Raw genomic sequence first — 113,600 nt, forward strand, 5'->3', positions numbered from 1 at the left:
GTTCTACGCGGGTGCGACGCACATCCAGGATCTGGTGGACTTCGTCGCGGGGCGGGTGCTGGATGCGGCGGGTGTGCCGCACCGGCTGTACCGCCGGTGGAAGGGAGAGCTGGGTGAGGCGCGCTCCCGGGAGGGGGACTAGCGCTTCTTCGCGCGCACGCCCCGGCTCGTGGCGCGCGCGGCCTTGGTCTCGGCGCGGCGCTCGGCGGTCTGGTGGGCACGCGAGCGGTTGGCCAGGTCCTGCATCTCACGCATGCGGGCGTAGGCCATCTCGATCGTGTACACGGTGTACGTCACTCCTGAAGGATCGTCGTTGATCTAGCGAGTTGAGCGAAGATTTGCAGGACTTCGAGCCCTGCATGCCTTAGATTCTACATGAAAAGCGGCGAGTTCGCCGATTATTGAAAGGTGCCAGGTTATGGACGCGGTGGACAGGCAGCTCATCCAGGCCCTCCGGGAGAACGGCCGGGCCTCGTACGCGGAGCTGGGCCGGCTGGTGGGCCTCTCCGGGCCGAGCGTCACCGACCGGATCAACCGCCTGGAGGCGGCGGGCGTCATCACGGGCTACCGCGCGACCGTGAACGCCGCGTCGCTCGGCCTGGGCGTCACCGCCCTGATCGGCCTTCAGCTCTCGGACTCCGCCGACCACGAGGACGTCGCCCGCCGGCTGCGCGACCTGGAGGAGATCGAGGACTGCTGGTTCATCGCCGGCGACGACTCGTACATGCTCAAGGTCCGCGTCGGCGACGTGGACGGCCTGGAGCGGACCATCCGCCGGCTGTCCGGCACCAAGGGCGTCAGCCGCACCCGTACCACGATCGTGCTGTCCACGAAGTGGGAGAACCGGGTCGGCGAACTGCCCGACGAGGCGTAGGGATACGCTCGGGAGGGTTCGTAAAGCGGAAGTATCGGAGAGGCGGACGGCATGGACGCGGGGCTCAAGCGCGAGCTGGAGGAGAAGGTCCTCGCCGGGGAGCGGCTGACCCGTGAGGACGGCATCGCCCTCTACGAGTCCGACGACCTGGCCTGGCTGGGCGGGCTCGCCCACCACGTGCGCACGCAGAAGAACGGCGACGTCGTCCACTTCAACGTCAACCGTCACCTGAACATGACGAACGTGTGCACGGCGTCGTGCGCGTACTGCTCGTTCCAGCGCAAGCCGGGCGAGAAGGACGCGTACACGATGCGCATCGAGGAGGCCGTCCGCCTCGCCAAGGCGATGGAGAGCGACAAGCTCACCGAGCTGCACATCGTCAACGGCCTCCACCCGACGCTGCCCTGGCGCTACTACCCGCGCTCGCTGAAGGCCCTCAAGGAGGCGCTGCCGAACGTCTCGCTGAAGGCCTTCACCGCCACCGAGATCCAGCACTTCGAGAAGATCTCCGGCCTGCCGGCCGACGAGATCCTCGACGAGCTGATCGACGCCGGCCTGGAGTCGCTGACCGGCGGCGGCGCGGAGATCTTCGACTGGGAGGTCCGGCAGCACATCGTCGACCACGACACCCACTGGGAGGACTGGTCGCGCATCCACCGCCTGGCGCACTCCAAGGGCCTCAAGGGCCCGGCGACGATGCTCTACGGCCACATCGAGGAGCCGCGGCACCGCGTCGACCACGTCCTGCGGCTGCGCGAGCTCCAGGACGAGACCGGCGGCTTCCACGTCTTCATCCCGCTGCGCTACCAGCACGACTTCGTGGACATGAAGGACGGCAAGATCCGCAACCGCCTCCAGGCCCGCACGACGATGGCGTCGGGCGCCGAGGCGCTGAAGACCTTCGCGGTCTCGCGGCTGCTGTTCGACAACGTCCCGCATGTCAAGGTGTTCTGGGTGATGCACGGCGTGCAGACCGCGCAGCTCGCGCTCCAGCACGGTGCGGACGACATGGACGGCTCGGTCGTCGAGTACAAGATCACGCACGACGCGGACAACTACGGCACGCCGAACAAGCTCACCCGCGACGACCTGCTGGAGCTGATCCGCGAGGCCGGCTTCCGCCCGGTGGAGCGCAACACCCGTTACGAGATCATCCGCGAGTACCCGGGCCCGGACGCCGCGCTGCGCGAATCGCCGCAGGCGATGCGGCTCTGAGATCCACTTCGGGGCGTGCTGTACTGGTTTGACTGAAGAACGTGCCCCCTTCGGTCGTCGTCGAGGAGAAGGTCCCGCCCGTGAGTAGCCAGAAGTACGCGTCGCTCCGCTACACCGCCCTGCGATTCGGCCTGCTCATCGGCTGCTTCGCCGTCGTCTACGTGCTCTGCTACGCCCACGTCATCCCGCTGGGCGTGGGCAGCTCGAACCTCATGTGGATGGTCCTGCTCTCGCTCGTGCTGTCCGCGCCGCTCAGCTGGGTGCTGCTGCGCAAGCAGCGCGACGCGATGTCCGTGCAGATCGTCGAGCGCGTGGACCGGGCGAAGGCGGCGATCAACGCCAACGCCGGTCAGGAGGACGGGGTGTAAGCCTCGTCACGTTTGCCCGATTTCGCGCCGGTGCCCCGGTGCGGAGCGACCCCGCTCCGCACCGGGGCACCGGCGTTTTCCGCATGCCCCCGCGCCCTCACGAACCCAAAGAAGACCTTTGGGTTCCCCAAAGTCCAAGTGTTAACGTATTGGACATGAAGACAGCAGCAGCGCACCAGTTCCCCACGGGCCCCGTGCTCGTGGCGCGCCTGCACGTCGATCTTTGCCGCCGTGTCAACGCGGCCTGTTGCCGCCGCTGACGCATGTCCCCCGCGGCCGGAGATCCTGCGCAAACGGATTTCCTCGGCGCTCCACGCCCTTTTTCTTCCGTCTGTAACCGGAGTTTCCGTTGTCATCGACACCCCCGCCCTCCACGGCGTCCCTGCGCGGGCGCATACCCAAGGTCCCCTTCTGGGCCCAGATCCTGCTCGGCCTCGTCGTCGGCGCGCTGCTCGGCTGGGCCGCCAAGAGCGGTGACATCTCCTGGCTGTCCACCACGCTCGGCAAGATCGGCGACCTCTTCGTCCAGCTGCTGATGCTGGTCATCGCGCCGCTGGTGTTCTTCGCGATCCTGGTCTCGATCACCAACCTGCGGAACGTCTCCAACGCCGCCCGGCTGGCCACCCGCACCCTGATGTGGTTCATGATCACGTCGCTGATCGCGGTCCTCATCGGCCTGGGCATCGGCCTGCTCACGGACCCCGGCGCGGGCACCGGCCTCACCGCCGCCGACGGCGCCGAGCCCAAGAAGCACGGCTCCTGGCTGGACTTCCTCACCGGCATCATCCCGACCGACATCGTCACGCCGTTCACCGAGCTCAAGGTCATGCAGATCGTCTTCATGGCCGTGGTCGTGGGCGTCGCGATCCTGAAGACCGGCGAGAAGGCGAAGCCGGTCCTCACCCTCAGCCACTCCGTGCTGGAGCTGTTGCAGAAGGCCCTGTGGTGGGTCATCAAGCTCGCCCCGCTGGGCACGCTCGGCCTGGTCGGCACGGCCATCTCCACGTACGGCTGGAACCTGCTCAGCAAGTACGCGACCTTCACCGCGGACATCTACGTCGGCTGCGCCCTCGTCCTCTTCGTGGTCTACCCGCTGCTGCTGGCCGGCGTCGCCAAGGTCAACCCGCTCCAGTTCTTCCGGGGTGCCTGGCCGGCCATCCAGCTGGCCTTCGTCTCCCGCTCCTCCGTGGGCACGATGCCGCTGACGCAGAAGGTCACCGAGCGCCTCGGCGTACCCAAGGAGTACGCGTCCTTCGCCGTGCCCTTCGGCTCGACGACCAAGATGGACGGCTGCGCCTCGATCTACCCGGCCATCGCCGCGATCTTCGTCGCGCAGGTCTTCGACGTGCCGCTGGAGGTCAAGGACTACATCCTGATCGCCTTCGTCTCGGTGATCGGCTCGGCCGCGACCGCCGGCCTGACCGGCGCGACGGTGATGCTGACCCTGACGCTGTCGACGCTGGGCCTGCCGATGGCGGGTGTGGGCCTGCTCCTGGCGATAGACCCGATCGTGGACATGATGCGTACGGCGACCAATGTCGCGGGCCAGTCGGTCGTCCCGATCCTGGTCGCCTCCCGCGAGGGCATCCTGGACCGCGCGGCCTACGACACGGCCAACGGCTCCCAGCTCGAAGACGCGACCCCGCAGCCGGAGCGCCAGGCGGCGCCGGTCGCGGCGTAGCGCTCCGGGCGGTGATGGCGCCCCCGGCCTCTTCCTCGGAGGCCGGGGGCGCCGCTCTTTGCGGCGGGGGCACCGTCAAGAGGGGCCCGCTGACGGGATCTTGACTGACCCGTCCGTAGGGAAGGCCCGAACGGCCCTACCGAGAACGCTTCCACCCCGTAACATTACCTGCCGGTAACGTGACGGGGGCGGAGGGATGTTTGTCGTGGACGCTACACAGACCAGGCCCAAGCGCATGCCGAGGGAGGTGCGCGAGCGCCAGATGCTCGACGCCGCCGTGGCCGTCTTCGCGCGGCGCGGGTACCGGGCCGCATCGATGGACGAGATAGCCGAACTCGCAGGGGCCTCGAAGCCCCTGGTCTATCTCTACCTGCACTCGAAGGAAGACCTCTTCAGCGCCTGCATCCGGCGCGAGGCCGAGGCGCTCATTTCGGCCGTCCGGGGCGCGGTGGACCGCGGGGCGCCGGCCGACCGGCGGCTGTGGGACGGGCTGCGCGGGTTCTTCGCCCACACCGCCGCGCACCCCGACGGCTGGGCGGTCCTGCACTGCCAGGCCCGCACCCACGGCGAGCCGTTCGCCCTGGAGGTGGCCGCCCTGCGGCAGCAGCTCGTCGACGTCGTCACCCGGCTGATCACCGAGACGGCCGAGGACGGCGGCTGCACCGCGCCGCTGCCCGAGACCGAGGTCTCGGGCCTCGCCCACGCCCTGGTGGGCGCGGCCGAGTCGCTCGCCGGCTGGTCCAACGAGCGCGACGGCGCCGCCCCCTCCGAGCGGGAGACGGCGGCGACGCTGATGAACTTCGCGTGGTCCGGGCTGGAGAACCTGGCGAACGGTCGGCGCTGGGCCCCGGTCGGCGCGTGACGCCGCGGGCGCCGTAGCGGGGGCGGCGCCTCCGGCGCGCCGCAATGCCGCCGGACTCCCGCCGCCGCGGCACATCGCCGCCGCGGCGGGAGTCCTTTCGCGGCAACGGGCGAATCCAGCGGTGCCGGACCGTGCCCGGCACGGCCGATACCGGTCGTGCCGGACCGGTTGCGGTCTGGAGCGTGGGGCTCCTGAGGCGTAGATTGCCGCCACTTACCGACTGGTAGCCCCTGTAGGGAGCCGCACGTGTCCATTCCGCACACCGCTGCCCCACCCCGCATCACCTTCGTCGACGGCGTCGTCCGCGAAGCGTCCCTCCCCCCGCTCGTCCCGCCCGTGGCGCGCGGCTCGCTCGGCGACCTGCCGTTCGACAACGCCGCCGAGGCCCCCGCCGCCCCCGTCCTCAGCCGCAAGCAGCCCGACGGCACCTGGCGCGACGTCAGCGCCGCCACCTTCGCGGCCGAGGTGCTGGCCACCGCCAAGGGCCTGATCGCCCACGGGCTGCGGCCCGGCGACCGGCTCGCCATCATGGCCCGCACCCGCTACGAGTGGACGCTGCTGGACTTCGCCGCCTGGGCCGCGGGCCTCGTCACCGTCCCCGTCTACCCCACCTCCTCCGCCGCCCAGGTCCGCTGGATCCTGGCCGACTCCGGGGCCGCCGCCTGCGCCGTCGAGGACGCGGACCAGACGCGCCTGGTGGAGGGCGAGCGCGCCGCGCTCCCGGCCCTCGCCCACCTGTGGGAGTTCGACGCCGGCGCCGTGCCCGCCCTGGCCGAAGCCGGGCGCGGGCTGCCCGACGCCGCCGTCGCCGAGGCCCGCGCCGCCCGCGGCCCCGGCGACGTCGCCACCCTCATCTACACCTCGGGCACCACCGGCCGCCCCAAGGGCTGCGTCCTCACCCACGCCAACTTCTTCGCCGAGACCGACAACTCCACCGAGCTGCTGCACCCCGTCTTCAAGGCGGTCAGCAAGGAGCCCGCCGCCACCCTCCTCTTCCTGCCGCTCTCGCACGTCTTCGGCCGGACCGTCGCCGTCGGCTGCATGCGCGCCCGCGTCCGCGTGGGCCACGCCGCGTCCCTGCGCACCGAGGACCTGCTGGCGGACCTCGCCGGCTTCCGGCCCACGTTCCTGCTCGTCATCCCCTACGTGCTGGAGAAGGTCTACAACACCGGCCGCGCGAGCGCCGAGAAGCTGGGCCGCGCCGCCGCCTTCGACCGCGCCGCCCGCATCGCCCGGCGCTACGGCGAGGCCGAGCTCGCCCGCCGGCACGGCAGCGGCCCCGGGGCGGGCCCCGGCCTGCGGCTCGCCCGGGCGCTGTACGACCCGCTGGTCTACCGCCGGATCCGGGCCGCGCTCGGCGGCGAGGTCCGCTACGTGATCAGCGGCGGCTCCCCGCTCGGCGAGCGCCTCGCGGCCTTCTGCGTGGGCGCCGGCATCGACGTCTTCGAGGGCTACGGCCTCACCGAGACCACGGCCGCCGCCACCCTCACCCCGCCGCACCGCCCCCGCCTGGGCACCGTCGGCTGGCCGCTGCCGGGCGGCGCCGTACGGATCGCGGAGGACGGCGAGGTGCTGCTGCGCGGCGGGCACGTCTTCGCCGGCTACTGGGACGGCGAGCGCGGCGAGGCGGTGCCCGCGGCGCCGGGGGAGTGGTTCCCCACCGGGGACCTGGGCGCGCTCGACGCGGACGGCTACCTCACCATCACCGGCCGCAAGAAGGAGCTGCTCGTCACTTCCGCCGGCAAGAACGTCGCCCCCGCGCCGCTGGAAGACCGGCTGCGCGCGCACCCGCTCGTCGGCCAGTGCATGGTCGTCGGCGACGACCGCCCGTACATCACCGCCCTGCTCACCCTGGAGCCCGACGGGATCGCCCACTGGGTCCGCATGCACCACAAGGAGGGGCTGGCACCGGAGGAGCTGGTGCGGGACGGGAAGCTGCTCGCGGAGCTCCAGACGGCGGTGGACGACGCGAACGCGACGGTCTCGCGGGCCGAGTCGATACGCCGCTTCGCCGTCCTGACCGCCGACTTCACGGAGGAGGCCGGTCACCTCACGCCGTCGCTGAAGCTCAAACGCGCGGCCATCGCCCGGGACTTCGCGGCCGAGGTGGAGCGGCTGTACGAGCGCTGAACGGGGGTGCCGGGCTCAGCGCTCGTACGCCCTGATCCGCCGGAAGGGCCTCAGCAGTTGCCCGCCGCCGGCTTGCCGGCGAAGCGGTCCGCGAGCCAGTTCGCCGCCGGTACCGAGCCGGCGAGCAGGCTGGAGCCGTGCCCGCCCTGCGGCACGGGACGCCAGTCCACCGTGGCGCCCTTCGCGCACCAGGCGGCGCGCATCAGCGCGGCGCTGTCGTACGGGACGATCTCGTCCTGCGTCCCGTGGTAGACGCGCACGGGCCGGTCAGGGGAGTGCGTGCCGAGGTCGGAGGAGTGCAGGGCGCGCTGCCAGTCCGGCTCCTTCAGCGGGTTGCGGACGGTCACGTCGGAGATCCGTTTGAACAGGCTCGCGGCGGTGTCGGCGGTCACGCAGTGCTGCTTGAGGAAGGCGACCGTGTCCCGGCCCTTGTCGTTGAGGTACGAGGCGAGGTTCAGCTCGGGGAAGGCGGCGTCCTGCCCGATGGCGCCCATGAGCACCAGACCCGCGCCGATGCGGCCGTCGTTGAACTCGGTCGCCTTGAGGAGGTCGGCGGGGACGCCGCCGGCCGCCGTCCCCTTGAGGTTCAGCTCGGGCGCGTAGGCGTCGTGCAACTCGGCGGCCCAGCCGGCGGCCTGGCCGCCCTGCGAATAGCCCATGACGCCGACGGGGCTGTCCGGGGCCAGCCCCGCCCCGGGCAGCCGCAGTGCCGCGCGGGCGGCGTCGAGGACGGCGTGGCCCTCGGACCGGCCGACGACGTACGTGTGGGGGCCGGGCGTTCCGAGGCCCTCGTAGTCGGTGACGGCCACGGCCCAGCCGCGCAGGGTGAGCAGCTGGATCAGAGTGCCTTCCACGGTCGTCCCGCGCGGGAAGCCGGCGGAGGGGGCGCACTGGTCGGCGAGGCCCACGGTGCCGACGGCGTAGGTGACGAGCGGGCGCGGCCCGGTTCTGCCGTCCTGGGGGACGATCACGGTGCCGGAGACGACGTCCGGGGCGCCGGTGGCGGTGGTGGAGCGGTAGGTGATGTGCCAGGCCTTGGTGCCGGTGGGCTGGCCGGGCAGCGGGTGGAAGGAGGTGGGAGCGGCGGTGACGACGTCGCCCGGGGCGGCGGGCCCGGCGGCGGGGGCGGGCACGGCGGCGCCCGCGGGGCCTGCGAGGCCCGCGAGGCCGAGCGAGAGGGCGAGCGCGCCGGCGGCGGCCCGGGCCTTCGTACGGAGCTGCCAACGGTGCCGACGCGGGGGCGTGCGCAAGTGCATGCGGCTCTCCTGACTGTTCAGTTGTGTCCGGTCACTCATGTCTCGTCGCGAAACCCCCGGACGAAACTCCGGAACGCCCGTACCCCGGTGACCGCGCGCACGATGATCAAAATCCCCGCACAAGCGAAAGGAAACGGAAAAAACTGATCGATAAGAACTCGCTAAGAGGTAATGAACGATCAGAAAAAGGCAGGAGCCCAGCTCCTCCGCCGAAGCGGAAGGCCGGGCTCCTTAGGTACTGCAAGATGTCGGGCCGGAGGGCCCTGAGATCACGCCGGGGTGACGTTCTCCGCCTGCGGACCCTTCGGGCCCTGAGTGACGTCGAAGGTCACGGCCTGGTTCTCCTCGAGGGAGCGGAAGCCGGAGGCGTTGATCGCGGAGTAGTGGACGAAGACGTCGGGGCCCCCGCCGTCCTGGGCGATGAAGCCAAAGCCCTTTTCAGCGTTGAACCACTTCACGGTTCCGGTAGCCATAAAGCCCTCCTTGGGCCCAAAGGGTTGCCCTGCTCCAGAACCTGCGAGAAGTCTGAAAACTACAAAAGCCTGCGGGTCACATGCTCCGCAGGCTCTGTACTGCAAGGGAAACCAAACTGCAACTTGCGGCGAGCCTAGCACGCGAGGTTCTCCCGCGGAAGGAGTTGAAGATCACGCTGTCGGATGGTTTTCCCGGTGTTCCTGACGGAAAAGATCCCCGGTCAGGCACCCGGCCGGAGCACCCCGCCCCCACCGGCCCGCCGCCGCGGGACTAGCCTCCCGATGTGGACATTTCAGCCTCGGCCGTAACGACCGACCCCGATGCCGGTACCCGTCAGCGCAGCCGTCCGCGCGTGGGACACATCCAGTTCCTGAACTGCCTGCCCCTGTACTGGGGCCTCGCCCGCACGGGCAGCCTGCTGGACCTGGACCTGAGCAAGGACACCCCGGAGAAGCTCAGCCGGCAGCTGATCGAGGGCGAGCTGGACATCGCCCCGGTCACCCTCGTCGAGTACCTGCGCAACGCCGGCGACCTGGTCGCCCTCAAGGACATCGCCGTGGGCTGCGACGGCCCGGTGATGTCCTGCGTGATCGTCTCGCAGGTGCCGCTGAGCGAGCTGGACGGCGCCCGCGTCGCGCTCGGGTCCACCTCCCGCACGTCCGTGCGCCTGGCGCAGCTCCTGCTCGCCGAGCAGTACGGCGTGCGCCCGGACTACTACACCTGCCCGCCGGACCTGGGCCTGATGATGCGCGAGGCGGACGCCGCCGTGCTGATCGGCGACGCCGCGCTGCGGGCCTCCCTGCACGACGCCCCGCGGCTGGGCCTCCAGGTCCACGACCTCGGGCAGATGTGGAAGGACTGGACGGGCCTGCCGTTCGTCTTCGCGGTGTGGGCCGTGCGCAAGGACTACCTGGCCCGCGAGCCGCAGATCGTCGCCGGGGTCCACGAGGCCTTCCTCGCCTCCCGGGACGTGTCCCTGGAGGAGGTCGCGAAGGTGGCCGAGCAGGCGGCGCGCTGGGAGTCCTTCGACGCCGGGCTGCTGGAGCGCTACTTCACGACGCTGGACTTCCGCTTCGGGCCGGAGCAGCTCGCGGGCGTGACCGAGTTCGCCCGCCGCACGGGCCCCACGACCGGCTTCCCGGCCGACGTGCGGGTGGAACTGCTGGAGCCCTGACCCCCGGGAAGGGGATCAGGGCTCCGGGCAGGAACGAAACCGCCGGGCGGCGGCAGCGGGGCGGCGGGCCGGGCCCGCGGGTTTACGGGCTAGGGGGCGACCGGGCCCACCATCTGCTCGCTGATCCACTGCATGCTGCCCATGTCCATGCCCTGGATGTAGGTCACGGCGTTGTGCTTGCCGCCCTCGATCTTCTGGAGGCGGGTGTGGACCGGGCCCTTGTTGCCGTAGGTCGCGATGAACTTGTCCACGTGCGGGATGACGCTCGACTCCTTCGTCCCGTACTGGAACGCGAGGTAGACGTCGGTCCCGGGCTTGTTCGCGGCGATCAGCTGCTTGGCCAGCACCTCGGGGTTGTTCTCGGCCTTCTCCTTCTCGTGGCCGTTCCACAGCCGCGAGTCCGGGACGATGTCCGGGCCGGACGCGATCACGGCCTTGAACTTGTCCGGGTGCTTCAGGACGGCCTTCAGGCCCGCGAAGGCGCCGGAGGAGGAGCCCATGAACGCCCAGCCGTCGCGCGACTTCACCGTGCGGAAGTTGGCCTTGATCAGGTCCGGGACGTCCTCGGTCAGCCAGGTGCCCATCTTCGGCTGGCCCGGGATGTCACTGCCGTCCCAGTAGAGGCCGCCGGTGTCCGGCTGGGGGTTGAGGACCGGCATCGCCAGGATGAACGGCTTGCCCTTGCCCTCGTTGTACCACTTGGTGACGGACGACTCGAGGTGCAGGCCCCCGTCGTCCATCCAGTAGTTGTTCGGGAAGCCGGGGCCGCCCGGGAGCGCGATCATGACCGGGAAGCCGTGGTCCTTGAACTTCGGGTCCTTGTACGCCTTGGGCGCCCAGACCCACACCTTGCCCTTGAAGCCCGACTTCTTGCCGTCCAGGGTGGTCACGGCCACCTGGGTGCCGTCGGAGAGGGTGCTGGTGTTCTTGAACTCGGCCGCCGGGCCGGTCGGCATCAGGACCTTGGAGTCCGGCTTCGCGGCGTTCGCGCCGCCGGCCTGGCCGCCGCCGTTGCCCGGCTGCTCCTGGCCGAAGCTGACCGGCTTGCCCTTGTCCGAGAACGGGCCGATCTTGAAGTAGTTCAGGACGCCGGCGGCTATGAGGCCCACCACGGCTATGGACGCCACGATGATCGTCCATTTTTTGCCGCGCGACCCGCGGCGGTGGCCGCAGGTCGGGCAGGTCCCTGGTTGCTGGTGGTACGTCATCGCGTCGCTCCGGACGTTGCTGCTGCCCCGAAGGACATGACGGTTTGTTCCGTCCAGGTGGATGGGGAAACCGCCCTGGGGGGTTCCTGAGGCACCCCGTGAATTGAGTCATAGGCCGATATCGGGGTCCGCAGGCCCCCGCCGGGGGAGGCGAAAGGCCCGATGGAGCCCTTGCAGGCGGAAGATCCGCAGGTCATCGGCGTGTACCGGCTGCTCGGGCGGCTGGGCGCGGGCGGTATGGGAAGGGTGTACCTGGGGCGCAGCGCCGGCGGTCGTACGGTGGCCGTCAAGGTGGTGCATCCCCATTTTGCCCTGGATGACCAATTTCGCGCGCGTTTTCGACGTGAGGTGGAGGCGGCCCGCCGCGTGGGCGGGGCGTGGACGGCTCCCGTCCTGGACGCCGGCCCGGACGCCCCGGTGCCCTGGGTGGCCACGGGCTACGTGGCCGGCCCGTCCCTCACCGAGGCCGTCCTCGCCACCGGCCCCCAGCCCGAGCGGACCGTACGGGCCCTCGGGGCGGGGCTCGCGCAGGCCCTGGCGGCCGTCCACGCGCTCGGCCTCGTCCACCGCGACGTCAAGCCGTCCAACGTGCTGCTCGCCCTCGACGGGCCCCGCCTGATCGACTTCGGCATCGCCCGGGCCACGGACGGCACGGCGTCACTGACCGCGACCGGCGTCTCCGTGGGCTCGCCCGGCTACATGGCCCCGGAGCAGATCCTCGGGCAGGCGGTGACCGGGGCGGCGGACGTCTTCTCCCTCGGGGCGGTGCTCGCCTACGCGGCGACGGGCGAGCCGCCGTTCCCCGGCGACAGCGCGGCGGTCCTGCTGTACAAGGTCGTCCACGAGCCGCCCGTCCTCGGGCCGGCGCTGGCGGGCGACGTGCGCTCCCTGGTGGAGTCCTGCCTGGCCAAGGACCCGGCGGCGCGGCCCGCTCCGCGGGAGATCGCGGCCGCCCTGGCCCCGGACGGCGTCGGTGCCCTCGTCGAGGCGGGCTGGCTGCAGCGCGTGCTGGTGGAGCGGGTGAGCAGACGCGCGGTGGAGCTGCTGGACCTGGAGGCGGGCGCGCCGACGGTGACGGACGGGCCGCCTCCGGCGGGGTCCGGGGGGTTCCCGGCGCTCGCCGCGTCCGACCGCGGTCCGGGCCCGCAGGCCGGCGTGACGGCGGGCGCCGCGGACCGTGCGGGCGCGAGCCTCACGAAGGACCGGTCCGCACCGGTGGAAACCCGGCGGCGTTCGCGGGCGAAGGCTCTGGCTGCCGTCGCCCTCGTGGTCGTCGCCGCCGCGATTGCGCTCGCACTGATTCTGCTGCCCGGCAAGGGCGGCGGCCACGGCGCGGACGCCAAGGGCAGCCGCGCACCGGGGGCGGTCCCCGCGAAGTTCCTCGGCACGTGGACCGGCCAGGTCATCCAGAGCGACGGCACCCCCAACGGCACGATGACGGCGACCATCGAGGACGGCGCCGTCGGTGCGTACGTCACCCGCGCCACTTACTCCGCCCTCAACGTCCTGGAGTGCCACAGCAAGGGCAAGCTCCTCACCGCCGACGCCACCCGGCTCACCCTGGAGGAGGCCACCGACGGGGAGCCGTCGCTGGGCTGCACCGGGGAGACCGCGCGGATCACGTTCGCCTTGGCTTCGGACGGCAAGCTCGCGTACACCTCCGAGGACGCCAAGGGCGGCAAGCCGCACGCGACCCTCACCCGCCGGGGAGAGTGAGGGCTGGCGTAGGCTGACGGTCGTGTCAAACCCCCTCCGAAGGGACGCCCCGGTGAGCGAGAAGGCCGAACTCACGCCCATGGATGTGACAGCCGTCCTCGACCGTGCCGCCGCCGGTGGCCGCATCACCCCGGAGGAGGCGCTCGACCTCTACCGGCACGCTCCGCTGCACGCCCTGGGCGCCGCCGCGGACGCCGCCCGTCGCCGCCGCTACGCGGGCATCGAGCACATCGCGACGTACATCATCGAGCGCAACATCAACTACACGAACTCGTGCGTCACGGCGTGCAAGTTCTGCGCCTTCTACGCCCCGCCGAAGAGCGACAAGGTCTGGACGCGCCCCCTCGACGACATCCTGCGCCGCTGCGCGGAGACCGTGGAGCTCGGCGGCACGCAGATCATGTTCCAGGGCGGCCACCACCCGGACTACGGCGTGGAGTACTACGAGGAGCACTTCTCGGCCATCAAGAAGGAGTTCCCGCAGCTGGTGATCCACTCCCTCGGCGCGTCCGAGGTGGAGCACATGTCGCGGATCTCCGGCGTGAGCGCCGAGGAGGCGATCCGCCGCATCCACGCCGCCGGCCTGGACTCCTTCGCGGGCGCCGGCGCCGAACTCCTGCCGGCCCGGCCGCGCAAGGCCATCGCGCCGCTGAAGGAGTCGGGCGAGCGCTGGCTGGAGATCATGGAGCTGGCGCACACCCTGGGCGTCGAGTCGACCTCCACCATGCTCATGGGCACCGGCGAGACGAACGCCGAGCGCATCGAGCACCTGCGCATGATCCGTGACGTGCAGGACCGCACGGGCGGCTTCCGCGCGTTCATCCCGTACACCTACCAGCCGCAGAACAACGTGCTGAAGGGCCGTACGCAGGCGACCGTCTTCGAGTACCTGCGGATGATCGCCGTCGCGCGGCTGTTCCTCGACAACGTCGCCCACATCCAGGGCTCCTGGCTGACCGTCGGCAAGGAGGCGGGCCAGCTGTCGCTGCACTACGGCGCGGACGACCTGGGCTCGGTGATGCTGGAGGAGAACGTCGTCTCCTCGGCCGGCGCGAAGCACCGCTCCAACCGCATGGAGCTCATCGACCTCATCCGCAAGGCGGGCCGGGTGCCGGCGCAGCGCGCGACGACGTACGAGCACCTGGTCGTGCACGAGGACCCGGCGAACGACCCGGTCGACGACCGCGTCGTCTCGCACCTGTCGTCGACGGCGATCGAGGGCGGCACGGCGCATCCCGAGCTGAAGCTCATCGACGCGGGCTGACGGTACGTTCATGTCCACGGTGCACCGGGTGCGGGGGCTGCGGCTCGCCGAGGGCGGCGAGCTGCTCCCGGACCACGCGGTCGCCGTCACCGGCGGCCGGTTCGCGGCGATCGGCCCGTACGAGGAGGTCCTCGCGCAAGCGGGCCCCCACGCGCGCGTGCGCGCGTGGGACGGCGTGCTGACCCCGGGCCGGTACGAGCCGGACGCGGCGGCGCTGCTGGAGGCGGCCTACTACCCGGACCCCCGGGAGGCCGCCGAGCTGGGCACGGAGCCGCTGACCGGCGAGGCGCCGGCCGCGCTGGAGATGACCGACGCCCGGTGGGGCGGCAGCGCCCGGCGCGGCGTGCAGCGGCTGTTCGCCGCGGGGACGACGGCGCTGTCCGGCACGTTCACGCGCCCCGCGGTCCGTACGGCCGTCGAACGGTCGGGGATCCGGGTGCTTCCCGCGCCTCGGCCCCGGCCGCTGGTGCTGACCGGAGCGGCGGACTTCGCGGTGTTCGCGGACGACGGGGGCGCCCTGGTGACGGTGCTCGGCGGACGGCTGGTCTTCCGCCGCAGCTGAGGGCCGTCAGTGATCCGTAAGGACGGCCGCGCCGCACGTCAGGGCACCGTCAATGCGGAGGGGCGCGGTCCGTTCCGCGGGGCAGGATGGGCAGCGCGGGGACGGCCGCTACGGGCGTCCCGCGGTGCCACTGTGGAGGGCCCTGGCAACGGTTTCGATACGCCGGGCCGCAAGGGCGCGCTACGCCGGGCGGGGGGTCCGGCGGTCCCAGGGGAGCGGGGGCTCCCGGGACGGGCGCAGTCGGCACCGCGGGACGACCGCTCCTTCCCGGGCGCTGCCGTCCCCGTCCAACCCTCTGCGTCCCCTCCCGCCCCGGGGGTGAACAATGGGGGCGTGACCCGAGCATCCCTGGACAAGCAGCCGCACGAAGTCGCCGCGATGTTCGACGACGTGGCGGCCAAATACGACCTCACCAACGACGTGCTGTCGCTCGGCCAGGCCCGTCTGTGGCGCAAGGCCGTGGCCCAAGCCGTCGGCGCCCGCCCGGGGGAGAAGGTGCTGGACCTCGCGGCCGGCACGGGAACGTCCTCCCTGCCGTTCGTCGTCGACGGGGCGTACGTCGTCCCCTGCGACTTCTCCGTCGGCATGCTGCGCGAGGGCAAGAAGCGCAACCCCTGGATGCCGCTGACCGCGGGCGACGCGACGCGCCTGCCCTTCGCGGACGGCGTGTTCGACGCCGTCACGATCTCCTTCGGGCTGCGCAACGTGCAGGACACCGGCGCCGCGCTGCGCGAGATGCTGCGGGTCACCCGCCCCGGCGGCCGCGTGGTGATCTGCGAGTTCTCCACGCCCACGTGGGCGCCGTTCCGCACGGTCTACAGCGAGTACCTGATGCGCGCCCTGCCGCCGGTCGCGCGGGCCGTCAGCAGCAGCCCCGACGCGTACGTGTACCTCGCCGAGTCGATCCGCGCCTGGCCGGACCAGCCGGCGCTCGCCGGGCTGCTCCAGGAGGCGGGCTGGTCGAAGGTCGCGTGGCGCAACCTGACGGGCGGCGTCGTCGCTCTCCACCGGGGGACCAAGCCGGAGGCCTGAGCCGTCCCCTTCCGGGGTGAACGCGGACCGGGCCCGGAGCGGCCCGGCCCGCGTTCGACGGTTTGTCATGGGCAGGGCGCCCACGGTGGATACGATCAAGATCCACCCGCCCTCCGTACGACCGTCCCGAGCCCCGGAGCGCCTCATGCCCGACTGTTCTCACTGCGGTACCCCGCTCCGCCCGGAAGCGTTCTACTGCCTGAGGTGCGGCCGGCCGCGGTCGCAGGCGCCGGCGGGGGCCGCGCCCCAGTTCTCCGCGTTCCCCGCTCCCGGCCGCCGTCCGGGCGTGCTCAAGTGGGTGGGGGTCGGGCTGGCGGTCTGCGTGCTCGGCGGTGCCGTGGTGGGCGGCGTGCTGCTGTCGCAGAACAAGAAGGACGGCGGCGAGCACCACACCCTCGGCATCGACGAAGAGTCGCCCGCCGCACCGGCCCCGCTCCCGGCGGCGCCGAACGGCCCGCCGCCCTCCGCGTCCGCCTCGCCGTCCGGTTCTCCGTCCGCATCGGCCTCGGCGTCCCCGTCCCCTTCCGACTCCGCCTCCGCATCCCTGTCAGCGTCCGCCTCGCCGTCCGGAGATCCCGTCCCCGCCGGCTACGAGAAGATGACCGCTCCGGAGGGCTTCGCCCTCTCCGTGCCCGCGGGATGGCGCCGGGACGACAAGGGCAGCGGCCAGATCGACTACGCGGGCAGCACGGGCCCCGAGCACCTGCGGATCGGCATCGTGCACGACACCAAGCAGGCGCCGTACGAGCACTTCCAGGAGCTGGAGAAGGCCGGGGCGGGGCAGAACGGCTACCGGCGGCTGTCGATGGAGCGGAACACCTTCCAGGGCCGCCCCGGCGCCCTGTGGGAATGGACCTGGACCGAGAAGGCCACCGGCCGCACCATGCACGCCTACAACCAGGCGTACGTGGACGCTTCGGGCACCGAGTACGCCATCATGTTCGCCGGCCGGGACGAAGGGGACGCCACCCGCAAGCCCTTCGACGCCGCGCTCGGCTCCTGGCAGGCCGGCCCGCGGGCGTCCGGCTGACGCTGCGCCCGGGGCGGGTGCCCCCGGCCGCGGCCGGGCGGGCGGCTCATAGACTCGGGTGACCAGTCCTCAGCCGAACCGGGAGAGCCGACCGTGACCGATACCGAACACTCCGCGGATGTGATCGTCGTCGGGGCCGGCCCGGCCGGGTCGACCACCGCGTACTACCTCGCCAAGGCCGGACTGGACGTCCTCCTGCTGGAGAAGACGGCGTTCCCGCGCGAGAAGGTGTGCGGCGACGGCCTGACCCCGCGCGCCACCAAGCAGCTCGTGTCGATGGGCATCGACATCTCCGAGGAGGCGGGCTGGCTGCGCAACAAGGGCCTGCGCATCATCGGCGGCGGCGTCCGGCTCCAGCTCGACTGGCCGGACCTCGCCTCCTTCCCGGACTACGGACTGGTCCGCAAGCGCGACGACTTCGACGAGCAGCTGGCCCGCAACGCGGTGAAGGCCGGCGCCCGGATGTACGAGCGCTGCAACGTGGGCGCGCCGGTCATCGACGACCGCACCGGCCGGATCGTGGGCGTCGAGGCGAAGCTCGGCGAGGAGAAGACGCCGGTCACCTTCCGCGCCCCGCTCGTCGTCGCCGCGGACGGCAACTCCTCCCGGCTGTCGCTGGGCATGGGCCTGCACCGCCGCGAGGACCGCCCCATGGGCGTCGCCGTGCGGACGTACTTCACCTCCCCGCGCCACGAGGACGACTACCTGGAGTCCTGGCTGGAGCTGTGGGACCGGCGCGGCCCGAAGGACCGGCTGCTGCCCGGCTACGGCTGGATCTTCGGCATGGGCGACGGCACGAGCAACGTCGGCCTGGGCGTCCTGAACACCTCCGAGTCCTTCAAGGAGCTGGACTGGCGCGAGGTCCTCAAGGCGTGGTGCGCCTCCATGCCCGAGGACTGGGGCTACACCCCGGAGAACATGACCGGCCCGATCCGCGGCGCCGCCCTCCCCATGGCCTTCAACCGCCAGCCGCACTACACGCGCGGCCTGCTGCTGGTCGGCGACGCGGGCGGGCTCGTGAACCCGTTCAACGGCGAGGGCATCGCGTACGCCATGGAGTCCGGGCAGATCGCCGCGGACGTCATCGTGCAGGCCCACGCGCGCGCCTCGTACGCGCAGCGCGAGCTGGCCCTCCAGCGCTACCCGAAGGTCCTCAAGGACACCTACGGCGGCTACTACACGCTCGGCCGGGCGTTCGTGAAGCTCATCGGCAACCCGAAGGTCATGAAGATCGGCGCCCAGCACGGGCTGACGCACCCGCTGCTGATGAAGTTCACGCTGAAGATGCTGGCGAACCTCACGGACCCGACGGGCGGGGACGCGATGGACCGCATCATCAACGGGCTGAGCAGGGTGGCGCCGAAGGCGTGACGATTCAAGCCTCCGGAGGTTCCGGGGGCGCTGGTCTGTCACGGTGCTCAGCCCGTCCGCAGGCGGAATGCGGCGACTGCCGGCCGCCCATGGCGCTCTGACGTGCGGAGAAGCAACAAGTAGGCCCCGGTCGTCCGCTCCGCAGCGGGTGACCGGGGCCTCGGGGCTCGGCGCGCTACAGCTTGGCGCGCCACTTCCCGCGGGCGAGGTACGTCGAGCCGTCGGGCTTGACGTAGACCCTGGCTCCGCGCACGGGCAGTTCGCCGTTGGTGAGCCAGTACGTACGGATGTCGTCGAGGGCGTCCCACAGCCGGCGCGGGCCGCCCTGGTGGACCCTGGGGCATTCGTCGGCACGAGCGGTCGCCCGTGCCCATGACCCGTCGGCATGCACCATGACGGCGACGCGCTGCTCGTCGTCCTCGCTGTATTCGTGTTCGATGCCGGGGACCATGATGTCCAGCATCGAAGCCAGATCCCATGCTTCGGTCACATGGACGACCGGGTAACGACCGGTACCGATCGCGTCACCGTCATGCTCGCGGGCAGTGGTGACCAGGGCGGCGAGGCGCGGCGGGTAGTCGGCGCCGTGGCGGGTGTGCATGAAGCCGGCCCGGTCCCACTCGACGCGCCCTGCCGCCCCGCCCTCGTCGTTTTTCTCAGCGGTGATCAGGAGTGATGTTCCGGCGATCGTGGTCACCAGCCGGCCACCGGGGTTCAGCGCGGCGAGCCAGCTCGCGGGGATCGGCCGGACGGCGACCGTAGCGACGATCCGGTCGAACATGCCGGGCAGGTCGCCGGTTGCGTCCAGGCTCACGACTGCGGGGTGCAGCCCCATCTCATCGAGGCGTGCTCGCGCGGCTTCGGCGAGGTACGGGTCGACGTCCACGGTGGTGACCTGTTTGTCCCCGAGGCGGTGACAGGCGAGGGCGTCGGCGTAGCCGGGGCCGGTGCCGATGTGCCCGAGGGTGTCGCCGTCGCCGAGCCTGGCGTGCTGAAGCATGCTGACGTTCAGGCTCGGCAGGGTCGAGGACGATGTCGGCAGGCCGGCGGGGCGGTCGCCGGTGGCGGCGAGGTCGGCGTGCAGCCCGCTCACCCGGGTCACGATGGTCTTGTCGCTGTATGCGGCGTCGAGCCATCGCGCCTCATCCGAGGGCCCGTCCCGAAGCGTCCAGCCGTCGGGGCCGCGCTCCCACCACCGTGGCGCGAGCTGATGCCGGGGTGTCCGCGCCACAGGAGCGCGCCACCGTGATGAGCGGTGGGTGACGCGCTCGGCGAGTGCCGCGGCGCGTGGTTCCCAGTTCATTTTTGGTCCGTCTCCTATGAGCCGTCGCCGTCGTCGTCGCCGGGGAAACTCGGCAGGCATGCCTCGGTGTTGGCGGGGTCGCAATCGCCGCTGTCGTCCGGGGTGCAGGCGTTGCGCCGGGCGGGCACACTTTCGGTGATCTCTGCCCACTCGGGGCCGGTGAGCACCTTCGCGAGTCCACCGGACTTCACGTTGCCGGCGACGAGGTGGCGCGACAGGATGCAGCCGTACACGTACCCGTCGGGCGAGATCGCGGCGCGTTGGTGGAAGCACCGGCCGCACAGCTCGCTCATGGCCGGTGCGGGCGTGTCCGTAGTCGCAGCGCGGCCGACTTTGCGGACGTGGTCGATGCGGGTGTGCTTCACGCCAAGGGCGCGCAGTTCGGCCTCGGCCTGCTGGACACGTTGGCCGTCGAGGATTTCGACCAGGCCGGCCCGTAGCGGGATGCCGAGTTCGAGCGTCTTGACGATGTTGGCGCGGGTGCGCGCGTGGCTTCCGGGGGACTCTGTGATCTTGTCGTGCTCGGCCGGATCGTCGCTGTAGTACGACGTGGCCAGGTGGACGCCCTTGCGGGTGAACAGCTTCCAAAGGCCGGGTCGGATGTGGGTGAGGTTCGAGTACACCTCGACGGCGAGGCGGCGGTCGAGGGCGTACTCGATCAGGTTGGGCAGGTGGGGGGATCGCGTCGGCTCACCGCCGATGAACTGAACGGTCGGGATGCCGAGGGTGCCGATGTCGTCGACGACGCGCTGCCAGTCGGCGAGGGTCATCGAGCCGTGCGACATGGTGGGGCCGGAGAGGGTGCAGCAGTGACCGCACCGCAAGTTGCAGACCTCGGTGAGCTCGCACTCGACCGACTCGACAACGGAGACGGTGGGAGATGGTGCCTGCGTGACGGAGGGCATTGGTGTGCCTCCTGCGGCTGGTGGCCGGCCCTGATGGCTCGGCCGGGTGTGGTGGGACGTGCCTCCGGGCGGTCCCCCGCGACCGCCCGTTGCGGAGAAGATCAGGCCGGTACGGGAAGCTGCGCGTTGATCCGGAGTCCGTTACGGAGGTAGGGCGTGCCGGTGCCGCGGATGAGGCTGGAGACGGCAGCCTCAAGACATTGCCGGTGGTAGCGGGCAATGCCCGGATGAAGTACGCCGGGTCCACGAACACGTAGGACTTCACGTCGTCGGGCAGCGTGACGTCGTCGATGGAGCCGGCCTCGGCGGGGGTCAGTGTGCCGCAGTGAAAGACCACGGTCAGAGCGTCGCCCGCGGTGCCGAGGGGGAGCGCTTCCCTGTGGTCGACGGCCAGGACGGGGCCGGGCTGCCTAGCCAGGCCGAGGCGGCGCAGATGGTAAGCGGCCGACCGCACTGCGGGCTCTTCCAGGATCGCTTCGCCGCCGGGCAGTTCGAGCTCCCCGGTGGGGCGATGCACCATGAGCAGGTGCCCCGTTGCATTGGTGACCAGCGCCAGTCCGACGAGTCGCCGTGTCGCGATCTGCCCGAATCCCTGTGCCATGAGGTCTGTGCGCTCCTCGCGTGGGGTGGGGCTCCCGAACCATCCGATGCAGTGCGGGAGTTACGTCGCACGCCGGACGCGGTCTCGCCCGTCATCCGCCCGGCGCGGTGGTGCAGGGCAGAACGTAGCGTCGCCGAAGCGCTGGTGCAATAGTGCACCGGAAAACACTTGCACCGGCATATGGCGGAAGCCCCTCACCTGCGAAGATGGGGGGCTCCCAGGTGCGGAAGGTCGCTAGATCAGGTGGTCGAACTCTCCCGCCTTGACGCCGAGGATGAAGGCTTGCCACTTGGCGGGCGTGGTGGACACGACCACTTCGGGGTCGTCGCTTTCCCGGATCACGACCTTCCCGTCGAGTTCACCTGCTTCCACGCATTCATCTCTATCGCCGGAGAAAGACGACTTCTTCCACTTGACTTCCGACATCTCCATGCCTTCACGGTTGATTTGCGATGCTGTGGATAAATTCCCTCGACTCCTTGGGGGCGAGGGCAGTTTTCTTGGCGTACTTCAGAATGCTTCGGTAATTCTCTAGATGCGCTTCGGCGTCGAGGAACAGCGAGCCGTGGGCGGTGTCGATCTGGACGGTATCCAGCTTGGGGACGGCGCCCTCGGCGAACGTGGCAGATGTGTTCGCCCCCGGGAACGATCCGGCGGCGAAGGGAATCACGCGAATGGTGACTCCCTCATGGCTGCTGACATCGATCAGCCTGTCGAGCTGTCGGCGTTGGCCGTCCACGCCGGCGTGAAGCATCCGCAAAGCGCACTCATGGATCACGAAGGTGCAGGGCGTTGCCGGGGTCCTCTGCATGACGCACTTCCGTTGCATCCGGAACGATACGCGACGCTCGACGTCCACTGGGGCGAGTGGTGGAACGGTGTTCAGGAATAGGCTCCGTGCGTATTCCTCGGTTTGGAGAAGTCCCGGGATGTACGCGAGCTGGAGAACCGTCAAGCTGGAAGCGTGATACTCCAGCTCGGCAAGATCGAGCGTGCTCGGGGAGAGCGCTCCCCGGTACTCCTCCCACCATCCCTTACCCCGCTCGTCCACCATGGCAACAAGGGCGTCGACGTACTTGTTGTCGGGGCATGAGTAGATGCGCGCAAACGTCCGGATTCTTTCCGGGCTCAACCCGAGGCGCCCTGCCTCCGTGTTGCTGATGCGTGTGCGGTCGGCTCCCAGCTCGCGGCCGGCGTCCAGTGGGGAGAGGCCGGCCTGCTCGCGCATCTTCCGCAGCTCGGCGCCGAGCCTCTGCTGCCGTCCCGTCGGTGCCGTCCTTGGTGGCATGCCGCTCCTCCCCTGGTCTGGTGCGGACAGTCTCGCGTGTGACCTTCGAAAGGGTCTAGCTGGTGCACAGATTTACCGAATGGGTTGCACTCGTTTCCTGGGTCGCTCTATGGTCCTGACAGCACCGCGCAGCACGCCGGGAAGACCCGAAGTGCAGCCGCCTGCATGCCTGTTGACGGGCACTCCGGGGGGCGGCCGAGCCACGGACGACGTGAGGTGCGCGGCTCCAACCGATGGGAGACGCCCCATGCGTACAGCCATGCTCAGTAGTCCCCGCCCCACAACCGACGACCAGGGCGAGCTCTACCGCATCGCCGTGCCGGCCACCGAAACGGCGGTCCGAGTCGCGCGTGACTCTCTGCAAGCGATCCTGCGCGCTCACCCCGCAGTGATCGAGGACGCGCGCGTCTGTGTATCCGACGCCATCGCCTACGTCCTCGCCGAGACCCCCGAGCACCCGAGGGTCACCGTGACCGTCTGCCTTCACCGTACGTACGTGGCCTTCGTGATCGAGGACAGCGACGGCCCTTCGCGCACCCTGTACCACTTGACGCCGAGGGACCTCGTCGCCGCGCCCCGGCTGGAGATCATCCGTCGGATGGCGCTCTCCATCAGCGTTTCCCGCATGTGGGACGGCCGCCGACCAGCCACGAGCGTCTACCTCACGCTGCCCGTCGAGAGGACGGCCCACGAACTCGCGGACTGCACGGGCCTGCTCGTGGCGCCCGCCGACCCGTGGCGCACCCGTGCTCTGTGGCGCTTACGGCGGGTCGCCGGGTGGCGCGCCTTCCGGGTGATGAGGAGGCCCTCGCATGCGCGCCGGTCATCCCGGAGCCATGGTGATCGGCGCCCAAGGCGTGAGAGGGGTCCGTCCTTCGGGTGACTTCGGGGAAGGGGCCACCCGGGGCACCAAGGGCACCAAGGGCAGGGCGGCAGGGGCCCTGGGGAAAACTACGTCACTCCGTTCAGCAGCGCCTGCCCGAGCTGTGTGAGCGTGTGGTGAACGGACGGCCCCGTGCGGCGGGTCGTCAGGAGGCCCGCCTCCCGCAGGACGGTCGCGTGCTCGCTCGCCGAGGCCGGGGAGACCCCGGCGCGGCGGGCGAGCTGCGCGGTGCTGCCGCCGTCCGCGGCCGCGTCCAGCACGCGGGCGCGGGTGCGGCCGAGCAGGGCGGTCAGCCGCGCCAGGCCGCCGGAGCCGCGCCCGGCCGGGTCGGCGGGGCCGGCGAGCACCGTCTGGTAGGCGGTGAGGTCGAGGGCGACGGGGTAGCAGAGGTCGATGGGCGCCTCGTCGTCCGCGCTGTGGGCGCGGGCCGTGGGGTGCGGCCAGAAGAACGAGGGCGTGAGGGTGAGGCCCCGGCCCGCCAGGTGCACGTCGTGGAAGTCCCGGTGGAAGCCCGCGTTGTGCATGCAGGGCACGTGCAGCACGGGCGGCTCCCAGCGCACCGTGGGGTGCAGGGTGGCCAGGAGGTGCTCCACGCCCTGCTCCGCGGCGGTGCGGGTGCGGCGCGTGCGGTCGGCCTGCACGCAGGCGGTCACCTGCGACCAGTAGGGCGCGAGGGCCTTGTCGTAGTACGAGCGGAAGGCCTGGTCGACGGTGCGGGCGGCCGACCGGTCGGCGGTGTGCAGGTCGCCGAACCACTGCGGCACGGGGCGGTGGTCCAGCGCGCACTCCAGCTCGGCCGTCCAGACCTTCTGCGGCAGGGCCCACACGGACTCCAGGCTCTCCGCGAGCGTGGTGGCCCCGTACTCGGCGTGCAGGAACGCCTCCGGGAGGTACTCGCCCATGTCCGCCGGGGCGAGCTCCAGCAGGGGCCGCATGAGGGGGCTCATGCCGCGCTGGGTGCGCTGCCGCCAGCCGTCGAGGGCGATCCCGCCCATCCAGCGGTTCTGGAGCACGGGCAGGCTCAGCGCCGCCTCCGCCAGGGGGTCCGGGCCGGGTGTGAGGCGCACCCTGCCGAGGTCGTCCGGGCCGAAGTGGATGCGGAGCACGACGACCGACGGTAGCGCGGGGCCGCCCGCGCGGGGAACCTCCGTGCGGGGCTTTGCCCGCAGTCTCCGCGTTTTGCGCACAGATCCCGCGCCGTGCCCGGATTCGGCTCCCGCCGAAGGGCTTTGTCCCGCCGGTGAGGGTGCTTGCAGACTTCACACACCGGGACGGGCGCTTCTCCAGCGGCTCGGAGGGGCCCGTCCCGGCACGGGGGAGGCCGGGTGCGCCCTGGGGGTTACGGGGGCCGCAGGGTATCCGGCCGGCAGCCGCGCCGCGGGCCGTGCGGGGGACACGGCCGCCGGCGGGCATGCCGAAGGGCCGCCGTCCCGAGCGGTGGGACGGCGGCCCTTCGTACGTCTTGCGGTGTCCCCGGTCCGTGCCGGACCCGGCGGACCCGGCGGTCTTAGAGGACGCGCACCGCGCCGGTGGGCTGCGAGTAGCTCATGTCGCGCTCGACGATGCCCGTGCTCGGGTTCTGCGCGCCGATGAACTTGCCGCCGCCGACGTACACGGCCACGTGGTACGCGCTGCCCGCGGGGCCCCAGTACAGGATGTCGCCGACCTGGAGGTTGCTCAGCGAGACCGCGGTGCCGGCCGTCGACTGGTCCTGCGAGACGCGCGGCAGGCTGATGCCGATCTGGTTGTAGGCCGCCATGACCAGGCCGGAGCAGTCGTAGGAGGACGGGCCGGTGGAGCCCATCACGTACGCCTTGCCGAGCTGGGCCTCCAGGAAGGAGACCAGGGTGGCGGAGGAGCCGGTGGCGCCCTTCGAGGAGGACGAGGCGGCCGTGGCCGCGTCCTCGGAGGTCTGGGCGGCGGACTTGGTGCTGAGGCTCTTGCGCTCGGTGGCGCGGGAGGCGCGGTCCGCCTCCTCCTGCTCGCGCTTCTCCTTGGCGGCGGCGGCCTTGCGCTCCGCCTCGGCCTTGCGCTCGGCCTCGTCCGCAGCCTTCTTGGCGGCGGCGGCGACCTTGCTGCTCGCCTCGTCCTGCTGCGCGCGGTCCTGGTAGTCGAAAGCGGTCTGCTGGGTGGCCGCCGCGCTCTGCGCGATGGACGTGGCCAGGGCCGCGTTGACCGTGGGCATCTCGACGGTCGACTCGACGGGCTTCTCGGCGGCGGTGGCGGAACCGGCGCCGGCCACGGCCAGGGTGCTGAGGACGCCACCGGCAACACCAGTGCGGACGACCCACGACTGGGTGGCCGTACGACGGGGCTTCCGGTGGCTGGTTATGTGCGCGTTGGGGGACATGGGACAACGGACTATCAGTCCGCGCAGGTTGAGTTCAATAAAGGTGACGTGCGTCACAATTGACGTGCACGCGCCCAGAATTCGGGCATTTGATCACGGGAACATCACGGCGGCCGATCATCCGCGAACCCCTATCAGCCGCCTCAGCATGGGGTTTTGGCCACCGGTCATGATCGGCGATGGTCATATCACCATCACAGCTCGCGTGTCGAGGCTACCCACGAAATCCGGCCCCCGAACCTCCCGGCGCGTGGCGCAGCTCACGTCACGGCCGCCCCGCGCGAGCCCTCGTGAACGAAGGCACCAGCGGCGCCCCGCGGGCGACGCCGGGTCAGTGGGGCGACGGTCCTTATCAGTTGACAGGCGCACATGCCAATTTGCATGCACGGCGCACCGCTTGATAGTGCGCCACCCCTCCGACCAGGCAATGAGCGTCCGAATGTCACCCCTGGTGATCACTTGTGCGCTTCGTGTGCGAAGATCGCCGCTCATCCGACTTGATGATCGTTCGTCAGGTGGTGGAGATCACAAACTCGGCTGCGTACCCCGTGTCGCAGATCACAGACCGGCGGGCATAGGATGCAATCGACCCGGGCTTGTGAACTGCCTCACATATCGGCGATCTTCGCGGTGATCTCCGGTGGCCCGCAGGGGCGGTCCGCCCGGCCGGGTCCGGTTAAGCCGGCAGTCAGCGTCGACTGGAAGGAGCGAGGAGCGGTGAACGCCTACGCGCCCATCCTCGTACTGGGAGCCCTCGGGGCAGGCTTCGCGATCTTCTCCGTGGTCATGGCCTCGATCGTCGGGCCCAAGAGGTACAACCGCGCCAAGCTCGAGGCCTACGAGTGCGGCATCGAGCCCACTCCGCAGCCCGCGGGCGGCGGGCGCTTCCCGATCAAGTACTACCTGACGGCGATGCTCTTCATCGTCTTCGACATCGAGATCGTCTTCCTCTACCCCTGGGCCGTCACCTTCGACGCCCTGGGTCTGTTCGGGCTCGTGGAGATGCTGCTCTTCGTGCTCACCGTCTTCGTCGCCTACGCCTACGTCTGGCGCCGCGGCGGCCTGGAATGGGACTAGGGGGCACCACATGGGACTCGAGGAGAAGCTGCCCAGCGGCTTCGCGCTGACCACCGTCGAACAGGCCGCCGGCTGGGTCCGCAAGTCGTCCGTCTTCCCGGCGACCTTCGGCCTGGCCTGCTGCGCCATCGAGATGATGACCACCGGCGCCGGCCGCTACGACCTGGCCCGCTTCGGCATGGAGGTCTTCCGCGGCTCGCCCCGCCAGGCCGATCTGATGATCGTCGCCGGCCGGGTCAGCCAGAAGATGGCCCCCGTCCTGCGCCAGGTCTACGACCAGATGCCCAACCCCAAGTGGGTGATCTCCATGGGGGTCTGCGCCTCCAGCGGAGGCATGTTCAACAACTACGCGATCGTCCAGGGCGTCGACCACATCGTGCCGGTCGACATCTACCTGCCCGGCTGCCCGCCGCGCCCCGAGATGCTGATGGACGCGATCTTGAAGCTTCACAAGAAGATCCAGGGCGAGAAGCTCGGGCCGCACCGCGAGAAGGCCGAGCGCGAGGCGGAGGAGGCGGCCCTGAAGGCCCTGCCCCTGATCGAGATGAAGGGGCTGCTGCGATGAGCGGACCCACGGCCGGCGGCAGCGAGCCGCACGCCAACGGCGTGAACCCCGACAAGGACGTCAACGCCCAGAACCTCCCCGGCCAGCGCGGCGACCACGGCGAGGCCGTCCGCGTCCAGCGCGGCATGTTCGGCGCCCGCAACGGCGGCGACACCTCCGGCTACGGCGGCCTGGTGCGCACCGTCCGGCTGCCGGGCGAGGCCACCCGCCCCTACGGGGGGTACTTCGACGAGGTGGCGGACGAGCTCGCGGGAGCCCTCGAAGAACAGGGCCTCCTCCCGGAGAACGCCATCGAGAAGACCGTCGTCGACCGCGGCGAGCTCACGTTCCACATCGCCCGCGAGCACCTCCCGCGCGTCGCCCGCACCCTCCGCGACGACCCCGCGCTCCGCTTCGAGCTGTGCACGGGCGTGAGCGGAGTGCACTTCCCCGGTGACAAGGGCCGCGAGCTGCACGCGGTCTACCACCTGCGCTCGCTCACCCACAACCGGCTGATCCGGCTGGAGGTGAGCGTCCCCGACGACGACCCGCACCTGCCGACGGTCGTCGACGTCTACCCCACCAACGACTGGCACGAGCGCGAGGCCTACGACTTCTTCGGCCTCGTCTTCGACGGCCACCCCGCGCTCACGCGGATCATGATGCCGGACGACTGGCAGGGCTTCCCGCAGCGCAAGGACTACCCCCTCGGCGGCATCCCCGTCGAGTACAAGGGCGCCCGGATCCCGGCTCCGGACGAGCGGAGGTCGTACAGCTGATGAGCGCATCACAGGCAAGCCCGCGCGAGACCACGGAAGGCACCGTCTACACCGTCACCGGCGGCGACTGGGACGAGCTCGCGACGGCGGCGAAACAGGCCGACGACGAGCGCATCATCGTCAACATGGGGCCGCAGCACCCGTCCACCCACGGCGTGCTCCGGCTGATCCTGGAGATCGACGGCGAGACCGTCACCGAGGCCCGCTGCGGCATCGGCTACCTCCACACCGGCATCGAGAAGAACCTCGAATACCGGACGTGGACGCAGGGCACCACCTTCGTCACGCGCATGGACTACCTGACGCCGTTCTTCAACGAGACGGCGTACTGCCTGGGCGTGGAGAAGCTGCTGGGCATCGAGGAGCAGATCCCCGACCGCGCCTCGGTCATCCGCGTCCTGCTGATGGAGCTGAACCGAATCTCCTCGCACCTGGTGTGCATCGCCACCGGTGGCATGGAGCTCGGCGCCACCACGATCATGATCTACGGCTTCCGGGACCGCGAGCTCGTCCTCGACATCTACGAGCTGATCACCGGCCTGCGCATGAACCACGCCTACGTCCGCCCCGGCGGCCTCGCGCAGGACCTGCCGCCCGGCGCCGTGGACCAGGTGCGCGCGTTCGTGAAGAAGATGCGCAAGAACCTGCCGGAGTACGACAAGCTCGCCACCGGCAACCCCATCTTCAAGGGCCGCCTCCAGGACATCGGCTACCTCGACCTGGCCGGCTGCATGGCCCTCGGCGCGACCGGCCCCATCCTGCGCGCCACCGGCCTCCCGCACGACCTGCGCAAGTCCCAGCCCTACTGCGGCTACGACACCTACGACTTCGAGGTGCCGACCGCCGACACCTGCGACGCGTACGGGCGCTTCCTCATCCGCATCGAGGAGATGCACCAGTCCCTGCGGATCATCGAGCAGTGCCTGGACCGGCTGGCGCCCGGCCCGGTCATGGTCGCGGACAAGAAGATCGCCTGGCCCGCGCAGCTGGCCCTCGGCCCCGACGGCCTCGGCAACTCCCTCGACCACATCAAGAAGATCATGGGCACCTCCATGGAGGCCCTGATCCACCACTTCAAGCTGGTCACGGAGGGCTTCCGGGTGCCGCCCGGGCAGGTCTACGCCGCGGTCGAGTCGCCCAAGGGCGAGCTGGGCGTGCACGTCGTCAGCGACGGCGGCACCCGCCCGTACCGCGTCCACTTCCGTGACCCGTCCTTCACCAACCTGCAGTCCATGGCGGCGATGTGCGAGGGCGGCCAGGTGGCCGACGTGATCGTCGCGGTGGCGTCCATCGATCCCGTGATGGGAGGCGTCGATCGGTGAGCGTCGCACGCGCGGCCGCCGGGCCGCAGACAAACACGAAACCCGCACCTCTGCGCCGCGCGGGCGGAGAAGCGAACGGGGAGGCGCTGTGAGCCATGACGTACAGCTGGGGATGCCTTCGCTCCCCGCGCCGGACTATCCCGCGGAGGTGCGGGAGCGGCTGGCGGCCGACGCCAAGGAGGTGATCGACCGCTATCCCGACAGCCGGAGCGCCCTGCTGCCGCTGCTCCACCTCGTCCAGGCCGAGGAGGGCCACGTCACCCGGACCGGCATGCGCTTCTGCGCCGAGACGCTCGGCCTGACCATCGCCGAGGTCACGGCGGTCGCCACCTTCTACACGATGTACCGGCGCGAGCCGGGCGGCGAATACCAGGTGGGGGTGTGCACCAACACCCTGTGCGCGGTCATGGGCGGCGACGCGATCTTCGAGGGCCTGCGCCGGCACCTCGGCGTCGACAACGGCGGCACCACGCCCGACGGCAAGGTCACTCTTGAGCACGTCGAGTGCAACGCCGCCTGCGACTTCGCGCCCGTCGTGATGGTCAACTGGGAGTTCTTCGACAACCAGACCGTCGAGAGCGCCAAGGCCCTCGTCGACGGCCTGCGCGCGGGCCGCGCCGCCGAGCCGACCCGCGGCGCCCCGCTGTGCACCTTCCGGGAGACCTCCCGGATCCTCGCCGGCTTCCCCGACCCCCGCCCGGGCGCGGTCGAGGCGGGCGGCGGCGCCGGGCCGGCCTCCCTGGCGGGGCTGCGGCTGGCCAAGGGCGAGCACGCCGGCGGCCCGGCCCGGGTGGGCCCGCCGCGCGGCGCCCCGCCCTCCACCACCAAGCAGCAGCACCCCGGAGAGCACCCCGGCTCTCATGACGCGCCGCAGAAGACGTCCGCCTCGGACCCCGACCACCCCGCCGGACCGGTCACCGAGGAGGGGGAGGGATGACCATGGCACCAGCGATGGGGGAGACGAGCCCGGAGAAGCTGCTCGCCCCGGTGCTCTCCGCGTTCTGGGACGAGCCGCGCTCCTGGACGCTGGAGACCTACCTGCGCCACGACGGCTACCAGGGCGCGCGCAAGGCGCTCGCGATGGCCCCCGACGACGTGATCGCCTACGTGAAGGACTCGGGCCTGCGCGGCCGCGGCGGCGCGGGCTTCCCGACGGGCATGAAATGGCAGTTCATCCCGCAGGGCGACGGCAAGCCGCACTACCTCGTGGTCAACGCGGACGAGTCCGAGCCGGGCGCCTGCAAGGACATCCCGCTGCTCTACGCCGCGCCGCACACCCTCATCGAGGGCATCGTGATCGCCTGCCACGCGATCCGCTCCAACCGGGCCTTCATCTACCTGCGCGGCGAGGTCGTCCCCGTGCTGCGCCGGCTGCACGAGGCCGTGCGCGAGGCCTACGCCGCGGGCTACCTCGGCACGAACGTCCTCGGCTCCGGGCTGGACCTGGAGCTGACCGTGCACGCGGGCGCCGGCGCGTACATCTGCGGCGAGGAGACCGCCCTCCTTGACTCGCTCGAAGGCCGTCGCGGCCAGCCCCGGCTCCGGCCCCCCTTCCCCGCGGTCGCCGGCCTCTACGCCTGCCCCACCGTGGTGAACAACGTGGAGTCCATCGCGTCGGTTCCCGCGATCCTCCACCGGGGCAAGGAGTGGTTCCGCTCGATGGGCACCGACAAGTGCCCCGGCTTCACGCTCTATTCGCTCTCCGGGCACGTCACCAACCCCGGCCAGTACGAGGGCCCCATGGGCATCACGCTGCGCCAGCTGCTCGACATGAGCGGCGGCATGCGGCCCGGCCACCGGCTGAAGTTCTGGACGCCGGGCGGCTCCTCCAGCCCGATGTTCACCGCCGAACACCTCGACGTGCCGCTGGACTTCGACAGCGTGGGCGCGGCCGGCTCGCTGCTGGGCACCAAGTCGCTCCAGTGCTTCGACGAGACGACGTGCGTGGTCCGCGCGGTCACCCGCTGGACGGAGTTCTACGCGCACGAGTCGTGCGGCAAGTGCACGCCCTGCCGCGAGGGCACGTACTGGCTCGTCCAGCTGCTGCGCGACATCGAGGCCGGCAAGGGCCGCAAGGCCGACCTCGACAAGCTCGCCGACATCTCCGACAACATCAACGGCAAGTCGTTCTGCGCCCTCGGCGACGGCGCCGCGGCGCCCATCCTCTCCTCGCTCCAGCACTTCCGCGCGGAGTACGAGCAGCACATCACGGGCAAGGGCTGCCCCTTCGACCCGTCGAAGTCGACCCTGTGGGCCGACGGCCCGCAGAATTTCCCCCTGGAGGTGAACGCGTGACGGTCACGACGTCTGCCCCCTCCGGAGGAGGGGGCGCGAAGCCGCCGCCGGAGGACCTCGTCTCCCTCACCATCGACGGCGCAGCGATCTCCGTCCCCAAGGGGACGCTGGTCATCCGCGCCGCGGAGCTGCTGGGCATCGAGATCCCCCGCTTCTGCGACCACCCGCTGCTCGATCCGGCCGGCGCCTGCCGGCAGTGCATCGTGGAGGTGGAGGGCCAGCGCAAGCCGATGGCGTCCTGCACCATCACCTGCACCGACGGCATGGTCGTCCGGACGCAGCTGACCTCGCCGGTCGCGGAGAAGGCGCAGCGCGGTGTGATGGAGCTGCTGCTGATCAACCACCCGCTGGACTGCCCGGTCTGCGACAAGGGCGGCGAGTGCCCCTTGCAGAACCAGGCGATGTCGGCGGGGCAGGCGGACAGCCGCTTCGAGGGCCGCAAGCGGACCTTCGAGAAGCCGGTGCCCATCTCCCCGCAGGTGCTGCTGGACCGCGAGCGGTGCGTGCTGTGCGCGCGCTGCACCCGCTTCTCCCAGCAGATCGCGGGCGACCCGATGATCGAGCTGCTGGAGCGCGGCGCGCTCCAGCAGGTCGGCACGGGCGAGGGCGTGCCCTTCGAGTCGTACTTCTCGGGCAACACCATCCAGATCTGCCCGGTGGGGGCGCTGACCTCGGCGGCGTACCGCTTCCGCTCCCGCCCCTTCGACCTGGTGTCGTCGCCGTCGGTGTGCGAGCACTGCGCGGGCGGCTGCGCGGTGCGCACGGACCACCGGCGCGGCAAGGTGATGCGCCGCCTGGCCGCCGACGACCCGGAGGTCAACGAGGAGTGGGTGTGCGACAAGGGCCGCTTCGCGTTCCGCTACGCGCAGCGGCCGGAGCGCTTCACGCACCCGCTGGTGCGCAGCGCCGAGGGCGTCCTCGAGCCGGCGAGCTGGCCGGAGGCGCTGGAGGCGGCGGGGCGCGGGCTGGCGGCGGCGCGCGGCAGAGCGGGTGTCCTGACGGGCGGCCGGCTGACGGTCGAGGACGCGTACGCGTACGCCAAGTTCGCGCGCGTGGCGCTCGATACGCACGACGTGGACTTCCGGGCCCGGGTGCACAGCGGTGAAGAGGCCGACTTCCTGGCGGCCCGCGTGGCCGGCCGGGGCCGGGACTTGGACGGCGGCGGGCTGACGTACGCGGCGCTGGAGAAGGCCCCGGCGGTGCTGATGGTGGGCTTCGAGGCCGAGGAGGAGGCGCCCGGCGTCTTCCTGCGGCTGCGCAAGGCCTGGCGCAAGCACGGGCAGCGCGTCTTCGCGCTCGCCACGTACGCCAGCCGCGGCCTGGAGAAGGCGGGCGGCACGCTGCTGCCGGCCGCGCCCGGCACCGAGACCGCGTGGCTGCGGGCGCTGGCCGACGGCGCGGGCCTGGACGCCGGGGGGCAGGCCGCGGCCGGCGCCCTGCGCGCGGACGGCTCCGTGATCGTCGTCGGCGAGCGGCTCGCGGGCGTGCCCGGCGCGCTGTCGGCCGCCGTCGCCGCGGCCGGGGCGACCGGCGCGCGGCTGGTGTGGATCCCGCGCCGGGCCGGAGAGCGCGGCGCGATCGAGGCGGGGGCCCTGCCGGGACTGCTGCCCGGCGGCCGCCCGGCCACCGACCCGCGCGCGCGCGAGGAGACCGCGGCCGCCTGGGGCGTGTCCGGCCTGCCGCGCAGCCCGGGCCGGGACACCGGCCAGATCGTGGAGGCGGCCGCGCGGGGCGAGCTGGGCGCCCTGCTGGTGGGCGGCGTCGAGGTCGCGGACCTGCCGGACCCGGCCCGCGCGCGGGAGGCCCTGGAGGCCGTCGGCTTCCTGGTCAGCCTGGAGCAGCGGCCGAGCGAGGTGTCGGACCGGGCGGACGTCGTCCTGCCGGTGGCGGCCGTCGCGGAGAAGGCGGGCACGTTCCTCAACTGGGAGGGCCGGGCCCGGCCGTTCGAGGTCGCGATCAAGCCGGACCAGCTGCCGCGCCGCCACGTGCCCGCGGACGGCCGCGTGCTGCACATGCTGGCCGACGCCATGGGCATCGGCCTCGGCCTGCCCGACGTCGGCGCCGTGCGCGCGGAGCTGCGCCGCCTCGGCCCCTGGGACGGCGAGCACGCCGCGGACCCGGCGGAGTCCGGCCGGCCGCTGCCGCGGCCGGGTGCGGGCGAGGCGGTCCTCGCGGGCCACCGGCTGCTGCTGGACCGGGGCCGCCTCCAGGACGGCGACGACGCCCTGGCCGGCACGCGGCACGCGGCGCTCGCCCGCCTGTCGCCCGCGACCGCCGCCGAGGCGGGCGTGCGCGAGGGCGAGGTGCTGGCGGTGACGGGCCCGGCTGGGACGGTGCGGCTGCCGCTGTGCGTGACGGCCATGCCGGACCGCGTGGTGTGGCTGCCGCTGAACTCGGCGGGCGGCGGTGTCGCCGGAGACACCGGGGCGCGCCCCGGCGAGCTCGTACGGATCGGGGCGGATCCCGGTGAGGGCACCGGGAGCGGGACACCGGAGGCGCGGCAGTGAAGGCTGTAGAGGCTTACGGACTGGGCGAGCTGGCCGCCGGGGACCTGTCGGTGTTCGGCCGGGACCCGTGGTGGCTGGTCGTCGTCAAGGCGGTCTTCTGCTTCGCGTTCGTCATGCTGACCGTGCTGTTCTCGATCGTCTGGGAGCGCAAGGTCGTGGCGTGGATGCAGCTGCGGATCGGCCCCAACCGGCACGGCCCGTGGGGCATGCTGCAATCCCTTGCGGACGGCATCAAGCTGATGCTGAAAGAGGACGTGATCGTCAAGCGGGCGGACAAGGCGGTCTATCTGCTGGCCCCCGTCGTGGCGGCCGTCCCCGCGTTCATGGCGATCGCCGTGATCCCCTTCGGCCCCGCCGGCAACGAGATCTCCATCTTCGGGCACCGCACGACGATGCAGCTCACGGACCTGCCGATCGGCGTGCTCTACATCCTCGCCACGGCCTCGGTCGGCATCTACGGCATCGTGCTCGCGGGCTGGTCCTCCGGCTCGACGTACCCGCTGCTGGGCGGCCTGCGCTCGTGCGCGCAGATGATCTCGTACGAGATCGCGATGGGCGTCTCCTTCGCCGCCGTCTTCCTCTACTCCGGGTCGATGTCGACGTCGGCGATCGTGGAGGCCCAGCACGACCGCTGGTACGTGCTGCTGCTGCCGGTGTCCTTCCTCGTCTACATCGTGGCGATGGTGGGGGAGACCAACCGGGCGCCGTTCGACCTGCCGGAGTCCGAGGGCGACCTGGTCGGCGGCTTCAACACCGAGTACTCCTCCATCAAGTTCGCGATGTTCATGCTGGCCGAGTACGTCAACATGGTCACCGTCTCGGCGGTGGCCGTGACGCTGTTCCTGGGCGGCTGGCGGGCCCCGTACCCCGTCTCGGCGTTCTGGGAGGGCGCGAACCACGGCTGGTGGCCGCTCCTGTGGTTCGTGATCAAGCTACAGCTGCTGCTGTTCTTCTTCATCTGGCTGCGCGGCACGCTGCCGCGGCTGCGCTACGACCAGTTCATGAAGCTGGGGTGGAAGGTCCTCATCCCGGTCTCGATGGTGTGGCTGATGCTCGTCGCCTCGGTGCGGGCGCTGCGGAACGAGAACTACGACTTCCAGCAGATCGTGCTGTACGTGGGCGGCGCCGTCGTCGCGGTCCTGCTGCTCTCCTTCGTGGCGGACATCTTCCGCAAGGGCGAGCGCGGCCAGGGGGACGGGGAGGCCGCGCCGGAGCGGGAGTTCGACCCGGCGGGCGGCGGGTTCCCCGTACCGCCGCTGCCCGGGCAGACGCTGCCGCCGGTGCCGCGCCGCAGGCCGCGCCGTGACGGATCGCTCATTGTCAGTGGTGGGCCCGATACTGTGCGTGACGGAAAGGAGGGCTGACGGCAGTGGCTACCGACCCCGCGGGCGACGCGTCCCGCGATACCCCCCGCAATCCCGTGGCCGGCTTCGGCGTGACCTTCAAGGCCATGTTCAAGAAGCGGCTGACCGAGCAGTACCCGGAGTACAAGAAGCCGACGGCCCCCCGCTTCCACGGCCGCCACCAGCTCAACCGGCACCCGGACGGCCTGGAGAAGTGCATCGGCTGCGAGCTGTGCGCCTGGGCCTGCCCCGCCGACGCCATCTACGTGGAGGGCGCGGACAACAAGGACGAGGAGCGCTATTCGCCGGGCGAGCGCTACGGCCGCGTCTACCAGATCAACTACCTCCGCTGCATCCTGTGCGGCCTGTGCGTCGAGGCGTGCCCCACCCGCGCCCTCACCATGACCAACGAGTACGAACTGGCCGACAGCAGCCGCGAGTCGCTCATCTACACCAAGGAGGAGCTGCTCGCGGGCCTGGAGGAGGGCATGGTCGACTCCCCGCACGCGATCTTCCCCGGCATGGCCGAACAGGACTACTACCGCGGCCTGGTGACCGAGGCCGCGCCCGGCACGGTCCGCCAGGTCGCCGCGTCCAAGGGCGAACGGCCCCATGAGGAAGGGGCGGACGCGTGAGCCTCGCCGCTTCCCTCGCCGCCTCGCCCGCCTCCACGACCTCGACCGGCGAGGCCGTCCAGTTCTGGATCCTGGCCGTCGTCGCCGTCCTGGGGGCGCTCGGCGCCGTCCTGATGAAGAAGGCCGTGCACAGCGCCCTCTCGCTGGCCGGCACCATGATCGTCCTGGCGGTGTTCTACCTCGCCAACGGCGCCTACTTCCTGGGCGTCGTCCAGATCGTCGTCTACACCGGCGCGATCATGATGCTCTTCCTCTTCGTCGTCATGCTCGTGGGCGTCACCGCCGCCGACTCCCTCAAGGAGACCATCAAGGGCCAGCGGTGGCTCGCCGGGCTGTGCGTGCTCGGCTTCGGCATCCTGCTCATGGCCGGCATCTCCAACGCCTCCCTGAAGGAGTGGAACGGCGTCGGCGGGGCCAACGCGGGCGGCAATGTGGAGGGCCTCGCCGCCCTCATCTTCACCAAGTACGTCTTCGCGTTCGAGATCACCGGCGCCCTGCTGATCACCGCGGCCGTCGGCGCGATGGTCCTCACCCACCGCGAGCGCACCGAGCGCGCCGCCACCCAGCGCGAGCGCGCCGAACAGCGCGTCCGCGAGGGGAAGCAGTCCCGCCCGTCGCCCGACCACCACCCCTCAACGACAGGCTCCGCCTGGCACCTTCCTACTCCCGCTCCCGCCCCCGGCGTCTACGCCCGGCACAACGCCGTCGACATCCCGGGCCTCCTGCCCGACGGCACCACCTCCGACCTGACCGTCAGCCCCACCCTGCGCGCCCGGGGCCAGGTCCGGGACGTCTCGGACGAGGCCCTGGCGGACCTCAAGGCCCTGGAGCAGCGCTCCAGCGACTGGCAGGAGCGGGGCCGCAGCGAGGACGCCGACGCGAAGGGGGCGAGCAAGTGAACCCGGTCAACTACCTCTATCTGGCGGCCCTGTTGTTCACCATCGGGGCGGCCGGCGTGCTCATCCGGCGGAACGCGATCGTCATCTTCATGTGCGTCGAGCTCATGCTGAACGCCTGCAACCTCGCGTTCGTCACCTTCGCCCGGCTGCACGGCAACCTCGACGGCCAGATCATCGCCTTCTTCACGATGGTCGTGGCCGCGGCCGAAGTCGTGGTGGGCCTCGCCATCATCGTGACGATCTTCCGCTCCCGGCACTCGGCCTCGGTGGACGACGCCGGCCTGCTGAAGCTGTAAGGGGACGCTGACGTGGAGAACCTCATCGGATTGCTCGTCCTCGCGCCCCTGCTGGGAGCGGGTGTGCTGCTGTGCGGCGGGCGCCGGCTCGACCGGAGCGGCCCCTGGCTGGGGACCCTGCTCGCGGCCGTGTCCTTCGCGCTCGGCGTGGTGCTCTTCGCCGACATGCTCGGCAAGGGCGGCGAGGAGCGCGCCCTGGACGTCACGGTCTTCCAGTGGGTGCCCGTCGGCGGCTTCCGCGCGGACGTCGGCTTCCACCTCGACCAGCTGTCGATGACCTTCGTCCTGCTGATCACGGGCGTGGGCTCGCTCATCCACCTCTACTCGGTGGGCTACATGGCCCACGACGAGCGCAAGCGGCGCTTCTTCGGTTACCTCAACCTCTTCCTCGCCGCGATGCTGCTGCTCGTCCTCGCCGACAACTACCTGCTCCTGTATGTGGGCTGGGAGGGCGTCGGCCTCGCTTCGTACCTGCTGATCGGCTTCTGGCAGCACAAGCCGAGCGCGGCCACCGCCGCCAAGAAGGCGTTCCTGGTCAACCGCGTCGGCGACATGGGGCTGTCGATCGCGATCATGCTGCTGTTCACCACGTTCGGCACGTTCGCCTTCGACCCCGTCCTTGACCGGGCCACCGACGCGGGGGAGGGCAAGCTGACGGCGATCGCGCTGATGCTGCTGCTCGCCGCGTGCGGCAAGTCCGCCCAGGTGCCGCTCCAGTCCTGGCTCGGGGACGCGATGGAGGGCCCGACGCCGGTCTCGGCCCTCATCCACGCCGCGACGATGGTGACCGCCGGCGTCTATCTGATCACCCGCTCCGGCGCGGTCTTCGACGCGGCGCCGGACGCACAGACGGCCGTGGTCACGGTCGGCGCGGTCACGCTCCTCTTCGGTGCCATCGTCGGTTGCGCCAAGGACGACATCAAGAAGGCCCTGGCCGGCTCCACCATGTCCCAGATCGGGTACATGATCCTCGCGGCCGGGCTGGGCCCCGTCGGCTACGTCTTCGCGATCATGCACCTGGTGACCCACGGCTTCTTCAAGGCCGGGCTCTTCCTCGGCGCCGGCTCCGTCATGCACGGCATGAACGACGAGGTCGACATGCGCCGCTACGGCGGCCTGCGGAAGTACATGCCGGTCACCTTCGTCACCTTCGGCCTCGGCTACCTCGCCATCATCGGCTTCCCGGGGCTGTCCGGCTTCTTCTCCAAAGACAAGATCATCGAGGCCGCCTTCGCCAAGGGCGGCACCGAGGGCTGGATCCTCGGCGGCGCGGCCCTGCTGGGCGCGGCCATCACCGCGTACTACATGACGCGGGTGATGCTGCTGACCTTCTTCGGCGAGAAGCGCTGGCAGCCCGACGCGAACGGCGAGCTCCCGCACCCCCACGAGTCGCCCCGCACCATGACGATTCCGATGGTCGTCCTGGCCTTCGGATCGGTCTTCGCCGGCGGCCTGTTCAGCATCAACGACACCTTCCTGAAGTGGCTGGAGCCGGTCACCGGGCACGAGGAGGGCCACTCGCCCGTCAGCGCCCTCACCGTCACCGCCGCCACCATGCTCGTGCTCGTGATCGGCGTGGCGATCGCCTGGGCGCAGTACGGGCGCCGGCCCGTCCCCGTCACGGCCCCCCGCGGCAGCCTGCTGACCCGGGCCGCCCGGCGGGACCTGCTCCAGGACGACTTCAACCACGTCGTGCTGGTCCGCGGCGGCGAGCACCTCACCCGCAGCCTGGTCTACGTCGACCACACCCTGGTCGACGGCGTCGTCAACGGCACCGCCGCCTCGGTGGGCGGGCTGTCGGGCCGGATGCGCAAGCTGCAGAACGGCTACGCCCGTTCGTACGCGGTCTCGATGTTCGGCGGTGCGGCGGTGCTCATCGCCGCCACCCTGCTGATGAGGGCGGTTTGATCATGGCCTTTCCCCTGCTGACGCTCACGGCCGCGATCCCCGCGGTCGGCGCGGTCGCCACCGCGGCCGTGCCGGCCGGGCGGCGCACCGCCGCCAAGTGGCTCGCGCTCGCCTTCTCGCTCGCGACGCTCGCCCTGGCGGCCGTCCAGCTCGTGCGCTTCGACCCCGACGCCAAGGGGCCCTTCCAGCTCACGGAGTCGCACGCCTGGATCGCGGACTTCGGGGTCCGCTACGAACTGGGCGTGGACGGCATCGCGGTGGTCCTCATCGCCCTGGCCGCCCTGCTGATCCCCTTCATCATGCTGGCCGGCTGGCACGACGCCGACCCTCAGGAGAGCGGTTCCTCGCGCTGGCGGCCGACCCAGGGCTTCTTCGCGCTGATCCTCATGGTCGAGGCGATGGTGGTGATCTCCTTCGAGGCCACCGACGTCTTCCTCTTCTACATCTTCTTCGAAGCCATGCTCATCCCGATGTACTTCCTCATCGGCGGCTTCGGGGACGGGGCGGCCGGGAACGGCGACGCGGGCGCGGCGGCCCAGCGCTCGTACGCGGCCGTGAAGTTCCTCCTCTACAACCTCGTCGGCGGGCTGATCATGCTGGCCGCCGTCATCGGGCTGTACGCGGTCACCGCCGACCAGCTCGGCAGCGGCACCTTCTCCCTCCAGGAGATCGTCCAGGCGCGCGCCGCCGGCAAGCTCGACATCGCGACCACCACCGAACGCGCCCTGTTCCTCGGCTTCTTCTTCGCCTTCGCCGTCAAGGCCCCGCTGTGGCCGCTGCACACCTGGCTGCCCAACGCCATGGGCGAGGCCACCGCGCCCGTCGCCGTGCTGATCACTGCCGTGGTCGACAAGGTCGGCACGTTCGCGATGCTCCGCTTCTGCCTCCAGCTCTTCCCGGAGGCCTCGAAGTGGGCCACCCCCGTCATCGTCGTCCTGGCCCTGATCAGCATCCTGTACGGGGCGCTGCTCGCGGTCGGGCAGCGGGACATCAAGCGGCTGGTCGCGTACGCCTCGATCTCGCACTTCGGCTTCATCGTGCTCGGCATCTTCGCGATGACCAGCCAGGGCCAGAGCGGCGCGACGCTCTATATGGTCAACCACGGCATCTCCACGGCCGCGCTGATGCTGGTGGCGGGCTTCCTGATCTCCCGCCGCGGCTCGCGGCTCATCGCGGACTACGGCGGCGTGCAGAAGGTCGCCCCGGTGCTCGCCGGCACGTTCCTCGTCGGCGGCCTCGCGACGCTGTCGCTGCCCGGCCTCGCGCCCTTCGTCTCCGAATTCCTCGTCCTCGTCGGCACGTTCAGCCGCTATCCGGCCGCCGGCATCGTGGCCACGCTCGGCATCGTGCTGGCCGCGCTGTACGTCCTCGTGCTCTACCAGCGCACCATGACCGGGCCGGTGAAGGAGGAGGTGCGGGGCATGCCCGACCTCAGGGCGCGCGAGCTGGCCGTCGTCGCCCCGCTGATCGCCCTCCTGCTCGTCCTCGGCGTCTACCCCAAGCCGGTGACGGAGATCCTCGACCCGGCGGTGCGGCACACGATGTCGCAGGTGCACCAGGCCGACCCCAAGCCCGATGTGAACGATGTGGAGGCCGCGAAGTGAGCCACGCAGCATCCGTCCACAGCCTGTGGACGATGTCGGCGGACGCGCCGCAGAAGATCCCGGCGCCGCACATCGAGTACGCCCAGCTGTCCCCGACGCTGATCGTGCTCGGCGCCGCGGTGCTCGGCATCCTCGTGGAGGCGTTCCTCCCGCGCCGCGTCCGCTACGCCGCCCAGACGCTGCTGACCTGCGTCGCGCTGGCCGCGGCCTTCGCCGCCGTCGTCGCCCTCGCGGCCGGCGGCTACGCCACGGGCAAGGCGCACGCCGCCGCGATGGGCGCCGTCGCCGTGGACGGCCCGGCGCTGTTCCTCCAGGGCACCATTCTCCTGGTCTCCCTGGTCGCCGTGTTCACCTTCGCCGAGCGGCGCCTGGACCCGGCGGCGCACGGCCGGCCCGTCGACTCCTTCGCGGCCCAGGGTGCCGCCGTGCCCGGCGGCCGGGCCGAGCAGGACGCGGTCAAGGCGGGCTTCACCACGACCGAGGTGTTCCCGCTCGTGCTCTTCGCGGTGGGCGGCATGCTCGTCTTCCCCGCCGCGGACGACCTGCTGACGCTCTTCGTCGCCCTGGAGGTCTTCTCCCTCCCGCTGTACGTCCTGTGCGCGCTGGCCCGCCGCAAGCGGCTCCTGTCGCAGGAGTCGGCCGTCAAGTACTTCCTGCTCGGCGCCTTCTCCTCGGCCTTCCTGCTCTTCGGCGTGGCCCTGCTCTACGGCTACGCGGGCACGGTCACGTACTCCGGCATCGCCGACGTCGTCAGCGGCGGCGTCCGCACGCTCGATCCGGCCCTCGCCGCCACCACCGGCAACGACGCCCTGCTGCTGATCGGCGGCGCGCTCGTCCTGATGGGCCTGCTCTTCAAGGTCGGCGCGGTGCCCTTCCACATGTGGACCCCGGACGTCTACCAGGGCGCCCCCACGCCCGTCACGGGCTTCATGGCCGCAGCGACCAAGGTCGCCGGCTTCGGCGCGCTGCTGCGGCTGCTGTACGTGGTCCTGCCGGGGCTGCGCTGGGACTGGCGGCCGGTGATGTGGGGCGTCGCGATCGTCACCATGCTGGTGGGCGCGATCGTGGCCGTCACCCAGACCGACGTGAAGCGGCTGCTGGCCTACTCCTCCATCGCCCACGCCGGGTTCATCCTCGCCGGCGTCGTCGCGACGACGCCCGACGGCGTGTCGTCCGTGCTGTTCTACCTGGGCGCGTACTCGTTCGTCACGCTCGGCGCGTTCTCGGTCGTGACGCTGGTGCGCGACGCGGGCGGGGAGGCCACGCACCTGTCCAAGTGGGCCGGGCTGGGCCGCCGTTCGCCGCTCACGGCGGCGACGTTCGCGGTGTTCCTGCTGGCCTTCGCGGGCATTCCGCTGACGAGCGGGTTCGCGGGGAAGTTCGCGGTGTTCAAGGCGGCGGCGCAGGGCGGGGCGGGGCCGCTGGTCATCGTCGGTGTGGTGTCCTCGGCGATCGCCGCGTTCTTCTACGTCCGGGTGATCGTGCTGATGTTCTTCAGCGAGCCGAAGGAGGACGGGCCGACGGTCGCCGTCCCGAGCGCTCTGACGTCGTCGGCGATCGCGATCGGCGTCGCCGTCACGCTGGTGCTGGGCGTGGCGCCGCAGTATTTCCTCGACCTGGCGGGCCAGGCGGGGGTGTTCGTGCGTTAGCCGGTGGCGCTGCCGTGCGCGCGGAAGCGCGGACCCGTCTTCTGTACATGTGCCGCTGCCCGGCAACCCTCCCCGGTTGCCGGGCAGCGGCACGCGTACGGCGGGGTTCAGCCCTTGGCCTTGGTGGGCAGGCCGCCCGCGATGCCGCCGGCGACGCCGGTCGGCTTGCCGTCGGCGCCGACGGTCTTGCTCATCTTCTCCTGCTTGCCGGAGGCCCAGGCCACGGTGAAGGACGTGCCGTCGAAGTCCTTGATGGTGCCCGTGCTGTAGTCCGTGCTGCCGTCCTGGCAGTGCTTGATGGTGATCGTCGCCGGCTGCGCGTTGTCGACGAGCGTGCCCGAGCAGGCGGTCTTCCCGCTGAGCGTCACCGTGTTCTGGGTGAACACCAGGATGAGGAGGCTCTTGTCGGTGAGCTTGCCGTTGTTCGACCAGCCGCCCGCGAGGCCGGCCGCCGTCGCGCGCTGCCCGCCGGCGTCCGTGGCCGGCGAGGACGGCTGCTCCGCCGGGGCCTGGGAGGTCGGCGTGGCGCCCCCGACCGGCTTGTCGTCCTTCTTGCCGCCGTCGCTCCCGCTGCTGCAACCGGTCATCAGCACAGCGGCGCAGAGCGCCGCCCCCGTGATCTGTACTGCCTTGCGCACGTCTCTCCTTAAGGCTGGTTCAGGGCATGACAAGTTAGCAGCCCTGATCCGCCGCTCCGGGAGGACTCAGCCCGCGCCGCCTCCGCCGCCGCCGTCCGAGCTGTCGCGCATCACGTTCTTGTGCACGGCCCGCGCCGCCCAGTCCTGACGTACGAGCCGGCGCATGGCCTGCCGGTCCTCCAGCCCGCGCCAGCCGGGGTACAGGGCCCCCGATATGCCGATGGCGGACGCCAGCGCGGCGAGCGCGCGGGCGCGCGGATCGGCGAAGCCCCCGCGCCGGGCCAGCTTGAAGCGCTCCCGCGCCTCCGTCGTCAGGTCCACCGGGCCGATGGCATCGCGGCGGTACGGAACGACGCCGAGGAAGCGGCGCGTTTCGAGGCGCAGCGCGCCCTTCTCCGCGAGCCGGGCCAGCCACGGCTCTTCGAGGTGCCGCGACGCGCTCCGCACCCAGGCGGTCGTGCGCGGGCCGCCGCGGCCCTTCCCGGGCTGCGGCAGGCTCGCCATCGCCATGGCCAGCAGCGGGTCCTCCGGCGGCAGCGGGTTCGTCACGTGCAGCCGGCCGCCCTCCTCCACGACCCGCCCGGTGAGCCGCAGTTCGACCAGCGCCGCCCCGGCGACGCCGTACGCCGAGGAGCGGCCGGCGCGCATCAGCTTGCGCCCGCTGACCGGGTCGAAGCAGAGCAGCAGCAGTTCCTCGGGGAGCAGCAGGGCCGGGGCGCCGCCGGTCATGGCGTCACGGTGCCATGGGCCGGGAGGATGCGGCCGGTGACCTCGCCGAGGCCGATCCGCGCGCCGCCGGGGCCGGGCGCCCAGGCCGTGAGCGTGACCTCGTCGCCGTCCTCCAGCCACGGGCCCTTGCCCGCGGTCAGTTCGAGGAGGCAGCCCAGCTGGTCCGGCTCGGGGCCGCTGACCGTGCCGGAGGCGTAGAGGTCGCCGGTGCGCAGGGTGGCGCCGTTGACCGTCATGTGCGCCAGCTGCTGCGCCGCGGTCCAGTACATGGCGGAGAACGGCGGCCGGGAGACCGTCTCGCCGTTGATGCTCACCTCGATGTGCAGGTCGAGGCCGCCCGGTTCGGCCGCGGAGTCGTCGAGGTAGGGCAGGAGCGGGTGGGTGCGCTCCGGCGGCGCCGTGCGGGCCTCGTCGAAGGCGTCGAGCGGGGTGATCCACGCCGAGGCCGAGGTGGCGAAGGACTTGCCGAGGAACGGGCCGAGGGGCACGTACTCCCACGCCTGGAGGTCGCGGGCCGACCAGTCGTTGACGAGGCAGACGCCGAAGACGTGCTCGCGGAAGTCCGCGAGGCCGACCGGGGCGTTCGCGGGCGTGCCGACGACGAAGCCGACCTCGGCCTCGATGTCGAGGCGGCGCGAGGGGCCGAAGGAGGGGAGCGCGTCGGCGGGGGCCTTGCGCTGGCCCTGGGGGCGCACGACGTCGGTGCCGCTGACGACGACGGTGCCGGCGCGGCCGTGGTAACCGATCGGCAGGTGCTTCCAGTTCGGCGTGAGGGCGTCGCCGTCGGGGCGGAAGATGCGGCCGACGTTGGTGGCGTGGTGCTCGCTGGAGTAGAAGTCGACGTAGTCGGCGACCTCGAACGGCAGGTGCAGCGTCACCTCGGAGAGCGGGTGGAAGGGCCCGTCGGCCAGCCAGGAGCGCACCTCGGCGCGTACGGCCCGCCAGACGGGCCGGCCGGCGGCCAGGAGGGGGTTGAGCGTCGGGGCCGCCAGCAGCCCGGCGTGCGCGGAGCCGTGCGCGGCCGCGGCGGCCGCCGCGTCGAGGACGGAGTCGCCGTAGCGGACGCCGATGCGGGGGCGGTCCGGGGCGTCGGCGGTGGTGAAGACGCCGTACGGGAGGGTGTCCGCGCCGAAGGGGTCGCCTTCGGGCAGCTCGCGGGGGCTGTGCTGGGGCATGGAACGCTGCCTCGCTCTCTCCTGGACGCTCCGGGAAGCCGGTGGGGCCCGGGTGGGGGCCCGCGGCCCACATTACGTGCTGATGGCCGCCAGGCAAGGGGTGTCAGGAGGGCCCTTGCGCAGGGGGCCGGGAGAGCCCCCGCGCGGCGCCCCGAACGGCTGCCCGCAGCCCACGCGGACCGGCCTCCGAACCGCTGTCCGAACCGCCGTCCGGCCTTCGGCTAAAGAGCGTTGCAATATCCGGTAATTCCTTGCTGGAAGCGGCGATTCCGAAGTAGCGTCCTTAATCGGGCCAGGCACAGTGGGGGGCCGCTGCGGCTGAGGGGCCGAGGGGGATGCTGGTGGCGAGCAGGAGCACGCCCATCGCGGCGGACCGGTCCGTTCCGGGACTGATCGTGAAGATCGGCGACTATCCCCTGCATCACGGCGGGGTGGGCGCGATCCGCAGCCTCGGCAGACTCGGCGTCCCCATGTACGCCATCACGGAGGACCGCTGGACCCCGGCGGCCGTCTCCCGCTATCTCCGCGGCGGCTTCGTCTGGCGGACGACGGGCACGGAACAGCCCGCCGAGCTGGTCGAGGGCCTGCTGCGGATCGGCCGCGAGATCGGCCGGCCGGCCGTGCTGATCCCCACCGACGAAGAGGCCGCGGTGCTCATCGCGGAGCACTCCGCGGAGCTGTCCGGGAGCTTCCTCTTCCCGCGGGTGGAGCCGGAGTTGCCGCGGCGGCTGGCGAGCAAGCAGGGGCTGCACGAGCTCTGCGTGGAGCACGGCGTGCCGTCGCCGGAGGCCCTGTTCCCGGCGTCGTTCGAGGAGATCGAGGAGTTCGCGGAGCGCGTCCGCTTCCCCCTCGTCGCCAAGAACCGGGAGGCGTTCGAGCGCCGCCGCAAGCCCGCTGTGCACGGCACCACCCGGATCCACGGGCCGCGCGAGCTGTTGCGGCTGGCGCAGGACTGGGGCCCGTCGCCCGGCGTGATCCTCCAGGAGTACCTCCCCCGCGAGCAGGCGGAGGACTGGATCGTCCACGCGTACTTCGACGCCGAGAGCACGCCGCTGGCGATGTTCACGGGCGTGAAGGTGCGCTCCTGGCCGCCGCACGCGGGCATGACCGCCAACGCCTACGTCGTGGACAATCCCGAACTGGCCGATATGACGGCCCAGTTCATCAAGCAGATCGGCTTCAGCGGGATCATTGACCTGGACTGGCGGTTCGACCGCCGCGACGGGCGGTACAAGCTGCTGGACTTCAACCCCCGGATGGGCGCGCAGTTCCGGCTCTTCGAGAGCGAGTCGGGCGTGGACGTCGTCCGGGCCCAGCACCTCGACCTGACCGGGCGGAGGGTCCCGGAGGGCGAGCAGCCGGCCGGGCGACGGTTCGTCGTGGAGAACATCGACCTGCCCGCGCTCGCCGCGTACCGCCGCAGCGGCTACACCACCCCGCACGCGCCCGCGCGCCCCAGCAGCACGGAGCTGGCCTGGGTCGCGAGGGACGACATGAAGCCGTTCTTCACCATGCTCGCCCGGTTCGTACGGCCGGGTGTGCGGCATCTGTGGCAGATGTGGCGCTCCAGGCGGGCCGCCGCGTCCGTCGCCGAATGACTTTCCGTCGCCGAACAACCGACCCAGTTCACCGGTGAGTAGCGAACCGGTGAGTAGCGATCAGCGCGTAACGACCAACGAGTACCGAGCAATGAGCAGCCAGTGAGGAACGCCCTGGGAGGGGACTCGTGACACTTCCCGTAGCAGTCATCGGGGCCGGCCCGTACGGTCTGTCGACCGCCGCCCATCTGCGGGCCCGCGGGATAGGGACCCGCGTCTTCGGCTCGCCGATGGTGAGCTGGCGCGAGAACATGCCCGCTGGGATGATTCTCAAATCCACCCCCTCGGCCTCCAGCATCGACGCCCCGCAGCCGGGGCACACCCTGCTCGACTTCTGCCGGGAGACCGGCGAGCGGCGCTTCGAATCGGACTGGGACACCATCCCGGTCGAGGCCTTCTCGCGCTACGGCCTGTGGTTCCAGGAGCGCCTGGTGCCGGAGCTGGAGCAGGTGCGCGTGGTGTCGGTGGACCGGCGCGCCGCGGACTTCGAGCTGAAGCTCGACTCCGGGGAGCAGTTCGCCGCCCGCGCGGTGGTGATCGCCAGCGGTCTCAGCGGGCTGGCCCAGCTCCCGCCCGAGCTGGCCGCGGCCGTCCCGGACGGCCCGTCCGTCGTGGGCCCGGTCTCGCACAGCTCGCAGCACCGGGACCTGACGCGGTTCGCGGGGCGCGAGGTGGTGGTCGTCGGCGCCGGGCAGTCGGCGCTGGAGACGGCCGTGCTGCTCGCCGACGCCGGGGCGGCGTCGGTCCGGGTGGTCGCCCGCCGGAAGGGTGCGGTCCGTTTCGGCGCGGCGCCGGACGGGCAGCCGCGGCTGAAGCCGGACACGCCGTTCGGCCGGGCCTGGTCGCTGTACGCGTTCTCGTACCACGCCGACGGGTTCCGCCATCTTCCGGCGCCGGCCCGCCGGTTCCTGGTGGGGCGCGTGCTCGGCCCCCTCGGCGCCTGGTGGCTGCGGGACCGCTTCATCGGGCGGGTGCACGTCTCGGAGGGCACGCGGATCGGCTCGGCCCGGGTCGAGCAGGGCCGCCCCGTCCTCGACCTCATCGGCCCGGACGGCGCGAGCGCGGGCGAGCTCGCCGCCGACCACGTCATCGCGGCGACCGGCTACCGCGTCGACCTTGCGGCCATGGACTTCCTCGGCCACGGCCTGCGCACCAGGCTCGCCGTCGGCGCGGGCGGTCCCCGGCTCGGCCCGGGCTACCGCGCGTCCGTGCCGGGCCTGTTCTTCACGGGCCTGCCGGCCGCGGCGAGCTACGGCCCGGTCATGCGGTTCGTCTGCGGCACGGAGTACGCCTCTCCGCGGCTGGCGAGGGCGGTGGGGGCCCTGCCGTAACCCCGGGCCGGGCCCGGGCCGCGGGAAACCCCGCCGCAGCGGTGCGTGACCACCGACAAGGCGCCCGGCACCGCCGGGCGCCTTGTCGGTGGTTGTCCGCGCGGCGGCGCACCGCACCGTGCCGGGCCGGGCGGCGCCCTGCGCGGCCACCGCGGGCCCGGCCCGGCGCTCCGGCGCGGCTGCGGGTGGCTGAAATTCGGGGGACGGGATCCGCCCGGCAGGGCTCGCCGTGGGGTGACCAAGGGCGCCGCGGGGCACAGAACAGGTCGCACTCGCTGAATCGCGCAACGGGCCCCGAGCGCCCCGTACACCGGCCGCGACGGAGGCCCGGGCAGAGCCCTCGGCAGCGCAACCCGGACGGGTGGCCACGGTGATCCAGAGCCGACCGGATACGCTGACTTTCGGTGGAGACAGCGACACATCGACAAACCCCGTGTTCGCAGGCAGACAGGAGTACCCCTCGTGACCGTCGTCGGGCCTTTCGGGCTGAGCGTGCGGGACCAGGCTCTTGAAGCCGATGTCCAGGCGGGACTGGCAGCTGTCGAGGAGGGCCTCCTGGAGGCCACCAAGAGCGGCGTGCCCTTCATCACCGAGGCCGCACAGCACCTCGTGCGGGCCGGGGGGAAGCGTTTCCGGCCACTGCTGGTGATGCTCGCCGCCCAGTTCGGTGACCCCTACGCCCCCGGCGTCGTGCCGTCCGCGGTCGTCGTCGAGCTCACCCACCTGGCCACGCTCTACCACGACGACGTCATGGACGAGGCCGAGAAGCGGCGCGGCGTCGAGAGCGCCAACGCCCGCTGGGGCAACTCCGTGGCGGTCCTGACCGGCGACTTCCTCTTCGCCCGCGCCTCGCACATACTGGCCGACCTCGGCCCCGAGGCCGTCCGCATCCAGGCCGAGGCCTTCGAGCGGCTGGTCACCGGCCAGATCCTGGAGACCGCCGGGCCGCGCGACGGCCGCGACCCCATCGAGCACTACCTGGACGTCCTCGCCGGCAAGACCGGCTCGCTGGTCGCCGTCTCCGGGCGGTACGGCGCGATGATGTCCGGCGCCGACGAGCGCACGGTCGACATCCTGACCCACTACGGCGAGCGCCTCGGCATCGCCTTCCAGCTCGCCGACGACGTCCTCGACATCGCCAGCGACTCCCACGAGTCCGGCAAGACCCCCGGCACCGACCTGCGCGAGGGCATCGCCACCCTGCCGGTCCTGCACCTGCGCGCCCAGGCCGCCGCCACCGGCTCGGCCGCCGACCTCGAACTGTGCGAGATGCTCGACGGCGACCTCACCGACGACGCCCTCCACGCCGAGGTGCTGCGCCGGCTGCGCGTCCACCCCGCCCTGGAGCAGGCCCGCCGCGACACCGTGCGGTACGCGGAGGAGGCGCGGGCCGTGCTGGCCCCGCTGCCCGAGTGCTACGCCAAGGCCGCGCTGGAGAACCTCTGCGACGCGGTGGTGCACCGCGCGGGCTGACCCTGCCTGTGCTGCCCGCGCCGTCCGTACCGCCCGCGCCGCCCGCGTCGCGTGACGGATACGCCGATCGGCGTGCTGTTCCACCCGAAAGTTGGTGTGCCCGTAGGGGATGTCCTACCCAAGAGGTACACGGACTTGATCCTGTCGACTGATGACCCGACAGGCGGCGTCTGGTGGAATCGAAGTGTCTCGAGGCAGAGGGAATGACGGAAAGACGCCGGGGAGAAAACCCCGGATTCCTCCGGTTTCCACGGCTCCACCACCGAGCGGCCGGGCTCACAATGAGCCGTGGGGGGTGGCGAGTGCACGACAGGTCGAGACCGCCGCCGACGACGGAGGTAGAGGACATGGCACGCATCGAACCGACCCACGGATCCGACGGGACGGCCGGCACCGGGGAAGGCACCCGGCGGCCGCACGGCCGCCGCAGGGCCGTCCGCTACGCCGTCCCGGTCGCGGTGGCGGGCGTCGCCGCGGCGTCGATCGGCATCGGCACCGCGCTCGCGAGCAGCGGCGACCCGGATCTGCCGAAGATCAGCGCGCAGGACCTGATAGCCAAGATGGCGAAGTCGGACGCGCAGCAGCTGTCCGGCACCGTCAAGGTCACCACCGACCTGGGCCTGCCCTCGCTGCCGTCCGGCCTCTCGCTGGGCGACGCCCCGGGCGGCGGCAAGGCGGGCCACGGCTCCGCCGGCAAGGACGCCGGGGCGGACACCTCCCCGCAGGCCAAGCTCACCGAGCTCGCCTCCGGTACGCACACGCTGCGGGTCGCCGCCGACGGCCCGGACAAGCAGCGCCTGTCGATCGTGGAGCGCGCCGCGGAGTACAGCCTGATCCGCAACGGCGACCAGGTCTGGGCGTACGACAGCAAGAGCAACACCGTCCACCACTCCACCGCCCCCAAGGACGCGCACGGCGGCAACGAGGCCCCGCAGGAGCTGCGCGGCGCCTCGCCGCAGGAGCTCGCCAAGAAGACGCTCGCCGCGGTCGACGACTCCACGTCGGTGACGGTCGACGGCACGGCCAAGGTCGCCGGCCGCGACGCCTACCAGCTCGTCATCAAGCCCAAGGCGGCCGAGACGACGGTCGGCGCGGTGCGGATCGCGGTGGACGCTCAGAACGGCGTGCCGCTGAAGTTCACGCTCAGCCCGAAGGGCGGCGGCAAGGCCGTCGTGGACGCGGCGTTCACCAAGGTCGGCTTCGGCAAGCCCGCCGCGGACACCTTCGACTTCAAGCCGCCGAAGGGCGCGAAGGTCACCGAGGACAAGGCGGACGGCAAGGGCGGCAAGGACGCCAAGGGCGGCAAGGGGGCCGAGGGCGGCCACGGCCGGGACGGCGCGCCCGACCTCTCCGGCATGAACGTGCTGGGCAAGAGCTGGACGTCGATAGCCGAGCTCAAGGCGCCCGGCGGCGTGGGCTCGGGCTCGGGCGCGAAGGGCTCCAAGGACGCCGGCCCGGCCGGCGCCCTGCTCGACAGCCTCGGCAGCAAGGTCTCGGGCTCCTTCGGCTCGGGCCACGTCTTCAGCACCCGCCTGGTCAACGCCCTGGTCACGGACGACGGCAAGGTCTACGTGGGCGCCGTCACCAAGGACGCGCTGATCAAGGCCGCGTCGAAGTAGTCGCAGCGGGCCGCAGCGGCACGCGAAGCACACCGCAAGGGGGAGGCCCGATGGAGGCGCTGTCCGCCGCCGGGGAACCGGCGATAGCCACCCACGCGCTCACCAAGCGCTACAGGGGCGGGCAGCTCGCCGTCGACCGGCTCGACCTCGTCGTGCCGCGCGGCAGCGTCTTCGGCTTCCTCGGCCCCAACGGCTCCGGCAAGACCACGACCATCCGCATGCTGATGGGGCTGATCGAGCCGACGTCCGGCACCGCGCGCGTCCTCGGCGAGGAGATGCCGCGGGCCGGGCGGCGCGTGCTGCCCCGGGTGGGCGCGCTGATCGAGGGGCCCGCCCTCTACGGCTTCCTCACCGGCCGCGACAACCTCCTGCGGTTCGACGCGGCCGATCCGACGGCCGACCCGCGCACCCGGCGGGCCCGGGTGGACGCCGCCCTGGACCGGGTGGGGCTGGTCGCCGCGGCGGGCAAGAAGGCCCGCGCGTACTCCCTCGGCATGAAGCAGCGGCTGGGCCTGGCCGCGGCGCTCCTCCAGCCCCGCGAGCTGCTGGTGCTCGACGAGCCCACCAACGGCCTCGACCCGCAGGGCATGCGCGAGATCCGCACCCTGGTGCGCGGCCTCGCCTCCGAGGGCACCACGGTCTTCCTCTCCTCGCACCTGCTGGACGAGATCGAGCAGGTCTGCACGCACGCCGCCGTGATGGCCCAGGGCCGCCTCCTGACCCAGGGCACGGTGGCCGAGCTGGCCTCCTCCGCGCGCGGCAGGCTGGCCGTCACCACGCCCGACACGGCGGAGGCCGTCCGCGTGCTCAAGGAGCACGGCGTGAACGACCTCACCGTCGACGACGACCGCGTCACCGGCGAACTGCCCGCCGCGGTCCCGGAGCTCGCCGAGCTCAACGCCGCCCTCGTGCGGGCCGGGGTCCGCGTCCGCTCCTTCGGCACCGCCCGGGCCTCCCTGGAGGACGCCTTCGTCGCACTCACCGGAGAGGGATTCGATGTCGCAGGCTGAGCTCACCACGGCAGCCGCGGGGCGGGCCGCGCCCAGCCCGCTGTGGGCGCTGTCGCTCTTCCGCAGCGAAGTGGGGACGGTGTTCCGGCGGTGGCGCACGATCGCGCTGCTGGGCGTCCTGGCGGCCGTTCCCGTCCTGGTCGGCATCGCCGTGAAGATGGAGACGGACGACGGCGGCGCGGCCGGGCACGGGGGAGGCGGGCCGGCGTTCATCTCCCAGGTCACCAACAACGGCCTCTTCCTGGTCTTCACCTCCCTCGCCGCGACCCTGCCGTTCTTCCTGCCGATGGCCGTCGGCGTGGTCGCGGGCGACTCGGTGGCGGGCGAGGCGAGCTCCGGCACGCTGCGGTACCTCCTCGTCGCCCCTGCCGGCCGCACGCGGCTGCTGCTCGCCAAGTTCTCGGCGACGCTCGCGTTCTGCTGCGCGGCGACGCTGACCGTGGCCGCCTCCGCGCTCGCCGTCGGCGCGATCCTCTTCCCGCTCGGCGACGTCACCCTGATCAGCGGGGTGACCGTCTCCTTCGGGGAGGGGCTGCTGCGGGCGCTGGCGGTCGCCGGGGCGGTGGCGCTGTCGCTGGTGGGCATAGCCGCGCTCGGGCTGTTCGTCTCCACGCTCACCAACAGCGGGATAGCGGCGATGGCCACGACGGTGGGGCTGCTGATCACGGCGCAGATCGTCGACCAGTTCCCGCAGCTGCACGCGGTCCAGCCGTACCTCTTCCCGCACTACTGGCTGAGCTTCGCGGACCTGCTGCGCGCACCCGTCTACTGGGACCAGCTCCTGGACAACGTGGGCTTGCAGGCGCTGTACGCGGCGGTGTTCGGCTCGGCGGCGTGGGCGAGGTTCACGTCGAAGGACGTGACGGCGTAACGGTTTTTCGCGGCACGGGCCTCGCCGGTGAGGGGTTCGTCGGCGAGGCCCGGCAAGCGCGTGCCTAGAAGCTGAGCTTCCAGCTGTTCAGCTGGCCGCTGTCCTGCGCCGCGATGTCCTGGACGCGGAGTTTCCACGTGCCGTTCGCGGGCTCCGACGAGGCGTCCACCGTGTACGTGGCGATGACGTCGTGCGCGGAGTCGTTGCCGCTGGAGTCCTTCAGGCGGTACGCGCGCCCGCTCGGTCCGACGAGGTCGACGACCAGGTCACCGCGCCACGTGTGCTTGATGTCGACGGAGACCTTGAGGGCGGACGGGGCGTTGCCCGTCAGCCCGGAGACCGTCACGGGCGACTCGACGGCCGGCCCCGCGTCCGGGATCGGGAGCTGGCTCTTGCTCTCGAAGACCTTCCCCTGCGGCGGGTTGGTCGTGCCGCCGCTCAGCGTCCACACCGCGCTCGCGATGGCGTCGGTGTTGGTGTCGAGCGCCTTGTCGTTGATGTTCGCCGACGTGTCGCACGACGCGTGGTAGCAGCGGTCGAAGGGCTGGCCCGCGGTGCCGCCCCACTTCTGGGCCTGAGCGGCCGTCTTGCGGTAGTCCGCGCCGCTGAAGAGGCCGCCGACGGGTATGCCGGCCTGCTGGAAGGGCGCGTGGTCGGAGCGGCCGTCGCCCTCGGTGTCGATCTCGGTGGCGATGTTCTTCGCGGCGAACCAGTTCTCGAAGAGGGCCTTGAGGTTCTGGTCGTAGCCGTAGACGAAGTAGCCCGGGTTCGGCGAGCCGATCATGTCGAAGTTGAGGTACGCGTCGATCTTCCCGCGCTCACCGGCGGGCAGCTGGTTGACGTAGTAGCTCGACCCGCGCATGCCGAGCTCCTCCGCGCCCCACCAGCCGAACCGCAGGTGCTTGGCGGGCTTGTAGCCCTCGCGGGCGACGGCGAGCGCGGTTTCGAGGACGCCGGCCGAGCCGGAGCCGTTGTCGTTGATGCCCGGCCCCGCGGAGACGGAGTCCAGGTGGGCCCCGGCGAAGACGACGTGGTCCGCGTCGCCGCCGGGCCAGTCGGCGATGAGGTTGTAGCCGGTGGAACCGCCGGTGGTGAACTGCTGCACGGTCGTGGTGAACCCGGCGGCGTCGAGCTTGCCCTTCACGTAGTCGATCGAGGCCTTGTAGCCGCTGCGGCCGTGGGCGCGGTTGCCGCCGTTGGCCGTGGCGATGGACTGCAGCTGGGCGAGGTGGGCCTTGATGTTGGCGACGGGGATGTCGGGTCCGGCGGCGACGGCGGGCCGGGCCGAGGCGGTGGTGGGGACCGCCAGGGCCGGGCCGGCGGCGACGCCGAGCAGGGTGGCCGCGAGCGCGGCGCCGGTGGCCAGGAGGCCGGCCGGACGGGTGCGGCTCGTGGATCTCGGTGGGTGGGTGGGCAGGGTTGGTCCGTTGAGTTCAGGCATGGGGGGCTCCCAACTCCATTTGACGTGGCCATGATGTTGGGGGCGGCCTGAAAGAGCGTCAAGGGCGGATTCCGGACACGGGACGCCGGTTTCCGGATATCGGGCGGCGGGTTACTGCCCCTGAGCTGTGACTTCTGGTGTCTCTGAGGCTGATGTGACTTCTGTGTTAAGTCGCTCGCCTGGGGCCGTAGCCGTAGCCGTAGCCGCGGTCGTGGTCGCAGCCGCGGCACCATGCGTACGAGCCCGGGCCTCCGCCGCCCGCAGCTCCAGCCGCCCGCGCCGCGCCGTCCGCAGCGCGTCCCACGTCAGCAGCGCCAGCGCGAGCCACACCAGCGCGAAGCCGGCCCAGCGCTCCGGCGGCATCCCCTCGTGGAACACCAGCAGCCCCAGCACGAACTGGAACGTCGGCGCCAGGTACTGCACCATCCCCACCACCGACAGCGGCAGCCGCACCGCGGCCGCGCCGAACAGGATGAGCGGCAGCGCGGTGATCGCCCCCGAGCACATCAGCAGCGCCGTGTGCCCCGCGCCCGCGGACAGGAACGTGCTGCGCCCCGTCGCCCCCAGGAACACCAGGAACCCCGCGGCGGGGAGGAACTGCACGGCCGTCTCCGCCGCCATCGACTCCAGCCCGTCCAGCCCCACCTGCTTCTTGACCAGGCTGTACGTGCCGAACGACGCCGCGAGCACCAGCGCGATCCACGGCAGCCGCCCGTACGCCACCGACAGCACGATCACGGCGGCCGCGCCGACGCCGACCGCCGCCCACTGCGCGGGGCGCAGCCGCTCCCGCAGGACGGCCACGCCGAGGGCGATGCTCACCAGGGGGTTGATGAAGTAGCCCAGCGACGTCTCCACGACGTGCCCGGAATTGACGCCCCAGATGTAGACGCCCCAGTTCACGGAGATCGTGGCGGCGCACAGGACGATCAGGGCGAGGCGCTTGGGCTGCCGGAGCAGGGGGCGTATCCACGCCCAGCGGCGGGTCACGGCGAGGACGGCCAGCACGGCGATCAGGGACCACACCATGCGGTGGGCGAGGATCTCGGCGGCGCCGGAGGGGTGGAGCAGGGGCCAGTAGAGGGGGAAGAGGCCCCAGAGGCCGTAGGCGGCGAAGGCGCAGAGGAGGCCCTTGCGGGTTTCTGTGCGGGGTGGTGGTGCGGGTTTTTGCATGTCCCCTCCAAGGTGTGGTGCGTCCTTGTGAAGGTAGCGGAGGAGGTCCGGCACCGCCGGGGACGTGGTCGGTGGCTGATCACCGCCGCGGCGGAGGGACTTTCCCCTGACCCGCCCCTTCCCGAAACCCCTGCGGGGGCTACGGGCCGGGCCTTGGCCCTCCGGACCGGCGGTGCCCTCCCCGCCTCAAGGCGTGCGGGACCGCTCCCGCATCCGTTCCATCGCCACCGTCACGTCGAACGGCACCACCGTCACCGCCACGTTCGGCAGCCGTTGCAGCGTCTTCGCGAGTTCGTCGCCCGAGTCCGTGTGGAGGAGCGCGGAGAGGGGGCGGGCGTACGTCCGGCGGGGGACGAGGAGCGTGAGGGCCGTCGTCCCGTCGGCGGTGACGCGTGCGGCGAGCCCCGCGACCGCGTGCCGCAGCCGCCGGTCCGGGCACTCGACCAGCTCCAGCGGCACGTTCGTGCCCGGCAGCTCCTCCCACCGCGCCGCGAGTCGCCGCGCCCGCTCCATGTCGATGGCGAAGTGCAGGGCCCGCACCTGGTCCGGCCGCAGCTCGTGCGCGTACCGCAGCGCCTTGACCGTGGCGAGGTCGAGGACGTCGACCAGGACGTACACGAAGTGCCGCCGCCACCGCGGCTCGTCGTCGGTGAGCGGCGTCATCTCCTCCAGCGCCGCGGCCTCCTCCCGGTACTCGCGGTTGATGCGGATGAGCGCCCACACCCCGAGCGGGAAGACCACGACGACCAGCCACGCGCCCTCGGTGAACTTGGTGATCGCGAAGATCACGACGACGAGGGCGGACACCACGGACGCGGCCAGGTTCGCCCAGATCTTCCAGGCGCTCTCGCGCCGCCGCCAGTGGTGGGCCGTCATCCCGGCGGCGGCCATCGTGAAGCCGGTGAAGACGCCGATCGCGTAGAGCGCGACGAGCTTGTCGACGTTCGCGCCGGTGACCAGGAGCAGGGCGAGTGCGACGACGGTGAGGGAGATGATGCCGCCGGAGAAGGCGAGCCGGTGCCCGCGCCGCGTCAGCTTGCGGGGCAGGAAGCGGTCCTCGGCGACGAAGCTGGCGAGGAAGGGGAAGCCGGTGAAGGGCGTGTTGGCCCCCGTGTAGAGGATGAGCGCGGTCGCGAGCTGGACGTAGACGAGCCCGGCCGTGCCGAGCCAGCCGTCGCCGAAGACGATGTCGGCCTCCTGGGCGATGACGGTCGGGTTGCCGTCCGCGTACGGGACGGCGTGCGTGAAGTGGGCGAGGGCGGAGACGCCCAGCACCATGACGGCGAGGATGCAGCTCATGGCGGTCAGCGTCCGCCGCGCGTTGACGCCCTGGGGGGTGCGGAAGACGGAGACGCTGTTGGAGATGGCCTCCAGCCCGGTCAGCGAGGAGCCGCCGTTGGCGAAGGCGCGCAGCACCATGAACAGCGAGGCGCCGTAGAGCCAGCCGCTGTGCTCCCGGCCGAGCGGTACGACCCCGGCGGCGTGCAGGTCGGCGTGGGGCAGCCCGCCGTCGAGCGCCCGGACGAGGCCGACGACGAGCATCAGCGCGACGGCGAGCATGAAGAGGTACGCGGGCAGCGCGAACGCCCGCCCCGCCTCACGGATCCCGCGCAGATTCCCGTACATCAGCAGCACCACGATGGCGATGGTGACGGGGAGCTTGAGGTGGTCGATGCCGGTGTAGCCCTCGCCCGTGAGGTGGGCCAGGGAGATGAGCGCGTCCGTGCCGGCCGCGGTCTGCACGGCGACGGTGACGATGTAGTCGACGAGCAGGGCGACCGCGGCGATCTGGGCGACGCGCGGCCCGAAGTTCTCGCGGGCGACGACGTACGAGCCGCCCGCGCGCGTGTACACGGACACCACGTCGCGGTAGGAGATCGTCAGGAGCAGCAGCACGAACAGGATCGCGCCGGTCACCGGCATGAGCAGGGTGAACGCGGCGGCGCCGACGACGGGGACGAGGATGCGCAGCATCTCCTCGGGGCCGTACGCGGTGGAGGAGATGCAGTCGGAGGCCAGCACCCCGAGCGCCATGGGGTTGCCGAGCTTCTCGTGGGAGAGCTGCTCGGTGACGAGCGGCGGACCGAGCAGCCGGCACTTCACGCGGTAGGCGAGCCGGTCGCGGACGACGGGAGGGGATGCGACGCCGGGGTCGGCGGGAGGGGGCGTGACTTCGGGGTCGGCCATACCCATATGAGAGCGGCTACCCCGGCCTCCGGCCGTGAGACGCCCCGGGCCCCGGCCCCGTAAAACGCCGGACGGGCTGAATCATCAGCCCGTCCGGCGTGTGGTGACGCGGTGCGGTGGCGGCTAGCCGGCCACCGTCCAGGTGTCGTTGCCGGCGAGGAGGGCGCCGAGGTCGCCCTTGCCCTTCTGCACGATGGCGGCTTCGAGCTGGTCGGCCATCTGGGTGTCGTAGACGGGCCGGTCGACGCTGCGGAAGACGCCGATGGGGGTCTGGTGCAGGGTGTCGGGGTCGGCGAGGCGGGACAGCGCGAAGGCGGTGGTCGGGGACGCGGCGTGCGCGTCGTGGACCAGGAGGTCGCCCTCGTTCTCGGGGGTGACGGTGATGACCTTCAGGTCGCCGGTGGCCCGGTCGCGGACGACGCCCTTGTCGTTCTCCGCGCCGAAGCGGACGGGCTGCCCGTGTTCGAGGCGGATGACGGCTTCCTTGGCCTGCTCGCGGTCCTTGAGGGGCTCGAAGGCGCCGTCGTTGAAGATGTTGCAGTTCTGGTAGATCTCCACCAGCGCCGTGCCGGGGTGGCCGGCGGCCTGGCGCAGGACCTCGGTGAGGTGCTTGCGGTCGGAGTCGACCGTGCGGGCCACGAAGGACGCTTCGGCGCCGATGGCCAGCGAGATGGGGTTGAACGGTGCGTCCAGGGAGCCCATGGGCGTGGACTTGGTGATCTTCCCGGTCTCCGACGTCGGTGAGTACTGGCCCTTGGTGAGGCCGTAGATCCGGTTGTTGAACAGCAGGATCTTGAGGTTGACGTTGCGGCGCAGGGCGTGGATGAGGTGGTTGCCGCCGATGGAGAGGGCGTCGCCGTCGCCGGTGACGACCCAGACCGACAGGTCGCGGCGGCTGGTGGCCAGGCCGGTGGCGATGGCGGGGGCGCGGCCGTGGATGGAGTGCATCCCGTACGTGTTCATGTAGTACGGGAAGCGGGAGGAACAGCCGATGCCGGAGACGAAGACGATGTTCTCTTTGGCCAGGCCGAGTTCGGGCATGAAGCCCTGGACGGCGGCGAGGATGGCGTAGTCGCCGCAGCCGGGGCACCAGCGGACTTCCTGGTCGGACTTGAAGTCCTTCATCGTCTGCTGGGCTTCGGCCTTGGGCACCAGCTTCAGTGCCTCAGTCATCGATGGCCTCCTTGAGCACGTCTGCGAGCTGGGCGGCCTTGAAGGGCATGCCGCTGACCTGGGTGTGGGAGCGGACGTCGACCAGATAGCGGGCCCGGATGAGGGTGGCGAGCTGGCCGAGGTTCATCTCCGGCACCACGACCTTCTCGTAGCGCCGCAGGACCTCGCCGAGGTTGGCGGGGAAGGGGTTGAGGTGACGCAGGTGCGCCTGGGCGATGTGGTCGCCGGCGGTGCGCACCCGGCGGACCGCGGCGGTGATCGGACCGTAGGTCGACCCCCAGCCCAGAACGAGGGTGTCGGCCTCGCCCGTGGGGTCGTCGACCTCCAGGCCGGGGACGCTCACGCCGTCGGTCTTGGCCTGGCGGGTGCGGACCATGAAGTCGTGGTTGGCCGGGTCGTAGGAGATGTTGCCCGTGCCGTCCTGCTTCTCGATCCCGCCGATGCGGTGCTCCAGCCCCGGCGTGCCCGGCACCGCCCACGGGCGGGCCAGCGTCTGCGGGTCGCGCTTGTAGGGCCAGAACACCTCGGTGCCGTCGGCCAGCGTGTGGTTCGGGCCCGTGGCGAACCGGGTCCGCAGGTCGGGCAGTTCGTCGGGCTCGGGGACCCGCCACGGCTCCGAGCCGTTGGCCAGATAGCCGTCGGACAGCAGGAACACCGGCGTGCGGTAGGTCAGGGCGATCCGCGCCGCGTCCAGCGCCGCGTCGAAACAGTCCGCCGGCGTCTTCGGTGCCACGATCGGCACCGGCGCCTCGCCGTTGCGCCCGTACATCGCCTGGAGCAGGTCCGCCTGCTCGGTCTTCGTCGGCAGGCCGGTGGAGGGGCCGCCGCGCTGGATGTCGACGATCAGCAGCGGCAGTTCCAGTGACACCGCGAGACCGATCGTCTCCGACTTCAGCGCCACGCCGGGGCCGGACGTCGTGGTCACGGCCAGCGCGCCGCCGAACGCCGCGCCCAGTGCGGCACCGATGCCGGCGATCTCGTCCTCGGCCTGGAAGGTGCGCACGCCGAAGTTCTTGTGCTTCGACAGCTCGTGCAGGATGTCGGACGCCGGCGTGATCGGGTACGAGCCCAGGTAGAGGGGCAGGTCCGCCTGCCGGGCGGCGGCGATCAGCCCGTACGACAGGGCCAGGTTCCCCGAGATGTTCCGGTACGTGCCGGCCGGGAAGGCGGACGTCGCGGGGGCGACCTCGTAGGAGACGGCGAAGTCCTCCGTCGTCTCACCGAAGTTCCAGCCGGCCCGGAACGCCGCCACGTTGGCCTCGGCGATCTGCGGCTTCTTCGCGAACTTCTTCCGCAGGAAGTCCTCGGTGTTCTGCGTCGGGCGGTGGTACATCCACGACAGCAGGCCCAGCGCGAACATGTTCTTGCTGCGCTCGGCCTCCTTGCGGGAGAGCCCGAAATCCTTCAGCGCCTCGATCGTCAGCGTCGTCAGCGGCACGGGGTGGACGTTGTACCCGTCCAGGGTGCCGTCCTCCAGCGGGCTGGTGGCGTAGCCGACCTTGGCCATGGTGCGCTTGGCGAACTCGTCGGTGTTGACGATGATCTCGCCGCCCCGGGGGACGTCCGCGAGGTTGGCCTTCAGCGCGGCCGGGTTCATCGCCACCAGCACGTCCGGGGCGTCGCCCGGGGTGAGGATGTCGTGGTCGGCGAAGTGCAGCTGGAAGGACGAGACGCCCGGCAGGGTCCCGGCGGGGGCCCGGATCTCGGCGGGGAAGTTCGGCAGCGTCGAGAGGTCGTTGCCGAACGAGGCGGTCTCCGAAGTGAAACGGTCGCCCGTCAGCTGCATGCCGTCCCCGGAGTCACCCGCGAACCGGATGATCACCCTGTCCAGCCGCCGCACCTCCTTCGCCGACGGCGGACTCGCGTCCACGGGCGTCGGAGCCGCCGCGGCCCCGCTCGGCTGCTCGGCTGGTACGGCCTGTTCGGCCGGGCTGCTGACCTGGCTGGTCACTGCTTCGGACCTCCCTCTGGCGGCGGCGCGCACATGGTGGTGCCCGACCGGCGTTCCCACGGCCATCGTACGTGGGTAAGGCCTGCCTACCTGGGATGGATCACAAGAAGAAGCGGAGGGTGGAGCTTCCACTTGTCCTGGTACGGGCGGATTTGGCGGGTCCGGTCGATCGTGGCCCGCCGGTCCGCCCGTGCTAGGTCTTTCGTGCTAGGTCTCCGGCCGGGCGACCCCCTCTCACCAGGGCGGCCGCCGGTCGCTGAGGTTGCGTCAGGTGATCAGGAGCGGAGGTAGGTCAGCACGGCCAGCACCCGCCGGTGATCCCCATCACTAGGGGAAAGCCCAAGTTTCATGAAGATGTTGCTGACGTGCTTCTCGACCGCTCCGTCGCTCACCACCAGCTGCTTGGCGACGGCCGAGTTCGTCCGCCCCTCGGCCATCAGCCCGAGCACCTCGCGCTCGCGCGGCGTGAGCCCCGCGAGCACGTCCTGCTTGCGGCTGCGGCCCAGCAGCTGGGCGACGACCTCGGGGTCCAGCGCGGTGCCGCCGCGGGCCACGCGCACCACCGCGTCCACGAACTCGCGGACCTCGGCCACGCGGTCCTTGAGCAGATAGCCCACGCCCGTGCTGCTGCCGGCCAGCAGCTCCGTCGCGTACTGCTCCTCGACGTACTGCGACAGGACCAGAACGCCCAGCCCCGGATGAAGGCGGCGCAGCTCCACCGCCGCGCGCACGCCCTCGTCCGTATGCGTGGGGGGCATGCGGACGTCCGCGACCACGACGTCCGGCAGCGCGCCCTCGTCCGCGAGCTCACGGACGGCCTTGATCAGCGCCTCGCCGTCGCCGACGCCGGCCACGACGTCGTGGCCCCGGTCGGTCAGCAGCCGGGTCAGGCCCTCCCGAAGGAGCACCGAATCCTCGGCGATGACGACTCGTACCCTGTCCTCCACGATGTGCGGCTCCCCCGTCCGGCGGCAATGACGGAGGCCAGCATGTCACGCGGAGCGGTGCTGCCAGGCCCTGTGCGGCCCGGTGCGGCGCGGCCCGGAGCGCCGCGCTAGCCCCGCCACGGCAGCTCCGCCGTCACCGTCGTCGGGCCGCCCTGCGGGGAGTGGACCACCAAGAGGCCGTCCACCGAGCCCAGGCGTTCCGCGAGGCCGGCCAGGCCGCTGCCGCCGGACGTCGACGCGCCGCCCTTGCCGTCGTCCCAGACTTGCAGCATCAGCCGGTCCGCCGAGCGCCACACGTCCACCCGCGCGCTCCGCGCCTCGCTGTGCTTGCTGATGTTCTGGAGCAGCTCGGAGACCGTGAAGTACGCGATGCCCTCGATCGCCGCCGCCGGGCGGGCCGGCAGGTCCACCTCGGCCTGCACGGCGACCGTGCAGCGCGCGGCCAGCGCGGACAGGGCCGGGCCGAGGCCCCGGTCGGTGAGGATCGCCGGGTGGATGCCGCGGGCGAGGTCGCGCAGCTCTTGCAGGGCGAGCTTCACCTCGCCGTGCGCCTCGTCGACCATCCGCGCCGCCGCCTCCGGGTCCTCCTCCAGCTTCTCCTTGGCCAGGCCGAGGTCCATGGCGAGGGCGACGAGGCGGGCCTGGGCGCCGTCGTGGAGGTCGCGCTCGATGCGGCGCAGGTCGGCCGCCGCGGTGTCCACGACCACCCCGCGGTCCTCCTCCAGCTCCCACACCCGCTCCGCGAGCCGCGACGGGCCGAGCAGGCCGGCCACCAGCAGCCGGTCGCCGTAGGCGAGGCCGCGGATCACCCAGGGGGTGGCCAGCACCACGAGCAGGCCGGCGGCGCAGGTCACGCCGATCTCGAACGGGTTGTCGAGGAAGAAGTCCGTGTCGTGCGCGGAGTCGCCGTAGAGCTGCATGCCGGGCTGGCCCCACCACGTCGGGTACATCCACCAGTAGGCCGGGTAGAGGAAGAGCATCCAGCCGACGGACCACATCACGAGCGAGACGGTGAACGTCGCGATGGACCACGGCAGGAGCAGCACCGAATAGAGCAGGTGCCGCCACGACACGCCGCTCTTGAGCAGCGCCCCGGTCCACGGCAGGAGCCCGCGCCGCCCGTTCCGCGCGCGTACGGGCTCGGGCTCGCTGATCTCCATGCCGAGCAGGGCCCGGGCGCGGGCCCGCTCGACGGCCCCCACCGCCCGTGCGCCGACGAGCGCCGCGGCCAGCACCGGCACGCCCACGAAGGTGATCAGCATGCCGACGCCGGCCGCCGTCATCGTCACCGCGTAGGAGAAGGCGACGACCGCGATCGGCAGGCTGAGCAGGTGGTGGAGGAACTCGCGCCAGGTGCGGCCCTCCAGGGGCGCGCGCAGCACGGCGGGCACGCGGTGGGGCCGGCGTGCGTCGCGTGTCTCCGCCCGTCCGTAATCCATGGCCATGACGGTGGTCTCTTCCTGCTCGCTGGGTGCGGTGGTCCGCGGTGGTGTCCGTACCTCAAGGCTCGCGGAGCGGGCGGGCCCGGACCATGGAGGGAGTCGGTGTCCCGGGGGTGGGGTTCTCCCTACCTCCGGGTTCTCGGTGGGACCCGCCGGTCTCGGTGGGACTCGCGGCTCAGCCCGCGGCCCGGTCCCGCCACGGCAGCTCCGCCGTGACGACCGTCGGCCCGCCGGCCGGCGAGTCCACCGCGAAGAAGCCGTCCACCGAGCCCAGCCGTTCCGCGAGCCCGGACAGCCCGCTGCCGCCCGTCGTCGTCGCGCCGCCCTGACCGTCGTCGCGCACCTGGATCAGCAGCCGCCGGCCCTTGCGCCACAGCTCGACCTCGGCCGTCCGCGCCCGGCTGTGCTTGCTGACGTTCTGGAGCAGCTCGGAGACCGTGAAGTACGCGATGCCCTCGATCGCCGGCGCCGGGCGCTCGTCCAGGTCGACCGAGACCGACACCGGCACGGTGCAGCGCGCGGCGACCGACGACAGGGCGGCGTCCAGGCCGCGGTCCGTCAGCACCGCCGGGTGGATGCCGCGGGCGAGGTCGCGCAGCTCTTGCAGGGCGAGCTTCACCTCGCCGTGCGCCTCGTCGACCATCCGCGCCGCCGCCTCCGGGTCCTCCAGGACCTTCTCCTTCGCCAGACCCAGCCCCATGGCCAGGGCGACGAGGCGGGCCTGGGCGCCGTCGTGGAGATCGCGCTCGATGCGGCGCAGGTCCGCCGCCGCGGTGTCCACGACCACCCCGCGGTCCTGCTCCAGCTCCGCGATCCGCCGCTCCAGCTCGCTGGAGGGGCTGAGCAGGCCGCGCACCATGGCGCGGTCCAGGTTGGTCATGCCGCGCGCGGCGAAGCCGAGGAGCGGCCAGCCGACGAAGATCAGGCACAGCGTGAGCCCGAAGGTCAGGACGCCCCAGGGCAGCCGGATGAAGCCGTAGAGGGTGGTGCGCCAGCCGACCGGGTCCTTCAGTGCCGACCACATCCAGGGGAAGAAGCCCCGGTCGCCCCGCTGCCGGGAGAGCGGGCTCGGGTCCTCGACGTGCACGCCCAGCAGCGCCCGCGCCCGCCGCCGCTCGGCCTTGCCCAGCGCCCGCGCGCCCGTCAGGCCGAGCGCCAGCAGCGGCAGGCCGATGACGGTGACGGACGAGACGACGCCGGCGTAGAGCCACAGTGACACGTAGACGAAGCCGATCAGCGCCTCCGGGAGGTTGAGGAGGAGGTGCGCGACCTCCTTCCACGTCCGCGCGTCGAAGGCGAAGCGGGCAGGAGGGAGGGAACCGTCGCCGCTGCCGGAATCATCCGGGAAAGAGGTGTTTGTATACTTTTCTTCACCTCTGATGTTTCCTCTAGTGTTTCCGGTATCGCTCGTATTGCTCGACGTGCTTTTCGCGGCACTGCTGGCGGTCATACCCCCAAGCCTGCACGGCCGGTACCGGCCGTCGCCATGGGGACCATGGGTGGGGAAGGGTGGGGATAACCCCACCAGGGCCTAGACTCCCGTGCGTACAGAACGTCGAACACGCGGGACAGGGAGCGAGGGCGGACGTGGCCGCGGACTACTTCCACAGCTATTCCGTGGTGGGGCTGCTCGCCGTCGTCGGCGTGCTCTTCGTCGCCGTGGCCTTCGGGGCCGGGCGGCTGCTGCGGCCCGTCGTGCCGACGCCCGAGAAGCTGCTGACGTACGAGTGCGGCGTCGACCCCGTCGGCGAGGGCTGGGCCCACACTCAGATCCGCTACTACGTCTACGCCTTCCTGTACGTGATCTTCGCCGTGGACTCGATCTTCCTGTTCCCCTGGGCGACGGTGTTCGCCGCGCCGGGCTTCGGCGGGGCCACGCTCGTGGAGATGTTCATCTTCCTCGGCTTCCTCGCCATGGGCCTGTTGTACGCATGGAAGAAGGGCGTCCTGGAGTGGACGTGACACCCGTCGACCTCCCCCTCCCCGAGCCGCGCCGGCTCGGCCCGCTGGCCAGGCTGGCCCCGGAGCCGATGAAGGTCGTCCTGAACTGGGGACGCCGCTACAGCCTGTGGGTCTTCAACTTCGGGCTCGCCTGCTGCGCGATCGAGTTCATCGCGGCGTCCATGGCGCGGCACGACTTCATCCGGCTCGGCGTCATCCCGTTCGCGCCGGGGCCCCGGCAGGCCGACCTCATGATCGTCTCGGGCACGGTGACGGACAAGATGGCGCCGGCCGTGAAGCGGCTCTACGAGCAGATGCCCGAGCCGAAGTACGTGATCTCCTTCGGCGCCTGTTCGAACTGCGGCGGCCCGTACTGGGACTCGTACGCGGTCACCAAGGGCGTCGACCAGATCATTCCCGTGGATGTGTACGTGCCCGGCTGCCCGCCGCGGCCCGAAGCGCTGCTCCAGGGCATCCTGAAGCTCCAGGAGAAGATCGCGCGGGAGTCGCTGGGCGAGCGGTACGGGTCCGGCGGCGCGGGCGCGTCGGCCGCTGCGCTGCGCAGCGGGCTGGTGACGCCGGCGCCGGCGGCCGCGCCGGAGGAGACGGCCCGATGAGCGAACCGACGCCCGAGTCCGAGTCCGCTCCTGAGGCTGCTCCCGCTCCCGAGACGGCCGTCGGCTGGCTGCCCGGCGGGGCGGTTTCGCTCTTCGGCGAGGGCGCGACGGCGGAGGAGACGTACGACCTGCTCACCGTCGACGTCCCGGCCGAGCGGTGGATCAGCGCGCTCGAAACGGCCCGGGACCGGCTGGGCTGCACGTTCTTCGACTGGCTGAGCGCCGTGGACGAGCCCGGTACGGGCTTCCGCGTCTGCGCGCACCTGGCCGCGCTGCCGGGCGGGGGAGAGGGCACGCGCACGCGCCGGCTGCTCCTGCGCACGACGGTGCCGCACGAGGCGCCGGCCCTGCCCACCGCCGTCGGCGTGTACGCGGGCGCGGCGTGGCACGAGCGCGAGACCCACGAGATGTTCGGCATCGGCTTCCCGGGCCACCCGCACCTGGCCCCGCTCCTCCTCCCGGACGCCTTCGAGGGCCACCCGCTGCGCAAGGACTTCGTCCTGGCGGCGCGGGTCGCCAAGGCGTGGCCGGGCGCGAAGGAGCCGGGCGAGACGGCGGACGGCGGCCCCAAGCGCCGCCAGATGCTGCCGCCGGGCGTCCCCGACCCCAACGAATGGGGCCCCCTCAAGGGCCAGCTCCCCCCGGCCCCGGCCCGCCCGGCCCGCGCTCCCCGCGCGGCGGGCGACCGCCCGGCCCGCCGCACGCCTCCCGGGGCGGAGGGCGCGGCCCCGGTCCGGCGTGCGCGCACCGCGAGCGAGGGCTCGGCAAGCCAGGCGGAGGCGGCACCCCCGGTCCGCCGTGCGCGCAGCGCGTCGGAAGGCTCGGCCAGCCAGACGGAGGGCGCGGCCCCGGCCCGTCGTGCGCGCAGCGCGGCGGACGGCTCCGCCAGCCAGGCCGAGGCCGCCGCGCCGCCCCGCCGAGCGAGCGAGGGCTCAGCGAGCCAGGCGGAGGGCGTGGCCCCGGCCCGTCGCACGCGCAGTGCGTCGGAAGGCTCGGCGAGCCAGGCAGAGTCCGCGGCTCCGGCGCGCCGTACGCGCAGCGCGGCGGACGGCTCCGCCAGTCAGGCGGGGGAGTCCGCCGCCCCAAGGCGTACCCGCCCGGCGGCCACCGGCTCCTCCGACGCCCCGTGGCACCACGCCCGCCCGGCCTTCGAAGAGCCCCCGACCCAGCCGGCAGCTTCCCCCCGCGACGGCGACCAGCCGGAGCACCGGAGCCCGGCGGAGCCGGAGTCCTCAGCCGCGCCGGCAGACTCGCCCGAGCCGCAGGCTCCCTCCCGCCGCGACGGCGCTCAGCCCGAGCGTCGGGATTCGGCGGTGCCGGACTCACCGTCCGCCGAGGCGGATGTTCCGGCCGCGCCGGCAGACTCGCCCGAGCCGCAGCCTTCCTCCCGCCGCGATGGCGCTCAGCCCGAGCGTCGGGATTCGGCGGTGCCGGACTCACCATCCGCCCAGGCGGAGGACTCGGCTGCACCGGCAGACACCTCCGAGCCCCCGGCGGAGCCGACCGGCGTTCAGCCGGAGCCCCCGTCTGCACCGGCAGCCACCTCGGAGCCGCAGCCTTCCTCCCGCCGCGATGGCGCTCAGCCCGAGCGGCGGACCCCGGCGGTGCCGGACTCACCGTCCGCCGAGGCGGATGTTCCGGCCGCGCCGGCAGACTCGCCCGAGCGCCGGAGCCCGGCGGTGCCGAACGCCCCTGACCGCGACGCCCCCGCCGGCGACGGCGAACCCCCGAGCGGAAAGGGCCCCGCCGGAGGCGACCCCGCCGCAGGCGAGCCGCCCGCCGCAGGCGACGGCGCACCCCAGAACGACACGAACCCCGCCGGAGGCGACCCCGCATGAGCGACACTCTCGACGTCGTCCTGCGCCTCCTCGCCGTCTTCGTCGTCTTCCTCGTGCTGCCTCTGGTCATCGGCCAGACCGAGCACAAGGTGATGGCCCACATGCAGGGCCGCCTCGGCCCCATGTACGCCGGCGGTTTCCACGGCTGGGCCCAGCTCGTCGCGGACGGCGTGAAGTTCGCGCAGAAAGAGGACATCGTCCCGGCGGGCGCGGACCGCCGCATCTTCCAGCTCGCACCGGCCGTGGCCCTCCTCCCGTACCTGCTGGTGCTGGTCGCGATCCCGGTCGGCCCGGGCAACGCCGTGGGCCAGGTGGTCGACGCGGGCATCTTCTTCGTGCTGGCCGTGATGGGCGTCGGAGTGCTCGGCTCGCTGATGGCGGGCTGGGCGTCGGCGAACAAGTTCTCCCTGCTGGGCGGCCTGCGCACGGCCGCGCAGCTCATGGCGTACGAGCTGCCGATGCTGCTCGCCGCGGCGAGCGTGGCGATGGCGGCGGGCACGGTCTCGCTGCCGGGGATCGTGGACGCCTTCCACTGGTGGTGGGTGCCCTGGCAGATCGTCGGCGCGGTGGTCTTCTTCGTCGCCGGCCTGGCCGAGCTGCAACGCCCGCCGTTCGACATGCCGGTCGCCGACTCCGAGATCATCTTCGGCGCGTACACCGAGTACACGGGCCTGCGCTTCGCGCTGTTCCTGCTGTCGGAGTACGCGGGCATCGTCGTCCTGTGCGGCCTGACCACGGTCCTTTTCCTCGGCGGCTGGCACGGCCCGTTCGGCGCCGACGGCCTGGGCTGGCTGTGGACCCTGCTGAAGACGGCGGTCCTGGCCTTCGTCGTGATCTGGCTGCGGGTGACCTACCCGCGCCTGCGCGAGGACCAGCTCCAGAAGCTGGCCTGGACCGCCCTCATCCCGCTCGCCCTGGCGCAGATCGCGCTGACGGGCGTCGTCAAGGTGGTGACCCAGTAGTGGGCATTCCCGGCTCGGGCCTCGCGAAGGGCCTCGCCGTCACGCTCCGCACGATGACGCGCCGCGCGCACACCGCGCAGTATCCGGACGTCCAGCCCGAGCTGCCGCCCCGCACGCGCGGTGTGATCGGCCTGTTCGAGGAGAACTGCACGGTCTGCATGCTGTGCGCCCGCGAGTGCCCGGACTGGTGCATCTACATCGACTCCCACAAGGAGACGGTGCCGCCGGCCGCCCCGGGCGGCCGCGAGCGCAGCCGCAACGTCCTCGACCGCTTCGCGATCGACTTCTCGCTCTGCATGTACTGCGGCATCTGCATCGAGGTGTGTCCCTTCGACGCGCTGTTCTGGTCGCCGGAGTTCGAGTACGCCGAGACCGACATCCAGGACCTGGTCCACGAGCGGGACAGGCTCCGCGAGTGGATGTGGACCGTGCCGGAGCCGCCGGCGCTCGACCCCGCGGCCGAGGAGCCGAAGGAGATCGCGGCGGCCCGCAAGACGGCGGAGAAGCTGAAGGCCCAGCAGGCCCAGCAGGACCAGGAGGGAGAGGCATGACCGGCGCCATGACGACGCTCGCCGCGAGCACGGCCCCGCACGGCTTCCTCTCCCCGACCGGCGTGGAGATCGTCTTCCTCCTCGTCGGCCTCGCCACCCTCGGCGCGGCCGTCGTGACGGTCACGACCAAGCAGCTGGTGCACGCCGCCCTCTGGCTGGTCGTCGCCCTCGGCGGGCTCGCCGTGGAGTACCTGCTGCTGACGGCGGAGTTCATCGCCTGGGTACAGGTCCTGATCTACGTCGGCTCCGTGGTCGTCCTGCTCCTCTTCGGGCTCATGCTCACCAAGGCCCCCATCGGCCGCTCCCCGGACGCCGACTCCGGCAACCGCTGGGCCGCCCTCGGGGTCGCCGCGGCCGCGGCCGCCGCCCTCGTGTGGGTGGTCGTGGACGCCTTCCGCACGACCTGGATCGGCCTGGACGGCGACGCCCCCCAGGGCACGACGAAGGTCTCCGGAGAGATCCTCTTCCGGCACTGGGTGCTGCCCTTCGAGGCGCTGTCCGTGCTGCTGCTCGCCGCGCTCGTCGGCGCGATCGTCCTCTCCCGCAAGAGGGACAAGGAGGGGGAGCGCTGATGCACCTCGTCTACCCGGCCGTCCTCGCGGCCCTCCTCTTCTGCACCGGCCTGTACGGCGTCCTGGCCCGGCGCAACGCGATCCTGGTCCTGATGTCCGTCGAGCTGATGCTCAACGCCGTCAACCTCAACCTCGTCGCCTTCGACGTCTGGCTGCGCGACGAGCTGCACGCGGGCCAGGCCCTCACCCTCTTCACCATCGCCATCGCCGCCGCCGAGATCGGCATCGGCCTGGCGATCGTGCTCCAGGTCCACCGCAACCGCGGCACCGCCGACGTCGACCGCCTGCGCGACCTGCGCGACGACGCCCCCGACGCCGGATCCGACACCGAACGCGCAGACCGCGAGGAGAAGGCCGAGGCCGCCGCGTGAGCACCACGACCACCGCCGTCCTCGTCCCCCTGCTGCCGTTCCTCGGCGCCCTCGCGGGCCTCCTGACGGGCCGCCGCGCGCCCGGCTTCGTACGGCCCCTCGCCGTCCTGCCGACGCTCGCCGCGGCCGTGCTCGCCGCCGTCGTCGCCTGGCGGCAGGGCGGCGGGGACGCCCTCGACGCCGCCACCCGGCTCACCCCGACCGGCTCCGTGCCGATCGACCTCGCCCTGCACCTCGACGGCTTCGCCGTCCTCGTCGCGCTCCTCGTCGGCGTCGTCGCCACCTGCGTCCAGCTCTACTCGACGGCCTACCTGCGCGACGACCCCCGCTACCCCTCCTACGCCGCCCTCGTCTCCCTTTTCACCGCGGCCATGCTGCTCGTCGTCTACTCGGGCGACCTCATGGTGCTGCTGGTCGGCTGGGAGATCATGGGCATCTGCTCGTACTTCCTGGTCGGCCACTACTGGGAGACCGAGGCCGCGCGCACCGCCTCCCTCAAGGCCTTCCTGGTCACCAAACTCGGCGACGTCCCCTTCCTGATCGGCATCCTCGCGCTGGCCGCCGACGCCGGGACCTTCCGGATCAACGGCATCCTCACCGCCGTCACCTCCGGCGGCATCGACCACCCCACGCTGATCGCGCTGCTGCTCCTGGCGGGCGTCGCGGGCAAGTCCGCGCAGTTCCCGCTGCACACGTGGCTGCCCGACGCGATGGCCGGCCCCACGCCGGTCTCCGCGCTGATCCACGCCGCGACGATGGTCGCGGCCGGCGTCTACTTCGTCGCCCGGCTCCTCCCCCTCTTCGCCGCCTCCACGGCCGCGCTCGTCGTCCTCGCCGTGATGGCCGCCGTCACCATGGTCGGCTCCGGCCTCGCGGCCCTCGCCCAGGACGACATCAAGCGCGTCCTCGCCTACTCGACCGTCGGCCAGCTGGGCTACATGACCGGCGCCCTCGCCGTCGGCGACCGGAGCGCGGCCGTCTTCCACCTGGTCTCGCACGGCGCGTTCAAGGCCCTCCTCTTCCTCGGCGCCGGCGTGATCATCCACGCCGCCGGCACGAACTCGCTGGCCGCGATGGCCCGCACCGGCGGCCTCGCCAAGCGCATCCCCGACGCGTACTGGACGATGACCGTCGCCCTCCTCGCGCTCGCCGCGATCCCCCCGTTCAGCGGCTTCTTCTCCAAGGAAGCCGTCCTCGGCGCGGCCGAGCACGCCGCCTCCGGCGACGCCGAGGGCATCCCCGGCGCGGCCGGCTGGCTCGTCCTCACCGCGGGCCTCCTCACGGCCCTGCTCACCGCCGCGTACGCCACCCGCCTGTGGCTGATGGCCTTCCGCGGCACGGGCCCCGGGGCCGCCGACCACGGCAAGCAGCCCGCCGCGATGAACACCGTCCTGTGGATCCTGTTCGTCCCCACGCTCGCCCTCGGCCTCGCCGCCTGGAAGCTCCCCGACTGGTTCGACGGCGGATCGCTCACCCCGACGCTCACCACCTCCGTCCTCTCCACCGGCTGCGCCCTCGCCGGCGCGAGCGTGATGTACGCGGCCTGGCGCCGCACCGCCGCGCTCGCCGCCCGCACCCCCCTCGGCGCCGTCGCCGCGGACCCGGACGCGGCCCCGTACGTCTCCGAGGAGGAGAGCATCGCCACCCACGAGGCCGCCTACGGCGACATCGCGGCGGCACCCGACCCGGCCGACCCCGGCCGGACCCTCCTCGGCCCCCTGCACCGCCACGCCGCGGCCGGCTTCCACCTGGACGCCGTCTACTCGGCCCTGTTCGTCCGGCCCACGCGCGCCGCCGCCCGCCTCGCCCGGTTCCTCGACCGCGAGGTCGTCGAGACCTACGTGCGCAGCGCGGGCACCGCACCCCGCCTGCTCGGCGAGGCCGTCCGCCGCGCCCAGACCGGCAACGTGCAGACGTACCTGAGCGCCCTGTTCGCCGGCGCCGTCGTCCTGGCCGTAGCGGCCGTGCTCGTAGCCAACGGAGCCTGACCATGAGTCACACCGTCATGCAGTACCTCCTCGCTGCGATCGTCGTCCTCCCCCTCGCCGGCGCCGTCGCCGCCCTCCTCCCGGCCCCGCCCGGCCTCAAGGGCAGGAGCCCGGAGCAGGCCGTGCTCCGCCACGGCGTCACCGTCACCGGCGCCGTCCTCGCGCTGAGCATCGCCCTCGCCGCCGGCTTCGACCACGGCAGCCCGGCCCGCATGCAGGCGACCACCGACATCAGCTGGATCCCGGCCCTGAACATCCGGATCCACCTGGGCGTGGACGGCGTCTCGCTCCCCCTCCTCGTCCTGACCGCGCTGCTGACCTTCCTCTGCGCGCTGTACAGCTACTTCAAGCAGCAACATCAGCGGCTGACGCCGCGGGCGTCGGGCCCGTCTCCCAAGGCATTCGTCGCGCTGCTCCTCGTCCTGGAGTCCGGCACCCTCGCGACCTTCGCCGTCCTCGACCTGATGCTGTTCTTCCTGGCCTTCGAGATGGTGCTCATCCCGATGTACTTCCTCATCGCCCGCTGGGGCGGCGAGGGCAGGGAGCGCGCCGCCTGGCGCTTCATCCTCTACACGCTGCTCGGCTCCGTCGTGATGCTGCTCGGCCTCCTCCTGGTCGGGATCAAGGGCGGCACCTTCGACATGGTGGCACTCGCCACTGACAATGGATCGAAGCTCAGCCACACCACCCAGCTCGTCGCGGTCCTCGCCATCGGCATCGGACTGGCCGTCAAGGCCCCCATGTGGCCCCTGCACAGCTGGCTGCCCGACGCGCACACCGCCGCCCCGACCGTCGGCTCGGTCCTCCTCGCGGGCGTGCTGCTGAAGATGGGCACGTACGGGTTCGTCCGCATCGTCCTGCCGATCGCGCCGGACGGCGCGCACACCTTCGCGCCCTACCTCGCCGCCTTCGCGGCCGTCGGCATCATCTACGGCTCGCTGGTGTGTCTCAGCCTCGCCCGCAAGGGCGCCAAGGGTGACTTGAAGCGCCTCATCGCGTACTCTTCCGTCGGCCACATGGGCTTCGTCCTGCTCGGCATCGCGACGCTCACCCCCACCGGGGTCAACGGCGCCCTCTTCGCCAACATCGCCCACGGCCTCATCACCGGCCTCCTCTTCTTCCTCGTCGGCGCGGTCAAGGACCGCTACGGCACCAGCGACCTCGACGCCCTCTCCGGCCGCACCGGCGCCGCCCTCTACGGCAAGGCCCCCCGCCTCGGCGGCCTCCTCGCCTTCGGCGCGGTCGCCTCCCTCGGCCTGCCCGGCCTCGCCGGCTTCTGGGGCGAGATGCTCGCGATGTTCGGCGCCTTCCGCCCGGCGGAGGGGCTCAGCCGCCCGGCGTTCCTGACGTTCATGGCCCTGGCCGGCTTCGGCACGCTCCTGACGGCCGCCTACATGCTCGTCGTCGTCCGCCGCGTGTGCATGGGCGGCGACGGCGGCAGCACCCGTCCGCAGACCGCCGGCGCCGCGGAGAACGCACCCACCGACGTGCTGTCCTACGAGTTCGCCGCCTGGACCCCCCTCGTCGCCCTCACCGTTCTCGCCGGACTCTGGCCCGCGGCCCTCCTCGGCCTCACCGACCCGGCCGTTCAGCAGCTCCTCCGAGGAGGCAACTGATGGGCTCCCTGATCCAGTCCGTCGACTGGCTCGCCATCGCGCCGCCCACCGTCACGGCCGTCGTCGCCCTGGTCGTCCTGGTCGCCGACCTCTTCCTCCCCGAGGGCCGCAAGCCGCTCCTCGGCCGGATCTCCGTCGCCGGGCTGCTGCTCGCGGGCCTGTCCCTGCTGTTCCTCCTCGACGGCGACCGCTCCACCTTCTGCCTCACGGGCGTCTCCGGCCGCGACGCGTGCAGCTACACCGCCGACCACTTCACGCTCGTCATCCAGCTCCTGGTCCTCGGCGGCGCCCTCCTGACGGCCCTGCTGTCCATCAGCGCCGTCCGCGACCAGCGACTCCCCGAAGGGGAGTTCTGGTTCCTGCTGCTGTCCTCCGCGGCGGGCGCCGCCCTGCTGCCCGCCTCCCGGGACCTCGCGACGCTCGTCGTCGCCCTCGAAGTGGCCTCCCTGCCGGCCTTCGCCCTCGTCGGCATGCGCCGCGGAGACCGCCGCTCCTCCGAGGCGGCCCTGAAGTTCTTCCTGTCCTCGGTCACCGCGACCGCCGTCACCCTCCTGGGCGTCAGCTTCGTCTACGCGGCCACCGGCACCCTGCACCTCACCGAGGTCGCCGCGAAGCTCGCCGACGTCGACCCCCGCCTCGACACCCTCGCGCAGGCGGGCGTCGCCCTCACCCTCGTCGGCTTCGCCTTCAAGACCGCGGCCGTGCCCTTCCACTTCTGGGTGCCCGACACGTACGTGGGCGCGCCGCTGCCCGTCGCCGCCTACCTCTCGGTGATCGGCAAGGCGGTCGGCTTCACCGGCCTCATCCTGGTGACGGTCGTCGCCTTCCCCTCGTACGCCGAGGTGTGGGCGCCGGCCCTCGCCGTCCTCGCCGCGCTGACCATGACCGCGGGCAACGTGGCCGCGCTCCGCCAGCGCCCCGAGCGCGCGCACAGCGCGGTGCGCCTGCTCGCCTGGTCCTCCGTCGGCCAGGCGGGCTACCTGCTCGTGCCCATCGCCGCCGCCGGCTACGCCGACGACCCCGCGCACGCCATCGGCTCCACCGTCGCGTACGCCCTGATGTACGCCGCCGTGAACCTCGGCGCGTTCGCCGTCGCCGCCCTGGTGGCCCGTACGAGCCCCCGCAACCGCATCACCGACTACCGGGGCCTCTACGCCCGCCGGCCGCTCGCCGCGCTCGCCATGGGCTTCTTCCTGCTCTGCCTGGCGGGCCTGCCGCCCGGCATCATCGGCCTCTTCGCGAAGGTCACGGTCTTCCGCGCGGCCGTCGACGCGGGGCTGGGCTGGCTGGCCGTCGTCATGGCCCTCAACGTCGTGATCGCGCTGTACTACTACCTCCAGTGGACGGCGATCCTCTTCCGCCCGGCGGAGGAGGCGGCGGCGGAGACTCCGGCACCCGTACGGATCCCGCTGCCGCTCGGCGCGGCCATCGCCCTCGCCGCCGTGGCGGGCATCGCCCTGTCGGGCGCCCCCCAACTGGTCCTCCGCTTCGCCTCGGGAACGCTCCTCTAGGGCCCGCGCAGGGCCTGCTCAGGACCTGCGCGCCGCGGTCCGGGGCCCGGCGGGCCCCGGAGGCGCCCGCCGGGACCGGCGCGTACGCCGCTGTCCGCCGGACGGGCGACCCGCGCGCAAGGGAACCCGGCGCCTTCGTCTGGCGTTGACCGGTCAGGAAGGTTCCACTGGAGACTCCACCGCGAGTCGAAGCGCGAGCGAGTGGACGCACGACAGCGCAAAGGGTTCCCCTGCCGCACCACTTGGAGGGCGTACCGTGCACCGCCGGCACAACGGGCTCAGGACCGCAGTCCTCCTCGGGGGGCTGTCCGCACTCATCATCGTCATCGGCAGCCTCTTCGGGCGGGCGGGCCTGATCATCGCCGTCCTGGTGGCGCTGGGCACCAACGCCTACGCCTACTGGAACAGCGACAAGCTGGCCCTGCGGGCCATGCGCGCCCGCCCCGTCAGCGAGTTCGAGGCCCCGGCGCTCTACCGCATGGTCCGCGAGCTCTCCACGGCCGCCCGCCAGCCCATGCCCCGGCTGTACATCTCGCCGACCGACGCCCCCAACGCCTTCGCGACCGGCCGCAACCCCCGCAACGCCGCCGTCTGCTGCACGGACGGCATCCTGCGCCTCCTGGACGAGCGCGAGCTGCGCGGCGTCATCGGCCACGAGCTCAGCCACGTCTACAACCGCGACATCCTCATCTCCTCGATCGCGGGCGCGCTCGCCTCGGTGGTGATGTTCCTGGTGAACTTCGCGTGGCTGGTCCCCTTCGGCAGATCGGACGACGACGAGGGCCCGGGCATCGTCGGCATGATCATGATCATGCTGCTGGGCCCGGTCGCGGCGTCCCTCATCCAGCTCGCCGTCAGCCGCTCCCGCGAGTACGAGGCCGACGCCTCCGGCGCTCGCCTCACGGGCGACCCGCTCGCCCTGGCCTCGGCGCTGCGCAAGCTGGAGGCGGGCACGCAGCGCCTGCCCCTGCCCCCCGAGCCGCGCATCGAGACCGCGAGCCACATGATGATCGCGAACCCGTTCCGCGCGGGCGAGGGAGGCATGACCAAGCTGTTCTCCACGCACCCGCCGATGGGGGAGCGCATCGCTCGCCTGGAGCAGATGGCGGGCGGCCACCGGGACCGGTGACCGCCCGGCCTTCCTGCCGGCCTTCCCGCTGACCCTCCGATCCTCTGACCGGCCCTCTGACCGGTCAGCCGATGGGGAAGCCGTTGTACGTCCCTCCCTGGCAGACCAGCACGACATCGAAGTCGTCCCCGATCGTCATGCCGACCGTCCCGCCCCCGCCGAAGCACTGCGTGGGGCTCACCTCCGTGGACGTGGGCAGGACGGGGAGGGGCGGCAGGGGCGGAGGCTCGGGGTCACCGGCCCGGGCGACCCCCGCGCCGAGTGTTCCGGCGAGCACCACGGCGGAAACGGCAGCGCCGAGGGCATGTCGCGTACGTATGCGCATGGCGGGCTCCTCACGCTCTCGCGTGTCGGCCGGACGGCGGACACGGCGGACAGCCCACGATGACGGCGAGGCCGGTCCGGGGCACGCGGCGTTAGGCCGTACGGGGGACGCGCAGGTCTTCCCCGTTCCTGGCAACCGCAGGTCAGAGGCCCTGCGTCCCACTCGCTGAGGGCTACGACGCGTGGGAGGCTGTTTTCATGAGGTTCATCCTGAACATCATCTGGTTGATCTTGTGCGGGTTCTGGATGGCGATCGGGTACGTGGTCGCCGGCCTGATCTGCTGCGTACTCATCGTGACCATTCCGTTCGGCATCGCGTCGTTCCGGATCGCGAGCTACGCGCTCTGGCCGTTCGGCCGGACGACCGTGGAGCGGCGGGACGCGGGCGCCGGGTCGCTGATCGGGAACATCATCTGGTTCGTCTTCGCGGGCTGGTGGCTGGCCCTGGGCCACATCGTCACCGGCGTCGCGCTCTGCTGCACGATCATCGGAATCCCGCTGGGCATCGCGAACTTCAAGCTGATCCCGGTCTCGCTCTTCCCGCTGGGCCGCGAAATCGTCCCGACGGACCAGGCGTTCGCCGGCTACCGCTGAACCGGCGGCAGGCAAAGGTGGGTTGAAGGCGGGTTGACGGCCCGCGGGCTACAGCGACCGCAGCGACCGCAGGGTCTCCTCGGCCTCGGGAGTGAGGACGAGGGGACCTTCGCCGTGCGTCCACACCGCGCGGATGTCGAGGCGCCGGAAGCGCCAGCCCCCGGCGGTGCGCACGACCTCGCCCGCGAACGTGCCGCCGACGGTGAAGTGGTCCCCGGGGTTGGATCCGCGGACCGCGCGGGTGGAGGCCAGGTGGACGTGGGTCATCAGGGCGTTCCAGCGCACCGTGGCGCGGTCCCCGGCGATGTCCATGACGTAGTTGGTGCCGATGTGCTGCGTGCGCTCGAACTTGGCCATGGTGGCCGCCTGGGAGGCGGCCAGGCCGTCGATGCCCTCCTCCGTCCCGACCGGCGAGGTGATCCGCACGTCCGGCGTGAACAGGCCGCGGGCCCAGGCGTCGTCGAAGCGGCGGGCGTCGAGGCTCAGCAGGTAGCGGTCGATGAGGTCCGTGAGGGCGGCGCGGTCGGCGAGGGCGTCGATGCGGTCCTGGAGGCCGGTGGTCCCGGTGGTGAACTCCGGTGCGGTGAGGGTCATGGCGGCGCGCTCCCTGGGTCGGTGGACGGGCCCGCCGCGGGCGGGCCGGCCGTACGCAGAAGACGCTAAAAGCTCGACATAACTTGAGGTCAAGCCCGCCGGACGAACGAACTCCGGGAACGCCGAAGGCGGCGCCGGAAGGGATCCCTTCCGGCGCCGCCTTCGGTCTGACTGCCGTCAGCCGTCGTTCCCGGGTCAGCGGTAGTTGACGAACTGGATCGCGAAGTCCAGGTCCTTGCCCTTGAGGAGGGCCTGGACGGCCTGGAGGTCGTCACGGCTCTTGGAGCTGACGCGCAGCTCGTCGCCCTGGACCTGGGCCTTGACGCCCTTGGGGCCCTCATCGCGGATGATCTTGGCGACCTTCTTGGCGTTCTCCTGGGAGATGCCCTCCTCGATCGAGGCGAAGATCTTGTACTCCTTGCCGGAGGCCTGCGGCTCGCCCGCGTCGAGGGACTTCAGCGAGATGCCGCGCTTGACCAGCTTGGTCTCGAAGATGTCGAGAACCGCCTTCACCCGCTCCTCGGCGTTGGCGCGCATCTCGATCTTCTCGCCGGACCAAGCGATCGAGGCGCCCACGCCCTTGAAGTCGTAGCGCTGCGAGATCTCCTTGGCGGCCTGGTTGAGGGCGTTGTCGACCTCCTGCCGCTCGACCTTCGAGACGATGTCGAAACTGGAGTCGGCCATATTGAGTTGGCTCCTCGTACGTAGATCCATCGGGGGGTGCGGTCCGGGCTGCCACCGGCTCGGGGCCGGCGGCGGACCGCCCCGTCAGCCTAGCCACCCTGGGCCCGTTCGCACGGGCGATGAACCGAGTGGCGGACCACCCCAGGTCATCGGGTATGGTTTACGTCGTTGCCCCGGCGCGAATCGAAAGAGAGCCCGAGGTAGCACCCCATGGCGGTGTGCCCGAGTGGCCAATGGGAGCGGACTGTAAATCCGTCGGCTTAGCCTACCCAGGTTCGAATCCTGGCGCCGCCACGGAATGAGGCCCCTGACCTGAAAAGGTCAGGGGCTTCTTTCGTTTTCCGCCCCGCCCTTCAGCCGTTTCCCGCCCGGCCCCTCACTCCTCCGCCGCGGCCTTCACCGCCTCCGTCACCGGCGTGTCCCCGCCGATCAGCTCCAGCGTCCGCCCCGCCGTCCCCGGCTCGTCCAGCAGCGCCACGAGGACCGCCGCGACGTCGTCCCGGGTCACCTCGCCCCGCCCCGTGGACTGCCCGAGCGCCACCCGGCCCGTGCCGGCGTCGTCCGTGAGCCGCCCCGGCCGCAGGATCGTCCAGTCCAGGCCGGCCCGCGCCCGGACGTCCGCGTCCGCCGCGCCCTTCGCGCGCAGGTACGCGGCGAAGACCGGATCGGTGCCCTCCGGGGGCTCGCGGTCGGCGCCCATGGAGGAGACCACGAGGAAGCGGCGGACGCCGGCCGCCTCGGCCGCGTCGGCGAAGAGGGAGGCCGCCCCGCGGTCCACGGAGTCCTTGCGGTCGATGCCGCTGCCCGGCCCCGCGCCGGCCGCGAAGACGGCGGCGTCGGCCGACTCCAGATGCTTCACCAGATCCGCCACGGAGGCCGACTCCAGGTCGCACACGACCGGTTCGGCACCGGCCGCCAGGAGGGCGCCGGCCTGTTCCGGCCTGCGGATGACGCCCGCGATCTCGTCCCCGCGCGCGGAGAGCAGCCGCTCCAGCCGCAGCGCGATCTGACCATGTCCACCAGCGATGACAATGCGCATGATCCGACCGTACGCCGATCACCGGAATCCGACAGAGGGCCTCGCCGGGCCCCGTCCCCGACCCCGCGTCAGGACGGCTCGCCGCCGCCGCGCGAGGACTGCCGGGGCAGCTCCAGGGCCGCGGCGGCCGAGCCGTCGCAGTACTCCCGCACCGCGCTCGTACGGGCCACGACGCGGCCCTTGTGCACCACGAGGCGGCTGTAGGCCATCGACAGCACGCCCTCGACGCGCTCGCCCCGTACGGCCAGGAGCTCGGCCGGGAAGCCCGCCTCCACCCGCACCCGCGGCAGCCCCATGGCCGCCCGGGCCCACCCGCTGACCGCCTCGTACGCCTCCTCGGGCCGCAGCTCGCCGTGCGAGGCCAGCAGGTACGCGGCCTCCAGGGGATCGCCGCGCCCGACCGGATTGGCCGCGTCGCGCAGGGCGCCGCTGCCGGCCGCCACCCGCACCCCCGCCGCCCGCAGCAGCCGCACCGGGGCGCAGCGCGAGACGCGGGCGCCGCGCTGCTCCAGCGTCCCGCAGTCCCCCTGCGGCAGGCAGACGACGGTCACGCCGGCCGCGGACAGCTGCTCGGCGGCGCGCACGGCCAGGTCGCGGGGGAGGCGGGCGAGGCCGCCGCAGGGGCCGAGGGTGACGCGGGGGCGCAAGCCGCCGGCCATGGCGGCCAGCCGGGCGAGCCGGGCCGGGTCGGAGCCGTCGGTGTGCAGGTCGACGGGGCAGCCGTGGGCGGCGGCCAGGTCGAGGGCGGCCTCGGCGAAGCCGGCGGGGTCGGGGTCGAGGTCGGGGCAGCCGCCGACGGCCGCGCCCATCTTCACGGCGTCCCGCAGCTGGGCCAGCCCGTCGGCCCCGGCGGCGCCGGTGAGCAGCCGGGGCACGGCGACGGCGGTGAGGTCGGTGAGCCCGCGCAGGGCCCGCCGGGCCTGGAGCACGGCCTCCAGCGAGCGCAGCCCCTGCACGTCGCCGATGCGCACGTGGCAGCGCAGGGCGGTGGCCCCGTGCCCGAGCTGGAGCAGCGCGGCCTCGGTGGCGCGCCGCTGGACGTCCTCCGCGGCGTACGAGACGGGTTCGTCGGACTCGGCGGTGAGCGCGGTGGCGCCGTGCGCGTGCGGCTCGGCGGGCGCGGGCAGCAGCAGATAGCCGCTGAGGTCCACGCGCGGACCGGGCGCGAGGCTGCCGGCGGTGCCCACCGCCTCGATGCGGCCGCCGCTCAGCCGCACGTCCACGGTGCGGCCGTCGGCGAGGCGGGCGCCGCCGAGCACGAGGGCGCCGTCGCCGGGCGCGGCGGCGGGCCGGGGAGCCTCGCCCCCGGGGTTCGCCGGGGGCTGCGGCTGGCTGTCGGGCATCGCGCTCCTCCGGGGGCCGGGGCGTGCATGATCACGCAGCAGGTCCGAGCGTAGGGCGCGGCAGGAACGGCTTCGAGCAAGCGACGAATAGTCGTACTGGTGTGGTGCGAGAAGGCTTCCGTGGCGCCGTCGCGGGCGCCGTCCGGATACGGATTTCACCTTCGGCGGCCAACCGTGTAATGTCTTCCTCGCTCGCCCCAATAGCTCAGTCGGCAGAGCGTCTCCATGGTAAGGAGAAGGTCAACGGTTCGATTCCGTTTTGGGGCTCTGGTGTGAGAGGTTCCCCGCCTTCGGGCGGGGAGTCCCTCCCACATCAAAGCGGTGTAGCTCAGTCGGTAGAGCAAGCGGCTCATAATCGCTGTGTCACCGGTTCAAGTCCGGTCACCGCTACACGTAGTAGCCGATTGTGGGGTCGGTCCTCCGATCGGCTACTCTTGTCTGCGTTAAATCCGTCCATATCCGTCAAGGAGCACTTCACGTGGCTGCCACCGACGTCCGCCCGAAGATCACGCTGGCATGCGTGGAGTGCAAGGAGCGGAACTACATCACCAAGAAGAACCGGCGCAACGACCCGGACCGTCTTGAGATGAAGAAGCACTGCCCCCGTTGCAACTCGCACACCGCGCACCGCGAGACGCGATAACAACAAGGCTCGTTCGCGAGGCCGTCCCCATTCACCGGGGGCGGCCTCGCGGCGTATCCGCCACCGTTCACCACTGCCGCAGGAGGTACCGGGCCATGGCGCTCGACCAGTCCTTCGTAGGGCGGACCTATCCGGCCACCGAACCGTACGAGGTCGGCCGGGAGAAGATCCGCGAATTCGCCGAGGCCATCGGCGACACCAATCCGGCGTACACCGACCCGGAGGCCGCCAAGGCGCTGGGCCACCCGGACGTGATCGCCCCGCCGACCTTCGTGTTCTCCGTCACGTACCGGGCGGCCGGCGCGGTCGTGAACGACCCGCAGCTGGGCCTGGACTACTCGCGCGTCGTGCACGGCGACCAGAAGTTCGCCTACGTCCGCCCCGTGCGGGCCGGCGACCGCCTGTCGGTGGTCTCCACGATCGAGTCGATCAAGTCCCTCGCGGGCAACGACGTCCTGTCGATCCGCGGCGAGGTCCGGGACGAGCACGGCGAGCACGTGGTGACCGCGCACACGACCCTGGTGGCCCGCGCGGCCGAGGAGGCGTAGATGACTGCCCGGATCTCCTACGACGAGGTCGAGGTCGGCACGGAGCTGCCGGTCCGCTCCTTCCCGGTGACGCGCGCGGACCTGGTCCGCTACGCGGGCGCCTCGGGCGACTTCAACCCGATCCACTGGAACGAGAAGTTCGCCAAGGAGGTGGGCCTGCCGGACGTGATCGCGCACGGCATGTTCACCATGGCCGAGGCGGCGCGCGTGGTCACGGACTGGGCGGGCGACCCGGGCGCCGTCGCCGAGTACGGCGTGCGCTTCACCCGCCCGGTCGTCGTGCCCAACGACGACGAGGGCGCGGTCATCGAGGTCAGCGGCAAGGTCGCGGTCAAGGATGACGAGAACCGCACGGTCCGGGTGGACCTGCTGGTCAAGAGCGGGGGCCAGAAGGTCCTGGGGATGTCGCGAGCGGTCGTACGCCTCGCCTGACGGGAGGGCGCCGCGCAGAAGCCGGCGCCCTCTCTCTTTGACACTGGAACTAAGTAATCACTAACTTACTTTCATGGTCAGGATGAGCGCGGAGGAACGGCGCGAGAGTGTGATCCGCGCCGCGGTCACGGAGTTCTCGCGAGCCGGGTACAAGGGCACGTCCACGGAGGCGATCGCACGCCGCGTGGGCGTCTCGCAGCCGTACCTGTTCCGGCTCTTCCCCACCAAGGAGGCGATCTTCCTGGCGGCGGCCCGCCGCTGCCTGGAGGAGACCCGCGAGGTCTTCGAGAAGGCCGTCGAGGGCGCGCCGCCCCGTGGAACGCTGCAGGCCATGGCCGCGGCCTACGACCACCTCATCGCCGAGGACCCCGAGAAGCTCCAGATGCAGATGCAGATCTACGTCGCGGTGGCCTCGGCGGAGGCGGCGGGGGAGCACGAGTTCGGCAGCTCGATCCGCAAGGCCTGGATGGAGCTGTGGGACGGGGTGCATCTGGCGCTCGGCGGGGAAGCGAAGGAGACGACGCTGTTCCTGGCCAAGGGGATGCTGATCAACACGCTGGTATCCCTGGGCTTCCCGCCGGACCACAGGACGTGGGCAGGCTTCTAAAGAGAAGCCCCGCAAGCGGGCCCTTGCACCGTGCCAAATTAGTGATTGCTCACTTAACAAATCTGGGGGGATCTTCGTGCGATCCAAGGCCGCTTGGGCCCTGGTCATCACCGGCGTGGCGGGCTTCATGGCCGCGCTGGACAACCTGGTCGTCACCACGGCCCTCCCGGCCATCCGCCAGGACCTCGGCGGGGCGCTGGAAGACCTCGAATGGACCGTCAACGCCTACACGCTCACGTACGCGGTCCTGCTCATGTCCGGCGCGGCCCTGGGTGACCGCTTCGGCCGCCGCAAGCTCTTCGTCGCCGGCCTCACGATCTTCACCGCGGCCTCCGCCGCGGCCGCCCTCGCCCCCGGCATCGAGGCCCTGATCGCCGCCCGGGCCCTCCAGGGCGTGGGCGCCGCCATCACGACGCCGTTGTCCCTCACCCTGCTCACCGCGGCCGTCCCCGCCGCCCGCCGGGGCGTCGTCTACGGCATCAAGGGCGCCGTGGACGGCCTGGCCGTGGCCGGCGGCCCGCTGATCGGCGGCACGCTCACCGAGCACCTCTCCTGGCAGTGGATCTTCTGGCTCAACGTCCCGCTGGGCCTGGCCCTCATCCCCCTGGCCCGCCTCCGCCTCCAGGAGTCCCACGCCCCGGACGCCCGCCTCGACGTCCCCGGCACGCTCCTCGTCAGCGGCGGCCTCTTCGGCATCGTCTACGGGCTGGTCAACGCGAACTCGCACGGCTGGACGAGCCCCCAGGTCCTGACGGCCCTCATCGCGGGCACCGCCCTCATTGGAGGCTTCATCCACCACGGCCTCCACGCCAAGCACCCCGTGCTGCCCCTGCGCATCTTCGGAGTCCGGGCCTTCGCCGCCGTCAACGCCGCGAGCGTCTTCATGTTCCTGGGCATGTTCGGCTCGATCTTCCTGCTCAGCCAGTTCCTCCAGAACGCCCTCGGCTACTCGCCCACGCAGGCGGGGCTGCGCATGCTCCCCTGGACCGCGATGCCGATGATCGCGGCGCCGCTCTCCGGCTACCTCGCCGACCGCATCGGCAGCCGCCCGGTCGTCATCACCGCCCTAGCCCTCCAGGCGCTGGGCCTGGCCGACTTCGCCCTCATCACGAGCCCAGACATCTCCTACGCGGCCCAGCTCCCGGGCCTGATCGTCAGCGGCATCGGCATGGGCCTGTTCTTCGCCCCCGCCGCGAACCTGACCATGTCCAGCGTCCGCCCGGCGGAACAGGGGATGGCCTCCGGCGCGAACAGCGCTCTGCGCGAGGTGGGCGGGGCGCTGGGCGTAGCCGTCCTGGCCGCCCTCTTCTCGGCCCGGGGCGGCTACGGCACGGCCCGGACCTTCGCGGACGGCCTGATCCCCGCGCTCTGGGCGGGCGCGGCGGCGGTGGCGCTAGGGGCACTGGCGGCAACGCTGATACCCACCCGGACCGCGACGCGGCAGAGCGCCTGAAGCCGGCGCGGCGGGGGGTCATGCCCACCCGCCGGCCCATCACGGAAGCCGCAGAGGCGCTGCACCGGGATGCCGCAGGGATGGACGAACGGAGGGGGCCGGGGGCGCAGGGGTGGGGGTCCGGGGCGCTGACGTGTATTTGCGGGTCCGGCAGGAGAAGAGGGCGGGATCACGGCGCCGGGGGCGGGCCCGTAAATATGCGGCCCCGGACCCCCACCCCGGAGCCCCCGGCACCCGGCCCCGGACCCCACCGCTCAGCCCACCCGTACCCTGGTCGAGTGCAGGAACGACACGACGCCCCCCTCGCCCCCCTGACCACCTTCAGGCTCGGCGGCCCCGCCCGCCGCCTGATCACGGCGACCACCGACGCCGAGGTGATCGCCGCCGTCCGCGAGGCCGACGAGACCGGAACCCCGCTGCTGATCATCGGCGGCGGCAGCAACCTCGTCATCTCCGACAAGGGCTTCGACGGCACCGCCCTGCGCATCGCGACGACGGGCTTCACCCTCGACGGCACCGCCCTCGAACTGGCCGCCGGCGAGAACTGGTCCGACGCCGTAGCCCGCACCGTCGAAGCCGGCCTCGCCGGCGTCGAGTGCCTCGCCGGCATCCCCGGCTCCGCGGGCGCCACGCCCATCCAGAACGTGGGTGCGTACGGCCAGGACGTCGCGCAGACGATCACGGAGGTCGTGGCGTACGACCGCCGCACCGGTGAGACGGTCACCATCCCGGCCGCCGACTGCGCCTTCGCGTACCGGCACAGCCGCTTCAAGGCCGACCCCACCCGCTACGTCGTCCTCCGCGTCCGCTTCGAGCTGGAGGACGCGGACGGCCTGTCCGCGCCCATCCGCTACCCCGAGACGGCCCGCGCCCTCGGCGTCGAGGCGGGCGACCGCGTGCCCGCGGCGCAGGCCCGCGAGACGGTCCTCAAGCTGCGCGCCGGCAAGGGCATGGTCCTCGACCCCGAGGACCACGACACGTGGTCGGCGGGCTCGTTCTTCTGCAACCCGATCCTCACCACCGCCGAGCACGCGGCGTTCCTGGCCCGCGTGGCGGACCGCCTCGGCGCGGACGTGGCGCCGCCCGCGTACCCGGCGGGGGAGGGCTTCATGAAGACGTCCGCGGCCTGGCTGATCGACAAGGCGGGCTTCACGAAGGGGTACGGGGCGGGCCCGGCGCGCATCAGCACGAAGCACACGCTTGCGCTGACGAACCGGGGCGAGGCGACCACGGAGGATCTCCTGGCGCTCGCCCGCGAGGTCCGTGCCGGGGTTCACGAGGCGTTCGGTGTGACGCTGGTGAACGAGCCGGTCACAGTGGGCGTGTCGCTGTAGGGCGGGGCAGCGGGCCGGCGCTCAGGCGGCCAGCCAAGCGTCGATCCCCGCCAGCAACCCCGCCCGGACGGGCTCCGGCGCGGCCGACCCCCGTACCGACTGCCGCGCCAGCTCCGCCAGCTCCGCGTCCGTGAAGCCGTGGTGCTGCCGCACCAGCTCGTACTGCGCGGCGAGCCGCGAGCCGAAGAGCAGTGGGTCGTCCGCGCCGAGAGCTATCGGTACGCCGGCGTCCCAGAGCGCCCGCAGCGGCACGTCGCCCGGCTTCTCGTAGACGCCGAGGGCGACGTTGGACGAGGGGCAGACCTCGCACGTCACGCCCCGCTCCGCGAGCTTCCGTAGCAGCCGGGGGTCCTCGGCGGACCGCACACCGTGCCCGACGCGCGACGCGTGCAGGTCGTCGAGGCAGTCCCGCACGCTGCTCGGCCCGGACAGTTCCCCGCCGTGCGGCGCGGCCAGCAGCCCGCCCTCCCGGGCGATCTCGAAGGCGCGGTCGAAGTCGCGCGCGAGTCCGCGCCGCTCGTCGTTGGAGAGCCCGAATCCGACCACGCCGCGGTCGGCGTACCGCACGGCGAGCCGCGCCAGCGTACGGGCGTCCAGGGGGTGTTTCATGCGGTTCGCGGCGACGAGCACCCGCATTCCCAGCCCGGTCTCCTTGGACGCGCTCTCGACCGCGTCCAGGATGATCTCCAGGGCGGGGATCAGCCCGCCCAGCCGCGGCGCGTACGACGTCGGGTCGACCTGGATCTCCAGCCACCCGGAGCCGTCCCGGACGTCCTCCTCCGCGGCTTCCCGCACCAGCCGCCGGATGTCCTCCGGCGACCGGAGGCAGGACCGCGCGATGTCGTAGAGCCGCTGGAACCGGAACCAGCCCCGCTCGTCCGTCGCCCGCAGCTTCGGCGGCTCGCCGCTGCTCAGCGCCTCCGGGAGGTGCACGCCGTACTTGTCGGCGAGCTCCAGCAGGGTGGAAGGCCGCATCGACCCGGTGAAGTGAAGATGCAGATGGGCTTTCGGTAGCAACCGGACGTCGCGAACACTCTCCATTCGCAGATCCTGCCGCAAGCACCGCCGAAACCGGAAGGCACTTTCGCTGAACGCCCGCCAACGAGCGCTGCACCGAAAACGAATACGGGCCCCCGGCAAAGCCGGGAGCCCGTAAGCAGCGAACCGCAGGCGGCCAGGCCCTCGCTAGGCCTTCGCCTCCGCCAGCAGCTTCTGGATCCGCGAAACGCCCTCGACCAGATCCTCGTCACCCAGCGCGTAGGACAGCCGCAGGTACCCCGGCGTGCCGAAGGCCTCGCCCGGTACCACCGCGACCTCGACCTCTTCCAGGATCAGCGCGGCGAGCTCGACGGACGTGGCGGGCCGCTTGCCGCGGATCTCCTTGCCGAGCAGGGCCTTGACCGACGGGTAGGCGTAGAACGCACCCTCCGGCTCCGGGCAGAGGACGCCGTCGATCTCGTTGAGCATCCGCACGATCGTGCGGCGGCGCCGGTCGAAGGCGGTCTTCATCTCGTCGACGGCGGAGAGGTCGCCCGACACGGCGGCGATCGCCGCGCGCTGTGCGACGTTGGACACGTTGGACGTGGCGTGCGACTGGAGGTTCGTCGCGGCCTTGATCACGTCCTGCGGGGCGATGACCCACCCGACGCGCCAGCCGGTCATGGCGTACGTCTTGGCGACGCCGTTGACGACGATGCACTTGTCGCGGAGCTCCGGCACGACGACGGGCAGCGAGGAGAACTCGGCGTCGCCGTAGACGAGGTGCTCGTAGATCTCGTCGGTCAGCACCCACAGCCCGTGCTCCGCGGCCCAGCGGCCGACCTCTTCCACCTGCTCGCGCGAGTAGACCGCGCCCGTCGGGTTGGACGGGGAGACGAAGAGCAGCACCTTCGTCTTCTCCGTACGGGCGGCCTCCAGCTGCTCGACCGACACCATGTAGCCCGTGGTCTCGTCGGCCACGACCTCCACCGGCACACCGCCGGCCAGCCGGATCGACTCCGGGTACGTGGTCCAGTACGGGGCGGGGACGATGACCTCGTCGCCCGGGTCGAGGATCGCGGCGAAGGCCTCGTAGATGGCCTGCTTGCCGCCGTTGGTGACCAGCACCTGCGACGCCTCGACCTGGTAGCCGGAGTCGCGCAGCGTCTTCGCGGCGATCGCGGCCTTCAGCTCGGGGAGGCCGCCGGCGGGCGTGTAGCGGTGGTTCTTCGGGTCGCGGCAGGCCTCCACGGCGGCCTCGACGATGTAGCCGGGGGTGGGGAAGTCGGGCTCGCCGGCGCCGAAGCCGATCACCGGGCGCCCGGCGGCCTTGAGGGCCTTCGCCTTGGCGTCGACGGCGAGGGTGGCGGACTCGGAGATCGATCCGACACGGGTCGACACCCGGCGCTCGGTGGGGGACTGGACGGGGGGCTCGGAAGGAGTCGCAGCGGTCATGGGGGCATCGTTGCAGACGGGGGACGAAGCGGGCACACCCGTTTCACGGACGGCTCGCAGTCCCCTCCCGAAGGCCCGGAATGCGACGTTCCGGCATCCCCGCGGCACAAGCTGTTCGACGCACGCCCCAGGACCACGTACACTCATCCACCGTTGGCCCTCACCGGCCGCGATCCGGCTCCGCACACACCGTGCGCACGCTCGGATGCGGTACGTTGGGGAACCACAAAGGGTCGTAGCTCAATTGGTAGAGCACTGGTCTCCAAAACCAGCGGTTGGGGGTTCAAGTCCCTTCGGCCCTGCTACACGCATCGTCACCAGGGTGCGTGCGTGCGTACGTAGAGAAATGCACCGCCGTGCGGCTCAACCGGGCGCGGCACGGCTCACGACCCGGATTCAGGTGAGGACGTAGTGACGGAAGCCCTTGGCTCCACCGCGACGCCTGAGAGCGGTCGTCCCGAGGACGAGGTGGCCGCCAGGAAGGGCCGCCGTGGCGGGAAGCGCGGGAAGAAGGGCCCCTTCGGCCGCCTCGCGCTCTTCTACCGTCAGATCGTCGCAGAGCTCCGCAAGGTCGTCTGGCCCACCCGGGGCCAGTTGTCGACGTACACCACCGTGGTGATCGTCTTTGTCGTCATCGTCATTGGCCTGGTCACCGTGATTGACTATGGGTTCACCAACGCCGTCAAGTACGTCTTCGGCTGAATCCGCGGGTAGGGCGGCTGCCGTGAGGCGAGCCGCCCCTTTCGCACGTTCCACCCCTTGTAGCCAGGAAGAAGCAGCCACGTGTCTGACCCGAACCTGAACGACGCCGCCGAGAAGGCCGCTGAGGCGGCAGAGGCCGACGTGGATGCCACTGTCACGGCCGAGGTCGAGGGCGACGACACCGCGCAGGAGATCGTCGAGGGCGCCGACGCCGCCGACGAGCTCGACGCCGAGGAAGCCGCTGCCGGCGAGCCGGCCGAGGAGGCCGCCCTCCACGTCGAGTCCGACGAGGACGCCGAGTCCGCTGAGGACGACGAGACCGCTGAGGACGACGAGACCGCTGAGGAGGCCGAGGAGGCCGCCGAGGAGGAGCCCGTCGACCCGGTCGCCGCCCTCCGCGAGGAGCTCCGCGGCCTGCCCGGCGAGTGGTACGTCATCCACACCTACGCCGGTTACGAGAACCGCGTGAAGACCAACCTCGAGCAGCGCGCCGTCTCGCTCAACGTCGAGGACTACATCTTCCAGGCCGAGGTGCCGCAGGAGGAGGTCGTCCAGATCAAGAACGGCGACCGCCGCACCGTCCGCCAGAACAAGCTCCCGGGCTACGTCCTGGTGCGCATGGACCTGACGAACGAGTCCTGGGGCGTCGTCCGCAACACCCCGGGCGTCACCGGCTTCGTCGGCAACGCCTACGACCCGTACCCGCTGACGCTGGACGAGATCGTCAAGATGCTCGCCCCGGAGGCCGAGGAGAAGGCCGCCCGCGAGGCCGCCGAGGCCGAGGGCAAGCCGGCGCCGCAGCGCAAGGTCGAGGTCCAGGTCCTGGACTTCGAGGTCGGCGACTCGGTCACCGTCACCGACGGCCCGTTCGCGACCCTCCAGGCCACGATCAACGAGATCAACGCCGACTCGAAGAAGGTCAAGGGCCTCGTCGAGATCTTCGGCCGCGAGACCCCGGTCGAGCTGAGCTTCGACCAGATCCAGAAGAACTGACACTTCTGAACAAACGCTTCCGAACAGGTCAGACGGGCTGCTGAAGCCCGTCTGACCTGCTCGGTTTTTGGCCGTAGCACGTTACCCGTTATCGTGGTGCGGTATGCCTGTGCGCACTGTGCGCGGGCAAAAAAACTCTCACTAGGACCCGGAGAGAGCAATGCCTCCCAAGAAGAAGAAGATCACGGGGCTTATCAAGCTCCAGATCAGCGCCGGTGCCGCCAACCCGGCCCCGCCGGTCGGCCCCGCGCTGGGTCAGCACGGCGTCAACATCATGGAGTTCTGCAAGGCCTACAACGCCGCGACCGAGTCGCAGCGTGGCATGGTCGTGCCGGTGGAGATCACGGTCTACGAGGACCGTTCCTTCACCTTCGTCACCAAGACTCCGCCGGCCGCGAAGCTGATCCTCAAGGCCGCGGGCGTGGAGAAGGGCTCCGGCGAGCCGCACAAGACCAAGGTCGCCAAGATCACCGAGGCGCAGGTCCGCGAGATCGCCACGACCAAGATGCCCGACCTGAACGCCAACGACCTGGACGCCGCGTCGAAGATCATCGCCGGCACCGCCCGTTCCATGGGCATCACGGTCGAGGGCTGACCTCCACCTCCCTGGCAGTACCCGTGGAAGGGCCAGCGCCGGCCCGCACCACGACTCCAATCACCACTGAGGAGTTTCAGTGAAGCGCAGCAAGACTCTTCGCAACGCGGACGCGAAGGTCGACCGGGAGCGTCTGTACGCCCCGCTCGAGGCCGTCCGCCTGGCGAAGGAGACCTCCGCCACCAAGTTCGACGCGACCGTCGAGGTTGCCATGCGCCTGGGTGTCGACCCGCGCAAGGCCGACCAGATGGTCCGTGGCACCGTGAACCTTCCGCACGGCACCGGTAAGACCGCCCGGGTCCTGGTCTTCGCGACCGGCGACCGTGCCGAGGCCGCGCGTGCCGCGGGCGCCGACATCGTCGGCGCCGACGAGCTCATCGACGAGGTCGCGAAGGGCCGTCTGGACTTCGACGCCGTCGTCGCCACCCCGGACCTCATGGGCAAGGTCGGCCGCCTCGGCCGCGTGCTCGGTCCCCGTGGCCTGATGCCGAACCCGAAGACCGGCACCGTCACCCCGGACACGGCCAAGGCCGTGACCGACATCAAGGGCGGCAAGATCGAGTTCCGCGTCGACAAGCACTCGAACCTGCACTTCATCATCGGCAAGGTCTCGTTCGACGAGGCCAAGCTGGTGGAGAACTACGCCGCGGCGCTCGAGGAGATCACCCGCCTCAAGCCGTCCGCCGCGAAGGGCCGCTACATCAAGAAGGCCACCATCACCACCACGATGGGCCCCAGCATCCCGCTGGACAGCAACCGCACCCGCAACCTCCTGGTGGAGGACGAGACCGTCTGATCCTGACCGGATCACGACGCCTCGGCGCGTACGCGTAAGCGAACGAGCAGGCCCCGCATCTCCTGGTGAGATGCGGGGCCTGCTCGCGTTTTAACGCGGTCCGAACGCTGCCCGTGCACTCGTCCGCCGCATCTGTCAGTGCGGTGAACTAACGTTCACATTGATCGCTTTTGAGTAGAGGGGGGAACGCACATGCACAAGTCCACCTGGAAGCGCCTGAGCGTGTCGGTGACGGCTGTGGCCCTGCTGGCGGGCGTGGCGGCCTGCGGGGGCGACGAGAAGGGCGGCAAGGCGGCCTCCGGGGCCGCCGCCAAGTCGGACAGGAAGCCGGCGGCGGGGGTGTCGGTCGAGGCGCTCAACACGGCCTTCGAGAAGACACGGGCGGCGAAGTCCGCCAAGTTCACGATGACCGTGAAGCTGCCCGGCCTGGGCGACCAGCCCCTCACCCTGCGGTCCACCGGCGTCATGGGCTGGGACCCCACGGTCGTGGACCAGCGCATGACCGGCGCCGGGCTGCCCGCCCAGGACGGCGCCCCGGCCGAGAGCCACACCATCACGATCGGTGCCGTCACGTACACCGACGTGGGCCCGGAGGGCGCCGCCAAGAACGACGGCAAGCGCTGGCTCAAGGTCGATCTCGCCGCGATGGCCAAGGAGTCCGGCGGCGACTCGAAGGCCATAGCGCAGCTCATGGGCGGCGGTCAGGGCAGCCAGAGCCAGGACCCGGCCAAGCAGATGGCGCTCCTCAAGGAGTCGCCGGACGTCAAGCTGGTCGGCGAGGAGACGGTCGACGGGAAGAAGGCCCGGCACTACAAGGGCACGCTCTCCCCCGACGAGGCCATGAAGTCCAACAAGAGCCTCGACGGCCTCGACCAGAAGGACCGGCAGCAGCTGCTGGACACCATCAAGGAGGCCGGCATCACGAAGTACGACATGGACGTCTGGGTGGGTTCCGACGACCTCCCCCTGAAGCTGGTCATGAACATGGACACCGCCAAGGGCCGGATGGAGATCACCCAGAGCCTCTCCGACTACGGCGCCAAGGCCGACGTCCAGGCGCCGCCGGCGGACCAGACCGTCGACCTGCTGGAGAAGATCAAGAAGATGAAGGAGACCGGCGACACCCCGGCGCTGGCGTCCTGACCTGCGGGAACGCATCCGCCCGGGAGTCGATTTGCTTCCGGGCGCCCCGGTCACGTACTTTCTTCCAGAAGCCAAAGACCGCTGGTCGTTGCTGCGCCTCCATCCGGAAGCGTGGTGGCCGAAGGATCCGCTAGCTGCGGGCGACCTGCGCAGGTGATTTGAGGAAGCACTCCCGCGACGACTTCGGGTCGAAGCGGTCGAGTTACGCCCCGAGCGCCTGCGCCGGGGCGTTTCGTTTTGCCCAGGTCCCTTCGCATAGCGGTCCCGAATCACCCGGAAGGAGGCCGAGGCTCATGGCGACGTCCGCCAAGGCTGCTGCGGTTGCCGAGCTGACGGACAAGTTCCGTAGCTCGAACGCCGCTGTGCTGACCGAGTACCGCGGTCTCACCGTGGCTCAGCTCAAGACGCTGCGCCGTTCGCTCGGTGAGAACGCCCAGTACGCCGTGGTGAAGAACACGCTGACCCAGATCGCGGCCCGTGAGGCCGGGATCACGCTGGAGGACCAGCTCTTCGCTGGCCCGACGGCGGTTGCCTTCGTCACCGGTGACCCGGTGGAGTCGGCGAAGGGTCTCCGTGACTTCGCCAAGGAGAACCCCAACCTCATCATCAAGGGCGGTGTCCTTGACGGTAAGGCGCTGTCCGCCGATGAGATCAAGAAGCTTGCGGACCTCGAGTCCCGCGAGGTTCTGCTCAGCAAGCTGGCCGGTGCCATGAAGGGCAAGCAGTCCCAGGCTGCCTCGCTCTTCCAGGCGCTGCCGACGAAGCTCGTCCGCACTGCGGACGCGCTGCGCGCCAAGCTCGCCGAGCAGGGCGGTGCCGAGTAATTCGGCTCGCGCATCGACCGGTGCCTCCCGGCACCGGTCGCAGCGGGCCGTACGCCCGCCGACATGTACATCCCGGCACCTGCCGATTTAGTGGAAGGACCGCCATCATGGCGAAGCTCACCAAGGACGAGCTGCTCGCGCAGTTCGAGGAGATGACCCTCATCGAGCTGGCCGAGTTCGTCTCCGCCTTCGAGGAGAAGTTCGACGTCACCGCCGCCGCTGCCGCGCCGGTCGTCATGGCCGGCGGCGTCGCCGGTGGCGCCGCTGAGGCCGCTGAGGAGCAGGACGAGTTCGACGTCATCCTCACCGCCGCCGGTGACAAGAAGATCCAGGTCATCAAGGTCGTGCGCGAGCTGACCTCCCTGGGTCTGAAGGAGGCCAAGGACCTCGTCGACGGCACCCCGAAGCCGGTCCTCGAGAAGGTCGCCAAGGACGCCGCGGAGAAGGCCGCCGAGGCCCTCAAGGGCGCCGGCGCCTCCGTCGAGGTCAAGTAAGACCTTGCGAGTCGTCTGACTCTTTCCGCCGGCGGCTGCCGGTAGCCAACGGGCGATCACCCATGCGGGTGGTCGCCCGTCGGCGTTTCCCCGGACGGCTGCGCGGAGCACGTCCCGGGGGCGAGTATGGTGATCTTCGTTGCCCTCCCGGACGGGCCGTGGGCCTTGACGAACGCGACGGGGCGCGCAATTCTCAGGACGCGTCGCCACATCGGTCCACCGTCCGAGGCATGGATCGAAGGCGAAGAGGGAAGTCTTGCGTCAGGCGATGCCTGCAGGCGTCCGCCGCACGGCGAGGGACAACAGGATCCCGGAGGGAGAGATTGGTATCGCACCGGTCTCCGCACATCCGCTCTGGACATCAGTGGGCCAAGTGGCTACACTGACCCTTTGCGCTGCCTGTTAGCTGCTCCCTGCCCGTCACCAGGGGCATGCCCACTATCGAGCACTGCTGATGGAAACCCGCTGACCTGGGATTTCTTATCGATGCACGGTGTGGGGCCGGTACGCGCGTAGTGAGTCCGAGCCCTCGGAAGGACCCCCTCTTGGCCGCCTCGCGCAACGCCTCGACTGCCAATACGAACAACGGCGCCAGCACCGCCCCGCTGCGCATCTCTTTTGCGAAGATCAAGGAGCCCCTCGAGGTTCCGAACCTCCTTGCGCTGCAGACCGAGAGCTTCGACTGGCTGCTCGGCAATGCCGCCTGGAAGGCTCGCGTCGAGGCTGCGCTGGAGTCCGGTCAGGACGTCCCCACGAAGTCCGGTCTGGAGGAGATCTTCGAGGAGATCTCCCCGATCGAGGACTTCTCCGGGTCGATGTCGCTGACCTTCCGCGACCACCGTTTCGAGCCCCCGAAGAACTCGATCGACGAGTGCAAGGAGCGCGACTTCACGTACGCGGCCCCGCTCTTCGTCACGGCCGAGTTCACCAACAACGAGACCGGTGAGATCAAGTCTCAGACGGTCTTCATGGGCGACTTCCCGCTCATGACCAACAAGGGCACCTTCTGCATCAACGGCACCGAGCGTGTCGTCGTCTCGCAGCTGGTTCGCTCCCCCGGCGTCTACTTCGACTCCTCCATCGACAAGACGTCCGACAAGGACATCTTCACGGCCAAGATCATCCCGTCCCGGGGTGCCTGGCTGGAGATGGAGGTCGACAAGCGCGACATGGTCGGTGTCCGCATCGACCGCAAGCGCAAGCAGTCCGTCACCGTCCTCCTGAAGGCTCTCGGCTGGACCACCGAGCAGATCCTCGAGGAGTTCGGCGAGTACGAGTCCATGCGCGCCACCCTGGAGAAGGACCACACCCAGGGCCAGGACGACGCGCTGCTCGACATCTACCGCAAGCTGCGTCCGGGCGAGCCGCCGACCCGCGAGGCCGCGCAGACGCTGCTCGAGAACCTCTACTTCAACCCCAAGCGCTACGACCTCGCGAAGGTCGGCCGCTACAAGGTGAACAAGAAGCTCGGCGCGGACGCCCCGCTCGACGCCGGTGTGCTGACCACGGACGACGTCATCGCGACGATCAAGTACCTGGTCAAGCTGCACGCCGGTGAGCTGGAGACGGTCGGCGAGAACGGCACCTCGATCGTCGTCGAGACCGACGACATCGACCACTTCGGCAACCGTCGTCTGCGCAACGTCGGCGAGCTCATCCAGAACCAGGTCCGCACGGGTCTGGCTCGTATGGAGCGCGTCGTCCGCGAGCGGATGACCACCCAGGACGTCGAGGCGATCACGCCGCAGACCCTGATCAACATCCGGCCGGTCGTCGCCTCCATCAAGGAGTTCTTCGGCACCAGCCAGCTGTCCCAGTTCATGGACCAGACCAACCCGCTGTCGGGTCTGACCCACAAGCGCCGTCTGTCGGCGCTGGGCCCGGGTGGTCTCTCCCGTGAGCGGGCCGGCTTCGAGGTCCGTGACGTTCACCCGTCGCACTACGGCCGCATGTGCCCGATCGAGACGCCCGAAGGCCCGAACATCGGTCTGATCGGCTCGCTCGCCTCCTACGGCCGCGTCAACGCGTTCGGCTTCGTGGAGACCCCGTACCGCAAGGTCGTCGACGGCCAGGTCACCGACGAGGTTGACTACCTGACTGCCGACGAGGAGGACCGCTTCGTCATCGCCCAGGCGAACGCCGCCCTCTCCGAGGACATGCGCTTCGCCGAGGCCCGCGTGCTGGTCCGCCGCCGCGGCGGCGAGATCGACTACATCGCCGGCGACGACGTCGACTACATGGACGTCTCCCCGCGCCAGATGGTGTCGGTCGCGACCGCCATGATCCCGTTCCTCGAGCACGACGACGCCAACCGCGCGCTCATGGGATCGAACATGATGCGCCAGGCCGTTCCGCTGATCAAGGCCGAGGCGCCGCTGGTCGGCACCGGCATGGAGTACCGCTGCGCGGTCGACGCCGGTGACGTCATCAAGGCCGAGAAGGACGGTGTCGTCCAGGAGGTCTCCGCCGACTACGTCACGGTGGCCAACGACGACGGCACGTACAACACCTACCGGGTCGCGAAGTTCTCGCGCTCCAACCAGGGCACGTCCTTCAACCAGAAGGTCGTCGTCGACGAGGGCGCCCGCGTCGTCGCCGGCCAGGTGCTCGCCGACGGTCCGTCCACGGACGAGGGCGAGATGGCCCTCGGCAAGAACCTGCTCGTGGCGTTCATGCCGTGGGAGGGTCACAACTACGAGGACGCGATCATCCTGTCGCAGCGCCTCGTCCAGGACGACGTCCTCTCCTCGATCCACATCGAGGAGCACGAGGTCGACGCCCGTGACACCAAGCTCGGCCCGGAGGAGATCACCCGGGACATCCCGAACGTCTCCGAGGAGGTCCTCGCCGACCTCGACGAGCGCGGCATCATCCGCATCGGTGCCGAGGTCGTCGCCGGCGACATCCTGGTCGGCAAGGTCACCCCGAAGGGTGAGACCGAGCTGACCCCGGAGGAGCGCCTGCTCCGCGCGATCTTCGGTGAGAAGGCCCGTGAGGTCCGTGACACCTCGCTGAAGGTCCCGCACGGCGAGATCGGCAAGGTCATCGGCGTCCGCGTCTTCGACCGCGAGGAGGGCGACGAGCTTCCCCCGGGCGTGAACCAGCTGGTCCGCGTCTACGTCGCCCAGAAGCGCAAGATCACCGACGGTGACAAGCTCGCCGGCCGTCACGGCAACAAGGGTGTCATCTCCAAGATCCTCCCGGTCGAGGACATGCCGTTCCTCGAGGACGGCACCCCGGTCGACATCATCCTCAACCCGCTCGGTGTCCCGTCCCGAATGAACCCGGGACAGGTCCTCGAGATCCACCTCGGCTGGCTCGCCAGCCGCGGCTGGAAGGTCGAGGGCGACGAGGACTGGATGAAGCGCCTCCAGGCCATCGGCGCCGACGACGTCGCGCCGGGCACCAACGTCGCGACCCCGGTCTTCGACGGCGCCCGCGAGGACGAGATCGCCGGTCTCTTCGAGTCCACGATCCCGAACCGCGACGGCGAGCGCATGGTGCTCCCCTCGGGTAAGGCCCGGATGTTCGACGGCCGCTCCGGCGAGCCGTTCCCGGACCCGATCTCCGTCGGGTACATGTACATCCTCAAGCTGCACCACCTGGTCGACGACAAGCTGCACGCCCGCTCGACCGGCCCGTACTCCATGATCACCCAGCAGCCGCTGGGTGGTAAGGCTCAGTTCGGTGGCCAGCGCTTCGGTGAGATGGAGGTGTGGGCGCTGGAGGCATACGGCGCCGCCTACGCCCTCCAGGAGCTGCTGACCATCAAGTCCGACGACGTGACCGGCCGCGTGAAGGTCTACGAGGCCATCGTCAAGGGCGAGAACATCCCCGAGCCCGGCATTCCCGAGTCCTTCAAGGTGCTCATCAAGGAAATGCAGTCCCTGTGCCTCAACGTGGAGGTGCTGTCCTCGGACGGCATGTCCATCGAGATGCGCGACACGGACGAGGACGTCTTCCGCGCTGCGGAAGAGCTCGGTATCGACCTGTCCCGGCGCGAGCCGAGCAGCGTCGAAGAGGTCTGACGGGTCTGACGGGGGGCTCGGCAAGAGCCCCCCGTCGTCCCCGGACCCCCTCAGACCACTGATGAAGACACGACCCTGAAAGAGGGATTGACGAACAGTGCTCGACGTCAACTTCTTCGACGAGCTGCGGATCGGCCTGGCGACCGCGGACGACATCCGAACCTGGTCCCACGGCGAGGTCAAGAAGCCGGAGACCATCAACTACCGCACCCTGAAGCCCGAAAAGGACGGACTCTTCTGCGAGAAGATCTTCGGTCCGACCCGGGACTGGGAGTGCTACTGCGGCAAGTACAAGCGTGTCCGCTTCAAGGGCATCATCTGTGAGCGCTGTGGCGTCGAGGTCACTCGCGCCAAGGTGCGCCGTGAGCGGATGGGCCACATCGAGCTGGCCGCTCCCGTCACCCACATCTGGTACTTCAAGGGCGTCCCGTCGCGTCTGGGCTACCTGCTCGACCTCGCCCCGAAGGACCTCGAGAAGGTCATCTACTTCGCCGCCTACATGATCACGTGGGTGGACGAGGAGCGCCGCACGCGCGACCTGCCCTCGCTGGAGGCCCACGTCTCCGTCGAGCGCCAGCAGATCGAGCAGCGCCGCGACGCCGACCTGGAGGCCCGCGCCAAGAAGCTCGAGGCCGACCTGGCCGAGCTGGAGGCCGAGGGTGCCAAGGCCGACGTGCGCCGCAAGGTGCGCGAGGGCGCCGAGCGTGAGATGAAGCAGCTGCGCGACCGCGCGCAGCGCGAGATCGACCGCCTCGACGAGGTCTGGAACCGCTTCAAGAACCTCAAGGTCCAGGACCTCGAGGGCGACGAGCTGCTCTACCGCGAGCTGCGCGACCGCTTCGGCACCTACTTCATGGGTGCGATGGGCGCCGCGGCGCTCCAGAAGCGCCTGGAGTCCTTCGACCTCGACGAGGAGGCCGAGCGCCTCCGCGAGATCATCCGGACCGGCAAGGGCCAGAAGAAGACCCGTGCGCTCAAGCGCCTCAAGGTCGTCTCCGCCTTCCTCCAGACCCGCAACAGCCCCAGCGGCATGGTGCTGGACTGCATCCCCGTGATCCCGCCGGACCTGCGTCCGATGGTGCAGCTGGACGGTGGCCGCTTCGCGACCTCCGACCTGAACGACCTGTACCGCCGTGTGATCAACCGCAACAACCGTCTGAAGCGTCTGCTCGACCTCGGTGCCCCCGAGATCATCGTGAACAACGAGAAGCGGATGCTCCAGGAGGCGGTCGACGCCCTCTTCGACAACGGCCGTCGCGGTCGCCCGGTCACGGGCCCCGGCAACCGTCCGCTGAAGTCCCTCAGCGACATGCTGAAGGGTAAGCAGGGTCGATTCCGTCAGAACCTGCTCGGTAAGCGCGTCGACTACTCGGCCCGTTCCGTCATCGTCGTCGGTCCGCAGCTGAAGCTGCACCAGTGCGGTCTGCCCAAGGCCATGGCGCTGGAGCTCTTCAAGCCGTTCGTGATGAAGCGCCTGGTCGACCTGAACCACGCGCAGAACATCAAGTCGGCCAAGCGCATGGTCGAGCGCGGCCGCACCGTCGTGTACGACGTCCTCGAAGAGGTCATCGCCGAGCACCCGGTGCTGCTGAACCGTGCGCCCACGCTGCACCGCCTCGGCATCCAGGCCTTCGAGCCGCAGCTGGTCGAGGGCAAGGCCATCCAGATCCACCCGCTCGTCTGCACCGCGTTCAACGCGGACTTCGACGGTGACCAGATGGCCGTCCACCTGCCGCTCTCCGCGGAGGCGCAGGCCGAGGCCCGCATCCTGATGCTGTCCTCGAACAACATCCTCAAGCCGGCCGACGGCCGTCCGGTCACCATGCCGACCCAGGACATGGTGCTCGGTCTGTTCTTCCTCACCACCGACGAGGAAGAGCGCAAGGTCATCGGCGAGGGCCGGTCCTTCGGCTCGGTCGCCGAGGCGATCATGGCGTTCGACGCCCGGGAGCTCTCGCTCCAGGCGAAGGTCGACATCCGCTTCCCGATCGGCACCGTTCCCCCGCGCGGCTGGGTTCCCCCGGTCGCCGAGGAGGGCGAGCCGGAGTGGCAGCAGGGTGACAGCTTCCGTCTGCGCACCACCCTGGGCCGCGCGCTCTTCAACGAGCTGCTGCCCGAGGACTACCCGTTCGTCGACTACTCGGTGGGCAAGAAGCAGCTCTCCGAGATCGTCAACGACCTGGCCGAGCGCTACCCCAAGGTCATCGTGGCGGCGACGCTCGACAACCTGAAGGCGGCCGGCTTCCACTGGGCCACTCGCTCCGGCGTCACCGTCGCCGTCTCCGACATCGTCGTGCCGGAGGCCAAGAAGGAGATCGTCCGCGGCTACGAGGCCCAGGACGAGAAGGTCCAGAAGCAGTACGAGCGTGGTCTGATCACCAAGGACGAGCGCACGCAGGAGCTCATCGCGATCTGGACCAAGGCGACCAACGAGGTTGCCGAGGCGATGAACGCGAACTTCCCCAAGACGAACCCCATCTTCATGATGGTTGACTCGGGTGCCCGAGGAAACATGATGCAGATGCGACAGATCGCCGGTATGCGTGGTCTGGTGTCGAACGCGAAGAACGAGACCATCCCGCGACCCATTAAGGCGTCGTTCCGTGAGGGTCTCACCGTGCTGGAGTACTTCATCTCCACCCACGGTGCCCGTAAGGGTCTCGCGGACACCGCCCTGCGTACCGCCGACTCGGGTTACCTGACCCGTCGTCTGGTGGACGTCTCGCAGGACGTGATCATCCGCGAGGAGGACTGCGGCACCGAGCGCGGCCTCAAGCTGGCGATCGCGACCAAGGGTGCCGACGGCGTCCTGCGCAAGACCAACGACGTCGAGACGAGCGTCTACGCCCGCATGCTGGCCGAGGACGTCGTCATCGACGGCAAGGTCATCGCGCCGGCCAACGTCGACCTCGGCGACGTGCTCATCGAGCAGCTGGTCGCGCACGGCGTGGAGACGGTCAAGACCCGCTCGGTCCTGACCTGTGAGTCCGCGGTGGGCACCTGTGCCTTCTGCTACGGCCGCTCGCTGGCCACCGGCAAGCTGGTCGACATCGGTGAGGCCGTCGGCATCATCGCGGCCCAGTCCATCGGTGAGCCCGGTACCCAGCTGACGATGCGTACCTTCCACACCGGTGGTGTGGCCGGTGACGACATCACCCAGGGTCTGCCCCGTGTCGTCGAGCTCTTCGAGGCTCGTACGCCCAAGGGTGTCGCCCCGATCTCGGAGGCGGCCGGCCGCATCCGCATCGAGGAGACCGAGAAGACCAAGAAGATCGTCGTCACCCCGGACGACGGCAGCGAGGAGACGGCGTTCCCGATCTCCAAGCGCGCCCGTCTGCTGGTCAGCGAGGGCGAGCACGTCGAGGTGGGCCAGAAGCTCACCGTGGGTGCCACCAACCCGCACGACGTGCTGCGCATCCTGGGTCAGCGCGCGGTCCAGGTCCACCTGGTCGGCGAAGTCCAGAAGGTCTACAACTCGCAGGGCGTGTCGATCCACGACAAGCACATCGAGATCATCATCCGGCAGATGCTGCGCCGCGTGACGATCATCGAGTCCGGCGACGCGGAGCTGCTGCCGGGCGAGCTTGTGGAGCGCTCGCGCTTCGAGGGCGAGAACCGTCGTGTGGTCACCGAGGGCGGTCACCCCGCCTCCGGCCGTCCGCAGCTGATGGGTATCACCAAGGCCTCGCTGGCGACGGAGTCCTGGCTGTCGGCCGCCTCCTTCCAGGAGACGACCCGAGTGCTGACGGACGCGGCGATCAACGCCAAGTCCGACTCGCTCATCGGCCTCAAGGAGAACGTCATCATCGGTAAGCTCATCCCGGCCGGTACGGGTCTGTCCCGCTACCGCAACATCCGGGTGGAGCCCACCGAGGAGGCCAAGGCTGCGATGTACTCGGCCGTCGGTTACGACGACATCGACTACTCGCCCTTCGGCACCGGCTCGGGCCAGGCGGTCCCGCTGGAGGACTACGACTACGGTCCGTACAACCAGTAAGCCGCAAGCGGTACGTCCACAGGGCGGTCACCCCACCGGGGTGGCCGCCCTGCGGCGTACCCGGGCCGGCGGCGGCGTGGGCGGCGGCGTGATTTCACCCATACGCGCGATACGAACCTCCCGCAGACCCGGGAAACCACCACATATGCAGCACATCGGGGTGTCCTCCGCGTGTGCATTTGTTTTGACCGCAGCCCATGCGCTAGGTAGGCTCTGACCTTGTGCCTGGGGTGTCCCTGGGCTCTCGTGCGTGCCCACAGTCCGCGCGGGAGACCGGACCTCACGGATCTTTTCGGTCCGATGCGGTCGAAGACACCGAAATCTGCGCCCTTTCCGACATCGGCAGGGGTTTGCAGCCTTCGACACGCCCGACCGCGTGGGTCGGCGGGTTCCAGGTTAGTTTTATCGTGATCGGCACACAGAAACCGGAGAAACGGTGCCTACGATCCAGCAGCTGGTCCGGAAGGGCCGGCAGGACAAGGTCGAGAAGAACAAGACGCCCGCGCTCGAGGGTTCGCCCCAGCGTCGTGGCGTCTGCACGCGTGTTTTCACGACCACCCCGAAGAAGCCGAACTCGGCGCTCCGTAAGGTCGCGCGTGTGCGTCTGACCTCCGGCATCGAGGTCACCGCTTACATTCCGGGTGAGGGCCACAACCTGCAGGAGCACTCCATCGTGCTCGTCCGCGGTGGCCGTGTGAAGGACCTTCCGGGTGTTCGCTACAAGATCATCCGCGGTTCCCTCGACACGCAGGGCGTCAAGAACCGTAAGCAGGCTCGCAGCCGCTACGGCGCCAAGAAGGAGAAGTAAGAATGCCTCGTAAGGGCCCCGCCCCGAAGCGCCCGGTCATCATCGACCCGGTTTACGGCTCCCCTCTGGTGACGTCGCTGATCAACAAGATCCTCCTGCACGGCAAGCGCTCCACCGCCGAGCGCATCGTGTACGGCGCCATGGAGGGTCTGCGCGAGAAGACCGGTAACGACCCGGTCATCACCCTCAAGCGCGCTCTCGAGAACGTCAAGCCCGCTCTCGAGGTCAAGTCCCGCCGCGTCGGTGGCGCCACCTACCAGGTGCCGGTCGAGGTCCGTCCGGGCCGCGCCTCCACCCTGGCGCTCCGCTGGGTCGTGGGTTACTCCCGCGCCCGTCGCGAGAAGACCATGACCGAGCGCCTCATGAACGAGCTCCTGGACGCCTCCAACGGTCTGGGCGCTGCGGTCAAGAAGCGCGAGGACACCCACAAGATGGCCGAGTCCAACAAGGCCTTCGCGCACTACCGCTGGTAGTCGCTACCCCCATCGAGATCCGAGAGAAGACTGAGCCATATGGCCACCACTTCGCTTGACCTGGCCAAGGTCCGCAACATCGGGATCATGGCCCACATCGACGCGGGCAAGACGACCACCACCGAGCGGATCCTGTTCTACACCGGTGTTTCGTACAAGATCGGTGAGGTCCACGACGGCGCTGCCACGATGGACTGGATGGAGCAGGAGCAGGAGCGTGGCATCACGATCACGTCTGCTGCCACCACCTGCCACTGGCCGCTCAACAACGTCGACCACACCATCAACATCATCGACACCCCGGGTCACGTCGACTTCACCGTCGAGGTGGAGCGCTCCCTGCGCGTGCTCGACGGTGCCGTGACGGTGTTCGACGGCGTTGCCGGTGTCGAGCCCCAGTCCGAGACCGTGTGGCGTCAGGCGGACCGCTACGGCGTGCCGCGCATCTGCTTCGTCAACAAGCTCGACCGCACGGGTGCCGAGTTCCACCGCTGTGTCGACATGATCGTCGACCGCCTGGGCGCGGTTCCGCTGGTCATGCAGCTGCCGATCGGTACCGAGGCCGACTTCAAGGGCGTGGTTGACCTCGTCCAGATGAAGGCGCTGGTCTGGTCCGCCGAGGCCGCCAAGGGCGAGATGTACGACGTCGTCGACATCCCGGACACCCACATCGAGGCTGCCGAGGAATGGCGCGGCAAGCTCCTCGAGGGCGTTGCCGAGAACGACGAAGAGATGATGGAGCTCTTCCTCGAGGGCCAGGAGCCCACCGAGGAGCAGCTGATGGCGGCCATCCGCCGCATCACCCTCGCGTCGAAGGGCGGCGGCGACTCCGTCACCGTCACCCCGGTGTTCTGTGGTACCGCGTTCAAGAACAAGGGCGTGCAGCCCCTGCTCGACGCCGTGGTCCGCTACCTGCCGTCGCCGCTGGACATCGAGGCCGTTGAGGGCCACGCCGTCAACAACGCCGACGAGGTCGTGAAGCGCAAGCCGTCCGACGACGAGCCGTTCGCCGGCCTTGCCTTCAAGATCATGAGCGACCCGCACCTCGGCAAGCTCACCTTCGTCCGGGTTTACTCGGGCCGCATGACGGCGGGCACCCAGGTGCAGAACTCCGTCAAGGGCAAGAAGGAGCGCATCGGCAAGATCTACCGGATGCACGCGAACAAGCGTGAGGAGATCGAGTCGGTGGGTGCCGGTGACATCGTCGCCGTCATGGGTCTGAAGCAGACCACCACCGGTGAGACCCTCTGCGACTCCGCGAACCCGGTGATCCTGGAGTCCATGGACTTCCCGGCTCCGGTCATCCAGGTCGCCATTGAGCCCAAGTCCAAGGGCGACCAGGAGAAGCTGGGTGTCGCCATCCAGCGCCTCGCCGAGGAGGACCCGTCCTTCCAGGTCCACACGGACGAGGAGACGGGCCAGACCATCATCGCGGGTATGGGCGAGCTGCACCTCGACGTGCTGGTCGACCGTATGAAGCGTGAGTTCAAGGTCGAGGCCAACGTCGGCAAGCCGCAGGTCGCGTACCGCGAGACGATCCGCAAGGCCGTCGAGCGGATCGACTACACGCACAAGAAGCAGACTGGTGGTTCCGGCCAGTTCGCGAAGGTGCAGATCGCGATCTCGCCCCTCGAGGGCGACGGTTACGAGTTCGAGAACAAGGTCACCGGTGGCCGTATCCCGCGGGAGTACATCCCGTCCGTGGACGCGGGTTGCCAGGAGGCCATGGAGTTCGGTGTTCTGGCCGGCTACCCGCTGACCGGCGTCAAGGTGACGCTGCTCGACGGTGCCTTCCACGACGTCGACTCCTCCGAGCTCGCGTTCAAGATCGCCGGCTCCATGGCGTTCAAGGAGGGTGCTCGCAAGGCGTCGCCGGCTCTGCTGGAGCCGATGATGTCGGTCGAGGTCACCACCCCCGAGGACTACATGGGTGACGTCATCGGTGACATCAACTCCCGCCGTGGCCAGATCCAGGCCATGGAGGACCGTCACGGCGCCAAGCTCGTCAAGGGCCTGGTTCCGCTGTCGGAGATGTTCGGCTACGTCGGCGACCTCCGCAGCAAGACTTCGGGTCGCGCAAGCTACTCGATGCAGTTCGACTCCTACGCCGAGGTTCCGCGGAACGTCGCCGAGGAGATCATCGCGAAGGCCAAGGGCGAGTAACGAGCTCCGTCTCCACAGACGAGGCTCACGCCGTAGGCTTGACACCGGCTGTCGGGACATACCACCGCAAAACTGGCGGTGTGTCCCGGCGGGCGGCTTCCCAGCAAAGATCCCTGGCGCCGACCCAATCCAGGCGTACAGAAACTCCCCAGGAGGACCCCAGTGGCGAAGGCGAAGTTCGAGCGGACTAAGCCGCACGTCAACATCGGCACCATCGGTCACGTCGACCACGGTAAGACCACTCTTACCGCGGCGATCACCAAGGTGCTGCACGACGCGCACCCGGAGCTGAACCCCTTCACGCCGTTCGACGAGATCGACAAGGCCCCCGAAGAGCGTCAGCGCGGTATCACGATCTCGATCGCGCACGTCGAGTACCAGACCGAGTCGCGTCACTACGCCCACGTCGACTGCCCGGGTCACGCGGACTACATCAAGAACATGATCACCGGTGCCGCCCAGATGGACGGCGCGATCCTCGTGGTCGCCGCGACCGACGGTCCGATGCCGCAGACCAAGGAGCACGTGCTCCTGGCCCGCCAGTCCGGCGTTCCGTACATCGTTGTCGCCCTGAACAAGGCCGACATGGTGGACGACGAGGAGATCCTGGAGCTCGTCGAGCTCGAGGTCCGTGAGCTCCTCAACGAGTACGAGTTCGACGGCGACAACGCTCCGGTTGTCCAGGTCTCGGCGCTCAAGGCGCTCGAGGGCGACAAGGAGTGGGGCGAGAAGCTCCTCGGCCTGATGAGCAAGGTCGACGAGTTCATCCCGCAGCCCGAGCGTGACGTCGACAAGCCGTTCCTGATGCCGATCGAGGACGTCTTCACGATCACCGGTCGTGGCACCGTCGTCACCGGTCGTATCGAGCGTGGTGTCCTGAAGGTCAACGAGACCGTCGACATCATCGGCATCAAGACCGAGAAGACCACCACCACGGTCACCGGTATCGAGATGTTCCGCAAGCTGCTCGACGAGGGCCAGGCCGGTGAGAACGTCGGTCTGCTGCTCCGCGGCATCAAGCGCGAGGACGTCGAGCGCGGCCAGTGCATCATCAAGCCGGGTTCGGTCACCCCGCACACCGAGTTCGAGGCCACGGCCTACATCCTGTCGAAGGACGAGGGTGGCCGCCACACCCCGTTCTTCAACAACTACCGTCCGCAGTTCTACTTCCGTACGACTGACGTGACCGGTGTTGTGACCCTCAAGGAGGGCACGGAGATGGTCATGCCCGGCGACAACGCCGAGATGTCCGTTTCCCTCATCCAGCCCGTCGCGATGGAGGAGGGCCTGCGCTTCACCATCCGTGAGGGTGGCCGCACCGTCGGCGCCGGCCAGGTCACCAAGATCAACAAGTAAGCTCCTGCTTGCTTGAAGGTCTGAAGACCGAAAGAAGGCCCGCACATCTTCGGATGTGCGGGCCTTCTCGCGTTTTCCGCCGGGCGGCCGGGGTCCTCGCCGCCGCGTTTTCAGCTGTACGTTTCAGCCGTACGTTTCAGCCGTACGGATGACTTACGTGTGCGGGATCTCGGGGCGCCAGAGCCACGGGCGGGCGTCCGGGCTCATTCCGGCGATGCACAGCTGGTGGCCGGCGTCGGTGGTCATGGCGGAGGTGCCCACGGGCACGAGCTTGGCGTCCGAGCGCACCGGCTCGGAGTCTCCGGAGGCGCTGGTGACCTGTGCCTCGCCGTTCACCGCCCGCCCGAGCACCATGACCGTGTCCTGGCCGCCCCGGGCGGCCAGGGTGTGCGCGGCGAGCGGCCCGTAGCCCGCGAAGTCCTGGAGGCCGGTGGTGCGGACGTCCCCCGTGCCGTCGGACCCCGGCGTGAAGGTGTGGACCGCCGGCTGGACGGCCGCGGGGGAGCGGTAGACGAGGGTCAGGGCGCCCTCGGGGCCGAGGGCCGCACCAGGGAGCCCGCCGGGCTGCGGCAGCCCCTTCAGGGGCACGTAGCGGACCGGCTTGCCCGGTTCGTCCTGCGTCCAGTGGTGGACGGTGTCGCGGCCGGTGCCGAAGACGTGGACGCGCTTGTCCCGGTCGAGGACGGCGACCAGGCCGTCCTGGATCTCCTGCCCGTGCAGGCTCTGCCACTTCCCCCAGGTGCCGTCGGCCTCGCGCACCCGGCTGGAGACGCCCTTGCCCGCGTTGCGGACGAAGAGGTGGACGCGCCCGTCGGGGGCGGCGACGGCGGCGGGCATGCCGACGCGGCGGCCGCGGTCGGGGCGGTGCTCGGGGTTGCCCAGGCCCTGCCAGGCCTTGAAGCCGCCGCCGGGGGAGCGCTCCTGGAGGACGACGATCTCGCGGGTGTCGGGGCGGCCCTGGCCCGCGAGGGCGGAGAACCGCAGGGCGAACAGCAGCCGGCGGCCCTCGGAGTCCTGGACGGACGCCAGGGCGGGCGCCAGCGGGCCGCCGCCCAGGTTCTGCGGCTCGCTCCAGCGGCCGCTGCCGGGCCGGGTCTCCTGCCAGCGCACGGCCTGCGTGCCCAGCACGCCGAAGGCCTCCAGCCGGCCGTCCTTGCCGGTGCCGGGGGCGGCGACGGGGCCCTCGTAGCGGTAGTGGGTGGAGCGGATCCAGCCCTTGCGGTTCTTCATCGGGCGGTCGCCGCCCTGGCCGTAGTCGCCGCAGCCGGCGGGGTTGCCGCACTCCCACGCGGGGTCGCCGCCGTACGCCTCGACCAGCCGGTGCTTCTGCTCGATCACCTCGGGCGGCAGGTTGTGCGGCCAGCGCTGGTTGTAGTACCCGCGGAAGGCCGTGGTCACGAAGCGGGGCGGGTGGCCGTCGCGCTTGGAGGCGTCGGCCACCCACTGCGAGAGCGCCTTCCAGGTGAAGAGCGCGGTCGGGGTGTGGTCGCGGTGGTCGGAGCAGGCGCCGTAGTCGTTGTCCTTGGGGTGGGTGGCGTCGTGGACCTGGTAGTCGGGGTCCGGGTCCATGGTGTGGATCACCGTGGGCCGGTACCGGTCCATGATCGTGGCGAGGGTGTCCACGAGCGTGCCGTGCCGGTACGTGCTGGAGGTCGTGCACGGCGAGCCGGTGGCGACGAGGGACTGCATCTCGCCCTCCGGCCGCTCCCACAGCAGGGGCAGGCGCATCTCGCCCGCCGAGAGCATGGCGATGTTGAGGAAGATCAGCCGGGCCTTGCGGTCGCCGTTGCTGAGCTCGTTGGTCTCGGCCTTGACGCCGTTGCCCAGGTCCAGGACGGACTTCCGCCAGCCCGTGAACTTGTCCAGGCCGATCATCTCGGCGTACGCCTGGCGCAGGCCCTGGTGGCGCGCGGAGGAGTAGGCAGCCTTGTCGGGCGCGGCCTTGGGCATGCCCTCGATCCAGTTCTGCCCCACGGCCTCGCCGGCCGTGACGTAGACCGAGACGACGGGGACCCCGGACCGCACGATGTGCTCGGCGTCGGGGTTCATGAAGTACAGGTCGTCGTCGGGGTGCGCCATGACCTGGAGCAGCAGGGCGTCGCCGGCGTTGCTGAACGACTGCGTGGCGCTGGGGTCCACCGCTCTTATGGGGTCGGGGGAGGCCTTGGGCTTCTTCTTGCCGCCCTCCCCGCTGCACCCCGCCGCGAGGGCCGCGGTCGTGGCGGCCAGTCCGGCGAGGGCGGTCCGGCGGGATATCACCATGCGCTGTGAGATGTTCAACTACATGACTCCGTCCCGTTGTGCAGCACGCGGTCGCCCGCCCCTGCTGCCCCAGCGTGATAGGGGACGATCGAGGGGGTGCGGCGGTTGCCCAGGCCTCGGCAAACCCCGGCAAAGGCCGGATTTCCCGGCCCTGTGACGGCAAGCACTGTAGTGACCGGGGGGACCGGAGCGTCGGCCGAGGTGTAAGAGCCATAGTGTCCCGTATGTCGGCGGGGTGGTTTGACAACTGAGCCGGTCGGAGTACCGTCTTCGGCCACGATTGGCGTCCCTCCGTGCGCGTATGGCACACTGTTCAGGTTGCTCGGTTGAGTGCCGATGCTGCGCGCCTCCCGCCGGGAGGACTGGAAGCGAGTCCCGCAGTACTCGTCGTCCCTTCTCAGGGGCGGAAGTACGGGAATCTTCCGGGAAGTGTCAGCGGGGCCCCAGCCAGGCACTCGGTGGGTGTCTTTCCCCCACAACCCCCTTCATCAGGGAATTTCCTTAGGGAAATCTGCTGGAAGGGGCGCGACACGCCCGACCGCGTGGGTCGGAGGTGGAGCGGGGAGAGACCGCGTTCGGAAGAGATTTCCGGGCGCAGCCGGCCGAGTCCCAGAGCGTTACGAGAGACAGGACTACTGAGTAGCCATGGCGGGACAGAAGATCCGCATCCGGCTCAAGGCCTACGACCACGAGGTCATCGACTCCTCGGCGAAGAAGATCGTCGAGACGGTGACGCGCACTGGTGCGTCGGTCGCGGGCCCGGTGCCGCTGCCCACTGAGAAGAACGTGTACTGCGTCATCAAGTCGCCGCACAAGTACAAGGACTCGCGCGAGCACTTCGAGATGCGCACGCACAAGCGCCTCATCGACATCCTCGACCCCACGCCGAAGACGGTTGACTCGCTTATGCGTCTCGACCTGCCGGCGGGCGTCGACATCGAGATCAAGCTCTGAGGTGACGCGCGAGATGGCTAAGAACATTAAGGGCGTCCTGGGCGAGAAGCTCGGCATGACCCAGGTCTGGGACGAGAACAACCGGGTTGTCCCGGTGACCGTCGTCAAGGCCGGGCCCTGCGTCGTCACCCAGGTCCGCACCAACGACAGCGACGGCTACGAGTCGGTCCAGATCGCCTTCGGCGAGATCGACCCGCGCAAGGTGAACAAGCCCCTCAAGGGTCACTTCGCCAAGGCCGACGTCACCCCGCGCCGCCACCTGGTGGAGCTGCGTACCGCTGACGCCAGCGAGTACACGCTCGGCCAGGAGATCACCGCTGCCGTGTTCGAGTCGGGCGTCAAGGTTGACGTCACCGGCAAGAGCAAGGGCAAGGGCTTCGCCGGTGTCATGAAGCGTCACAACTTCCGTGGCCTCGGCGCCGGGCACGGCACCCAGCGCAAGCACCGCTCCCCCGGTTCCATCGGTGGCTGCGCCACCCCGGGCCGTGTGTTCAAGGGCCTCCGCATGGCGGGCCGTATGGGCAACGAGCGGGTCACCACCCAGAACCTGACCGTCCACGCCGTTGACGCGGAGAAGGGCCTGCTCCTGATCAAGGGCGCGGTTCCTGGTCCGAACGGCGGCCTCGTCCTGGTCCGTACCGCGGCCAAGGGGGCCTGAGGTAACGATGAGCACCATTGACATCCTTTCGCCGGCAGGCGACAAGGCCGGGACCGTCGAGCTCCCCGCGGAGATCTTCGACGCGAAGGTCAGCGTTCCGCTGATCCACCAGGTCGTCGTCGCGCAGCTGGCCGCTGCCCGTCAGGGCACGCACAAGACCAAGACCCGTGGCGAGGTCCGCGGCGGTGGCAAGAAGCCGTACCGCCAGAAGGGCACCGGTCGCGCCCGTCAGGGTTCGACCCGCGCGCCGCAGTTCGCCGGTGGTGGCGTCGTGCACGGTCCCGTGCCGCGTGACTACTCGCAGCGCACCCCGAAGAAGATGAAGGCCGCCGCCCTGCGCGGTGCCCTCTCGGACCGCGCGCGTCACTCCCGCATCCACGTCGTCTCCGACGTGGTCGAGGGTGCGGCGTCCACCAAGGCCGCCAAGAGCCTGTTCGGCAAGATCAGCGAGCGGAAGAACCTGCTCCTGGTCGTCGAGCGCGCCAACGAGGCCGCGTGGCTGTCCGCCCGCAACCTGCCCCAGGTTCACATCCTGGAGCCGGGCCAGCTGAACACGTACGACGTGCTCGTCTCCGACGACGTGGTCTTCACCCAGGCCGCCTTCGAGTCCTTCGTGTCTGGCCCCAAGGCCGTTGAGACCGAAGGGAGCGAGGCCTGATGACTGAGGCCGTCGTCACCAGCAAGACGTTCTCGGACCCGCGCGACCTCCTGGTCAAGCCGGTCGTCTCCGAGAAGAGCTACGCGCTGCTGGACGAGAACAAGTACACGTTCATCGTCGACCCGCGCGCCAACAAGACCCAGATCAAGCAGGCCGTCGAGGCGGTCTTCTCGGTCAAGGTCACCGGGGTCAACACGATCAACCGTCAGGGTAAGCGCAAGCGCACCAAGACCGGTTTCGGCAAGCGTGCCAACACCAAGCGCGCCATCGTGACCCTCGCCGAGGGCGACCGTATCGACATCTTCGGCGGTCCGACCGCCTAAGGGCGGTCTGGATCGTCCGAAATCGGACGAGGACTGAGAAATGGGTATCCGCAAGTACAAGCCGACGACCCCGGGCCGTCGTGGCTCCAGCGTCGCCGACTTTGTCGAGATCACGCGGTCCACGCCGGAGAAGTCGCTGGTCCGCCCCCTGCACAGCAAGGGCGGCCGTAACAACGCCGGTCGTGTGACCGTTCGCCACCAGGGCGGTGGCCACAAGCGCGCCTACCGCGTGATCGACTTCCGTCGTCACGACAAGGACGGCGTGCCGGCCAAGGTCGCTCACATCGAGTACGACCCGAACCGCACCGCTCGCATCGCGCTGCTGCACTACGCAGACGGCGAGAAGCGCTACATCATCGCCCCGGCGAAGCTGAACCAGGGCGACCGGATTGAGAACGGCCCCGGCGCCGACATCAAGCCGGGCAACAACCTCCCGCTCCGCAACATCCCGGTCGGTACCACGATCCACGCGATCGAGCTCCGTCCCGGTGGTGGCGCCAAGTTCGCCCGCTCTGCCGGTTCCTCCGTGCAGCTGCTGGCGAAGGAGGGCCAGTACGCCCACCTGCGCATGCCGTCCGGCGAGGTCCGCCTGGTCGACGTCCGCTGCCGCGCCACGGTCGGCGAGGTCGGCAACGCCGAGCAGTCGAACATCAACTGGGGCAAGGCCGGCCGTATGCGCTGGAAGGGCGTTCGCCCGACCGTCCGCGGTGTCGCGATGAACCCGGTTGACCACCCGCACGGTGGTGGTGAGGGCAAGACCTCCGGTGGTCGCCACCCGGTCTCCCCGTGGGGTCAGAAGGAGGGTCGTACTCGTTCTCCCAAGAAGGCGAGCAACAAGTACATCGTCCGCCGCCGCAAGACGAACAAGAAGCGCTAGGAGCGGGTTTAGATGCCGCGTAGTCTCAAGAAGGGACCCTTCGTCGACGACCACCTCATCAAGAAGGTGGACGCTCAGAACGAAGCCGGTACCAAGAACGTCATCAAGACCTGGTCCCGTCGCTCCATGATCGTGCCGGCCATGCTCGGCCACACGCTCGCGGTGCACAACGGCAAGACGCACGTCCCGGTGTTCGTCACCGAGTCGATGGTCGGCCACAAGCTCGGCGAGTTCTCGCCGACCCGCACCTTCCGCGGCCACGTCAAGGACGACCGCAAGTCGAAGCGCCGCTAAGCGGGGTGCGAACGACTATGACTGACACCGAAGGGACAACCATGGAAGCCAGGGCCCAGGCGCGGTACATCCGCGTCACGCCCATGAAGGCCCGCCGCGTGGTGGACCTCATCCGTGGCATGGATGCCACGGAGGCTCAGGCGGTCCTGCGTTTCGCCCCGCAGGCCGCTAGCGTGCCGGTCGGCAAGGTGCTGGACAGCGCCATTGCCAACGCCGCGCACAACTACGACCACACGGACGCTTCGTCGCTGTACATCAGCGAGGCGTTCGTGGACGAGGGCCCGACCCTGAAGCGGTTCCGTCCGCGTGCCCAGGGCCGTGCCTACCGGATCCGCAAGCGGACCAGCCACATCACCGTGGTCGTCAGCAGCAAGGAAGGAACCCGGTAATGGGCCAGAAGGTTAACCCGCACGGGTTCCGGCTCGGCATCACCACGGACTTCAAGTCCCGTTGGTACGCCGACAAGCTGTACAAGGACTACGTCAAGGAAGACGTTGCCATTCGTCGCATGATGACGAAGGGCATGGAGCGCGCCGGTATCTCGAAGGTTGAGATCGAGCGCACCCGCGACCGCGTCCGCGTTGACATCCACACCGCTCGCCCGGGCATCGTCATCGGCCGCCGCGGCGCCGAGGCCGACCGCATCCGCGGTGAGCTGGAGAAGCTGACCGGCAAGCAGGTCCAGCTGAACATCCTCGAGGTCAAGAACCCCGAGGTTGACGCTCAGCTGGTGGCCCAGGCCGTCGCCGAGCAGCTGTCCTCCCGCGTCTCCTTCCGTCGCGCCATGCGTAAGAGCATGCAGTCGACGATGAAGGCCGGCGCCAAGGGCATCAAGATCCAGTGCGGTGGCCGTCTCGGCGGCGCCGAGATGTCCCGCTCGGAGTTCTACCGCGAGGGCCGTGTGCCCCTGCACAC

At 70.8% G+C, this 113,600-nt stretch carries 103 protein-coding genes and 4 tRNA genes (2 of these 107 running past the window's edge); 78 read left to right on the plus strand and 29 right to left on the minus strand.

What is annotated here, in order from left to right:
* A protein-coding gene (locus D7231_RS17830) for a UbiX family flavin prenyltransferase (protein WP_120756481.1) crosses the window boundary here: on the plus strand, positions 1 to 142 show its final stretch. It extends 533 nt beyond the left edge of the window; only the last 142 of its 675 coding nucleotides appear in the window; its start codon lies off the left edge, out of view; its stop codon occupies positions 140 to 142.
* Here the strand turns inward: D7231_RS17830 and D7231_RS36540 are convergent.
* Positions 139 to 297, minus strand: coding sequence for a hypothetical protein (locus tag D7231_RS36540; RefSeq protein ID WP_158673781.1), 159 nt, complete (start codon positions 295 to 297; stop codon positions 139 to 141). The two genes, D7231_RS17830 and D7231_RS36540, sit on opposite strands and share 4 nt — an antisense overlap.
* 121 nt (positions 298 to 418) lie before the next feature.
* On the opposite strand from D7231_RS36540, the gene D7231_RS17835 reads away from it, so the two are divergent.
* The 6 genes from D7231_RS17835 to D7231_RS17860 all read left to right on the plus strand — a co-directional run bounded on the left by D7231_RS17835 (position 419) and on the right by D7231_RS17860 (position 7,130).
* A complete protein-coding gene (locus D7231_RS17835; RefSeq protein ID WP_120756482.1) occupies positions 419 to 874 on the plus strand; it encodes an Lrp/AsnC family transcriptional regulator in 456 nt (151 codons plus the stop codon).
* Between the two features lie 51 nt (positions 875 to 925).
* Positions 926 to 2,089: an aminofutalosine synthase MqnE gene (gene mqnE, locus D7231_RS17840; RefSeq protein WP_120756483.1), complete on the plus strand. Its 1,164-nt coding sequence runs from the start codon at positions 926 to 928 to the stop codon at positions 2,087 to 2,089.
* Positions 2,090 to 2,169: 80 nt separating this feature from the next.
* Positions 2,170 to 2,457, plus strand: coding sequence for a DUF4229 domain-containing protein (locus D7231_RS17845; RefSeq protein WP_120756805.1), 288 nt, complete (start codon positions 2,170 to 2,172; stop codon positions 2,455 to 2,457).
* A 349-nt stretch (positions 2,458 to 2,806) separates the two neighbouring features.
* Entirely contained in the window at positions 2,807 to 4,138 is a 1,332-nt protein-coding gene (locus D7231_RS17850) for a dicarboxylate/amino acid:cation symporter (protein WP_120756484.1), read from the plus strand.
* 235 nt (positions 4,139 to 4,373) lie between these two features.
* On the plus strand, positions 4,374 to 5,000 hold the full coding sequence (locus D7231_RS17855) for a TetR/AcrR family transcriptional regulator (RefSeq protein ID WP_194960103.1): 627 nt from the start codon (positions 4,374 to 4,376) through the stop codon (positions 4,998 to 5,000).
* A gap of 246 nt (positions 5,001 to 5,246) precedes the next feature.
* Entirely contained in the window at positions 5,247 to 7,130 is a 1,884-nt protein-coding gene (locus D7231_RS17860) for an AMP-dependent synthetase/ligase (RefSeq protein ID WP_120756486.1), read from the plus strand.
* Positions 7,131 to 7,180: 50 nt separating this feature from the next.
* On the opposite strand, the gene D7231_RS17865 is transcribed toward D7231_RS17860, so the two are convergent.
* Together D7231_RS17865 and D7231_RS17870 are read right to left on the minus strand one after the other, a co-directional pair.
* On the minus strand, positions 7,181 to 8,386 hold the full coding sequence (locus D7231_RS17865; protein ID WP_120756487.1) for a lipase family protein: 1,206 nt from the start codon (positions 8,384 to 8,386) through the stop codon (positions 7,181 to 7,183).
* Between the two features lie 269 nt (positions 8,387 to 8,655).
* Positions 8,656 to 8,859: a cold-shock protein gene (locus tag D7231_RS17870; protein WP_004943697.1), complete on the minus strand. Its 204-nt coding sequence runs from the start codon at positions 8,857 to 8,859 to the stop codon at positions 8,656 to 8,658.
* A gap of 353 nt (positions 8,860 to 9,212) precedes the next feature.
* Between D7231_RS17870 and D7231_RS17875 the strand changes: the two genes are divergently transcribed.
* Positions 9,213 to 10,034: a menaquinone biosynthetic enzyme MqnA/MqnD family protein gene (locus D7231_RS17875; RefSeq protein WP_241999783.1), complete on the plus strand. Its 822-nt coding sequence runs from the start codon at positions 9,213 to 9,215 to the stop codon at positions 10,032 to 10,034.
* A gap of 89 nt (positions 10,035 to 10,123) precedes the next feature.
* On the opposite strand, the gene D7231_RS17880 is transcribed toward D7231_RS17875, so the two are convergent.
* The gene (locus tag D7231_RS17880; protein ID WP_241999804.1) at positions 10,124 to 11,152 is read right to left on the minus strand and encodes an alpha/beta hydrolase; all 1,029 of its coding nucleotides are present in this window, start codon (positions 11,150 to 11,152) and stop codon (positions 10,124 to 10,126) included.
* Between the two features lie 252 nt (positions 11,153 to 11,404).
* Between D7231_RS17880 and D7231_RS17885 the strand changes: the two genes are divergently transcribed.
* From D7231_RS17885 to D7231_RS17910, 6 genes are all read left to right on the plus strand, one after another.
* Positions 11,405 to 12,958, plus strand: a complete 1,554-nt coding sequence (locus tag D7231_RS17885; protein ID WP_120756490.1) for a serine/threonine-protein kinase — start codon at positions 11,405 to 11,407, stop codon at positions 12,956 to 12,958.
* Between the two features lie 79 nt (positions 12,959 to 13,037).
* Positions 13,038 to 14,222 (plus strand): cyclic dehypoxanthinyl futalosine synthase, encoded by a 1,185-nt coding sequence (gene mqnC, locus D7231_RS17890; RefSeq protein ID WP_194960101.1) that lies wholly within the window; start codon positions 13,038 to 13,040, stop codon positions 14,220 to 14,222.
* 10 nt (positions 14,223 to 14,232) lie between these two features.
* Positions 14,233 to 14,784 (plus strand): imidazolonepropionase-like domain-containing protein, encoded by a 552-nt coding sequence (locus D7231_RS17895; RefSeq protein WP_120756492.1) that lies wholly within the window; start codon positions 14,233 to 14,235, stop codon positions 14,782 to 14,784.
* A gap of 333 nt (positions 14,785 to 15,117) precedes the next feature.
* Positions 15,118 to 15,816 carry a demethylmenaquinone methyltransferase gene (locus D7231_RS17900; protein ID WP_120756493.1) on the plus strand — a complete coding sequence of 233 codons (699 nt, stop codon included), beginning with the start codon at positions 15,118 to 15,120 and terminating at the stop codon, positions 15,814 to 15,816.
* A gap of 286 nt (positions 15,817 to 16,102) precedes the next feature.
* Complete coding sequence (locus D7231_RS17905) at positions 16,103 to 16,846, plus strand: hypothetical protein (RefSeq protein WP_147449758.1); 744 nt, start codon at positions 16,103 to 16,105, stop codon at positions 16,844 to 16,846.
* 93 nt (positions 16,847 to 16,939) lie between these two features.
* Positions 16,940 to 18,217, plus strand: coding sequence for a geranylgeranyl reductase family protein (locus tag D7231_RS17910; RefSeq protein ID WP_030368493.1), 1,278 nt, complete (start codon positions 16,940 to 16,942; stop codon positions 18,215 to 18,217).
* A gap of 175 nt (positions 18,218 to 18,392) precedes the next feature.
* Here D7231_RS17910 and D7231_RS17915 read toward each other — a convergent pair whose 3' ends face one another.
* The 4 genes from D7231_RS17915 to D7231_RS17935 all read right to left on the minus strand — a co-directional run bounded on the left by D7231_RS17915 (position 18,393) and on the right by D7231_RS17935 (position 22,314).
* Positions 18,393 to 19,520 carry a methyltransferase domain-containing protein gene (locus tag D7231_RS17915; protein ID WP_120756495.1) on the minus strand — a complete coding sequence of 376 codons (1,128 nt, stop codon included), beginning with the start codon at positions 19,518 to 19,520 and terminating at the stop codon, positions 18,393 to 18,395.
* 14 nt (positions 19,521 to 19,534) lie between these two features.
* Entirely contained in the window at positions 19,535 to 20,425 is an 891-nt protein-coding gene (locus tag D7231_RS17920; protein ID WP_120756496.1) for a radical SAM/SPASM domain-containing protein, read from the minus strand.
* A gap of 835 nt (positions 20,426 to 21,260) precedes the next feature.
* A complete protein-coding gene (locus D7231_RS17930) occupies positions 21,261 to 21,458 on the minus strand; it encodes a DUF397 domain-containing protein (RefSeq protein WP_338419864.1) in 198 nt (65 codons plus the stop codon).
* A gap of 4 nt (positions 21,459 to 21,462) precedes the next feature.
* Positions 21,463 to 22,314 (minus strand): helix-turn-helix domain-containing protein, encoded by an 852-nt coding sequence (locus tag D7231_RS17935; protein ID WP_120756498.1) that lies wholly within the window; start codon positions 22,312 to 22,314, stop codon positions 21,463 to 21,465.
* A gap of 247 nt (positions 22,315 to 22,561) precedes the next feature.
* Between D7231_RS17935 and D7231_RS17940 the strand changes: the two genes are divergently transcribed.
* Positions 22,562 to 23,197: a hypothetical protein gene (locus D7231_RS17940; protein ID WP_120756499.1), complete on the plus strand. Its 636-nt coding sequence runs from the start codon at positions 22,562 to 22,564 to the stop codon at positions 23,195 to 23,197.
* 68 nt (positions 23,198 to 23,265) lie between these two features.
* On the opposite strand, the gene D7231_RS17945 is transcribed toward D7231_RS17940, so the two are convergent.
* Together D7231_RS17945 and D7231_RS17955 are read right to left on the minus strand one after the other, a co-directional pair.
* A complete protein-coding gene (locus D7231_RS17945; RefSeq protein ID WP_120756500.1) occupies positions 23,266 to 24,303 on the minus strand; it encodes a winged helix-turn-helix domain-containing protein in 1,038 nt (345 codons plus the stop codon).
* A gap of 401 nt (positions 24,304 to 24,704) precedes the next feature.
* Positions 24,705 to 25,547, minus strand: a complete 843-nt coding sequence (locus D7231_RS17955) for a C40 family peptidase (RefSeq protein WP_120756501.1) — start codon at positions 25,545 to 25,547, stop codon at positions 24,705 to 24,707.
* Positions 25,548 to 26,264: 717 nt separating this feature from the next.
* On the opposite strand from D7231_RS17955, the gene D7231_RS17960 reads away from it, so the two are divergent.
* From D7231_RS17960 to nuoN, 14 genes are all read left to right on the plus strand, one after another.
* Positions 26,265 to 26,624 carry an NADH-quinone oxidoreductase subunit A gene (locus D7231_RS17960; RefSeq protein ID WP_030368484.1) on the plus strand — a complete coding sequence of 120 codons (360 nt, stop codon included), beginning with the start codon at positions 26,265 to 26,267 and terminating at the stop codon, positions 26,622 to 26,624.
* Between the two features lie 10 nt (positions 26,625 to 26,634).
* Positions 26,635 to 27,189 carry a NuoB/complex I 20 kDa subunit family protein gene (locus D7231_RS17965; RefSeq protein WP_120756502.1) on the plus strand — a complete coding sequence of 185 codons (555 nt, stop codon included), beginning with the start codon at positions 26,635 to 26,637 and terminating at the stop codon, positions 27,187 to 27,189.
* Entirely contained in the window at positions 27,186 to 27,947 is a 762-nt protein-coding gene (locus D7231_RS17970) for an NADH-quinone oxidoreductase subunit C (protein WP_120756503.1), read from the plus strand. The genes D7231_RS17965 and D7231_RS17970 overlap by 4 nt, the downstream gene beginning before the upstream one ends.
* Positions 27,947 to 29,269 (plus strand): NADH-quinone oxidoreductase subunit D, encoded by a 1,323-nt coding sequence (locus D7231_RS17975; RefSeq protein WP_120756504.1) that lies wholly within the window; start codon positions 27,947 to 27,949, stop codon positions 29,267 to 29,269. The genes D7231_RS17970 and D7231_RS17975 overlap by 1 nt, the downstream gene beginning before the upstream one ends.
* 112 nt (positions 29,270 to 29,381) lie before the next feature.
* A complete protein-coding gene (gene nuoE / locus D7231_RS17980) occupies positions 29,382 to 30,206 on the plus strand; it encodes an NADH-quinone oxidoreductase subunit NuoE (RefSeq protein ID WP_120756505.1) in 825 nt (274 codons plus the stop codon).
* The gene (gene nuoF, locus D7231_RS17985) at positions 30,203 to 31,564 is read left to right on the plus strand and encodes an NADH-quinone oxidoreductase subunit NuoF (RefSeq protein WP_120756506.1); all 1,362 of its coding nucleotides are present in this window, start codon (positions 30,203 to 30,205) and stop codon (positions 31,562 to 31,564) included. The genes nuoE and nuoF overlap by 4 nt, the downstream gene beginning before the upstream one ends.
* The gene (locus tag D7231_RS17990; protein ID WP_120756507.1) at positions 31,561 to 34,071 is read left to right on the plus strand and encodes an NADH-quinone oxidoreductase subunit G; all 2,511 of its coding nucleotides are present in this window, start codon (positions 31,561 to 31,563) and stop codon (positions 34,069 to 34,071) included. Before nuoF ends, D7231_RS17990 begins: the two co-directional genes overlap by 4 nt.
* Positions 34,068 to 35,435: an NADH-quinone oxidoreductase subunit NuoH gene (gene nuoH / locus D7231_RS17995; RefSeq protein ID WP_120756508.1), complete on the plus strand. Its 1,368-nt coding sequence runs from the start codon at positions 34,068 to 34,070 to the stop codon at positions 35,433 to 35,435. The genes D7231_RS17990 and nuoH overlap by 4 nt, the downstream gene beginning before the upstream one ends.
* A gap of 5 nt (positions 35,436 to 35,440) precedes the next feature.
* Positions 35,441 to 36,049, plus strand: coding sequence for an NADH-quinone oxidoreductase subunit NuoI (gene nuoI / locus D7231_RS18000; protein ID WP_120756509.1), 609 nt, complete (start codon positions 35,441 to 35,443; stop codon positions 36,047 to 36,049).
* Positions 36,046 to 36,948 (plus strand): NADH-quinone oxidoreductase subunit J, encoded by a 903-nt coding sequence (locus tag D7231_RS18005; RefSeq protein ID WP_120756510.1) that lies wholly within the window; start codon positions 36,046 to 36,048, stop codon positions 36,946 to 36,948. Before nuoI ends, D7231_RS18005 begins: the two co-directional genes overlap by 4 nt.
* Positions 36,945 to 37,244, plus strand: a complete 300-nt coding sequence (gene nuoK / locus D7231_RS18010; RefSeq protein WP_030368474.1) for an NADH-quinone oxidoreductase subunit NuoK — start codon at positions 36,945 to 36,947, stop codon at positions 37,242 to 37,244. Before D7231_RS18005 ends, nuoK (D7231_RS18010) begins: the two co-directional genes overlap by 4 nt.
* 12 nt (positions 37,245 to 37,256) lie before the next feature.
* Entirely contained in the window at positions 37,257 to 39,152 is a 1,896-nt protein-coding gene (gene nuoL / locus D7231_RS18015; RefSeq protein WP_120756511.1) for an NADH-quinone oxidoreductase subunit L, read from the plus strand.
* 2 nt (positions 39,153 to 39,154) lie between these two features.
* Positions 39,155 to 40,756, plus strand: coding sequence for an NADH-quinone oxidoreductase subunit M (locus tag D7231_RS18020; protein WP_120756512.1), 1,602 nt, complete (start codon positions 39,155 to 39,157; stop codon positions 40,754 to 40,756).
* A complete protein-coding gene (gene nuoN, locus D7231_RS18025) occupies positions 40,753 to 42,405 on the plus strand; it encodes an NADH-quinone oxidoreductase subunit NuoN (RefSeq protein WP_120756513.1) in 1,653 nt (550 codons plus the stop codon). The genes D7231_RS18020 and nuoN overlap by 4 nt, the downstream gene beginning before the upstream one ends.
* Positions 42,406 to 42,512: 107 nt before the next feature.
* Here the strand turns inward: nuoN and D7231_RS18030 are convergent, their stop codons facing one another.
* From D7231_RS18030 to fahA, 3 genes are all read right to left on the minus strand, one after another.
* Positions 42,513 to 43,043 (minus strand): hypothetical protein, encoded by a 531-nt coding sequence (locus D7231_RS18030; RefSeq protein ID WP_120756514.1) that lies wholly within the window; start codon positions 43,041 to 43,043, stop codon positions 42,513 to 42,515.
* Positions 43,044 to 43,109: 66 nt separating this feature from the next.
* Positions 43,110 to 43,772 (minus strand): GOLPH3/VPS74 family protein, encoded by a 663-nt coding sequence (locus D7231_RS18035; RefSeq protein WP_120756515.1) that lies wholly within the window; start codon positions 43,770 to 43,772, stop codon positions 43,110 to 43,112.
* Entirely contained in the window at positions 43,769 to 44,947 is a 1,179-nt protein-coding gene (fahA, locus tag D7231_RS18040; protein WP_120756516.1) for a fumarylacetoacetase, read from the minus strand. The genes D7231_RS18035 and fahA overlap by 4 nt, the downstream gene beginning before the upstream one ends.
* 335 nt (positions 44,948 to 45,282) lie before the next feature.
* On the opposite strand from fahA, the gene D7231_RS18045 reads away from it, so the two are divergent.
* The 6 genes from D7231_RS18045 (at position 45,283) to D7231_RS18070 (ending at position 52,849) form a co-directional block, all read left to right on the plus strand.
* Positions 45,283 to 46,545 (plus strand): carboxylate--amine ligase, encoded by a 1,263-nt coding sequence (locus tag D7231_RS18045; protein WP_120756517.1) that lies wholly within the window; start codon positions 45,283 to 45,285, stop codon positions 46,543 to 46,545.
* Positions 46,546 to 46,673: 128 nt separating this feature from the next.
* On the plus strand, positions 46,674 to 47,876 hold the full coding sequence (locus tag D7231_RS18050) for an FAD-dependent oxidoreductase (protein WP_120756518.1): 1,203 nt from the start codon (positions 46,674 to 46,676) through the stop codon (positions 47,874 to 47,876).
* Between the two features lie 462 nt (positions 47,877 to 48,338).
* Complete coding sequence (locus D7231_RS18055) at positions 48,339 to 49,349, plus strand: polyprenyl synthetase family protein (protein ID WP_120756519.1); 1,011 nt, start codon at positions 48,339 to 48,341, stop codon at positions 49,347 to 49,349.
* A gap of 347 nt (positions 49,350 to 49,696) precedes the next feature.
* The gene (locus D7231_RS18060) at positions 49,697 to 50,968 is read left to right on the plus strand and encodes a LolA family protein (RefSeq protein WP_120756520.1); all 1,272 of its coding nucleotides are present in this window, start codon (positions 49,697 to 49,699) and stop codon (positions 50,966 to 50,968) included.
* 50 nt (positions 50,969 to 51,018) lie between these two features.
* On the plus strand, positions 51,019 to 51,978 hold the full coding sequence (locus D7231_RS18065) for an ABC transporter ATP-binding protein (RefSeq protein WP_120756521.1): 960 nt from the start codon (positions 51,019 to 51,021) through the stop codon (positions 51,976 to 51,978).
* The gene (locus D7231_RS18070; protein ID WP_120756522.1) at positions 51,965 to 52,849 is read left to right on the plus strand and encodes an ABC transporter permease; all 885 of its coding nucleotides are present in this window, start codon (positions 51,965 to 51,967) and stop codon (positions 52,847 to 52,849) included. Before D7231_RS18065 ends, D7231_RS18070 begins: the two co-directional genes overlap by 14 nt.
* 64 nt (positions 52,850 to 52,913) lie before the next feature.
* Here the strand turns inward: D7231_RS18070 and D7231_RS18075 are convergent, their stop codons facing one another.
* The 8 genes from D7231_RS18075 to D7231_RS18110 form a co-directional block, all read right to left on the minus strand.
* Positions 52,914 to 54,290: a M28 family metallopeptidase gene (locus tag D7231_RS18075; RefSeq protein WP_120756523.1), complete on the minus strand. Its 1,377-nt coding sequence runs from the start codon at positions 54,288 to 54,290 to the stop codon at positions 52,914 to 52,916.
* Positions 54,291 to 54,401: 111 nt separating this feature from the next.
* A complete protein-coding gene (gene rarD, locus D7231_RS18080) occupies positions 54,402 to 55,463 on the minus strand; it encodes an EamA family transporter RarD (RefSeq protein ID WP_120756524.1) in 1,062 nt (353 codons plus the stop codon).
* Positions 55,464 to 55,649: 186 nt separating this feature from the next.
* Complete coding sequence (locus D7231_RS18085; protein WP_120756525.1) at positions 55,650 to 57,650, minus strand: APC family permease; 2,001 nt, start codon at positions 57,648 to 57,650, stop codon at positions 55,650 to 55,652.
* A 123-nt stretch (positions 57,651 to 57,773) separates the two neighbouring features.
* Complete coding sequence (locus D7231_RS18090) at positions 57,774 to 58,823, minus strand: 2-oxoacid:ferredoxin oxidoreductase subunit beta (RefSeq protein ID WP_120756526.1); 1,050 nt, start codon at positions 58,821 to 58,823, stop codon at positions 57,774 to 57,776.
* Positions 58,816 to 60,774: a 2-oxoacid:acceptor oxidoreductase subunit alpha gene (locus tag D7231_RS18095; RefSeq protein WP_120756527.1), complete on the minus strand. Its 1,959-nt coding sequence runs from the start codon at positions 60,772 to 60,774 to the stop codon at positions 58,816 to 58,818. Before D7231_RS18095 ends, D7231_RS18090 begins: the two co-directional genes overlap by 8 nt.
* 275 nt (positions 60,775 to 61,049) lie before the next feature.
* Positions 61,050 to 61,721, minus strand: coding sequence for a response regulator transcription factor (locus D7231_RS18100; RefSeq protein WP_120756528.1), 672 nt, complete (start codon positions 61,719 to 61,721; stop codon positions 61,050 to 61,052).
* Between the two features lie 107 nt (positions 61,722 to 61,828).
* Positions 61,829 to 63,166, minus strand: a complete 1,338-nt coding sequence (locus tag D7231_RS18105; RefSeq protein WP_120756529.1) for a sensor histidine kinase — start codon at positions 63,164 to 63,166, stop codon at positions 61,829 to 61,831.
* Positions 63,167 to 63,338: 172 nt separating this feature from the next.
* Positions 63,339 to 64,613 carry a sensor histidine kinase gene (locus D7231_RS18110; RefSeq protein ID WP_120756530.1) on the minus strand — a complete coding sequence of 425 codons (1,275 nt, stop codon included), beginning with the start codon at positions 64,611 to 64,613 and terminating at the stop codon, positions 63,339 to 63,341.
* Between the two features lie 137 nt (positions 64,614 to 64,750).
* Here D7231_RS18110 and D7231_RS18115 point away from each other — a divergent pair, with 137 nt between their 5' ends.
* From D7231_RS18115 to htpX, 11 genes are all read left to right on the plus strand, one after another.
* Positions 64,751 to 65,125 carry an NADH-quinone oxidoreductase subunit A gene (locus D7231_RS18115; RefSeq protein ID WP_120756531.1) on the plus strand — a complete coding sequence of 125 codons (375 nt, stop codon included), beginning with the start codon at positions 64,751 to 64,753 and terminating at the stop codon, positions 65,123 to 65,125.
* Positions 65,116 to 65,721 carry a NuoB/complex I 20 kDa subunit family protein gene (locus D7231_RS18120; protein ID WP_199739405.1) on the plus strand — a complete coding sequence of 202 codons (606 nt, stop codon included), beginning with the start codon at positions 65,116 to 65,118 and terminating at the stop codon, positions 65,719 to 65,721. Before D7231_RS18115 ends, D7231_RS18120 begins: the two co-directional genes overlap by 10 nt.
* Positions 65,718 to 67,559, plus strand: a complete 1,842-nt coding sequence (locus tag D7231_RS18125; RefSeq protein ID WP_120756533.1) for an NADH-quinone oxidoreductase subunit C — start codon at positions 65,718 to 65,720, stop codon at positions 67,557 to 67,559. The genes D7231_RS18120 and D7231_RS18125 overlap by 4 nt, the downstream gene beginning before the upstream one ends.
* A complete protein-coding gene (locus D7231_RS18130; RefSeq protein ID WP_120756534.1) occupies positions 67,556 to 68,521 on the plus strand; it encodes a complex I subunit 1/NuoH family protein in 966 nt (321 codons plus the stop codon). Before D7231_RS18125 ends, D7231_RS18130 begins: the two co-directional genes overlap by 4 nt.
* Positions 68,521 to 69,072 carry a NuoI/complex I 23 kDa subunit family protein gene (locus D7231_RS18135; protein ID WP_241999784.1) on the plus strand — a complete coding sequence of 184 codons (552 nt, stop codon included), beginning with the start codon at positions 68,521 to 68,523 and terminating at the stop codon, positions 69,070 to 69,072. Before D7231_RS18130 ends, D7231_RS18135 begins: the two co-directional genes overlap by 1 nt.
* Positions 69,069 to 69,644: an NADH-quinone oxidoreductase subunit J family protein gene (locus D7231_RS18140; RefSeq protein ID WP_228774235.1), complete on the plus strand. Its 576-nt coding sequence runs from the start codon at positions 69,069 to 69,071 to the stop codon at positions 69,642 to 69,644. Before D7231_RS18135 ends, D7231_RS18140 begins: the two co-directional genes overlap by 4 nt.
* Positions 69,644 to 70,015 carry an NADH-quinone oxidoreductase subunit NuoK gene (nuoK, locus tag D7231_RS18145; RefSeq protein WP_030368447.1) on the plus strand — a complete coding sequence of 124 codons (372 nt, stop codon included), beginning with the start codon at positions 69,644 to 69,646 and terminating at the stop codon, positions 70,013 to 70,015. Before D7231_RS18140 ends, nuoK (D7231_RS18145) begins: the two co-directional genes overlap by 1 nt.
* Complete coding sequence (locus tag D7231_RS18150; RefSeq protein ID WP_120756535.1) at positions 70,012 to 72,003, plus strand: NADH-quinone oxidoreductase subunit 5 family protein; 1,992 nt, start codon at positions 70,012 to 70,014, stop codon at positions 72,001 to 72,003. Before nuoK (D7231_RS18145) ends, D7231_RS18150 begins: the two co-directional genes overlap by 4 nt.
* 2 nt (positions 72,004 to 72,005) lie before the next feature.
* Entirely contained in the window at positions 72,006 to 73,619 is a 1,614-nt protein-coding gene (locus D7231_RS18155) for a complex I subunit 4 family protein (protein WP_120756536.1), read from the plus strand.
* A complete protein-coding gene (locus D7231_RS18160) occupies positions 73,619 to 75,130 on the plus strand; it encodes an NADH-quinone oxidoreductase subunit N (RefSeq protein WP_120756537.1) in 1,512 nt (503 codons plus the stop codon). The genes D7231_RS18155 and D7231_RS18160 overlap by 1 nt, the downstream gene beginning before the upstream one ends.
* 256 nt (positions 75,131 to 75,386) lie before the next feature.
* A complete protein-coding gene (gene htpX / locus D7231_RS18165) occupies positions 75,387 to 76,259 on the plus strand; it encodes a zinc metalloprotease HtpX (RefSeq protein ID WP_120756538.1) in 873 nt (290 codons plus the stop codon).
* Positions 76,260 to 76,323: 64 nt separating this feature from the next.
* On the opposite strand, the gene D7231_RS18170 is transcribed toward htpX, so the two are convergent.
* The gene (locus D7231_RS18170; RefSeq protein ID WP_120756539.1) at positions 76,324 to 76,584 is read right to left on the minus strand and encodes a hypothetical protein; all 261 of its coding nucleotides are present in this window, start codon (positions 76,582 to 76,584) and stop codon (positions 76,324 to 76,326) included.
* 197 nt (positions 76,585 to 76,781) lie between these two features.
* On the opposite strand from D7231_RS18170, the gene D7231_RS18175 reads away from it, so the two are divergent.
* A complete protein-coding gene (locus tag D7231_RS18175) occupies positions 76,782 to 77,177 on the plus strand; it encodes a YccF domain-containing protein (RefSeq protein ID WP_120756540.1) in 396 nt (131 codons plus the stop codon).
* A gap of 48 nt (positions 77,178 to 77,225) precedes the next feature.
* Here the strand turns inward: D7231_RS18175 and D7231_RS18180 are convergent, their stop codons facing one another.
* Both D7231_RS18180 and D7231_RS18185 read right to left on the minus strand, forming a co-directional pair.
* On the minus strand, positions 77,226 to 77,771 hold the full coding sequence (locus tag D7231_RS18180; protein WP_120756541.1) for a nuclear transport factor 2 family protein: 546 nt from the start codon (positions 77,769 to 77,771) through the stop codon (positions 77,226 to 77,228).
* A 195-nt stretch (positions 77,772 to 77,966) separates the two neighbouring features.
* A complete protein-coding gene (locus D7231_RS18185; protein WP_030368439.1) occupies positions 77,967 to 78,455 on the minus strand; it encodes a YajQ family cyclic di-GMP-binding protein in 489 nt (162 codons plus the stop codon).
* 212 nt (positions 78,456 to 78,667) lie between these two features.
* Here D7231_RS18185 and D7231_RS18190 point away from each other — a divergent pair.
* Positions 78,668 to 78,749, plus strand: a tRNA-Tyr gene (locus tag D7231_RS18190).
* A gap of 82 nt (positions 78,750 to 78,831) precedes the next feature.
* On the opposite strand, the gene D7231_RS18195 is transcribed toward D7231_RS18190, so the two are convergent.
* Both D7231_RS18195 and D7231_RS18200 read right to left on the minus strand, forming a co-directional pair.
* The gene (locus D7231_RS18195) at positions 78,832 to 79,494 is read right to left on the minus strand and encodes an NAD(P)H-binding protein (RefSeq protein ID WP_120756542.1); all 663 of its coding nucleotides are present in this window, start codon (positions 79,492 to 79,494) and stop codon (positions 78,832 to 78,834) included.
* A gap of 68 nt (positions 79,495 to 79,562) precedes the next feature.
* Complete coding sequence (locus tag D7231_RS18200; RefSeq protein WP_120756543.1) at positions 79,563 to 80,837, minus strand: amidohydrolase family protein; 1,275 nt, start codon at positions 80,835 to 80,837, stop codon at positions 79,563 to 79,565.
* 194 nt (positions 80,838 to 81,031) lie between these two features.
* Here D7231_RS18200 and D7231_RS18205 point away from each other — a divergent pair.
* From D7231_RS18205 to D7231_RS18240, 8 genes are all read left to right on the plus strand, one after another.
* Positions 81,032 to 81,104 (plus strand) — tRNA-Thr (locus D7231_RS18205).
* A gap of 50 nt (positions 81,105 to 81,154) precedes the next feature.
* Positions 81,155 to 81,227 (plus strand) — tRNA-Met (locus D7231_RS18210).
* Between the two features lie 88 nt (positions 81,228 to 81,315).
* Positions 81,316 to 81,480 carry a 50S ribosomal protein L33 gene (gene rpmG / locus D7231_RS18215; protein WP_006604855.1) on the plus strand — a complete coding sequence of 55 codons (165 nt, stop codon included), beginning with the start codon at positions 81,316 to 81,318 and terminating at the stop codon, positions 81,478 to 81,480.
* Between the two features lie 95 nt (positions 81,481 to 81,575).
* Entirely contained in the window at positions 81,576 to 82,028 is a 453-nt protein-coding gene (locus D7231_RS18220) for a MaoC family dehydratase N-terminal domain-containing protein (protein WP_120756544.1), read from the plus strand.
* Positions 82,029 to 82,460: a MaoC family dehydratase gene (locus tag D7231_RS18225; RefSeq protein WP_120756545.1), complete on the plus strand. Its 432-nt coding sequence runs from the start codon at positions 82,029 to 82,031 to the stop codon at positions 82,458 to 82,460.
* A 73-nt stretch (positions 82,461 to 82,533) separates the two neighbouring features.
* A complete protein-coding gene (locus D7231_RS18230; protein WP_120756546.1) occupies positions 82,534 to 83,067 on the plus strand; it encodes a TetR/AcrR family transcriptional regulator in 534 nt (177 codons plus the stop codon).
* Between the two features lie 127 nt (positions 83,068 to 83,194).
* Positions 83,195 to 84,520, plus strand: coding sequence for a DHA2 family efflux MFS transporter permease subunit (locus D7231_RS18235; protein WP_120756809.1), 1,326 nt, complete (start codon positions 83,195 to 83,197; stop codon positions 84,518 to 84,520).
* A gap of 278 nt (positions 84,521 to 84,798) precedes the next feature.
* Positions 84,799 to 85,854 carry a UDP-N-acetylmuramate dehydrogenase gene (locus tag D7231_RS18240; protein ID WP_120756547.1) on the plus strand — a complete coding sequence of 352 codons (1,056 nt, stop codon included), beginning with the start codon at positions 84,799 to 84,801 and terminating at the stop codon, positions 85,852 to 85,854.
* Between the two features lie 21 nt (positions 85,855 to 85,875).
* Here D7231_RS18240 and D7231_RS18245 read toward each other — a convergent pair whose 3' ends face one another.
* Entirely contained in the window at positions 85,876 to 86,895 is a 1,020-nt protein-coding gene (locus tag D7231_RS18245) for an adenosine deaminase (protein WP_120756548.1), read from the minus strand.
* A gap of 144 nt (positions 86,896 to 87,039) precedes the next feature.
* Positions 87,040 to 88,287, minus strand: a complete 1,248-nt coding sequence (locus D7231_RS18250; protein WP_120756549.1) for a pyridoxal phosphate-dependent aminotransferase — start codon at positions 88,285 to 88,287, stop codon at positions 87,040 to 87,042.
* 229 nt (positions 88,288 to 88,516) lie between these two features.
* Here D7231_RS18250 and D7231_RS18255 point away from each other — a divergent pair.
* The 14 genes from D7231_RS18255 to tuf all read left to right on the plus strand — a co-directional run bounded on the left by D7231_RS18255 (position 88,517) and on the right by tuf (position 106,659).
* Positions 88,517 to 88,589, plus strand: a tRNA-Trp gene (locus tag D7231_RS18255).
* 109 nt (positions 88,590 to 88,698) lie between these two features.
* Positions 88,699 to 88,989 (plus strand): preprotein translocase subunit SecE, encoded by a 291-nt coding sequence (secE, locus tag D7231_RS18260; RefSeq protein WP_106677933.1) that lies wholly within the window; start codon positions 88,699 to 88,701, stop codon positions 88,987 to 88,989.
* Between the two features lie 81 nt (positions 88,990 to 89,070).
* The gene (gene nusG / locus D7231_RS18265) at positions 89,071 to 89,982 is read left to right on the plus strand and encodes a transcription termination/antitermination protein NusG (RefSeq protein ID WP_120756550.1); all 912 of its coding nucleotides are present in this window, start codon (positions 89,071 to 89,073) and stop codon (positions 89,980 to 89,982) included.
* 160 nt (positions 89,983 to 90,142) lie between these two features.
* Positions 90,143 to 90,577 carry a 50S ribosomal protein L11 gene (rplK, locus tag D7231_RS18270; protein ID WP_120756551.1) on the plus strand — a complete coding sequence of 145 codons (435 nt, stop codon included), beginning with the start codon at positions 90,143 to 90,145 and terminating at the stop codon, positions 90,575 to 90,577.
* Positions 90,578 to 90,656: 79 nt separating this feature from the next.
* Entirely contained in the window at positions 90,657 to 91,373 is a 717-nt protein-coding gene (gene rplA, locus D7231_RS18275; RefSeq protein ID WP_120756552.1) for a 50S ribosomal protein L1, read from the plus strand.
* Positions 91,374 to 91,565: 192 nt separating this feature from the next.
* The gene (locus D7231_RS18280; protein ID WP_120756553.1) at positions 91,566 to 92,516 is read left to right on the plus strand and encodes an SCO4651 family lipoprotein; all 951 of its coding nucleotides are present in this window, start codon (positions 91,566 to 91,568) and stop codon (positions 92,514 to 92,516) included.
* A gap of 293 nt (positions 92,517 to 92,809) precedes the next feature.
* Positions 92,810 to 93,340, plus strand: coding sequence for a 50S ribosomal protein L10 (gene rplJ / locus D7231_RS18285; RefSeq protein ID WP_058046835.1), 531 nt, complete (start codon positions 92,810 to 92,812; stop codon positions 93,338 to 93,340).
* A gap of 107 nt (positions 93,341 to 93,447) precedes the next feature.
* Positions 93,448 to 93,834, plus strand: a complete 387-nt coding sequence (rplL, locus tag D7231_RS18290) for a 50S ribosomal protein L7/L12 (RefSeq protein ID WP_099199413.1) — start codon at positions 93,448 to 93,450, stop codon at positions 93,832 to 93,834.
* 545 nt (positions 93,835 to 94,379) lie between these two features.
* Complete coding sequence (rpoB, locus tag D7231_RS18300; protein ID WP_120756554.1) at positions 94,380 to 97,862, plus strand: DNA-directed RNA polymerase subunit beta; 3,483 nt, start codon at positions 94,380 to 94,382, stop codon at positions 97,860 to 97,862.
* A gap of 97 nt (positions 97,863 to 97,959) precedes the next feature.
* The gene (locus D7231_RS18305) at positions 97,960 to 101,859 is read left to right on the plus strand and encodes a DNA-directed RNA polymerase subunit beta' (RefSeq protein WP_120756555.1); all 3,900 of its coding nucleotides are present in this window, start codon (positions 97,960 to 97,962) and stop codon (positions 101,857 to 101,859) included.
* A gap of 436 nt (positions 101,860 to 102,295) precedes the next feature.
* Positions 102,296 to 102,667, plus strand: coding sequence for a 30S ribosomal protein S12 (gene rpsL / locus D7231_RS18310; protein ID WP_003948652.1), 372 nt, complete (start codon positions 102,296 to 102,298; stop codon positions 102,665 to 102,667).
* A gap of 2 nt (positions 102,668 to 102,669) precedes the next feature.
* On the plus strand, positions 102,670 to 103,140 hold the full coding sequence (gene rpsG / locus D7231_RS18315) for a 30S ribosomal protein S7 (protein WP_030368420.1): 471 nt from the start codon (positions 102,670 to 102,672) through the stop codon (positions 103,138 to 103,140).
* A 39-nt stretch (positions 103,141 to 103,179) separates the two neighbouring features.
* The gene (fusA, locus tag D7231_RS18320) at positions 103,180 to 105,303 is read left to right on the plus strand and encodes an elongation factor G (protein WP_120756556.1); all 2,124 of its coding nucleotides are present in this window, start codon (positions 103,180 to 103,182) and stop codon (positions 105,301 to 105,303) included.
* 162 nt (positions 105,304 to 105,465) lie between these two features.
* On the plus strand, positions 105,466 to 106,659 hold the full coding sequence (gene tuf / locus D7231_RS18325; protein WP_120756557.1) for an elongation factor Tu: 1,194 nt from the start codon (positions 105,466 to 105,468) through the stop codon (positions 106,657 to 106,659).
* A 153-nt stretch (positions 106,660 to 106,812) separates the two neighbouring features.
* Here the strand turns inward: tuf and D7231_RS18330 are convergent, their stop codons facing one another.
* Positions 106,813 to 108,939, minus strand: a complete 2,127-nt coding sequence (locus tag D7231_RS18330; protein WP_241999785.1) for a PIG-L family deacetylase — start codon at positions 108,937 to 108,939, stop codon at positions 106,813 to 106,815.
* 627 nt (positions 108,940 to 109,566) lie between these two features.
* Here D7231_RS18330 and rpsJ point away from each other — a divergent pair.
* The 8 genes in view from rpsJ to rpsC are tightly spaced (at most 41 nt apart) and all read left to right on the plus strand, a layout consistent with a single transcriptional unit that may run on beyond the window.
* Positions 109,567 to 109,875: a 30S ribosomal protein S10 gene (gene rpsJ, locus D7231_RS18335; RefSeq protein ID WP_003948644.1), complete on the plus strand. Its 309-nt coding sequence runs from the start codon at positions 109,567 to 109,569 to the stop codon at positions 109,873 to 109,875.
* 13 nt (positions 109,876 to 109,888) lie between these two features.
* Positions 109,889 to 110,533: a 50S ribosomal protein L3 gene (gene rplC, locus D7231_RS18340; RefSeq protein ID WP_030368416.1), complete on the plus strand. Its 645-nt coding sequence runs from the start codon at positions 109,889 to 109,891 to the stop codon at positions 110,531 to 110,533.
* Positions 110,534 to 110,540: 7 nt separating this feature from the next.
* Entirely contained in the window at positions 110,541 to 111,191 is a 651-nt protein-coding gene (rplD, locus tag D7231_RS18345) for a 50S ribosomal protein L4 (protein WP_120756559.1), read from the plus strand.
* Entirely contained in the window at positions 111,191 to 111,514 is a 324-nt protein-coding gene (rplW, locus tag D7231_RS18350) for a 50S ribosomal protein L23 (RefSeq protein ID WP_030368414.1), read from the plus strand. The genes rplD and rplW overlap by 1 nt, the downstream gene beginning before the upstream one ends.
* Positions 111,515 to 111,554: 40 nt before the next feature.
* Positions 111,555 to 112,391 (plus strand): 50S ribosomal protein L2, encoded by an 837-nt coding sequence (gene rplB / locus D7231_RS18355; protein WP_120756560.1) that lies wholly within the window; start codon positions 111,555 to 111,557, stop codon positions 112,389 to 112,391.
* A 12-nt stretch (positions 112,392 to 112,403) separates the two neighbouring features.
* Positions 112,404 to 112,685 carry a 30S ribosomal protein S19 gene (gene rpsS, locus D7231_RS18360; RefSeq protein ID WP_030368412.1) on the plus strand — a complete coding sequence of 94 codons (282 nt, stop codon included), beginning with the start codon at positions 112,404 to 112,406 and terminating at the stop codon, positions 112,683 to 112,685.
* A gap of 41 nt (positions 112,686 to 112,726) precedes the next feature.
* Positions 112,727 to 113,074, plus strand: coding sequence for a 50S ribosomal protein L22 (gene rplV, locus D7231_RS18365; RefSeq protein WP_031012097.1), 348 nt, complete (start codon positions 112,727 to 112,729; stop codon positions 113,072 to 113,074).
* Positions 113,074 to 113,600, plus strand: partial view of a 30S ribosomal protein S3 gene (rpsC, locus tag D7231_RS18370; RefSeq protein WP_030368410.1) — the 5' portion only. The gene runs 304 nt beyond the window's last position; only the first 527 of its 831 coding nucleotides appear in the window; its start codon is at positions 113,074 to 113,076; the stop codon falls past the right edge of the window. Before rplV ends, rpsC begins: the two co-directional genes overlap by 1 nt.

This window comes from Streptomyces klenkii, assembly GCF_003626645.1.
Classification (GTDB): Bacteria; Actinomycetota; Actinomycetes; order Streptomycetales; family Streptomycetaceae; genus Streptomyces; species Streptomyces klenkii.

What these genes read in the sequence shown, in the direction of transcription:
- D7231_RS17855 (WP_194960103.1), top strand. Translation starts at nt 4,374, where the DNA reads ATGCCGAGGGAGGTGCGCGAGCGCCAGATGCTCGACGCCGCCGTGGCC.
- D7231_RS17935 (WP_120756498.1), bottom strand. Translation starts at nt 22,314, where the DNA reads ATGCCACCAAGGACGGCACCGACGGGACGGCAGCAGAGGCTCGGCGCC.
- D7231_RS18170 (WP_120756539.1), bottom strand. Translation starts at nt 76,584, where the DNA reads ATGCGCATACGTACGCGACATGCCCTCGGCGCTGCCGTTTCCGCCGTG.
- nuoK (WP_030368447.1), top strand. Translation starts at nt 69,644, where the DNA reads ATGCACCTCGTCTACCCGGCCGTCCTCGCGGCCCTCCTCTTCTGCACC.
- D7231_RS17835 (WP_120756482.1), top strand. Translation starts at nt 419, where the DNA reads ATGGACGCGGTGGACAGGCAGCTCATCCAGGCCCTCCGGGAGAACGGC.
- D7231_RS17930 (WP_338419864.1), bottom strand. Translation starts at nt 21,458, where the DNA reads ATGGAGATGTCGGAAGTCAAGTGGAAGAAGTCGTCTTTCTCCGGCGAT.
- D7231_RS18175 (WP_120756540.1), top strand. Translation starts at nt 76,782, where the DNA reads ATGAGGTTCATCCTGAACATCATCTGGTTGATCTTGTGCGGGTTCTGG.
- rplB (WP_120756560.1), top strand. Translation starts at nt 111,555, where the DNA reads ATGGGTATCCGCAAGTACAAGCCGACGACCCCGGGCCGTCGTGGCTCC.
- D7231_RS18020 (WP_120756512.1), top strand. Translation starts at nt 39,155, where the DNA reads ATGGCCTTTCCCCTGCTGACGCTCACGGCCGCGATCCCCGCGGTCGGC.
- D7231_RS17865 (WP_120756487.1), bottom strand. Translation starts at nt 8,386, where the DNA reads ATGCACTTGCGCACGCCCCCGCGTCGGCACCGTTGGCAGCTCCGTACG.
- D7231_RS18060 (WP_120756520.1), top strand. Translation starts at nt 49,697, where the DNA reads ATGGCACGCATCGAACCGACCCACGGATCCGACGGGACGGCCGGCACC.
- D7231_RS18180 (WP_120756541.1), bottom strand. Translation starts at nt 77,771, where the DNA reads ATGACCCTCACCGCACCGGAGTTCACCACCGGGACCACCGGCCTCCAG.
- D7231_RS18140 (WP_228774235.1), top strand. Translation starts at nt 69,069, where the DNA reads ATGACCGGCGCCATGACGACGCTCGCCGCGAGCACGGCCCCGCACGGC.
- D7231_RS18065 (WP_120756521.1), top strand. Translation starts at nt 51,019, where the DNA reads ATGGAGGCGCTGTCCGCCGCCGGGGAACCGGCGATAGCCACCCACGCG.
- D7231_RS18160 (WP_120756537.1), top strand. Translation starts at nt 73,619, where the DNA reads ATGGGCTCCCTGATCCAGTCCGTCGACTGGCTCGCCATCGCGCCGCCC.
- D7231_RS18220 (WP_120756544.1), top strand. Translation starts at nt 81,576, where the DNA reads ATGGCGCTCGACCAGTCCTTCGTAGGGCGGACCTATCCGGCCACCGAA.
- rarD (WP_120756524.1), bottom strand. Translation starts at nt 55,463, where the DNA reads ATGCAAAAACCCGCACCACCACCCCGCACAGAAACCCGCAAGGGCCTC.
- D7231_RS18230 (WP_120756546.1), top strand. Translation starts at nt 82,534, where the DNA reads ATGGTCAGGATGAGCGCGGAGGAACGGCGCGAGAGTGTGATCCGCGCC.
- rpsG (WP_030368420.1), top strand. Translation starts at nt 102,670, where the DNA reads ATGCCTCGTAAGGGCCCCGCCCCGAAGCGCCCGGTCATCATCGACCCG.
- D7231_RS18225 (WP_120756545.1), top strand. Translation starts at nt 82,029, where the DNA reads ATGACTGCCCGGATCTCCTACGACGAGGTCGAGGTCGGCACGGAGCTG.
- nuoF (WP_120756506.1), top strand. Translation starts at nt 30,203, where the DNA reads ATGACCATGGCACCAGCGATGGGGGAGACGAGCCCGGAGAAGCTGCTC.
- D7231_RS18105 (WP_120756529.1), bottom strand. Translation starts at nt 63,166, where the DNA reads ATGGCCATGGATTACGGACGGGCGGAGACACGCGACGCACGCCGGCCC.
- fahA (WP_120756516.1), bottom strand. Translation starts at nt 44,947, where the DNA reads ATGCCCCAGCACAGCCCCCGCGAGCTGCCCGAAGGCGACCCCTTCGGC.
- D7231_RS18125 (WP_120756533.1), top strand. Translation starts at nt 65,718, where the DNA reads ATGAGCGAACCGACGCCCGAGTCCGAGTCCGCTCCTGAGGCTGCTCCC.
- D7231_RS18035 (WP_120756515.1), bottom strand. Translation starts at nt 43,772, where the DNA reads ATGACCGGCGGCGCCCCGGCCCTGCTGCTCCCCGAGGAACTGCTGCTG.
- D7231_RS17915 (WP_120756495.1), bottom strand. Translation starts at nt 19,520, where the DNA reads ATGAACTGGGAACCACGCGCCGCGGCACTCGCCGAGCGCGTCACCCAC.
- rplK (WP_120756551.1), top strand. Translation starts at nt 90,143, where the DNA reads ATGCCTCCCAAGAAGAAGAAGATCACGGGGCTTATCAAGCTCCAGATC.
- rplW (WP_030368414.1), top strand. Translation starts at nt 111,191, where the DNA reads ATGACTGAGGCCGTCGTCACCAGCAAGACGTTCTCGGACCCGCGCGAC.
- D7231_RS18075 (WP_120756523.1), bottom strand. Translation starts at nt 54,290, where the DNA reads ATGCCTGAACTCAACGGACCAACCCTGCCCACCCACCCACCGAGATCC.
- rplJ (WP_058046835.1), top strand. Translation starts at nt 92,810, where the DNA reads ATGGCGACGTCCGCCAAGGCTGCTGCGGTTGCCGAGCTGACGGACAAG.
- mqnC (WP_194960101.1), top strand. Translation starts at nt 13,038, where the DNA reads ATGGATGTGACAGCCGTCCTCGACCGTGCCGCCGCCGGTGGCCGCATC.
- D7231_RS18280 (WP_120756553.1), top strand. Translation starts at nt 91,566, where the DNA reads ATGCACAAGTCCACCTGGAAGCGCCTGAGCGTGTCGGTGACGGCTGTG.
- D7231_RS17895 (WP_120756492.1), top strand. Translation starts at nt 14,233, where the DNA reads ATGTCCACGGTGCACCGGGTGCGGGGGCTGCGGCTCGCCGAGGGCGGC.
- rplD (WP_120756559.1), top strand. Translation starts at nt 110,541, where the DNA reads ATGAGCACCATTGACATCCTTTCGCCGGCAGGCGACAAGGCCGGGACC.
- D7231_RS17970 (WP_120756503.1), top strand. Translation starts at nt 27,186, where the DNA reads ATGAGCGGACCCACGGCCGGCGGCAGCGAGCCGCACGCCAACGGCGTG.
- D7231_RS18245 (WP_120756548.1), bottom strand. Translation starts at nt 86,895, where the DNA reads ATGGAGAGTGTTCGCGACGTCCGGTTGCTACCGAAAGCCCATCTGCAT.
- D7231_RS17965 (WP_120756502.1), top strand. Translation starts at nt 26,635, where the DNA reads ATGGGACTCGAGGAGAAGCTGCCCAGCGGCTTCGCGCTGACCACCGTC.
- D7231_RS17975 (WP_120756504.1), top strand. Translation starts at nt 27,947, where the DNA reads ATGAGCGCATCACAGGCAAGCCCGCGCGAGACCACGGAAGGCACCGTC.
- D7231_RS18130 (WP_120756534.1), top strand. Translation starts at nt 67,556, where the DNA reads ATGAGCGACACTCTCGACGTCGTCCTGCGCCTCCTCGCCGTCTTCGTC.
- fusA (WP_120756556.1), top strand. Translation starts at nt 103,180, where the DNA reads ATGGCCACCACTTCGCTTGACCTGGCCAAGGTCCGCAACATCGGGATC.
- nuoE (WP_120756505.1), top strand. Translation starts at nt 29,382, where the DNA reads ATGCCTTCGCTCCCCGCGCCGGACTATCCCGCGGAGGTGCGGGAGCGG.
- D7231_RS18045 (WP_120756517.1), top strand. Translation starts at nt 45,283, where the DNA reads ATGCTGGTGGCGAGCAGGAGCACGCCCATCGCGGCGGACCGGTCCGTT.
- D7231_RS18070 (WP_120756522.1), top strand. Translation starts at nt 51,965, where the DNA reads ATGTCGCAGGCTGAGCTCACCACGGCAGCCGCGGGGCGGGCCGCGCCC.
- D7231_RS17940 (WP_120756499.1), top strand. Translation starts at nt 22,562, where the DNA reads ATGCGTACAGCCATGCTCAGTAGTCCCCGCCCCACAACCGACGACCAG.
- D7231_RS17870 (WP_004943697.1), bottom strand. Translation starts at nt 8,859, where the DNA reads ATGGCTACCGGAACCGTGAAGTGGTTCAACGCTGAAAAGGGCTTTGGC.
- D7231_RS18200 (WP_120756543.1), bottom strand. Translation starts at nt 80,837, where the DNA reads ATGCCCGACAGCCAGCCGCAGCCCCCGGCGAACCCCGGGGGCGAGGCT.
- D7231_RS17955 (WP_120756501.1), bottom strand. Translation starts at nt 25,547, where the DNA reads ATGTCCCCCAACGCGCACATAACCAGCCACCGGAAGCCCCGTCGTACG.
- D7231_RS18235 (WP_120756809.1), top strand. Translation starts at nt 83,195, where the DNA reads ATGGCCGCGCTGGACAACCTGGTCGTCACCACGGCCCTCCCGGCCATC.
- D7231_RS17920 (WP_120756496.1), bottom strand. Translation starts at nt 20,425, where the DNA reads ATGCCCTCCGTCACGCAGGCACCATCTCCCACCGTCTCCGTTGTCGAG.
- D7231_RS18110 (WP_120756530.1), bottom strand. Translation starts at nt 64,613, where the DNA reads ATGACCGCCAGCAGTGCCGCGAAAAGCACGTCGAGCAATACGAGCGAT.
- D7231_RS18195 (WP_120756542.1), bottom strand. Translation starts at nt 79,494, where the DNA reads ATGCGCATTGTCATCGCTGGTGGACATGGTCAGATCGCGCTGCGGCTG.
- D7231_RS18185 (WP_030368439.1), bottom strand. Translation starts at nt 78,455, where the DNA reads ATGGCCGACTCCAGTTTCGACATCGTCTCGAAGGTCGAGCGGCAGGAG.
- rplV (WP_031012097.1), top strand. Translation starts at nt 112,727, where the DNA reads ATGGAAGCCAGGGCCCAGGCGCGGTACATCCGCGTCACGCCCATGAAG.
- D7231_RS18085 (WP_120756525.1), bottom strand. Translation starts at nt 57,650, where the DNA reads ATGGCCGACCCCGAAGTCACGCCCCCTCCCGCCGACCCCGGCGTCGCA.
- D7231_RS17885 (WP_120756490.1), top strand. Translation starts at nt 11,405, where the DNA reads ATGGAGCCCTTGCAGGCGGAAGATCCGCAGGTCATCGGCGTGTACCGG.
- D7231_RS18155 (WP_120756536.1), top strand. Translation starts at nt 72,006, where the DNA reads ATGAGTCACACCGTCATGCAGTACCTCCTCGCTGCGATCGTCGTCCTC.
- D7231_RS18250 (WP_120756549.1), bottom strand. Translation starts at nt 88,287, where the DNA reads ATGACCGCTGCGACTCCTTCCGAGCCCCCCGTCCAGTCCCCCACCGAG.
- rpsS (WP_030368412.1), top strand. Translation starts at nt 112,404, where the DNA reads ATGCCGCGTAGTCTCAAGAAGGGACCCTTCGTCGACGACCACCTCATC.
- rpsJ (WP_003948644.1), top strand. Translation starts at nt 109,567, where the DNA reads ATGGCGGGACAGAAGATCCGCATCCGGCTCAAGGCCTACGACCACGAG.
- D7231_RS18090 (WP_120756526.1), bottom strand. Translation starts at nt 58,823, where the DNA reads ATGACTGAGGCACTGAAGCTGGTGCCCAAGGCCGAAGCCCAGCAGACG.
- rplL (WP_099199413.1), top strand. Translation starts at nt 93,448, where the DNA reads ATGGCGAAGCTCACCAAGGACGAGCTGCTCGCGCAGTTCGAGGAGATG.
- mqnE (WP_120756483.1), top strand. Translation starts at nt 926, where the DNA reads ATGGACGCGGGGCTCAAGCGCGAGCTGGAGGAGAAGGTCCTCGCCGGG.
- rplC (WP_030368416.1), top strand. Translation starts at nt 109,889, where the DNA reads ATGGCTAAGAACATTAAGGGCGTCCTGGGCGAGAAGCTCGGCATGACC.